General features: G+C 70.4%; 121 protein-coding genes and 2 pseudogenes (2 of these 123 cut by a window edge). 78 read left to right on the top strand and 45 right to left on the bottom strand.

What is annotated here, in order from left to right; all coding sequences use genetic code 11:
• From frr to ASF71_RS08875, 6 genes are all read left to right on the top strand, one after another.
• Window positions 1-459, top strand: the 3' portion of a protein-coding gene (frr, locus tag ASF71_RS08900) for a ribosome recycling factor (protein WP_056298188.1). The gene continues 93 nt to the left of window position 1, outside the view; only the last 459 of its 552 coding nucleotides appear in the window; its start codon lies off the left edge, out of view; it ends in the stop codon at window positions 457-459.
• Between the two features lie 97 nt (window positions 460-556).
• On the top strand, window positions 557-1387 hold the full coding sequence (locus tag ASF71_RS08895; RefSeq protein WP_056298186.1) for a phosphatidate cytidylyltransferase: 831 nt from the start codon (window positions 557-559) through the stop codon (window positions 1385-1387).
• Between the two features lie 64 nt (window positions 1388-1451).
• Window positions 1452-2168, top strand: a complete 717-nt coding sequence (locus tag ASF71_RS08890) for a hypothetical protein (RefSeq protein WP_156372681.1) — start codon at window positions 1452-1454, stop codon at window positions 2166-2168.
• Window positions 2169-2319: 151 nt separating this feature from the next.
• Window positions 2320-3489: a 1-deoxy-D-xylulose-5-phosphate reductoisomerase gene (dxr, locus tag ASF71_RS08885; RefSeq protein WP_056298179.1), complete on the top strand. Its 1170-nt coding sequence runs from the start codon at window positions 2320-2322 to the stop codon at window positions 3487-3489.
• A complete protein-coding gene (locus tag ASF71_RS08880; RefSeq protein WP_056298176.1) occupies window positions 3486-4619 on the top strand; it encodes an RIP metalloprotease in 1134 nt (377 codons plus the stop codon). Before dxr ends, ASF71_RS08880 begins: the two co-directional genes overlap by 4 nt.
• An 85-nt stretch (window positions 4620-4704) precedes the next feature.
• Window positions 4705-5652 (top strand): hypothetical protein, encoded by a 948-nt coding sequence (locus ASF71_RS08875; protein ID WP_056298173.1) that lies wholly within the window; start codon window positions 4705-4707, stop codon window positions 5650-5652.
• Here ASF71_RS08875 and ASF71_RS08870 read toward each other — a convergent pair.
• Together ASF71_RS08870 and ASF71_RS08865 are read right to left on the bottom strand one after the other, a co-directional pair.
• Window positions 5649-6080: an inorganic pyrophosphatase gene (locus tag ASF71_RS08870; RefSeq protein WP_369814981.1), complete on the bottom strand. Its 432-nt coding sequence runs from the start codon at window positions 6078-6080 to the stop codon at window positions 5649-5651. The genes ASF71_RS08875 and ASF71_RS08870 overlap by 4 nt on opposite strands.
• Window positions 6081-6103: 23 nt before the next feature.
• Window positions 6104-6475 carry a hypothetical protein gene (locus ASF71_RS08865; RefSeq protein ID WP_056298167.1) on the bottom strand — a complete coding sequence of 124 codons (372 nt, stop codon included), beginning with the start codon at window positions 6473-6475 and terminating at the stop codon, window positions 6104-6106.
• A 61-nt stretch (window positions 6476-6536) separates the two neighbouring features.
• On the opposite strand from ASF71_RS08865, the gene ASF71_RS08860 reads away from it, so the two are divergent.
• From ASF71_RS08860 to ASF71_RS08845, 4 genes are all read left to right on the top strand, one after another.
• The gene (locus tag ASF71_RS08860) at window positions 6537-7127 is read left to right on the top strand and encodes an NADPH-dependent FMN reductase (RefSeq protein ID WP_056298164.1); all 591 of its coding nucleotides are present in this window, start codon (window positions 6537-6539) and stop codon (window positions 7125-7127) included.
• Entirely contained in the window at window positions 7124-7888 is a 765-nt protein-coding gene (locus ASF71_RS08855; protein WP_056298160.1) for an RluA family pseudouridine synthase, read from the top strand. The genes ASF71_RS08860 and ASF71_RS08855 overlap by 4 nt, the downstream gene beginning before the upstream one ends.
• Before the next feature lie 80 nt (window positions 7889-7968).
• A complete protein-coding gene (locus tag ASF71_RS08850) occupies window positions 7969-9237 on the top strand; it encodes an MFS transporter (RefSeq protein ID WP_056298156.1) in 1269 nt (422 codons plus the stop codon).
• 81 nt (window positions 9238-9318) lie between these two features.
• Window positions 9319-9810 (top strand): pyridoxamine 5'-phosphate oxidase family protein, encoded by a 492-nt coding sequence (locus ASF71_RS08845; RefSeq protein WP_056298153.1) that lies wholly within the window; start codon window positions 9319-9321, stop codon window positions 9808-9810.
• A 116-nt stretch (window positions 9811-9926) separates the two neighbouring features.
• Here the strand turns inward: ASF71_RS08845 and murA are convergent, their stop codons facing one another.
• Entirely contained in the window at window positions 9927-11240 is a 1314-nt protein-coding gene (gene murA, locus ASF71_RS08840) for a UDP-N-acetylglucosamine 1-carboxyvinyltransferase (protein WP_056298148.1), read from the bottom strand.
• Between the two features lie 300 nt (window positions 11241-11540).
• Here murA and ASF71_RS08835 point away from each other — a divergent pair, with 300 nt between their 5' ends.
• On the top strand, window positions 11541-11765 hold the full coding sequence (locus ASF71_RS08835; protein ID WP_014685265.1) for a hypothetical protein: 225 nt from the start codon (window positions 11541-11543) through the stop codon (window positions 11763-11765).
• A gap of 28 nt (window positions 11766-11793) precedes the next feature.
• Here the strand turns inward: ASF71_RS08835 and ASF71_RS08830 are convergent, their stop codons facing one another.
• Window positions 11794-12735: a C40 family peptidase gene (locus ASF71_RS08830; RefSeq protein ID WP_056298145.1), complete on the bottom strand. Its 942-nt coding sequence runs from the start codon at window positions 12733-12735 to the stop codon at window positions 11794-11796.
• A gap of 256 nt (window positions 12736-12991) precedes the next feature.
• On the opposite strand from ASF71_RS08830, the gene ASF71_RS08825 reads away from it, so the two are divergent.
• The 4 genes from ASF71_RS08825 to ASF71_RS08810 all read left to right on the top strand — a co-directional run bounded on the left by ASF71_RS08825 (window position 12992) and on the right by ASF71_RS08810 (window position 18134).
• A complete protein-coding gene (locus ASF71_RS08825; protein ID WP_235514260.1) occupies window positions 12992-14329 on the top strand; it encodes an MFS transporter in 1338 nt (445 codons plus the stop codon).
• Between the two features lie 77 nt (window positions 14330-14406).
• A complete protein-coding gene (locus tag ASF71_RS08820; protein WP_056298142.1) occupies window positions 14407-15573 on the top strand; it encodes a heparan-alpha-glucosaminide N-acetyltransferase domain-containing protein in 1167 nt (388 codons plus the stop codon).
• A 93-nt stretch (window positions 15574-15666) separates the two neighbouring features.
• Window positions 15667-16719, top strand: a complete 1053-nt coding sequence (locus tag ASF71_RS08815) for a hypothetical protein (RefSeq protein ID WP_056298140.1) — start codon at window positions 15667-15669, stop codon at window positions 16717-16719.
• A 227-nt stretch (window positions 16720-16946) separates the two neighbouring features.
• Window positions 16947-18134 carry a polysaccharide deacetylase family protein gene (locus tag ASF71_RS08810; RefSeq protein WP_235514259.1) on the top strand — a complete coding sequence of 396 codons (1188 nt, stop codon included), beginning with the start codon at window positions 16947-16949 and terminating at the stop codon, window positions 18132-18134.
• Between the two features lie 60 nt (window positions 18135-18194).
• On the opposite strand, the gene ASF71_RS08805 is transcribed toward ASF71_RS08810, so the two are convergent.
• Together ASF71_RS08805 and ASF71_RS08800 are read right to left on the bottom strand one after the other, a co-directional pair.
• A complete protein-coding gene (locus ASF71_RS08805) occupies window positions 18195-18905 on the bottom strand; it encodes a 16S rRNA (uracil(1498)-N(3))-methyltransferase (protein WP_056298137.1) in 711 nt (236 codons plus the stop codon).
• A 9-nt stretch (window positions 18906-18914) separates the two neighbouring features.
• Window positions 18915-19724, bottom strand: coding sequence for a 50S ribosomal protein L11 methyltransferase (locus ASF71_RS08800; protein ID WP_056298135.1), 810 nt, complete (start codon window positions 19722-19724; stop codon window positions 18915-18917).
• Window positions 19725-19812: 88 nt separating this feature from the next.
• Between ASF71_RS08800 and proC the strand changes: the two genes are divergently transcribed.
• Entirely contained in the window at window positions 19813-20607 is a 795-nt protein-coding gene (proC, locus tag ASF71_RS08795) for a pyrroline-5-carboxylate reductase (protein WP_056298132.1), read from the top strand.
• A gap of 116 nt (window positions 20608-20723) precedes the next feature.
• Window positions 20724-21266, top strand: a complete 543-nt coding sequence (locus tag ASF71_RS08790; RefSeq protein WP_056298129.1) for a hypothetical protein — start codon at window positions 20724-20726, stop codon at window positions 21264-21266.
• Between the two features lie 31 nt (window positions 21267-21297).
• Here the strand turns inward: ASF71_RS08790 and ASF71_RS08785 are convergent, their stop codons facing one another.
• Window positions 21298-21930 (bottom strand): glycosyltransferase family 2 protein, encoded by a 633-nt coding sequence (locus tag ASF71_RS08785; protein ID WP_082505755.1) that lies wholly within the window; start codon window positions 21928-21930, stop codon window positions 21298-21300.
• Between the two features lie 34 nt (window positions 21931-21964).
• Window positions 21965-22627, bottom strand: a complete 663-nt coding sequence (locus ASF71_RS08780) for a TetR/AcrR family transcriptional regulator (RefSeq protein WP_056298124.1) — start codon at window positions 22625-22627, stop codon at window positions 21965-21967.
• Between the two features lie 282 nt (window positions 22628-22909).
• Between ASF71_RS08780 and hpf the strand changes: the two genes are divergently transcribed.
• The 7 genes and pseudogenes from hpf (at window position 22910) to ASF71_RS24975 (ending at window position 27971) form a co-directional block, all read left to right on the top strand.
• Window positions 22910-23473, top strand: a complete 564-nt coding sequence (gene hpf / locus ASF71_RS08775; protein ID WP_056298122.1) for a ribosome hibernation-promoting factor, HPF/YfiA family — start codon at window positions 22910-22912, stop codon at window positions 23471-23473.
• A 113-nt stretch (window positions 23474-23586) separates the two neighbouring features.
• Entirely contained in the window at window positions 23587-24723 is a 1137-nt protein-coding gene (locus ASF71_RS08770; RefSeq protein WP_056298117.1) for a butyrate kinase, read from the top strand.
• Window position 24724: 1 nt separating this feature from the next.
• Window positions 24725-25105, top strand: a complete 381-nt coding sequence (locus tag ASF71_RS08765) for a hypothetical protein (RefSeq protein ID WP_056298114.1) — start codon at window positions 24725-24727, stop codon at window positions 25103-25105.
• Between the two features lie 295 nt (window positions 25106-25400).
• Entirely contained in the window at window positions 25401-26387 is a 987-nt protein-coding gene (locus ASF71_RS08760) for an ABC transporter substrate-binding protein (RefSeq protein WP_056298111.1), read from the top strand.
• A gap of 83 nt (window positions 26388-26470) precedes the next feature.
• A pseudogene (locus tag ASF71_RS24985) lies at window positions 26471-27136 on the top strand (magnesium chelatase domain-containing protein); the annotation flags it as partial.
• Window positions 27117-27596, top strand: a pseudogene (locus tag ASF71_RS24980) (ATP-binding protein); the annotation flags it as partial. The pseudogenes ASF71_RS24985 and ASF71_RS24980, both read left to right, overlap by 20 nt.
• A gap of 27 nt (window positions 27597-27623) precedes the next feature.
• Window positions 27624-27971 (top strand): hypothetical protein, encoded by a 348-nt coding sequence (locus ASF71_RS24975; protein ID WP_235514275.1) that lies wholly within the window; start codon window positions 27624-27626, stop codon window positions 27969-27971.
• A gap of 48 nt (window positions 27972-28019) precedes the next feature.
• On the opposite strand, the gene ASF71_RS08750 is transcribed toward ASF71_RS24975, so the two are convergent.
• Window positions 28020-30077, bottom strand: coding sequence for a M3 family metallopeptidase (locus ASF71_RS08750; RefSeq protein WP_056298108.1), 2058 nt, complete (start codon window positions 30075-30077; stop codon window positions 28020-28022).
• Window positions 30078-30163: 86 nt separating this feature from the next.
• Here ASF71_RS08750 and ASF71_RS08745 point away from each other — a divergent pair, with 86 nt between their 5' ends.
• Genes ASF71_RS08745 through ASF71_RS08735 form a run of 3 tightly spaced genes read left to right on the top strand, consistent with a single transcriptional unit; the run spans window position 30164 to window position 32827 of the window.
• Window positions 30164-31141, top strand: a complete 978-nt coding sequence (locus tag ASF71_RS08745; protein WP_235514257.1) for a GNAT family N-acetyltransferase — start codon at window positions 30164-30166, stop codon at window positions 31139-31141.
• Window positions 31142-31175: 34 nt separating this feature from the next.
• The gene (locus ASF71_RS08740) at window positions 31176-32117 is read left to right on the top strand and encodes a glutathione S-transferase family protein (RefSeq protein ID WP_056298103.1); all 942 of its coding nucleotides are present in this window, start codon (window positions 31176-31178) and stop codon (window positions 32115-32117) included.
• Window positions 32114-32827: a GNAT family N-acetyltransferase gene (locus tag ASF71_RS08735; RefSeq protein WP_056298100.1), complete on the top strand. Its 714-nt coding sequence runs from the start codon at window positions 32114-32116 to the stop codon at window positions 32825-32827. Before ASF71_RS08740 ends, ASF71_RS08735 begins: the two co-directional genes overlap by 4 nt.
• A 160-nt stretch (window positions 32828-32987) precedes the next feature.
• Here the strand turns inward: ASF71_RS08735 and queA are convergent, their stop codons facing one another.
• Both queA and ASF71_RS08725 read right to left on the bottom strand, forming a co-directional pair.
• The gene (gene queA / locus ASF71_RS08730) at window positions 32988-34067 is read right to left on the bottom strand and encodes a tRNA preQ1(34) S-adenosylmethionine ribosyltransferase-isomerase QueA (protein ID WP_056298097.1); all 1080 of its coding nucleotides are present in this window, start codon (window positions 34065-34067) and stop codon (window positions 32988-32990) included.
• The gene (locus ASF71_RS08725) at window positions 34064-34630 is read right to left on the bottom strand and encodes an NYN domain-containing protein (RefSeq protein ID WP_056298094.1); all 567 of its coding nucleotides are present in this window, start codon (window positions 34628-34630) and stop codon (window positions 34064-34066) included. Before ASF71_RS08725 ends, queA begins: the two co-directional genes overlap by 4 nt.
• 289 nt (window positions 34631-34919) lie before the next feature.
• Here ASF71_RS08725 and ASF71_RS08720 point away from each other — a divergent pair, with 289 nt between their 5' ends.
• Window positions 34920-36194 (top strand): aminopeptidase, encoded by a 1275-nt coding sequence (locus tag ASF71_RS08720; RefSeq protein ID WP_056298091.1) that lies wholly within the window; start codon window positions 34920-34922, stop codon window positions 36192-36194.
• Between the two features lie 149 nt (window positions 36195-36343).
• Window positions 36344-36838, top strand: coding sequence for a MarR family winged helix-turn-helix transcriptional regulator (locus ASF71_RS08715; RefSeq protein WP_056298088.1), 495 nt, complete (start codon window positions 36344-36346; stop codon window positions 36836-36838).
• A gap of 10 nt (window positions 36839-36848) precedes the next feature.
• On the opposite strand, the gene ASF71_RS08710 is transcribed toward ASF71_RS08715, so the two are convergent.
• The 3 genes from ASF71_RS08710 to lepB all read right to left on the bottom strand — a co-directional run bounded on the left by ASF71_RS08710 (window position 36849) and on the right by lepB (window position 38952).
• Entirely contained in the window at window positions 36849-37457 is a 609-nt protein-coding gene (locus ASF71_RS08710) for a DUF2259 domain-containing protein (protein WP_235514255.1), read from the bottom strand.
• A 268-nt stretch (window positions 37458-37725) separates the two neighbouring features.
• Window positions 37726-38232, bottom strand: a complete 507-nt coding sequence (locus ASF71_RS08705; protein ID WP_056298084.1) for a hypothetical protein — start codon at window positions 38230-38232, stop codon at window positions 37726-37728.
• Window positions 38233-38310: 78 nt separating this feature from the next.
• Window positions 38311-38952: a signal peptidase I gene (lepB, locus tag ASF71_RS08700; RefSeq protein WP_369814975.1), complete on the bottom strand. Its 642-nt coding sequence runs from the start codon at window positions 38950-38952 to the stop codon at window positions 38311-38313.
• Window positions 38953-39024: 72 nt separating this feature from the next.
• Between lepB and ASF71_RS08695 the strand changes: the two genes are divergently transcribed.
• The 4 genes from ASF71_RS08695 to ilvC all read left to right on the top strand — a co-directional run bounded on the left by ASF71_RS08695 (window position 39025) and on the right by ilvC (window position 43278).
• Window positions 39025-39549 (top strand): hypothetical protein, encoded by a 525-nt coding sequence (locus ASF71_RS08695; RefSeq protein WP_056298078.1) that lies wholly within the window; start codon window positions 39025-39027, stop codon window positions 39547-39549.
• 302 nt (window positions 39550-39851) lie between these two features.
• Window positions 39852-41609 (top strand): biosynthetic-type acetolactate synthase large subunit, encoded by a 1758-nt coding sequence (gene ilvB, locus ASF71_RS08690; RefSeq protein ID WP_056298075.1) that lies wholly within the window; start codon window positions 39852-39854, stop codon window positions 41607-41609.
• Entirely contained in the window at window positions 41606-42208 is a 603-nt protein-coding gene (ilvN, locus tag ASF71_RS08685; RefSeq protein ID WP_056298072.1) for an acetolactate synthase small subunit, read from the top strand. The genes ilvB and ilvN overlap by 4 nt, the downstream gene beginning before the upstream one ends.
• 59 nt (window positions 42209-42267) lie before the next feature.
• Window positions 42268-43278, top strand: a complete 1011-nt coding sequence (ilvC, locus tag ASF71_RS08680) for a ketol-acid reductoisomerase (protein ID WP_056298069.1) — start codon at window positions 42268-42270, stop codon at window positions 43276-43278.
• Window positions 43279-43339: 61 nt separating this feature from the next.
• Here the strand turns inward: ilvC and ASF71_RS08675 are convergent, their stop codons facing one another.
• Window positions 43340-44356: an aldo/keto reductase gene (locus tag ASF71_RS08675; RefSeq protein WP_056298066.1), complete on the bottom strand. Its 1017-nt coding sequence runs from the start codon at window positions 44354-44356 to the stop codon at window positions 43340-43342.
• 221 nt (window positions 44357-44577) lie between these two features.
• Between ASF71_RS08675 and ASF71_RS08670 the strand changes: the two genes are divergently transcribed.
• The 6 genes from ASF71_RS08670 (at window position 44578) to ASF71_RS08645 (ending at window position 48414) form a co-directional block, all read left to right on the top strand.
• Window positions 44578-46140, top strand: a complete 1563-nt coding sequence (locus tag ASF71_RS08670; RefSeq protein ID WP_056298063.1) for a 2-isopropylmalate synthase — start codon at window positions 44578-44580, stop codon at window positions 46138-46140.
• Between the two features lie 69 nt (window positions 46141-46209).
• The gene (locus ASF71_RS08665) at window positions 46210-46572 is read left to right on the top strand and encodes a hypothetical protein (RefSeq protein WP_056298059.1); all 363 of its coding nucleotides are present in this window, start codon (window positions 46210-46212) and stop codon (window positions 46570-46572) included.
• The gene (locus ASF71_RS08660) at window positions 46569-46889 is read left to right on the top strand and encodes an antibiotic biosynthesis monooxygenase (protein ID WP_056298057.1); all 321 of its coding nucleotides are present in this window, start codon (window positions 46569-46571) and stop codon (window positions 46887-46889) included. The genes ASF71_RS08665 and ASF71_RS08660 overlap by 4 nt, the downstream gene beginning before the upstream one ends.
• A 64-nt stretch (window positions 46890-46953) precedes the next feature.
• Window positions 46954-47331: a hypothetical protein gene (locus tag ASF71_RS08655; RefSeq protein ID WP_056298430.1), complete on the top strand. Its 378-nt coding sequence runs from the start codon at window positions 46954-46956 to the stop codon at window positions 47329-47331.
• 7 nt (window positions 47332-47338) lie between these two features.
• On the top strand, window positions 47339-48049 hold the full coding sequence (locus tag ASF71_RS08650; RefSeq protein ID WP_056298054.1) for a metallophosphoesterase: 711 nt from the start codon (window positions 47339-47341) through the stop codon (window positions 48047-48049).
• A 35-nt stretch (window positions 48050-48084) separates the two neighbouring features.
• Window positions 48085-48414, top strand: coding sequence for a hypothetical protein (locus ASF71_RS08645; protein ID WP_056298050.1), 330 nt, complete (start codon window positions 48085-48087; stop codon window positions 48412-48414).
• A 15-nt stretch (window positions 48415-48429) separates the two neighbouring features.
• Here the strand turns inward: ASF71_RS08645 and ASF71_RS08640 are convergent, their stop codons facing one another.
• Window positions 48430-49365, bottom strand: coding sequence for a hypothetical protein (locus tag ASF71_RS08640; protein ID WP_056298048.1), 936 nt, complete (start codon window positions 49363-49365; stop codon window positions 48430-48432).
• Window positions 49366-49515: 150 nt separating this feature from the next.
• Here ASF71_RS08640 and ASF71_RS08635 point away from each other — a divergent pair, with 150 nt between their 5' ends.
• Together ASF71_RS08635 and ASF71_RS08630 are read left to right on the top strand one after the other, a co-directional pair.
• Entirely contained in the window at window positions 49516-50403 is an 888-nt protein-coding gene (locus tag ASF71_RS08635) for a hypothetical protein (RefSeq protein ID WP_056298427.1), read from the top strand.
• 254 nt (window positions 50404-50657) lie between these two features.
• Window positions 50658-50966 carry a hypothetical protein gene (locus ASF71_RS08630; RefSeq protein ID WP_056298042.1) on the top strand — a complete coding sequence of 103 codons (309 nt, stop codon included), beginning with the start codon at window positions 50658-50660 and terminating at the stop codon, window positions 50964-50966.
• Between the two features lie 63 nt (window positions 50967-51029).
• Here ASF71_RS08630 and ASF71_RS08625 read toward each other — a convergent pair whose 3' ends face one another.
• Genes ASF71_RS08625 through ASF71_RS08615 form a run of 3 tightly spaced genes read right to left on the bottom strand, consistent with a single transcriptional unit; the run spans window position 51030 to window position 53993 of the window.
• Complete coding sequence (locus tag ASF71_RS08625) at window positions 51030-51470, bottom strand: hypothetical protein (RefSeq protein ID WP_056298039.1); 441 nt, start codon at window positions 51468-51470, stop codon at window positions 51030-51032.
• Window positions 51467-51994 carry a DinB family protein gene (locus ASF71_RS08620; protein ID WP_056298036.1) on the bottom strand — a complete coding sequence of 176 codons (528 nt, stop codon included), beginning with the start codon at window positions 51992-51994 and terminating at the stop codon, window positions 51467-51469. Before ASF71_RS08620 ends, ASF71_RS08625 begins: the two co-directional genes overlap by 4 nt.
• 31 nt (window positions 51995-52025) lie before the next feature.
• On the bottom strand, window positions 52026-53993 hold the full coding sequence (locus tag ASF71_RS08615; RefSeq protein WP_056298032.1) for an endonuclease: 1968 nt from the start codon (window positions 53991-53993) through the stop codon (window positions 52026-52028).
• Window positions 53994-54324: 331 nt separating this feature from the next.
• On the opposite strand from ASF71_RS08615, the gene ASF71_RS08610 reads away from it, so the two are divergent.
• Window positions 54325-54618 (top strand): hypothetical protein, encoded by a 294-nt coding sequence (locus ASF71_RS08610; protein ID WP_156372678.1) that lies wholly within the window; start codon window positions 54325-54327, stop codon window positions 54616-54618.
• Window positions 54619-54651: 33 nt separating this feature from the next.
• Here the strand turns inward: ASF71_RS08610 and ASF71_RS08605 are convergent, their stop codons facing one another.
• The 3 genes from ASF71_RS08605 to ASF71_RS08595 form a co-directional block, all read right to left on the bottom strand.
• Window positions 54652-55110: a hypothetical protein gene (locus ASF71_RS08605; RefSeq protein WP_056298027.1), complete on the bottom strand. Its 459-nt coding sequence runs from the start codon at window positions 55108-55110 to the stop codon at window positions 54652-54654.
• Window positions 55111-55263: 153 nt separating this feature from the next.
• Window positions 55264-55584 carry a hypothetical protein gene (locus tag ASF71_RS08600; protein WP_056298024.1) on the bottom strand — a complete coding sequence of 107 codons (321 nt, stop codon included), beginning with the start codon at window positions 55582-55584 and terminating at the stop codon, window positions 55264-55266.
• A 197-nt stretch (window positions 55585-55781) separates the two neighbouring features.
• The gene (locus ASF71_RS08595) at window positions 55782-56036 is read right to left on the bottom strand and encodes a hypothetical protein (RefSeq protein ID WP_056298021.1); all 255 of its coding nucleotides are present in this window, start codon (window positions 56034-56036) and stop codon (window positions 55782-55784) included.
• Between the two features lie 392 nt (window positions 56037-56428).
• On the opposite strand from ASF71_RS08595, the gene ASF71_RS08590 reads away from it, so the two are divergent.
• The gene (locus tag ASF71_RS08590) at window positions 56429-56635 is read left to right on the top strand and encodes a hypothetical protein (protein ID WP_056298018.1); all 207 of its coding nucleotides are present in this window, start codon (window positions 56429-56431) and stop codon (window positions 56633-56635) included.
• A 115-nt stretch (window positions 56636-56750) separates the two neighbouring features.
• Here the strand turns inward: ASF71_RS08590 and leuS are convergent, their stop codons facing one another.
• Window positions 56751-59249 carry a leucine--tRNA ligase gene (leuS, locus tag ASF71_RS08585; protein WP_056298015.1) on the bottom strand — a complete coding sequence of 833 codons (2499 nt, stop codon included), beginning with the start codon at window positions 59247-59249 and terminating at the stop codon, window positions 56751-56753.
• 198 nt (window positions 59250-59447) lie between these two features.
• On the opposite strand from leuS, the gene ASF71_RS24495 reads away from it, so the two are divergent.
• Window positions 59448-60659 carry a hypothetical protein gene (locus tag ASF71_RS24495; RefSeq protein WP_056298013.1) on the top strand — a complete coding sequence of 404 codons (1212 nt, stop codon included), beginning with the start codon at window positions 59448-59450 and terminating at the stop codon, window positions 60657-60659.
• 13 nt (window positions 60660-60672) lie between these two features.
• Here ASF71_RS24495 and ASF71_RS08575 read toward each other — a convergent pair whose 3' ends face one another.
• The 3 genes from ASF71_RS08575 to ASF71_RS08565 all read right to left on the bottom strand — a co-directional run bounded on the left by ASF71_RS08575 (window position 60673) and on the right by ASF71_RS08565 (window position 63414).
• Entirely contained in the window at window positions 60673-61755 is a 1083-nt protein-coding gene (locus ASF71_RS08575) for a type III polyketide synthase (RefSeq protein ID WP_056298010.1), read from the bottom strand.
• A gap of 127 nt (window positions 61756-61882) precedes the next feature.
• Complete coding sequence (locus ASF71_RS08570; protein WP_235514253.1) at window positions 61883-62899, bottom strand: hypothetical protein; 1017 nt, start codon at window positions 62897-62899, stop codon at window positions 61883-61885.
• Window positions 62896-63414, bottom strand: coding sequence for a gamma carbonic anhydrase family protein (locus ASF71_RS08565; RefSeq protein WP_056298007.1), 519 nt, complete (start codon window positions 63412-63414; stop codon window positions 62896-62898). The genes ASF71_RS08570 and ASF71_RS08565 overlap by 4 nt, the downstream gene beginning before the upstream one ends.
• Before the next feature lie 149 nt (window positions 63415-63563).
• On the opposite strand from ASF71_RS08565, the gene ASF71_RS08560 reads away from it, so the two are divergent.
• From ASF71_RS08560 to ASF71_RS08510, 12 genes are all read left to right on the top strand, one after another.
• A complete protein-coding gene (locus ASF71_RS08560) occupies window positions 63564-64739 on the top strand; it encodes a YjgN family protein (protein ID WP_235514251.1) in 1176 nt (391 codons plus the stop codon).
• A gap of 1 nt (window position 64740) precedes the next feature.
• Window positions 64741-65859 (top strand): M48 family metallopeptidase, encoded by a 1119-nt coding sequence (locus ASF71_RS08555; protein WP_056298001.1) that lies wholly within the window; start codon window positions 64741-64743, stop codon window positions 65857-65859.
• Window positions 65860-66040: 181 nt separating this feature from the next.
• The gene (gene ccsA, locus ASF71_RS08550; RefSeq protein WP_056298421.1) at window positions 66041-66760 is read left to right on the top strand and encodes a cytochrome c biogenesis protein CcsA; all 720 of its coding nucleotides are present in this window, start codon (window positions 66041-66043) and stop codon (window positions 66758-66760) included.
• Window positions 66753-66911 carry a hypothetical protein gene (locus ASF71_RS23575; RefSeq protein WP_156372677.1) on the top strand — a complete coding sequence of 53 codons (159 nt, stop codon included), beginning with the start codon at window positions 66753-66755 and terminating at the stop codon, window positions 66909-66911. Before ccsA ends, ASF71_RS23575 begins: the two co-directional genes overlap by 8 nt.
• Window positions 66908-67372, top strand: a complete 465-nt coding sequence (ccmE, locus tag ASF71_RS08545; RefSeq protein WP_056297998.1) for a cytochrome c maturation protein CcmE — start codon at window positions 66908-66910, stop codon at window positions 67370-67372. The genes ASF71_RS23575 and ccmE overlap by 4 nt, the downstream gene beginning before the upstream one ends.
• A gap of 37 nt (window positions 67373-67409) precedes the next feature.
• Complete coding sequence (locus ASF71_RS08540; protein ID WP_056297995.1) at window positions 67410-69392, top strand: heme lyase CcmF/NrfE family subunit; 1983 nt, start codon at window positions 67410-67412, stop codon at window positions 69390-69392.
• Between the two features lie 33 nt (window positions 69393-69425).
• Window positions 69426-70013, top strand: a complete 588-nt coding sequence (locus ASF71_RS08535; protein ID WP_056297992.1) for a TlpA disulfide reductase family protein — start codon at window positions 69426-69428, stop codon at window positions 70011-70013.
• Window positions 70014-70036: 23 nt separating this feature from the next.
• Window positions 70037-70543 carry a cytochrome c-type biogenesis protein CcmH gene (locus ASF71_RS08530; RefSeq protein WP_235514249.1) on the top strand — a complete coding sequence of 169 codons (507 nt, stop codon included), beginning with the start codon at window positions 70037-70039 and terminating at the stop codon, window positions 70541-70543.
• Window positions 70540-71598: a c-type cytochrome gene (locus ASF71_RS08525; RefSeq protein ID WP_056297988.1), complete on the top strand. Its 1059-nt coding sequence runs from the start codon at window positions 70540-70542 to the stop codon at window positions 71596-71598. Before ASF71_RS08530 ends, ASF71_RS08525 begins: the two co-directional genes overlap by 4 nt.
• 55 nt (window positions 71599-71653) lie before the next feature.
• The gene (locus tag ASF71_RS08520; protein WP_056298416.1) at window positions 71654-72178 is read left to right on the top strand and encodes a Rieske 2Fe-2S domain-containing protein; all 525 of its coding nucleotides are present in this window, start codon (window positions 71654-71656) and stop codon (window positions 72176-72178) included.
• Entirely contained in the window at window positions 72178-72678 is a 501-nt protein-coding gene (locus tag ASF71_RS08515; protein ID WP_056297985.1) for a GNAT family N-acetyltransferase, read from the top strand. The genes ASF71_RS08520 and ASF71_RS08515 overlap by 1 nt, the downstream gene beginning before the upstream one ends.
• Window positions 72679-72826: 148 nt before the next feature.
• The gene (locus ASF71_RS08510; protein WP_156372675.1) at window positions 72827-73621 is read left to right on the top strand and encodes a hypothetical protein; all 795 of its coding nucleotides are present in this window, start codon (window positions 72827-72829) and stop codon (window positions 73619-73621) included.
• 10 nt (window positions 73622-73631) lie between these two features.
• Here the strand turns inward: ASF71_RS08510 and ASF71_RS08505 are convergent, their stop codons facing one another.
• Window positions 73632-74357: a phosphotransferase gene (locus tag ASF71_RS08505; RefSeq protein ID WP_056297977.1), complete on the bottom strand. Its 726-nt coding sequence runs from the start codon at window positions 74355-74357 to the stop codon at window positions 73632-73634.
• 91 nt (window positions 74358-74448) lie between these two features.
• On the opposite strand from ASF71_RS08505, the gene ASF71_RS08500 reads away from it, so the two are divergent.
• Window positions 74449-75027, top strand: coding sequence for a GNAT family N-acetyltransferase (locus ASF71_RS08500; RefSeq protein WP_082505710.1), 579 nt, complete (start codon window positions 74449-74451; stop codon window positions 75025-75027).
• 46 nt (window positions 75028-75073) lie between these two features.
• Here ASF71_RS08500 and ASF71_RS08495 read toward each other — a convergent pair whose 3' ends face one another.
• On the bottom strand, window positions 75074-76465 hold the full coding sequence (locus ASF71_RS08495) for an acetyl ornithine aminotransferase family protein (protein WP_056297970.1): 1392 nt from the start codon (window positions 76463-76465) through the stop codon (window positions 75074-75076).
• Window positions 76466-76511: 46 nt separating this feature from the next.
• The gene (locus tag ASF71_RS08490; protein ID WP_056297967.1) at window positions 76512-77939 is read right to left on the bottom strand and encodes a KamA family radical SAM protein; all 1428 of its coding nucleotides are present in this window, start codon (window positions 77937-77939) and stop codon (window positions 76512-76514) included.
• 166 nt (window positions 77940-78105) lie between these two features.
• On the opposite strand from ASF71_RS08490, the gene ASF71_RS08485 reads away from it, so the two are divergent.
• Together ASF71_RS08485 and ASF71_RS08480 are read left to right on the top strand one after the other, a co-directional pair.
• On the top strand, window positions 78106-78567 hold the full coding sequence (locus ASF71_RS08485; protein WP_056297965.1) for an Lrp/AsnC family transcriptional regulator: 462 nt from the start codon (window positions 78106-78108) through the stop codon (window positions 78565-78567).
• 4 nt (window positions 78568-78571) lie between these two features.
• Window positions 78572-79072 (top strand): endonuclease V, encoded by a 501-nt coding sequence (locus ASF71_RS08480; protein WP_082505708.1) that lies wholly within the window; start codon window positions 78572-78574, stop codon window positions 79070-79072.
• A 55-nt stretch (window positions 79073-79127) separates the two neighbouring features.
• Here the strand turns inward: ASF71_RS08480 and ASF71_RS08475 are convergent, their stop codons facing one another.
• Window positions 79128-79931: a DUF937 domain-containing protein gene (locus ASF71_RS08475; protein ID WP_056297962.1), complete on the bottom strand. Its 804-nt coding sequence runs from the start codon at window positions 79929-79931 to the stop codon at window positions 79128-79130.
• 187 nt (window positions 79932-80118) lie between these two features.
• Here ASF71_RS08475 and ASF71_RS08470 point away from each other — a divergent pair, with 187 nt between their 5' ends.
• The 9 genes from ASF71_RS08470 (at window position 80119) to ASF71_RS08430 (ending at window position 86590) form a co-directional block, all read left to right on the top strand.
• On the top strand, window positions 80119-80973 hold the full coding sequence (locus ASF71_RS08470; RefSeq protein WP_235514247.1) for an ABC-2 family transporter protein: 855 nt from the start codon (window positions 80119-80121) through the stop codon (window positions 80971-80973).
• Entirely contained in the window at window positions 80966-81805 is an 840-nt protein-coding gene (locus ASF71_RS08465; RefSeq protein ID WP_056298406.1) for an ABC transporter permease, read from the top strand. The genes ASF71_RS08470 and ASF71_RS08465 overlap by 8 nt, the downstream gene beginning before the upstream one ends.
• A 72-nt stretch (window positions 81806-81877) precedes the next feature.
• On the top strand, window positions 81878-82237 hold the full coding sequence (locus ASF71_RS08460; RefSeq protein WP_056297957.1) for a tRNA-binding protein: 360 nt from the start codon (window positions 81878-81880) through the stop codon (window positions 82235-82237).
• Between the two features lie 31 nt (window positions 82238-82268).
• On the top strand, window positions 82269-83195 hold the full coding sequence (locus ASF71_RS08455; RefSeq protein WP_056297953.1) for an ATP-binding cassette domain-containing protein: 927 nt from the start codon (window positions 82269-82271) through the stop codon (window positions 83193-83195).
• A 10-nt stretch (window positions 83196-83205) separates the two neighbouring features.
• On the top strand, window positions 83206-83637 hold the full coding sequence (locus ASF71_RS23570) for a hypothetical protein (RefSeq protein ID WP_056297950.1): 432 nt from the start codon (window positions 83206-83208) through the stop codon (window positions 83635-83637).
• 97 nt (window positions 83638-83734) lie between these two features.
• The gene (locus ASF71_RS08445) at window positions 83735-84175 is read left to right on the top strand and encodes a hypothetical protein (RefSeq protein ID WP_056297946.1); all 441 of its coding nucleotides are present in this window, start codon (window positions 83735-83737) and stop codon (window positions 84173-84175) included.
• Window positions 84172-84822, top strand: coding sequence for a DNA-3-methyladenine glycosylase (locus ASF71_RS08440; RefSeq protein ID WP_056297942.1), 651 nt, complete (start codon window positions 84172-84174; stop codon window positions 84820-84822). The genes ASF71_RS08445 and ASF71_RS08440 overlap by 4 nt, the downstream gene beginning before the upstream one ends.
• 38 nt (window positions 84823-84860) lie before the next feature.
• Window positions 84861-85484 (top strand): DNA-3-methyladenine glycosylase, encoded by a 624-nt coding sequence (locus tag ASF71_RS08435; protein WP_056297940.1) that lies wholly within the window; start codon window positions 84861-84863, stop codon window positions 85482-85484.
• The gene (locus tag ASF71_RS08430) at window positions 85481-86590 is read left to right on the top strand and encodes a DNA glycosylase AlkZ-like family protein (RefSeq protein WP_056297937.1); all 1110 of its coding nucleotides are present in this window, start codon (window positions 85481-85483) and stop codon (window positions 86588-86590) included. Before ASF71_RS08435 ends, ASF71_RS08430 begins: the two co-directional genes overlap by 4 nt.
• Window positions 86591-86708: 118 nt before the next feature.
• Here the strand turns inward: ASF71_RS08430 and ASF71_RS08425 are convergent, their stop codons facing one another.
• Both ASF71_RS08425 and ASF71_RS08420 read right to left on the bottom strand, forming a co-directional pair.
• Window positions 86709-87617 carry an aminoglycoside phosphotransferase family protein gene (locus tag ASF71_RS08425; RefSeq protein ID WP_369814980.1) on the bottom strand — a complete coding sequence of 303 codons (909 nt, stop codon included), beginning with the start codon at window positions 87615-87617 and terminating at the stop codon, window positions 86709-86711.
• Between the two features lie 89 nt (window positions 87618-87706).
• Window positions 87707-87985 carry a hypothetical protein gene (locus tag ASF71_RS08420; RefSeq protein ID WP_056297930.1) on the bottom strand — a complete coding sequence of 93 codons (279 nt, stop codon included), beginning with the start codon at window positions 87983-87985 and terminating at the stop codon, window positions 87707-87709.
• 267 nt (window positions 87986-88252) lie between these two features.
• Here ASF71_RS08420 and glmM point away from each other — a divergent pair, with 267 nt between their 5' ends.
• From glmM to ASF71_RS23565, 3 genes are all read left to right on the top strand, one after another.
• Complete coding sequence (gene glmM, locus ASF71_RS08415) at window positions 88253-89587, top strand: phosphoglucosamine mutase (RefSeq protein ID WP_056297927.1); 1335 nt, start codon at window positions 88253-88255, stop codon at window positions 89585-89587.
• Between the two features lie 103 nt (window positions 89588-89690).
• The gene (locus ASF71_RS08410; protein WP_056297923.1) at window positions 89691-90677 is read left to right on the top strand and encodes an NADPH:quinone reductase; all 987 of its coding nucleotides are present in this window, start codon (window positions 89691-89693) and stop codon (window positions 90675-90677) included.
• Complete coding sequence (locus ASF71_RS23565; RefSeq protein ID WP_156372674.1) at window positions 90674-90817, top strand: hypothetical protein; 144 nt, start codon at window positions 90674-90676, stop codon at window positions 90815-90817. The genes ASF71_RS08410 and ASF71_RS23565 overlap by 4 nt, the downstream gene beginning before the upstream one ends.
• 172 nt (window positions 90818-90989) lie before the next feature.
• Here the strand turns inward: ASF71_RS23565 and hisH are convergent, their stop codons facing one another.
• Together hisH and hisB are read right to left on the bottom strand one after the other, a co-directional pair.
• Window positions 90990-91631 carry an imidazole glycerol phosphate synthase subunit HisH gene (gene hisH / locus ASF71_RS08405; protein ID WP_056297919.1) on the bottom strand — a complete coding sequence of 214 codons (642 nt, stop codon included), beginning with the start codon at window positions 91629-91631 and terminating at the stop codon, window positions 90990-90992.
• Entirely contained in the window at window positions 91628-92215 is a 588-nt protein-coding gene (gene hisB, locus ASF71_RS08400) for an imidazoleglycerol-phosphate dehydratase HisB (protein ID WP_056297917.1), read from the bottom strand. Before hisB ends, hisH begins: the two co-directional genes overlap by 4 nt.
• 119 nt (window positions 92216-92334) lie before the next feature.
• On the opposite strand from hisB, the gene ddrA reads away from it, so the two are divergent.
• The 3 genes from ddrA (at window position 92335) to ASF71_RS08385 (ending at window position 94107) form a co-directional block, all read left to right on the top strand.
• Window positions 92335-92928 (top strand): single-stranded DNA-binding protein DdrA, encoded by a 594-nt coding sequence (ddrA, locus tag ASF71_RS08395; RefSeq protein WP_056297911.1) that lies wholly within the window; start codon window positions 92335-92337, stop codon window positions 92926-92928.
• Between the two features lie 319 nt (window positions 92929-93247).
• Window positions 93248-93781, top strand: coding sequence for a DUF4142 domain-containing protein (locus ASF71_RS08390; RefSeq protein ID WP_056297908.1), 534 nt, complete (start codon window positions 93248-93250; stop codon window positions 93779-93781).
• Between the two features lie 140 nt (window positions 93782-93921).
• Window positions 93922-94107, top strand: a complete 186-nt coding sequence (locus ASF71_RS08385) for a hypothetical protein (protein ID WP_056297905.1) — start codon at window positions 93922-93924, stop codon at window positions 94105-94107.
• Window positions 94108-94156: 49 nt separating this feature from the next.
• Here ASF71_RS08385 and hrpB read toward each other — a convergent pair whose 3' ends face one another.
• From hrpB to ASF71_RS08335, 10 genes are all read right to left on the bottom strand, one after another.
• Complete coding sequence (gene hrpB, locus ASF71_RS08380) at window positions 94157-96676, bottom strand: ATP-dependent helicase HrpB (RefSeq protein WP_056297902.1); 2520 nt, start codon at window positions 96674-96676, stop codon at window positions 94157-94159.
• Window positions 96654-97064 (bottom strand): YkvA family protein, encoded by a 411-nt coding sequence (locus ASF71_RS08375; RefSeq protein ID WP_056297899.1) that lies wholly within the window; start codon window positions 97062-97064, stop codon window positions 96654-96656. Before ASF71_RS08375 ends, hrpB begins: the two co-directional genes overlap by 23 nt.
• Before the next feature lie 97 nt (window positions 97065-97161).
• Window positions 97162-98142, bottom strand: coding sequence for an NAD(P)/FAD-dependent oxidoreductase (locus ASF71_RS08370; RefSeq protein WP_235514242.1), 981 nt, complete (start codon window positions 98140-98142; stop codon window positions 97162-97164).
• Window positions 98139-98843 (bottom strand): SDR family oxidoreductase, encoded by a 705-nt coding sequence (locus ASF71_RS08365; protein WP_056297893.1) that lies wholly within the window; start codon window positions 98841-98843, stop codon window positions 98139-98141. The genes ASF71_RS08370 and ASF71_RS08365 overlap by 4 nt, the downstream gene beginning before the upstream one ends.
• An 89-nt stretch (window positions 98844-98932) precedes the next feature.
• Window positions 98933-99217, bottom strand: coding sequence for a GNAT family N-acetyltransferase (locus tag ASF71_RS08360; protein WP_056298403.1), 285 nt, complete (start codon window positions 99215-99217; stop codon window positions 98933-98935).
• 56 nt (window positions 99218-99273) lie between these two features.
• Window positions 99274-99705: a hypothetical protein gene (locus ASF71_RS08355; protein ID WP_056298399.1), complete on the bottom strand. Its 432-nt coding sequence runs from the start codon at window positions 99703-99705 to the stop codon at window positions 99274-99276.
• 46 nt (window positions 99706-99751) lie between these two features.
• A complete protein-coding gene (locus ASF71_RS08350) occupies window positions 99752-101044 on the bottom strand; it encodes an NAD(P)/FAD-dependent oxidoreductase (RefSeq protein WP_056297890.1) in 1293 nt (430 codons plus the stop codon).
• Complete coding sequence (locus ASF71_RS08345; protein ID WP_056297885.1) at window positions 101041-102108, bottom strand: semialdehyde dehydrogenase; 1068 nt, start codon at window positions 102106-102108, stop codon at window positions 101041-101043. The genes ASF71_RS08350 and ASF71_RS08345 overlap by 4 nt, the downstream gene beginning before the upstream one ends.
• Window positions 102109-102290: 182 nt before the next feature.
• Window positions 102291-103526, bottom strand: a complete 1236-nt coding sequence (locus ASF71_RS08340; protein WP_056297881.1) for a hypothetical protein — start codon at window positions 103524-103526, stop codon at window positions 102291-102293.
• Window positions 103527-103616: 90 nt separating this feature from the next.
• Complete coding sequence (locus ASF71_RS08335; protein WP_235514272.1) at window positions 103617-104324, bottom strand: RNA methyltransferase; 708 nt, start codon at window positions 104322-104324, stop codon at window positions 103617-103619.
• 161 nt (window positions 104325-104485) lie between these two features.
• Between ASF71_RS08335 and ASF71_RS08330 the strand changes: the two genes are divergently transcribed.
• From ASF71_RS08330 to ASF71_RS08320, 3 genes are all read left to right on the top strand, one after another.
• Window positions 104486-104872, top strand: coding sequence for a YchJ family protein (locus ASF71_RS08330; RefSeq protein WP_056297873.1), 387 nt, complete (start codon window positions 104486-104488; stop codon window positions 104870-104872).
• 219 nt (window positions 104873-105091) lie between these two features.
• A complete protein-coding gene (locus ASF71_RS08325) occupies window positions 105092-105979 on the top strand; it encodes an SDR family oxidoreductase (RefSeq protein ID WP_056297871.1) in 888 nt (295 codons plus the stop codon).
• 139 nt (window positions 105980-106118) lie between these two features.
• A complete protein-coding gene (locus tag ASF71_RS08320; RefSeq protein WP_056297868.1) occupies window positions 106119-107963 on the top strand; it encodes an arginine--tRNA ligase in 1845 nt (614 codons plus the stop codon).
• A gap of 52 nt (window positions 107964-108015) precedes the next feature.
• Here the strand turns inward: ASF71_RS08320 and ASF71_RS08315 are convergent, their stop codons facing one another.
• A complete protein-coding gene (locus tag ASF71_RS08315; protein WP_056297865.1) occupies window positions 108016-108204 on the bottom strand; it encodes a hypothetical protein in 189 nt (62 codons plus the stop codon).
• Window positions 108205-108497: 293 nt separating this feature from the next.
• On the opposite strand from ASF71_RS08315, the gene ASF71_RS08310 reads away from it, so the two are divergent.
• Window positions 108498-109099, top strand: partial view of a cytochrome c4 gene (locus ASF71_RS08310; RefSeq protein WP_056297861.1) — the 5' portion only. Its footprint extends 94 nt past the window's final position; only the first 602 of its 696 coding nucleotides appear in the window; it begins with the start codon at window positions 108498-108500; its stop codon lies beyond the right edge, outside the window.

Below are 109099 nucleotides of genomic sequence, written 5' to 3'. Positions count from 1 at the left end.
GGCCGCGCCAACCCCGGCATCCTGAAAAAGGTGCTCGTGGACTACTACGGCTCGACGGTGCCGATCGACCAGGTGGCAAGCATCTCCACCCCCGACGCCCGCACGCTGGTCATCACGCCGTGGGACCGCGGCGCGCTGGCGCCCATCGAGCGCGCCATTCGCGACAGCGACCTGGGCCTGAACCCCAACAATAAGGGCGACACCATCTTCATCTCGCTGCCGATGCTGACCGAGGAGCGCCGCAAGGACCTCGTGAAGAACGCCAAGAACTACTCCGAGGACGCGCGGGTGGCAATCCGCAACATCCGTAAGCAGACGCTCGACGAGGTCAAGAAGGTCGAGGGTATCGGTGACGACGAGATCAAGCGCGGCGAGGCCGACGTGCAGAAGATCACCGACGAGTACGTGGCGCGGGTGGACAGCACCTTCCAGAAGAAGGAGCAGGAAATCTTAGGGTGAGGCCCTGGTGCCCGGCCCAGGGCGTGCAGACGGTGGGTCCTGGGTGCCCGGCCCAGCGCCCGCCGCCCCCCTGTGCCCGTAGAGCAGCGGAGGCCGCATGGAGTCGCTGAGCAGCCGCGTCCTGACCTCGGTGGTCGGGTTCGCGGCGCTGAGTCTGGTCGTATGGATCGGGTGGTGGGCCATGCTGCCCGCCCTCATCGTCGTATCGGTGATGTGCCTGTACGAATACGTGCGGATGCTCGACAAGAACGACATCGACGTGCGGCGCATCTCGGTGATGCTGTTCGGGGCGGCGATCATCGTAGCGAGTCTGCCGATGTGGCCACAGGCCCCCTGGGCGGGCGGCTCGTGGCGCGAGGCAGTGCTGACCATCGCGGTCGGAGCCCTGCTGGTACTGGAGGTCATCCGACCCGGTGAGCGGCCGCTCGAACGGCTGGTCTACAGCGTGTTCGGGCTGCTCTACATTCCCTGGCTGCTGGGGTACTTCCTGATGCTGCGCTACGCCCCGGACGCCGAGCGCGGGCTGCTGTATTTCGCGTTGCCGCTGATGGCGACCTTCGCGGCCGACATCGGGGGCTTTTTTGCTGGGCACTACTTCGGGCGGCGTAAGCTGGCCCCCGAGGTCAGCCCCGGCAAGACAGTCGAGGGCGCGGTGGGTGGACTGCTGTTCAGTTTCGTCATCGTGCTCGTGATGACCTCGCTGGCGCACATCTGGTCGCCGCTCGAAGCCTTCCTGTATTCGGTGTTGGTGGTCAGCGCCTCGCAGCTGGGCGACCTCTCCGAGAGCCTGATCAAGAGGGCGCTGCGCGTCAAGGACAGTGGCAGCAGCCTGCCGGGGCACGGCGGGTTCCTCGACCGCATCGACAGCCTGCTGTTCGCGGTGCCGGCCACCTACCTCTTCCTGAAGATCAGCATTCTGGTGAACTGAGGGGGAGCGGGCCGCGCAGACAAATGCGGCAACAGGCCGCGGGCCGCCGCTTTAGGCTCTTCTTGTGAAACGCCTGCTACTGCCCGCCTGCCTCTTGGTCGCCTGTGGAAATACGGCGCCCCGGCCCTCCACCGAATCGCCGCAGGAGACCCCACGGCAGTTGACCTATGGCGAGGCCCTGGACCTGTTGCCCTTCCGCGTCTTCAGCTCGGGCCGTGACCCTCTGACGCCTGGAACACCCCTGAACTCCATCGCCGGAGTGGGCAGCGTGACCCCACAAGAAGTGGTGGAGACGCTGAAACTTGCGGGGATCGTCCTCAGCCCCGATCAGGTCCGGGTGGTGGGTGTGCCCGCCGTCCCGCCGGCACTCCCATCCGGCAGCCCGGTTCACGCGGCGCTCGTGGCCCCCGGAACGGGAAGAAGCGGCGCTCCCTATCAGGTCACCGTGCAACTGACCAACGTCACGGCCCAGACGCTGAATGGCAAGTATGGTGAAGCGGCCCTGGACGCCGTCATCGAGGACAGCTCCGGAAAAGCTGTGTTCTGGGCCACGCCCGGGCTTGTCCATGCCGTCGCCTACAACCTCGACTGTCCCCCCCTTGGGACCTGTGATCAGGAATTGAAGCTGAACTTCGACCTCAACCGGTTTCAGCCCAGATTTCCTCTGAAACCGGGGGACTACACCCTCAAGGTCTTCGTGACGGGACTGACGTTTTCCAAGGAATACGCTCAGGACCTGAGGTTCCAACTGCCTCCGCAGAAGCTGACCCTGCTGCCCTGACTAGCCGGAGGCCGGTCTCTGCATCCGTGAACTTCAGGGGCCGTGAGGTGGGAAGCGGCCAACTCTGTAAACCGGGCCGCTTTACCCGGTCTCCCTATCTTCCGAAGCCTCCGCTTTTCCCATTTGCCTCTTGCCCTTACCATGTAGGCCGATGAAGTTGACGGTTCTGGGCAGCACGGGAAGCATCGGCACGCAGACGCTGGATGTGGCGCGCGAACGCGGCTGGGCGGTGGGCACGCTCGCCGCAGGGCGCAATCTGGAGCGGCTGGCCGCGCAGGTCCGGGAGTTCCGGCCGGAGGTCGTCAGCGTGGACGCCTCCGTCTACAGCCAAGCCCGCGACCTGCTGGGGACCAGCGCGCGGGTGGTTGCCGATGCCGACGAGGCCGCTGCTCAGTCCGCCGACGTGGTGGTCAATGCCATGAGCGGCCTGATCGGGCTGTCGCCCACCCGGCGGGCGCTGGAGGCGGGCCGCGCGGTCGCCCTGGCGACCAAAGAGGCGATGGTCACGGCCGCCCACCTCATGTGGGAGGCAGCTGCGGTCGGTGGCGGGCGCGTGGTGCCGGTGGACTCGGAGCATACCGGCGTGTACCAGTGCCTGACCGGCGAGGACATGGCCGACGTGGCCGAGGTGATCCTGACCGCCTCGGGCGGCCCTTTCCGCGATGGCCCCGCCGACCTGAGCGGCGTGACGCCCGAGCAGGCCCTCAAGCACCCCTCATGGAGCATGGGGCCGAAGGTCACCATCGATAGCGCCACGCTCATGAACAAGGGTCTGGAGGTCATGGAGTGCGCCAGCCTGTACGGCCTGCCCCTGTCGCAGGTGGGCGTGGTTGTGCACCCGCAGAGCCTCGTACACACGGCGGTGCGCTTCCGCGACGGCAGTCTCAAGGCGCAGTTCGGGCCGACCGATATGCGGCTGCCCATCGCCTACGCCGTCGACGCGGCCCCGAGCGGGATGCAGCGCCCCGGCGACGTGCGCGGCGCGCGCCGGGGCGGTGAGGTCGGCGGTCACCTGGGCTGGCCGCTGCGCGGCGAGTGGCAGTTCCGCGACCCCGACCCGGTGCGCTTTCCGTGTCTCGCGCTCGCCTACCGCGCGGGCGAGATGGGAGGCCTGGCACCCGTGGCCCTGAACGCCGCCGACGAGGTGGCGGTCGAGGCCTTCCTGGCGGGCCAGATCGGCTTTCTGGACATTCCCCGGCTGCTTGAGCGTGTCCTTGACGACACGCCGGCCGGCCACCTGACCTGGGACAGCCTGACCTCAACCGATGCCTGGGCACGGACACGCTCGCGCGAGTTGGTCCGGGCCGGGGTGCGGACATGAACGTGGTGCAGGGCATCGCGGCGGCCCTTACACCTCTGGGGCTGCTGTGGACCGTGCTCATCATCGGTCTGGCGACCTTTCTGCACGAGCTGGCCCACTACGCCCTGGCACGCTGGCAGGGCGTGGCGGTCAAGTCGTTCAGCGTCGGCATGGGGCCAGTGCTGTTCAGGCGCGACTGGCGCGGCACCGAGTGGCGGCTCTCGCTGCTGCCCATCGGCGGGTATGTCGAGATCGACGGTATGGCCCCGGTCGAAGACGGTCAGAACGCGCAGGGCCAGCCGGTCTACCGCCACCCGACCCACGGCTTCGCCCGTCTGGGCGCCTGGGGCAAGGTGGCCGTGCTGCTCGCCGGGCCGCTCATGAACCTGCTGCTGGCGATAGCGCTGATGACCGTCACCTTCACGGCCCAGGGCGTCCCGGCCCCCGACCGCGTGCGGATCGAGAGCGTGCAGACCGGGTCACGGGCAGCGGCGCTGGGCCTGCAGGCCGGCGACGTGGTAACCGCCATCGACGGGCAGGACATTCCCGACACGGTGACCATCGGCGGCGCGGCGGCCCCCGGCTGGGAAAGCCTGCGCGACAGTCTGGGCCGCGCCGGGCAGCGCACCTTCACCGTCGAGCGCGGCGGCCAGACCCGCACGGTGGCCTTCGACTGGCAGCCCACGGTCGGCGGCCAGCGGCAACTGCTGGGCATCCGTTACGGGCCGGACGTGCAGCCCACCAGCGTGCCGGCGGCGGTGGGCACGGCCCTGACCACCACAGTTCAGGCCGTACCGCAGGTGCTGCGCGCCTTCGGGAACCTGTTCGCGCGGCTGTTCACGCTCAACCTCGCCTCCGACGAGAACGTCAGTGGGCCCATCGGCACGGCGCAGATCGTGAGTCAGGCGGCGGCCACCAGCCCATGGGCCCTCGTGCAGGTCGGCGTGCTGCTCAACCTCTCGCTGGCCTTCTTCAACCTCCTGCCGATTCCGGGCCTGGACGGTGGGCGCATCCTGCTCGTGCTGTTCGGGGCGCTGCGGGGCCGGCCGCTGACCTTCTCGCAGGAGCAGGCCGTGAACTTCGCGGGCTTCGCGTTCGTCATGACGCTGATGCTGTTCGTGGTCGTGCGCGACGTGGGCCGCTTCTTCTGAACCGCTTTCGGTCGGCCAGCACCGGCGGACGGCTCCGGCGCCAACCCTGACCGGCCGCCCACATTCCCGAGGTCTGATCGAATCTATGGCACGTCCCCGGCTCTTTTTCCGCCCTGCTCTCGCGGTTTTCCTGCTGGGCGCCCCCCTGCTCGCCGGCTGCGCCCCCGAGCTGCTGCGCACCACCCAGGCGCCGGCCCTCGACACCACCGGCCCGGTGCCCGACGTGCTCGTGGTCGCGGTGTCGGGACGCTGCGGCCCTCCCTGCCAGGCGCCCTACGACAACTGGGACTACCTCTCGGCGCGCGGGACCCTCGACGCGGTGGCGCAGGTCATGACGGCCCAGGGCCTGCGGACCGAGGTGGCCGGCTACGCCAGCGGCGCCCCCCTGACCTGGACCTCGCGCAAGGCACCGGGGCAGCAGCGCGGCTACGCGGCCCTGCTGCGTGACATGACGGCCGTTCAGGCGGCGTGGTTCAGCCCCGAGAGCCGCGCGGCGGGGGTACAGCCCCCCCGACTGGTGCTGCTCGGGCACTCGCAGGGCTCGGTGTGGCTGCACCACTTTTCCCAGACGCATCCCGAGCTGCCGGTCGCCCTCCAGATCGACCTTGACGGCATCTGCATCGCCTGGAATCTCGACCACGGCCCCGAGCTCGCCGCCACCGGGCTCGACCGCCCCGGCGCGCCGCGCGCTGCCGACGCCTGCGACCTGCTCCGGGTCGCCGGGCGACAGGTGCGCGGCAAGGACCTCGTGTGGAACCACGTAGAGCGCGACCTGGAGGTGCAGAGCAAACGGCTGCCCTCCCGCCTGAGCGCGGGCGGCGGCCTGCTCGTCAACTACCTGTTCGAGCTGACCCCGAACATCCGGCCCGACGGCTCCTCAGCCGGGATCGAGCGCTTCGTGTCGGCGCGCGAGGACCACAGCGCCGTGTCGTTTCCCGGCAGCGACGCAATGGGCTGGGTGTTGCGGCGCACGGCCGCCATCGCCTCCTCCTGGAAGGCAACGGGCCTGGACCAGACGCCTGCTGCGCCCTAACTCTCCAGCTGTTCCAGGGACGCCAACCACGCCCAGGCCTCGGCCGCGCCGAGCAGCCGCGCGCCGCGTTCAGGCGGAAACCAGGCAAGCAGGGCCGCTGTCCCCAGCCCGTCTGGCCCAGAGCCGTCTACCCGGCCGAAGACGACCTTATGGTCTCCGTCGGCGAGGGACAACAGACCCGTCGGCACGGCGCGCAGGCGGGTGCCGGCCGGCAGCGGCTCGCCCAACCACACGGCGTCCACCTCGGCGGCGTCGGCCGGGTTGTGGGTGCCGGGCAGGCAGCCGTAGTTCACAGGTGCAGGCCAGGGCTCCTGGCGGTAGGGTTCCAGCCTGTCGCCGCGCCAGATCAGGCGGTCACGGGTGCCGGCCGTCCACTCGACGACGCCCTCCACGGCTCCCGGCTCTCCGGGCCCCTCCTGTAAGGGCACAGTCTGTACGGGCGCGGTCACGGTCACGGCTGCACCTCGTACAGCTCAACCTGCCGCAGCAGCGTGCCGCCGAAGCTCAGGGTGGCGCGGTAGGCGCCCGGTTCGGGGGCGTCGAAGCGGAAGGTCGCCTCGCGGCCCGAGGCGTCGAGATACACGCTGTCGGTGCCCAGGGGACGGGCGTCGTCGTACCACGTCACGCCGAGATACCCCGGTTCGAACTCGCCCTCGACGACCGCCCGCAGCACGAGCGCCTGACCGTCGCGCACGAGCGCCGCGTTCGTCACCCGCGCCGGCAGCGAGAACTCGACCGGGCGGGGAATGACCGGTACGAGGTTGTAGCGGCAACCCCCCAGCAGGGGCAGCAGCAGCAAAGCCATCAGGGCGGGGCGGCGCATGGGCGACAGTGTAGGGCAGCCGGCCGTGACGCGGCCCGGCCGATGCTCTAGCCTGCGCGGCATGAAGTTCACGGTCCTCTCGACCAGCCTCGACCCCGAAAGCCGCAGCGCGTGGCTGGCGGAGCTCGCGGCCGCGCAGCTCGGAGCGCTGGGGCACGAGATCACGCACCTCGACCTGCGCGCCGATCCCCTGCCCCCCTTCGACAACGTGCAGGGGGCGGCGGGCTGCTACAGCCACCCGGCCTCCGCGCGCTATCACGCGGCGATTGCCGGGGCCGACGGGATCTTCCTGGCTGCGCCGGTCTACAACTGGGGGCTGGGCTCGGGGGCCAAGGCGCTCGTCGAGCTGACCGGCAGCAGCGATGAGGGACGCGGCCTGCACGGCGCGTGGTTCGACCAGCCAGTCACGTTCCTGATCTCCGGCGGGCTGGACCACGGGTACCTGAGCCACGGGGCCTTTGCCCTGGGCCTCATGGTGGATTTTCGCTGCGTGGTCAACCCGCATTTCGTCTACGCCACCTCGGCCCACTGGGACGCGCCGGGCGTGCCGGGCGAGTGGCTCGCCGCGCGGCTGTCGCAGACCGTCGAGCGCGGCGCAGACCTCTCGGCGCGGCTGCGTGGCCGCAGCTACCGCAGCGTGTGGGAACTGTGACCACCCCGGCCCCGGCGCGCGCGCCCCTGCTGCCCCCGACCGAGAAGCCGCGCGTGGTCGTCGAACACCCCGACTTCTACGTGATCCACAAGCCGGCGCTGTGGTTGACCCACCCGGTCCGCGCGCGGGTGGACGTGCCCGACATCCTCACCTTCATGCAGCGCGAGACGGGCGAGCCGGACCTCGCGCCGCCCCACCGCCTCGACCGCGAGACGAGCGGTACCCAGCTCCTGACCCGCGACGCCGACGCCGCTCGCCGGTTTTTCACGCTGTTCAAGACCCATCTGGTCGGCAAGACCTATCTCGCGCTCGTCCACGGCACACCGGAGTGGGAAGCGCGGACACTGGACGCGCCGCTGGGCGACCTGGGGCTGGGGGGCGCGAACCGCGTCGCCATCCGGCAGGCGGTCGTGCCGGATGGCCGGGCCGCCGTGACTGATTTCCGGGTGGTGGAACGCCGCGCCGGGCACGCACTGATCCGGGCGTATCCGCGTTCGGGGCGGCTGCACCAGATCCGCGCCCATCTCGCGCACCTGGGCCTGCCGATGGTCGGCGACAAGATCTACGGCCGCGACCCACAGGCCTTCCTCGACTTCATGGAACACGGTCAGACACCGGAGCTGACGGTGCGGCTGGGCCTGGCCCGGCAGGCCCTGCACGCCGCGCGCATCGCCTTTCCGTGGGACGGCGGGCAGGTTGCGGTGTCGGTGCCGCTCGCCCCGGACCTCCAGGCCTACTGGGACGCCCTCGACCCGTCCTGAGCCGCAACGGCACCGCCGCCTCTGGACAGACAGGGGCCGACATGAAGCCTTCCTGAAGCCCAGGCCTATACTCCGCGTACATGTCCACCGCTGCCGCGCCGCCGCTCAACCCCTGGGTTCTCTCCGCCTTCTGGTTCGGCAGCGCCTTTCACTGGCTGGTCCTGCTCCTGATCCTGATGCCCGCCAACGTGGTGACCTTCGTCGGCGAGACGCAGAAAGGCACCTACCTGGGCGCCCTGGCCGCCCTGGGGGCAGTCATCGCCCTGATCCTGCCGCCGCTGGTCGGGGCACACAGCGACCGCCACGGCAAGCGGCTGCCCTACCTGCGTCTGGGCGTAGGCGTGAATCTCGCCGGGCTGGCGGTCATGGCGCTGGCGGTGTCGCTGCTGGGCGGGCTGGGCGGCTTCTGGGTCTACGTGCTCGGCTTTCTGCTCGTGCAGTTCGGCAACAACTATGCCACGGCGCCCTATTCGGCCCTGATTCCCCAGCTTGTGCCGGCGGCGCAGCGCGGGCGCTACAGCGGCGTCATGGCGATGCTTCAGGCGGTGGGACAACTGCTGGGAGCCGTTTCGGCCCTCGTCATCGGCGCGCTGCATCTACCGGTCTGGGCCTCGTTCGCGCTGGTGGCGACCGTGCTGCTCCTGCCGGCCCTCGTCACCCTGCGCGGCGTGCCCGAACCCGCCGAGGCGGCGCCGCTGGAGGACCGGGCCGCCGAGGCGGACGCTCCCCGGCTCTCGCTGCGCCAGCTCTTCGCCCACCAGCCCTTTCTGTGGGTATTCGTCACCCGGGTGCTGTTCGCGCTGGGGCAGTACAGTGTGCAGCCCTTCTTGCAGTACTACAACGCCGACGTCCTGGGCCAGCGCGACGCTGGGCAGGCGACAAGCATCATGCTCGCGTGCATCATCGTGGGCAGCATCGCCTCGGCGCTGGTGGGGGGACGAATCAGCGACCGGGTCGGGCGCAAACCGGTCATCTATGCGGCGGGCGGCATGATGGCAGGCGCCGCTCTGCTGCTGCTCGTGGCGCCGAACTTCGTGACTGCGCTGCTGCTCGCCCTGCTGTTCGGTCTGGGCTTCGGGGCGTTTACCAGTGTGGACTGGGCGCTGGGCAGCGACGCCATGCCCAGCCGCCGCAGCTACGCGCGCGACATGGGTGTGTGGCACGTGGCCTTCGTCGCCCCGCAGATGAGCAGTGCGCCGCAGGGAGCCCTCCTCGACTGGGGCAACGCGCGCGGCGGCAACCTGGGCTACACGCTGGTCTTCGGCATTGCAGCAGTGTTTTTCATGCTCGGCGTGATCCTGGTGCGCAAGGTGCCTGAGCAGGCCCATGCCCCGGCGGCACAAACCTGACCCTTAGCCAATCTGACGGCAATCTTCAGACGGTAGCCGCGCCCGCAGATCACGGGCCGCCTTGCCGGTCATGCTCGCGCCATGAGCGAAGTGACGCACGGAGAAGCCGTCAAGACGATGGGCAAGATCATCAAAGACGTGAAGTTTGCCATGCTGACGACCCACACGGCCAATGGCGAGCTGTACTCGCGCCCAATGACCACGCAGGAAGTCGAGTTTGACGGTGACCTGTGGTTCATCGGGTCCAAGGACAGCGAAGCCGTGGCCGATATGCGCGATCGCCCGCAGGTCAACGTGAGCTTCTCGCACCCCGACAAGAACAACTATGTCAGCGTGAGCGGCACGGCCGAACTCGTTGAGGACCGGGCCAAGCTCGACGAGTTGTGGAGCGATTTCTACAAGGCCTACTTCGACGGCAAGGAAGATCCCAACATCCAGCTCATCAAGGTTCACGCCCAGGGCGGCGAGTTCTGGGAGAGCAGCGGTAAGCTCGTCTCCTTCTTCAAGATGGCCCAAAGCGCTGTCACCGGCGCCAAGCCCGAGATGGGCAAGAACGACACCGTCAAACTCTGAAGCAAAGGCTGGGCAGCTTAGCTGCTAACGAGAGAGGAGAGACCCGGAAATGGGCCTCTCCTCTCCCCTATGCTGGCCGGAGGGAAAACCTCCTCGGAAGTTACCCCCTGCCAGTCTCAGTCGGTCGCGACGGCGAGCTGGGGCAGCGCCACAGGCTCGGGCGTCAGGACCTGCTCAGGCTGCACGGCCCCGGCCCCAATACCCCGCAGGCGCTCGGCGAGGCGCTCGTAGCCCCGGTTGAGGTACTGCACGCCATCAATGATCGTCTCGCCCTCGGTCGTCAGGCCGGCGATGAACAGCGCCGCGCCCGCCCGCAGGTCGGCGGCCTTGACGGAGGCGGCGTGTAGAGGCGCCCCGTGGATGACCTGGGTGTAACCGTCCACCTCGATATGCGCGCCCATCCGCTGCAACTCAGCCACGTGGGTCAGGCGGTCGGGGTACACCGGATCCTGTACCACGCTTCTGCCCGGCACAGTAGCCAGCAGGGCGCTCATCTGCGGCTGCACGTCGGTGGGAAAGCCGGGATAGCTCAGGGTGATTACGTCTACCGGCTTCAGTTCACGGTCGCGGGCATCCACAATGAGCGTGTCGGCCCCTTCGGTCACGTCCACGCCCATCTCGCGCAGCTTCTCGCCGATGGCCGTCAGGTGGTCGGGGCGCACGTTCGTCAGGCGCAGGCGGCTGCGGGTCGCGGCGGCCAGGATCATGAAGGTGCCGGCCTCAATGCGGTCGGGAATCACCTTGTACTCGCCCCCGCGTAGCGCCGCCACGCCCCGGATGGTCAGGGTATGGGTGCCTGCGCCCTGGATATCGGCCCCGAGGCTGTTCAGGAACTCGATCATGTCCACCACGTCGGTGTCGATGCTGGCGTTGTCCAGCGTGACCACGCCGTCTCCCAGCACAGCCGCCAGCACGGCGTTGTGCGTGCCGCCCACGGTCAGCAGCTCGAAGGAGAACTGCCCGTTCAGGCTGCCGCTTCGCCGCGCGGCAAAATTGCCGTCGTCCTCGGTCAGCTCGGCGCCCAGAGCCCGCAGCGCCTTGACATGCTGATCCACCGGGCGGGGGCCCCAGGCGCAGCCCCCAGGCATACTGACCGTCGCCTCACCGGCACGGGCCAGGATGGGCCCCATCACGATGAAGCTCGCGCGCATCTTGCTGACCAGGGCGTAGGGAGCATCGGTGTGCACGATCTCGGGCGTATGCAGCAGCAGACTGTTGGGACCGGTCCAGGTATGACGGGTCCCAATGTGGTGCATCAGTTCCAGGATGGTGTACACGTCCGACAGACGGGGCACACCGTGCAACGTGACCGGCTCACTGCTCAGGAGGCTCGCCACGATAATCGGCAGAGCCGCGTTCTTGCTGTGCTGGACAGCGATATCGCCGCTCAGTTCGCGGCCTCCCTGGATGTGCAGTGGGGTTAGTTGCATGGCAGTGGATTCCTTTTCAGCGCGTGGAGCGGCGGCACGTGGCCCGCCGGAGAAGTCTCCAGGCCGTCTCGGCGCATGTTACACATGTTGCTCACGGTGTGTCTAGCGGTTCTGTCCCTCGCCGCTGCTGCGTGAGGAAGGTCTGAGCCTTTGGCCGGGCCAGCTCATGCAGAGATCAGCCTCACCGGCTTCCCCTATCCGGCGCAACGACACTCAGAGGCGCATCATGAGGCTGCGGCGTATATGACGTGCTAGGCTGCAAGTATAGAACAGCGTCGCCCCGGCGCGCGAGGAGCGGCTATGCCCAAGAAAGAACGCAAACGACTCCAGGTGGTCATCAGCGACGAGCAGGACGCGCTGCTGACCCGGACCGCCTACGAACTGTCGAGCCCGGAGCGCCTGATCAGCAAGAGCGAAGTGGTGCGGCTCGCCATCGAGAAGATCGCCCGTGAACTGGGCGAGGGCGCGCCGTTGGAGGACTACCGCGCCATCCTCGATACCGAGACGGTGAGCGACGAGGCCTGAGCAGGCCGGAGAGATAACGGCTGGGCGTTCAGGGCTGCGAAGCGGCCGCGCCCATGACCCGGCGGGCCCCCAGGTAACGGGGCGCCCAGTAGCGGTCGGCCTGGAACTGGTCGATAGCGACCCGGCCCTTGTAGCTGTTGGCATTGGCCATGGTGCCATCACCGAGATAGATGCCCACATGGGTCACGCGGCCCCGGCCTTCGGTATCGAAGAACAGGAGGTCGCCGGCCTGAAGGTCAGTCATCTCGACCGCCACCCCGGCGCGGGCCTGGTCGGCACTCTGGCGCGGCAGGCGCACGCCGAAAGGTCCGAAGACCTGAAGCACGAATCCGCTGCAGTCCAGCCCCGTGCGCGAGGTGCCGCCGTAGACGTAGGGCGTGCCCAGCAGCGCCAGCGCCGTCTCGCGCCAGCCGCCCGAGGTGGGCAGGGCCGCTAGGGGTGCGGAGGCGGTCAGCGGCGCGGGCGCGTCGGCCAGAGCAGAAGTCGGCGCGGCCAGGGTGACGGTGACATTGGAGGCCACCTGCGGCGCGGGCACAGGCGCGGCGGCCTGTACGGACTTGCCGGTGTTCGGCAGCGGCACGCGCAGGCTCTGGCCGATCTCGATGACGGCGCCTTCGCTCAGAGCGTTGGCGGCCATCAGCGCCGGCACCGTCACGCCGTAGCGCCGCGCGAGGCTGTAGAGCGTCTCTCCCGCCTGCACGCTGTGCGGAGGCGTTTCGCGCAGGATCAGGACCTGACCCACCCGCAGGGTGGGCCCCGGCAGACCGTTGAGGGCCAGGAAGGCGTCCACGTTCAGGCCGGCGCGGCGGCTAAGCGAATAGGCCGTGTCGCCCGGTTGGACCGTGACGGTTTCGCGTGCCGGGGAGGCTTGCAGGTCGTTGGGAGCCGTCTGCGCGCCCGCGACCGCACCCGACAACAGGGCGGCGCACAGCAGGGCACTCAGGGAACGGCGAAGAAAACATTCAGGCATGAGTCCATCACTCGCAGGGGCGGGGATCTGGGCTTGAACTGAAGTTCATTGAACGTTCAGGCATTCTTGACTCGCGCACCGTAACACACCCACCATTCGCTTGCCTAGTCCTCATGATGGCTTTCTGACGTGCAGGGCGGGTCAGTAAGAGCGGCTGACCCGCGCAGGACGGCTGGAGCCAGCCTCTACCCGGCTCTTCCCCTGATGAAATCTTCAGGATCGGCTCATGGCGCGCCGGCGGCCTATGCTGCCCGGCGTGTCAGGAAACTTTGGCGACTGGAGGTCGCGGACCTTCAGCTCGCTGCGCCACGCCGCCTACCGGCGGTACTGGGGGTCGCAGCTTCTCTCGCTGATCGGCTCGTGGATGCAGACCACCGCCCAGCAGTACCTCGTCCTCGAACTCTCAGGGGGCAGCAGCGCGGCGCTGGGCTGGGTCACGGTGACGCAGTTCATGCCCACGCTGCTCCTTGCGCTGTTCGCCGGCGCGGTGGTGGACCGCGTGCCCCGGCGCCGCATCCTGATGACAACCCAGATCGTGCTCCTCGCCTCGGCGGTGGTGCTGGCCGTGACCACGCAGCTCGGGACGGTCAGCCTGCCGCTGGTGATGGTGCTGGCGTTCGTGAGCGGCACCGCCAACGCCTTCGACATGCCGGCCCGCCAGAGTATGGTCGTGGACTTCGTGCCGCGCAGCGACGTGCCCAACGCGGTGGCGCTGAACAGCCTGTCGTTCAACGTGAGCCGCACCATCGGGCAGGCACTGTTCGGCGTGGTCGCGGCGCTGGGCGTGAGCACCCTGGCCGGGGGCGACGCCGACAACATCGCGCGGCTGGCCCTGCCCTTCTATCTCAACGTGGCGTCCTTTTTCGCCGTGCTGACCGTGCTGGCGACCCTTCCCTTTCCCGAGCGCGACGGGGGACCGCGCGGCAGCATGCTGGGCGACGTGCGCGAGGGCGTGCGTTACGTGCGCGGTACGCCAGCGGTCCGCAACGTGATGCTGCTCGTCGGGGCCCTGAGCCTGACGGTCATCAATTTCAACATCATCATTCCCTACTACGCCCGCGTGGTCTTCGCGGCGCGCGAGGCCCAGTTCGGCCTGGTCTCAGCGGCCTTCGGGGTCGGGGCCATCGCGGGCGCGCTGTGGCAGGCCAGCAAGCCCAACCCGCTGCGCAACCTGCGGCTGGGCGGCGTGATCCTGCTCATCAGCACCGTGGCGCTCGCCTTTACGCCCGGCCCGGCGCTAGCGGCGCCCGTGTTCGCCGTGTGCGGCTTCGGAATGCTCTCGCTGCTGGTCAGCGCCAACAGCACCGTGCAGCTCACGATTCCCGACCACCTGCGCGGCCGGGTGATGAGCCTGTACTCCTTCGTCCTGATCGGGATGGGGCCGCCCGGCGCCCTGATTTCCAGCCGCCTGATCGACCGCGCCGGCTGGCTGGGGCCACGCTGGGGCCTGGTGGCGCTGGCCGGGCTGGGCGCCGTAGCCCTGCTGCTGCTGTGGCGGCGGCTGCCGCGTGAACTGACCCCGCCGCCGGGAGCAGCAGCCACCGTCCCGGAGCGACCCGGACCGGGGGACCCGGAAGAGGTGCGCCCGGATTGACCTCCGGGCTCCGGGACCTGTCCGGAGCGGTCATTTATTTTCATGCTGGCCTTAGCGCCGCGCCCGAGCATCACGCCATGACCAGTGTGCCCGGTTCTCCCCTGCCCGTGGCCCGGCCGCCCGACGTGGTGGCCGCTGCTTCCAGTGCCGGTGCCCAGGCTGCCCGCGCGCCCCGGCTGACCGCTCTGGACGCCTGGCGCGGCCTGACGGTCCTGCTCATGCTGCTGGTGAACAACGTCTCGCTGGGCAACTCGACCCCGGCTCAGCTCGTGCACGCGGAGTTCGGGGGCCTCACGCTGACCGACTTGGTCTTTCCGTGGTTCCTGTTCTGCGCGGGGGCGGCCCTGCCCTTCTCGCACGCCGCCATGACGCGCGCGGGCGTGACCGGCGCGGCGCGGCTGCGGCGGCTGATGACCCGCGCCGCGCTGCTGTACCTCGTCGGCGCGTTCCTGACCAGCGTGACGCTGCACGCCTTCTCGCTGGGGCTGGGGGTGCTGCAGCTCATCGCGCTCGCCTCGCTGGGGGGCTCGCTGCTCGCGCCGCTGCGGGGACGCACGCAGGCAGGGGTGGCGGCCGCGCTGCTGCTGGCCTACGGCCTGTTTCTCACCTACGCACCGCACGGGGCGGGGGTGGGCCTCGTCGACGAGACGCACAACCCGGTGCAGGCGGTCAACGACGCGCTGCTCTCGCCCCTGGGCCTGCGCGGCCTGATCTCGGTCGTGCCGACCACGGCGCTGGTCCTGCTCGGCGCGCTGGCAGCTCGCCCCCTGCAACAGCGCTCGGCCCGCGCGTCCGGGATGCTGCTGGCACTGGGTACCCTGCTCGGGGTGGTCGGCTTCGGCTGGGCAGCGCTGGGCGGTCTGCCCTTCAGCAAAGCGCTGTGGACCCCGCCCTACGTGCTGTACAGCGCCGGGCTCGCCACGCTGGGCATTCTGGCCTTCTGGCTGCTGGCCGACTCGGGGCGCATGACCTGGGGCCAGCGGCTGCTCGCGCCGCTTACCATTCCGGGGCGCAACGCGCTGGCGGGTTACGTACTGCCCATCTTGTTCAAGGTCTGGGTGCTGCAGGAATGGACGGTCTCCTGGGCTGGGCAGGCGCAGCCGATGGGTACGGCGCTGCTCTCGATGGCCCGTGGGGCCTTCGGCGCCCTGGGCGGGGGCTGGGTGTACACCCTGGGCTACGTGCTGGCGGCGTGGCTGGGCCTCGCCTGGATGGCCCGCCGGGGCCTGATCTGGAAGCTCTGACCCGCCGACACTGGCCCGGTTTCTCTTCTTCTCTTCACCTGGGGCGGCCGTTCCCACGCCGCCGCTCATCACGCTGCACTTCAGGAGCCTGCCATGTACCGACGCACCCTGTCCGCCCTTCTGCCCGCGCTGCTGACCCTGGGCGCACAGGCCACGGCCGTCGGCGCCCCCACGCCGGCCGACCTGCGCTACGGCGGCGCCAATTTCAATGCCCTGGCCGCCGAGTCCTACAAACTGGCGGGCCTCGGCGGGCAGTTCACCGACTGGCTCGGTGCCGCCTACCAGAAGGCCGGCGTGCCCTTGGCCGGGGGCAAGACCCTGCTCGCGGGGCTGGACGCCCGCCGGGCCGCGCTGGGCGCCGCCAGAGGGGCCGAGAAGGACCGCCTGGCCCGCGAGACAGCTACCTGGGCCCACACCTTCATCAAGAAGGTCGTGCCGAAGTTCAGCCTGGAACGCGGCTACGAGTTCGCCAGCATTCCCAGAACCGGCGAGCGCCAGTGCCTCCTGCAGAGCACCATCATCGCGGGCCTGCTTCAGCGCGCGGGTTTGGACGCCGGCCTGGTCATGGTCTGGAAGAGCCAGAGCGGCCAGGAAAGCAATCTGGGCCACGTGACCAGCGTGCTGCGGCTGCCAGGGGGCGCGGGCGACGTGGAGGTGGACGCCAGCGAGCCCGACCCGACGGCCACTCACAGCGGCCTGCTGGCCTGGGTGGGGGGCGGCTACCGCTTCGTGGAGGCGAAGTTCGCCCCGGACAGCCTGATCACTGGCTACGCCCGCAGCGACGGCCAGGGCCCTATGAATGGCCTGGTCAAACCCGCCGCCCTAACCTTCCTGAGCCTGAACTATGTCCGCTCACAGTTCGACTACTACCGGGGCGAGCGGGCGACCGGCGGCGTGCTGGGCACCGGCACCGGTAAGGCCACACCGGCCGGGCTGGCGAGCAGCGAGAGCTTCCTGCGCCGGGCCCTGCGCGAGGAACCCGCCAACGCCCTGGCCGCCAGCGTGCTGGGCAACGTGCTGCGCAAGCAGGGCCGGGACGCCGAAGCCCGCGCGCAGTTCCGGGCGGCCGGCCGCCTGTACGCGGCCCAGGGCCGGACCCCGGCCGGGGTGCAGGCGTCCTTGAGTTGGGCGGCCGGCCCCAGCTGAAGCCGGGGCGACTCCGCGCCGTCCCGCCGCCTTTTCCGCTTTTCTCTCTCCACCTTTTTGCGACGATCCCTGAGAACGGGGCAGCCCGTCTCTCCGGCGGGCTCCCCGGCCCCGGTTACTCTTCGCCCCCAGACAGGACCCCCCTCTTGCGCGACTCTGCTCCTTCCCGCTCCGCCCGTCACTATCTTCTCGGCACGCTGTGTGGCGCCCTTTTCCTCGTTTCCCCGGTGGCCGGGGCACGCGCCGCTCTGGCGCAGCTTCCGCTGCCCGCAGCGGCTCCTGCCGGCACACCCGGACAGGTACAGCCGGTGGCGCCCGGCACCCGGCCCGCCCCGGCCATCCCCACCCTGACCCTGACGCCCCCCGTGCCGCAGGTCTACCGCACTGAGTACCTCAGCAACGGCTTCATCGAGGTCGCGCACGCCGTCATCACCCTCACGCCTGCCGAGCGGCCCCTGGCGCGCGTGCTGGCGGCCACCGTCGCGGCGCGCGTGTTCGCCGCCCGCCCCACGCTGGCCGAGGTGGACCTGAGCGTGTACGACAAGGGCAGCTACGCCGGCTTCGGCGGGCCGCTGCCCCTGCTGACCGCCAGCGTGCCGCAGGCCCGGCTGGGGGCCATGACCGCCTGGGCGCTGGGCCAGGAGAGGCCGGGACAGCCCCCCTACGACCGCGCCTGGGTCAACCCTGGCAACCTGCCCGCCTACCGCGAGCCCGACCGCGTGCGCGAGGTGGGCCCCACCCTGGTCGGCCCCGGTTCACCGTCCCGGCAAAGCGCCGCCCAGATCGCCCAGACCACGGCCCGGATTCGCGGCGGGTTGCAGGGCGGCTTCCTGTACCGCGCCCGCCGGGGCACCGAGGGCCTGGCCGCCCTGACCTTCGACGACGCGCCGCACCCCATGTACGAGCCGCTGCTGCTCGATCTGCTGCGCCGGGCGGGGGCTAAGGCGACCTTCTTCGTCATCGGGCGCAATGCCGCCGCCTACCCGTATTTCGTACGCGACATGGCGGCGCAGGGCCACGAGGTCGCCAATCACACCTACCACCACGTCCGTCTGCCGCCCCTGCCCACCGCCGAGGCCACCGACGAGATGCGCTGGGCCAACGAGGTGTTGCAGGGGCTGACTGGCAAGCCGGTGCGCTACTTCCGGCCGCCGGGAGGCGAGTACACGCCCGCCACCCTGGCCGCCGCGCAGTCTCTGGGCCTGACCACCGTCTTCTGGACCGACGACCCGGGCGATTTTCAGAATCCCGGCGACGCGCTTCTCGGCGCCCGGCTGCGGCGCAACCTGCGGCCCGGCGGCATCGTGCTTCTACACGATAACGCCCCGCAGACGCTCGACGTACTGCGCGAATTCCTGCGCGTGGCGCGGCGCTCGGGTATCAACCTGACGACGGTGGGGGGCCTGCCGAAGTGAAGGGGCCAGAGCGTGAGGGCGCGTTGCTGGACGCCCGCACGCTCCTGCACCCCCGCCCCGCTACACCCCTGTCGCCACGACCGCCCCCAGCATCGCCAGTGGAGCGGTCTCGGCGCGCAGGATGCGGGGCCCGAGGGTCACAGGAACCGCGCCGCGCGCGAGCAGCCCAGCGATCTCGGCCTCTGAGAACCCGCCCTCGGGACCGGACAGGACCGTGAGGGGCGCGGCCCAGTCGAGCAGATCGGGCAGCCGCGCCTCGGCGCCGGGATGGGCCACCACCAGCCGGCCCTCCCAGGTGAAGCGGGCGAGGTGCAGCGGCCCCTGCACCTCCGGCACCACGCGGCGGCGCGACTGGCGGGCGGCCTCCTCGGCAACGCGGCGCAGGCGCACGAGCTTCTGCGCGCCGATCTCGCGGGCGTCGGCGTGCGCGGTCACGAGGAGCTGGATGCGCGCCACGCCCAGCTCGGTCGCGGCGCGCACCACGTCCGCGAGCTTGTCGCCCTTGAGGAGCGCGATCGCCAGTGTCACGGGCTGCGGCGTCTCCCGGCCCAGGTCGGCGGCGCCCTCCGTACCGGCGTCCAGGTGCAGGGTCAGGACCGCGCGGCCCTCGTCCAGCTCGGCCAGGGTAGCCAGCGCCTCCCCGCCCCGTCCGTCGAAGACCTGCACCTCGTCGCCGGGCCGCAGCCGCATGACCTGAAGGTGCCGGACCTCCTGCGGCCCCAGCACCAGCCGCCCCGCCAGCTCGGACACGCGCACGCGGTGAACGCTCACTGCGCCGCCCTACTCGCCGCGCCGGGCCGTGACGAGCGCCCAGTCGCCGTCCTCCCGCACCGTCACACCGGTAAAGCCCTCGCGGTCCAGCGCCGCCCGGACCAGGTCTAGCTTGCCGGTCAGGATGCCCGTCAGGACCAGGGGGCCGCCGGGGACGAGGTGCGCGGCGTATTCGCCGGCCAACAGGTCGTGCAACTCGGCGTACAGGTTGGCGACCACGACGCCGAAGGGGGCGTCTTCGAGCTCGGACAGGTCGCCCAGACCCAGAGTGCCTTCCTCGAAGCGGGCCTGTGCCGGGGCCACCCCGTTGATCTCGGCGTTCTCACGCGCGATGGGAATGGTGATGGGATCGATGTCCACCCCCAGCGCGAACTCGGCGCCCAGCAGCGCCGCCGCGATCGCCAGCACGCCGCTGCCGGTACCCACGTCGAGTACCCGCACGCCCGCGAGGTCCAGCTCGCCCAGCGCCTCGGTCGCCATGCGGGTAGTCGCGTGGTGCCCGGTCCCGAAGGCCATGCCCGGCTCAATGACCAGCGGGCGGGTGCCCTCCTCGGCCTCGCCCGCATGCCACGGCGCCACGATGGTCAGGCGACCGGCGCGCACCGGGCGCAGGGTCCGGCGGAACTCGGCCTGCCAGTCCTGCTCGGCCTCCTCGGTCCAGTCGCCGTCGGCGATCTCGGGGGGCAGCGCCGTGCGGCCCCCGAAATACGCGCGGATGTGCCCGGCGCGTTCCTCCAGACCGGTCGCGCCGGCCTCCCACAACAGGTCGAGGTGCTCTTCTCTCGTGTCGAACGTGCCCGGCAGGCGGTAGACCAGCATATCGGGCGCAGTGTAGTACGGATGAGACCCTCGGCGGCGCAGACAGGCCGCGCCGGTCGCCGCCGCCCCCGTCCCTATACTGCCGGGCATGAAACTGGCCATCGTCGGCGTCGGTAAGCTCGGTCTCGCCCTGCTGGAGGGGGTCACGGCGCGCGGCGTGATCGCCCCGGGCGACATCGGGCTGCTCGACGCGAACACGGCGCGCGTGCAGGACCTCGCCGCGCGCACGGGCACCCGCATGATCCAGGCCAGCGACCTCGGCTCGGCGCAGCGGGTCCTCGTCAGCCTCCAGCCGCGCGTCTTTCCCGAGGTGACCGAGTGGCTCGCGCAGGAGAACACCGGCTACGTGAGCACGATGGCCGGAGTCAGCGTGAATACCCTGGTCCGGCGCCTGGGAACCCGGCGTGTGGTGCGCGTGATGCCCAACCTCGCCGCGACCATCGGCCGCTCGCAGACCGCCATCACCGGGCCGCGCGAGGCGCAGGAGGCCGGCGACCTCGCCTTCGCGCACGAACTGTTCGGGGCGGTGGGCGACGTGTACGACCTGCCCGAGAACCTGTTCAACGCCTTTACAGGCATGAGCGCCTCGGGACCGGGGTACGCCGCGGTGCTGGCCGAGGGCCTCGCCGACGGCGGCGTGCGCATGGGCCTACCGCGCCCGCTGGCGAACGAACTGGCCGCCAAGGTGCTCGTCGCCAGCGGCGAACTGCTGCAGCGCCGCGCTCACCCCGGCATGCTCAAGGACGAGGTCTCCAGCCCCGGCGGCACCACCATCGCCGGACTGGAAGTGCTGGAAACGGCCGGGGTGCGCGGCGCCCTGATGCGTACCGTGGTGGCCGCCACCAAGCGCAGCGCCGAACTTGGCACCGATCAGGAAGACTGAGTCCCGGAGGGTGGCGGGCCGAGGCTTTCCAGAGCCAGGGCTGGGCGGCCCGGTCCTCCGGAACGGTGGCCGCACCGTCAGAGTGCCGTGAGTCGCCCCTGCCTATGCTACGGCCAATGCTGTCTCTGCTGACGCGCTCCCTTTCTGCCGTTCTGCTGTGCGCCCTGCTGGGAGCGGCCGGCGCGGCGGCCCCCGCCGGGTACTACCCACAGGCGGCCGGAACGGCGTGGACCTACAGCAACGGCGAGCGGCAGGTCATGGGGGCCCCAGTCACCTACCGGGGCGTGGGCGTGGTGCCGCTGAGCCACGTGCTGGGCCGGGTCCTCGTCAGCCAGGACCTGCTGGAATACCGCGCCGACGGCAGCGTGTGGCTACGCGGGCTGCATACGGGTCAGGAGCTGCGTTGGTACGCCTCTCCCCTGCTCGTCTACCCCGCCGGTCCGCTGCGGCCGGGGCAGAGCTGGCGCAGCGGGGGCCGAACGGTCCAGGTCACGGGCGTCCAGGGAGTCGCCACGCCGGCCGGTACCTTCAATGCCCTGGTTCTCCGGACGCAGGAGGGAACCGGCCCGGCACATGACTCCTTCTTCGTGCCGGGGGTCGGTGTGGTGCGCTACCGGACAGCCGACGGCCGCACGACCGACCTGACCGCGCGTAAATGAGTCCATATACAGAGCGGCGGCCCCGCAGAGGTCAGCGTTTCTTGCGGACGCGGTAAGTCAGGAGGTCGGCGTACATCCGGGTCCGGGCGGTCGCACCCTGCCAGAAGCCGCGTTTCTTTTCCTTGACGACCTGCGCGACCTGCGGCAGTTCCACGTAGTCCCAGCGCGCGCCAGTTTCTTTGAGGTGAGCAGTGATGGCGGGTTCGGGCCAACGTTCCTCGGCAAGGTGCGGCACGGCCAGCAACCAGTCGCGGCGGCACGCCCGCTGCCCGCTGAGATGCGGCGTGAGCTTGTTCCCCCAGTCAGTGACGAAGCCCCCGCCCTCAAACACTCCGATGCTCATGTCGAGGTCACCCGAGAGCACCGGCCCCAGCAGCGTGTGCAGGTGCCCGGTGGTTAGGCCGGTGAGATCGGCATCGAGCATGACCACGTACTCGGCACGCGCCGCTTCCAGGGCCGCGTACAGCGCCGGACCTTTGCCCACGTTGCGGGTGAGCTCGATGACCTGCGCGCCGGCCCCGCGCGCCACCTCGGCCGTGTCGTCGGCGCTGCCGTCCGAGGCGACCACGACCTCCGGCGTCAGACTCAGGCCGACCCGCACCACGCCGGCCACCGTCTGGGCCTCGTTGTAGGCGGGAATGACCACCGCGACGCTGCGGGTCAAGCCGCTCACGCGGTCGGCGCGGGGCAGCCGGGCGTCAATCGCGGGCCGCCTCTCTGTTCAGGGTGACGCCGGGAGCCAGGGCGCCGTGCATCAGCAGCGAGAACCGGTCCTGCCAGTCGCGCAGCACCTCCCGCTGGTCACGGTGCCCACCGTGGAGCAGCGCCAGCAGGCAGGCGTCCACGAGTAGCGCGGCCAGCAGGTGCGTATTGGCGTCGGTGCGCAGATGGCCCTGGAGGCGCATGGCGTGCAGGACCGGCTCGACCAGGGCCACGAGCGTCAGGGCCGTGCGCACTTCCTGCCCCAGCGAGGCCGTGTTCTGCGTATGGGCGTCGGGACCCGGCCCCGGCCGCGCGCCCAGGACCGCCTGCCCAACCGCGCCCACCAGATGCCCGTACCGCACCCCCAGGTCGGCCATGCGCGCCGTGACGTGTTGCCACACGGCCTGCGGCGCGGTGCCGCTGCTCAGGCGGCTCAGGGCCTCGCTGCGGGTCTCGGAGACGGCACGCTCGAAATGCGCGAGCAGCATGTGGGTCTTGCTCGGAAAATACCGGTAGAGGTTGGTCCGGCTGACGAAGGCCGCGCGGGCGATGTCCTGAGCACTTGTCTGGTCTAGGCCACTGCGCGCGAACAGCTCGAAGGCCGCGCGGGCGATGCGCTCGCGCCGGGCCTCGGTCTGTTCCTCACGGTCCACTTTCACGCCCCACAGTGTAGAGCTCCTCTCTTACGCACAGTTGACAGGCGTCTAAGAAAGGCTTGAGACATCCAGGGCACCTGACGGGGGAAGCCCACACAGCCCGCGGGGCCGGAGCTGTGTCCTGCACTTCTCACAATAGCGCTCCGGATGAGCGAGCGCTGTGAAGCTCCGGGCTGACGCCAAGCTGACCCGGAGGGTAGAGTGGTCTCCCGGCGAGGCACAGCAGGCGGCGCGGGCCGCGAGTCACGCCCCTGCGGCTTTGCCGGGGACAGGAGGTTATTCCGGATGCACATCTACAAGCTGGCTGGCCGAAACGTCGACGTCACCGACGCCATGCGCGACTACGTCGAGGAGAAGCTCACGCGCCTCGACCGCTACAGCGACCAGATCACCGACGCCCGCGTCACCCTGACGGTGCGCGACGTGCGCGACTCGGGGCGGCGCAACCGCGTCGAGGTGCAGCTCAACGTCCCCAGCGGCATCATCCGCGCCGAGGAACACCACGCCGACATGTACGCGGCCATCGACAAGGCCAGCGACGTGCTCGAGCGTCAGCTCCGCAAATTCAAGACCCGCTACATGAAGCAGCGTCAGGAGACCCTCCCCGAGCCCGAACCCGGCCCGGCCGAGGCCGCCGTGGCCGCGGGCCTCGACGACGTGAGCGAATTCGAGCCTGAGATCGTGCGCCAGAAGCGCTTCGAGCTGCGGCCCATGTCCCCCGAGGACGCCGCTGCCCAGATGGAAGCGCTCGATCACGACTTCTACGTCTTCAAGAATATGGTCTCGGGCCTGACGGGCGTGGTCTACCGCCGCCGTGACGGCCACTACGGCCTGATCGAACCGAGCTGAGAGCAGACCCCTAAGAGGGGGCCAGGGTGCACGCGGCGCCCTGGCCCCCTTTCTTTGTTCCTCCCCCGCACACAGCGTGCAGGGTTGGCATCAGGTGATATGCTGGGGTGTTTATGATCGCGCATGTGGTCAATCCCGGAAGCGGCGGCGTCAAGCTGGCATGCGCGACCATCGAACCGAGCCTGAATCCGGCCCTGCCGGGTCAGCTTCAGGTGACGCTGACCCGTGCCGAGCTGCCCCTGAGCGAGCCCCCTACCCCCGGCGGGGTGAGCGGCCCAGCTCTGGACGACCTCGCCGCGCGCCTGCTGGAGCTGACCCGTGCGTGGCCCCGGCCCGACGTGGTCGTGGGACGCGGCGGCGAGATCGGCCGCGTACCGGCCGGCACCTACCGACTGACCCCCGAACTGGCCGAGCGAGCCCTGAACTGTGGCCGCCAGGACCTGCCCGCCAACCTGGGTGGGCCGCTGGCGCTGCGGCTCGCCCAGGCGTGGGGGGTTCCCGGCTTCATCGTGGACCCGCAGAGCGTGGACGAGTTGCTGCCTCAGGCGCAACTGACCGGTGTGGCGGGGCTGCGGCGCACCGCGCAATTCCACGCCCTCAATGCCCGCGCGGTCGCCCGGCGCGCGGCCTATGAAACCGGCAAGAAATTTGCCGACGCGCGTGTGGTCGTGGCCCACCTCGGCGCGACCACCAGCGTTACAGCCTTCGACCAGGGACGGGCAATAGACACCACCGGCAGCGGCGCGGGCGGCGGACCGCTGGGCGCTCGGCAGAGCGGGCCGCTGAGTGCGGGCGCGGTACTGCGGCTGCGCGCAGACTACGGCGATGAGGAACTGCTGCGGCTGCTGACCCTGGGGGGCGGGTTTCAGGCCCTGACCGGCAGCGCCGACCTGCGCGAACTCGAGGCCCGCGAGATGGACGACCCGGCGGTGCAGGCCGCCACCGCCGCGTTCGTCCATCAGGTATGTAAGGCGGTCGGCGAGCAGTGCGGCGCGCTGCCGGGTCGTCCGGACGCCGTAGCTCTGACCGGCGGCATCGCCCGTTGGGACAGCTTGGTCGACCGGATCGAACGCCGGCTCGCCTGGACGGCGCCCGTAATCGTGGTTCCCGGCGAGCTGGAGCTCGAAGCGCTGGCCGAGGGGGCCGGCCGGGTCCTGTTCGGCCTGGAGGGCCTGCGCGAGTGGTCACCTTCGGGCGTGACTGTGCTTCCACCAGCCCCGACGTTTCCTCAACCGGCCGGGGTGCGCTGAGATGGCCTCCCGCCGCCGAGGTCAGAGTGCTCTGTCTCACGAGCCCATCCGCGCCACGAGCATGTGGCGGGTGGATCAGGTGTTCCTGGCCCGCCGGGGCCAGCGCGTCGAGGTGATCTGTTCGCTCGTCAACGACCGGGGTGGCCTGCGCAACCTCAGCGTGGTGGCTCCCACCGACGACCCGCAGCTGGCCGTGCGCCACGCCGCACGCTTTATCGCTGGCAAGGGGAACGTGAGCGGCGCGCGTCAGGCCCGCGTGCGCTGGGCCCGCGAGCAGACCACGACGCTGCAGGATGAGCTGATCCGCGACGAACAGCTCGAAGACGATTTTCTCGACGAGTTCGAGGAGACTTTGGCGGCCGTGCGCGACCAGATGCGCTGAGTGGACAGATGAGACGGACAGGCCCACTCCCAAGTGAGGCGCGCGAACAAAGTGCCCTGAGCTCTGTCGGAGATTCGGAGATATGGCAGGTCAAAATACTGGAGATCACCTCGTTGACGTCGAGTGCTCCCAACACAGTGATGCCGGGTAACGCGTGGGGGTGCTGAAACCCATCACGAAAAGATGCAACTCCCGAGTTGCAGGCTCCTTCCAAACGTTTTGATCACCTATTCCGCCGGATTCGTACATACGATAGTTGACCTAAATCATCAACTTCTCTGTTAGACTGCCTGGAATGAAGCGTCTTTCTGCCTCCCTCCTCCCCCTCGCCGCCCTGGCGCTCGCCGCCGGCCCGGCCCAGGCCCAGCAGGTACGGGAACTGCGCCTGGGCATCTTTCCCAACGTGACCCACGCGGCCGGACTGGTCGCGGTCAACCGGGGCCTCATCCAGAAGGAACTGGGGAGCGGCGTCAAGCTGGTGGTCAAGGAATTCGCCAACGGCTCGCAGGTCAACGAGGCCTTCGCCGCCGGGGCGATCGACGCGGCCTACGTCGGACCGGGGCCGGCCATGAACGCCTTCCTGCGCGGCGTGCCTATTCAGGTGTACGCGGGCGCGGCGAACGCGGGCGCCGTGCTGGTGGGCCGCAAGGACAGCGGCGTGCGTAACGTCAAGGGACTGGCGGGCAAGAAGGTCGCCGTGCCCACACGCGGCAGCACGCAGGACATCAGCCTGCGCCACCTGCTGCACGAAAACGGCCTGAAGGCCAGCGATGAGGGCGGCAACGTGACAGTCGTGCCTATCGACCCGGCCAACATGCCTGCCGCCTTCGCCAGCAAGCAGGTGGACGCCGCCCTGGTGCAGGAACCCTGGGGCGCCGTCCTGGAGACGCAGGGCGCGCGCCTGGTCGCCAACGAAAAAGCCATCTGGGAGGGCGGCAACTACACCACCACCGTCCTGACCGTGAACACGAAATACGCGGCGCAGAACCCCGAAGCCGTGCGCGGACTGCTGCGCGGGCACCTCGCGGCCATCGCCTACATCGGCCGGAGCAATGCGGGCGCGCAGAAGGCGATCGCCGACCAGATCGAACTGTTCACGCGCAAGCGGCCCAACAGTGGCGAACTGTTCAAGGCACTGGCCCGCACCCGCATCACCTGGGACATCAATCTCAAGACCCTGGGCGAGTACGCGCAGCTCAACAAGGAAGCCGGCTTCGCGCGCGACGTGCCCGACCTGAACAAGTTCGTGGACCTGAGCCTCATTCGCAGCCTGGCGAAGTAGACCGCCGGTCGGTAAGAGCCCTGTGCAGCGCGCCTCCTAGAGTGGGAGGCGTGATTTTTTCTGTCCGGAAGGCGGTTTCCTAGGTGCTCGCCCGCGCCCGCAGCGTGGCCTTGATCGGCGTGGACGCCGTCCCGGTCGAGGTCGAGGTGGACGTGTCGCCGGGTCTGCCGGCATTCTCCATCGTGGGCCTGCCGGACCAGGCGGTGAGCGAGGCGCGCGAGCGGGTGCGGGCGGCCATACGCAACGCGGGTCTGCCCTTTCCAGCCGCGCGCATCACGGTCAACCTCGCGCCCGCCGACCTGCGCAAGGAGGGGCCGCTGTACGACCTGCCCATCGCGCTGGGGGTTCTGGCGGCGCAGGAGCTGATCCCTGCCGGAGCGCTGAACACCGTGCTGGCGGCCGGTGAGCTGGCTCTGGACGGCTCGCTGCGCTCCATCGCGGGGGCGGTGAACCTGTCGCTGCTGGCCGCCGAGCTCGGACTGCCCGCACTGCTGCCGCAGGGCAATGCGCCCGAGGCCACCCTGATTGAAGGCGTGACCGTCTACGGCGCGCCCTCGCTGCGCGCCGCCGTCGCGCATCTGAGTGGGCAGGCCACGCTGTCCCCCCACCTGCCGGACGATCCGGAAGACGACCCGGCGCATTTTGCCGATCTCGCCGACCTCAAGGGGCAGGCGGCGGCGCGTCGGGCGCTGGAGGTGGCGCTGGCCGGAGGGCACAATCTGCTGCTGATTGGATCGCCGGGCAGCGGCAAGACGATGCTGGCCCGCCGCGCGCCGGGGCTGCTGCCCCCCCCTGACCCGCGCCGAAGCGCTGGAGGTCACGCGCATTCACTCGGCAGCGGGCCTGCTCACGCGCCGTGGGCAACTGAGCCGACACGCGCCCTTCCGCGCGCCGCACCACACGGTCTCGGACGCCGGCCTGATCGGCGGAGGCAGCGTCCCGCGGCCCGGCGAGGTCAGCCTCGCGCACCGGGGCCTGCTATTTATGGACGAGTTCCCGGAATTCAGCCGCAAGGCACTGGAAACCCTGCGGCAACCGATGGAAGACGGACACGTCAGTCTGTCCCGCGCCCGCGCCACCGTGACCTATCCGGCGAATTTTCAGCTCGTGGCCGCCATGAACCCCTGCAAGTGCGGATTTCAGGGCGACCCCGAGAAGGCCTGCACCTGCACCGCCGCCGAACGCACCCGCTACGCTGCGCGCCTGAGCGGGCCCCTGCTTGACCGCATAGACACTGTGGTACGCGTCCCCCGCCTGACGGTGGAAGAACTCACTCGCGCGCCCGAGCCGGAAGCCTCCGCCCCCGTGCGTGCGCGCATCGCCGCCGCCCGCGAGCGGATGCTTGCCCGGCAGGGAACGCGCAACGCCGACCTCGCGGGCCAGCTTCTGCGCCGGCACGCCGAGCTGGCGGCGGGTCCGCTCGCCTTCGCGCAGGCGGCGGCCCGGCAGCTCGGCCTCACCGGGCGCGGCTACGACCGTCTGCTGCGCGTGGCCCGCACCGTGGCCGACCTCGCGGACAGCGACGCAGTTCGCGAGGCCCACCTGGCCGAAGCGGTGACGTACCGGCCCAGGGACCTGGGCTGAGGAAAGGAGCATCTCCTCAGCCCACCCCGGTGGTAGGACTCGCTTGCCTTAGAGAAGGCCGGTGCGACGCAGCAAGGCGTCCGCGTCGGGGTCGCGGCCCATGAAGTCGCGGTAGAGCTGGGCAGGGTCGTCGCTGTTGCCGCGCGAGAGGATGGTATCCACGTACGACCGGCCCGTCTCGCGGTTGAACAGGCCCTCCTCGGCGAAGCGCGAGAAAGCGTCGGCGTCGAGCACCTCGGCCCACTTGTAGCTGTAGTACCCGGCGCCGTAGCCCACCGGCGAGCTGAACAGGTGGCCGAAGCTGGCGACCTGGGCATAGTTCTCCGGCAGTGGGAAGGGGATGAAGCGGGCCATCGTCTCGCGCGCCAGTTCGACCGGGTCGGTGCCCGACTGTGGGTCGTACTCGACGTGCAGGGTCAGGTCGGTGAGGCCAAAGGAATACTGGCGCATCGCCACGTTCCCGGCGCGGTAGTTGCGCGCGGCGACGAGCTTGCGGAACAGCTCCTCGGGCAGCGCCTCGCCGGTCTGGTAGTGGCGGGCGAAGAGGTCGAGGGCCTCACGTTCCATCACCCAGTTCTCCATGATCTGCGAGGGCAGCTCGACGAAGTCCCAGGGCACCTGCGTGCCGCTCAGCGACCGCACCGGCACGCGGCTCATCGCGTGGTGTAGCAGGTGGCCGAACTCGTGGAACACCGTCTCGACCTCACGCACCGAGAGCAGGGCGGGCGTGCCTTGGCCCGGAGGGGTCATGTTGCCGCACATCAGGCCCAGGTGCGGCTCGGTACCGTTCTCGCGCGGGCCGCCCGTGATGAAGGCGTTCATCCACGCGCCGCCGCGCTTGGTGTCGCGCGGGAACCAGTCGGTGTAGAAGGACGCGACGTGCGTGCCCGCCTCGTCACGGATGTCGTAGAACCGCACCTCGGGGTGCCAGCCGGGCGCCTGCGCCTCGGTGACGGTAATTCCGAAGACACGGCGACATAGCTCGAACAGGCCCGAGAGGACATTGTCGAGGGCGAAGTAGGGCCGAAGCGCCTCCTCGTCGAAGTCGTACTGGGCTTGGCGCTGCTTCTCGGCCCAGTAGGGCCCGTCCCAGGGCTGCAGCTCGGGCGCCCCTTCGCCGGCCTGCGCGTGGTAGAAGGCGACCAGCTCGGCATTCTCGCGCTCGAAGGCGGGCCGGGTGCGGGCTTCGAGGTCGCGCTCGAAGCGCAGGGCGTTGTCGCCGCTGCCCGCCATCCGGTCCTCGAGGACATAGTCCGCGAAGTTGCGGAAGCCCAGCAGCTCGGCCTGCTCGCGGCGCAGCGCCAGAATCTCACGCACGAGCGGGCGGTTGTCGCGTCCCGGCTCCTGGCCCACGCGGGTCTGGGCCTCCCACAGCTCGCGCCGCAGTTCGCGGTCGTCGGCGTAGGTCAGGATGGGCGAGATGACCGGCTGGTGCAGGGTCAGGCGGTGGCCTTCCCGGCCGCGTTCCTCAGCGTCGCGGCGGGTGGCCTCCTTGACCCGCTCGGGCACCCCCGCGAGGCGCTCTGCGGGAACGTACAGTTCGAAAGCTGCCGTAGCGTCCAGCACGTTCTTGCCGAAGTCGTTCGTCACGTTGGCCAGCTGGGTATTGACCTCGGTCAGCCGGGCCTTCTTGTCGTCCGGCAGGTCGGCGCCGCCCCGGCGGAAGTCGTCGATGGTGAGCTTGAGGTGCCGGGCGCGCACGGGGTCGAGGGCGCGGGCCGCGTCCGTCTCGGCGAAGGCCTTGAGGGCCGCCCACAGGCCGGGGTGCAGGCCCAGTTCGGTGTAGAAGGCACTGGTTTTGGGAATGATCGCCTTGCGGGCCGCCTGCCACTCGGGTGAGGTCACCACGCCGTCGAGGTGCCCGACGATGGTCGTCACGGTGCTGAGCTGCTCGGTGAGCACGTCAAGATCGGCCATGAAGTCCACAAAATTGCGCTCGCTGGAGGCCGCCAGGTGCTCGACCCGCTCGCGGGCTTCCGAGAGCAGCGTGTCAATGGCCGGCTCAGCGTGCTCAGGCCGAATGCGGTCGAAGGGAATCCGGAAACCGATGTTCAGCAGCGGGTTGGCGCTGTCCACGGGCGGCGTGCCGGGTGCAGGATTGTTCATAGCTGAGGAGTATAGGCCGATCCCCTCAGGAGTCGCCTAGGCCGGATGGCGCATGGACGCGCTTCCGATTCGTGCTCTGCTCCGTCATGGCGACCTTTTCTATCCCCCCACCTACCCTGCCCATTGGCCTGCGCCTGCACTCCGTGACGGCCGCCGACCACCGCCGCCTCGCCGCCTTTTTGAGCGTGTGTCATCCCGAACAGCCGGTGACCGCCGAAGACCTGGACCGGCTGGCACAGGGCCGGATGCCCGGCGAGGTCCATGCGGCGACCCTATTGCTGCGGGGCGACGCGTTGGTGGGACTAGCCGAGACGGGCACACCGCGCATGGACGGCCACCCCGGCTGGCTGGAGGTGACGGTGCGCGCCGCCGATCCGGCGCTGGGCGCGGCGCTGCTGGAACTCGCCGAGGCCCAGGCGCGGGCCCACACCCCGCACACCCTGGTCACGCGCGTGCATGAGGACTGGTGGGAACGGGGGCTGTACGAGGCGCACGCTTACGCCGAACACGACCGCATGTGGCCCAGTACCCTCGACCTCACCACAGTCGACTTCGGCCGCTTTGCCGCCTACGAGGAGCGGACGCGGGCAGCAGGTATCACGGTGCGGCCCCTGTCCAGTCTTGGGGCTTTTGACGAGGCGGCGCAGCGGCGGCTGTACACCCTGATGGCGGCCCTGCTGCGCGACGTGCCCAGCGCGACGCCGGTCAGCGTGTGGCCCTTCGAGACGTGGCAGCGCCGAGTGGTGCCGCACCTGCACCACCCGGAAGGCCTGTTCATCGCAATTGCCCCGGACGGCCAGTGGGTAGGTCTGAGCGAGTTGCACACCCCCTACGCCGCCCACCCCGGCACCGTGCGCAACGGCCTGACAGGCGTGCTGGGCGCGTGGCGCGGTCACGGCGTCGCCTTCTCGCTGAAGCTGGCGGCGGCCCGCGCGGCGCGGGAACGTGGGTTCACGCACGCCCGGACCGGCAACCACAGCGCGAACGCCCCCATGCTGGGCATCAACGCGGCGCTGGGCTTCGTGCGCGAACCCGCCACCGTGACGCTGATCAAGACCCTTTAACATTAAGCGGCCACTAGGCGGGCTACACTGGCGCATGACCAGCCAGTTTCCCGCCGAGACGAGCGCCACGGGCGCCTTCGTGCGGCAGAAGTACCAGTTTCAGGGCCGCTTTTCCCGCGACGGCAGTCCCCCCTTTCCGGCCGAGGCCGGGCGTTACCGCCTGTACGTGTCGCTGGCCTGCCCGTGGGCGCACCGCGCGGTGATCGTGCGCGGGCTGCTGGGGCTGGAGGACACCATCAGCATGGCGGTCGTGGACCCGGTGCGCGACGAGCGCGGCTGGGCGCTGCGCGACGGCCCCGGCCACAGCAGCGACGGCGTGTGCGGCTTCGAGTTCCTCTCGGAGGCGTACCTGCGCACCGATCCCGCCTACCAGGGCCGCTACACCGTGCCGTGCATCTGGGACACGGTGACGGGGCAGCTTGTGACGAACAACTACCCCGACATCACCCTCGATTTCGAGACGCAGTTCGTGGACTTCCACAAGCCCGGCGCACCCGACCTCTACCCCGAGGCACCGAGGCCCGAGATCGACGCGCTGAACGCGGTGATCTATACCGACGTGAACGACGGTGTGTACAAGGCCGGCTTCGCCGCGAGTCAGGCCCCCTACGAGGAGGCCGTCACCCGCCTGTTCGCGCGGCTGGACGCCCTGGAAGAGCACCTGTCTACCCGGCGTTACCTCGTCGGCGGGCAGCTGACCGAGGCCGATATCCGGCTGTTCACGACACTGGTGCGCTTCGACGCCGTGTATGTAGGGCATTTCAAGTGCAACCTTCGGCGGCTGGTGGACTACCCGAACCTGTGGGGCTACGCGCGTGACCTGTTCCAGCGGCCCGGCTTCCGCGAGACCGTCAACTTCGATCACATCAAGCGGCACTACTACATGACCCATGAGCGCCTAAACCCGAGTGGGGTCGTGCCGCTGGGGCCACTGAGCGACTGGGACGCGCCTCACAGCCGCGCGAGCTTGACATGAGCATCGTCTGGGAGGACGGCCCGCTGGGCAACCCCATCTGGACGGCGCTGCGGGGCCCGCAGGCCGCGTTTGCGCAGACCACGAACTTGGCCGCCCACTACGCTCCCCCGGTCGCCGTCTTCGCCGGTCTGGCAGAAGACACTCCGCAGGCCTGGGCCGACCTGACGGCGATGACCCCGGCAGGCGGGCTGGCCGTGCTGTTCGCCCCCGAGGTCATTGATGCCCCGGCGGGCTGGACGCGCGGCTTCGTGGGCAACCCGCTGCAGATGGTGCAGGCGCGGCCCCAGGCGACTGGGGCTCAGCCTGACGGTCTGAGTGTGCGCGAGCTGACCGCCGACGACGTGGGGGCCATGATGGACCTCACCGCCCTGACCCGCCCCGGTCCCTTTCTGCCCCGCACGCCCGAGCTGGGGCTGTACCTGGGCGTGTGGGACGAAAGCGGCGACGCCCCCCGCCTCGCGGCGATGGCCGGGCAGCGCCTCCAGCCGCCGGGGCACCGCGAGATCAGCGCGGTGTGTACCCACCCCGACTACCGGCGCCGGGGCCTGGCCCGCACCCTGGTCGCCCGCCTCGCGGCGCACAGCCACGCGGCGGGCGAGGTGCCGTTCCTGCACGTGAATTTGGAGAACGAGGGCGCCGTCGCTGTGTACCGCGACCTGGGGTTCGAGCCGGTGCGGCAGCTCCGCGCGACGGTGCTGAACAGGGAATAGGAATGGATTGGGCAGTAGGAGAGGCGCGTTTGGCCTGTCAAATATAGAAACCAGCCCTGCTGCCGCACTAGCTCCACTAGCCACTGTCTGTCCATGGCGACCACCTGTTCCTATGGGCTGGGAATCTGGGGAGTTAAGCGCCCTGGACCGGAAAAGTCCCTCAGCTCCGCGTGTTCTCCAACAACATCGCGTCCCCCAGGGAGTAGAACCGGTACTCCCCCTCCAGCGCCGCCCCATATGCCGCCCTGATCCGTTCCTCGCCCGCGAACGCCGAGACCAGCAGCAGCAGCGTGCTGCCCGGCAGGTGCAGATTGGTGATGAGCAGATCGGGCACGTTGACGGGCGTCCCCGGCGTGATGAAAATCCGGGTGTCGCCCTCCCCTGCCCGCACCGCCTCGCCGTCCCAGGCACTTTCCAGCGTGCGGACGGTCGTCGTGCCGACCGCCACCACGCGGCGGCCCTCGGCACGGGCGCGGTTGATCGCCCCGGCAGCAGCCTCGCTCACCGAGTACCGCTCGGCGTGCATGACATGCTCGGCCACCGGCCCCGAGACCGGCTTGAAGGTGCCGGCCCCCACGTGCAGGGTCACGCTGGCGCGCTCGATACCACGCGCGTCCAACCGTGCCAGAAGCTCGGGCGTGAAGTGCAGCCCGGCGGTCGGCGCGGCCACGCTGCCGGGGGTCTGCGCATAGACGGTCTGATAGCGCTCACGCCAGTGGGCCTCGGACTCGGCCGTGCCCGCGTCAATGTACGGCGGCAGCGGCAGCCGCCCGATTTCGTCGAGATGAGGTTTGAGGTCATAGCCGAAGCGCAACAGCCGCGCGCCGTCGTCGAGCACGCCCACGACCTCGGCGCGGTGTTCACCGCCCGGCCCCAGCAGCAGCACGTTTCCGGCGCGCCGCGCGGGCTTGAGGTAGGCGCTCCAGACGTTCGCCTCCTCCTCGCGCAGCAGCAGGACCTCGACCTGGCCGCCGCCGAACCCGCCGGCGTCCACCGGCTTGCGGGCCATGACGCGCGCCGGGATCACGCGGCTCTCGTTGAACACGAGCAGGTCGCCGGGCCGCAGCAGGTCGGGCAGGTCGCGGAAGATATGGTGCGTGATCTGGTCGTCCACCACCATCAGCCGCGAGGCGTCGCGAGGCTCGGCGCCCGTCTGGGCAATGCGCGCCTCCGGCAGCTCGAACTTCAGGCGGCCGAGCACGGCGTCGGCAGTGTGAACCGGGTCAGGCACCGGGATCATTCCTCGGCCTTCTCCTCGGTCTTGCTGGCCTGACCGCCCTTCTGGCGCGCGGGCATCAGGCCACCCTCGATGTCGGGCAGGTGCGTGAACCGGTCGGCGGCGTCGATGAGCTTCTGGGCCGTGTGCTCACGGAAGGCGATGACCTCGACCCGCTTGCCGCGCTCCTGGAGCACCTCGACGATGTCGGTAAAGTCGCCGTCACCGCTGCCGAGTACCACCACGTCGAAATGGTCCATCATCCGGACCATGTCGGCCACGATGCCCATGTCCCAGTTGCCCTCGTAGATGGCCTTGCCGCCATCGGTGACGTGGTGCAGCGTGAGGTTCATGCGCCGCACCTTGTAGCCCAGCGCCGAGAGCTTGAAGATGAATGGCCGCGCCGTGGCCTCGTTCTCACGCTCGACGGTATAGCTGATGGCGTGGACGAGCTCGCGGTCCTCGGTGGCGACCTTGAGGATGGTCTCGAAGTTGACGGTGCGCTCCAGCAGGTCGCGCGCCGAGTGATAGAGGTTCTGGGTATCCACGAACAGCCCCACGCGGGGCCGGTGTACGACGTAGTGCATTGCGTTTCTCCTGTTGGGGTTCGCCAGGTGTGGGCGAGCTGAAATAGGCGGGAAGCGAAAGGGTGGACGGCCAAAAGGAAGCGGCCAGAAGACCGGGGAACGGCGGGCCGGGCCAATCGCACGGCGCCGGCCCCAGCATAGAGCAGAGGAGGCAGGGGCGATGGCCTGTGGCCCCGGGAAGGAGGCAGGGCGCCGGAAAGTGCAGGCAACTTCTCTCCCCCCGGCGTCTCACCCCCACTCCCCAGACAGGCCCGGCTTCCCTTTTCCCAAAGCAGGTAGGCTGGGCAGCATGACGACCCCCACGCCGACCACCGCCCTCGCCCAGGCCCAGGCCGCCTACGCCGAGTTGCAGGCGCGGGGACTCAAGCTCAACCTGCAGCGCGGGCAGCCGTCCGACGCCGACTTCGACCTCAGTAGCGCCCTCCTGACGGCGCTCGGCGAGACCGACACGCATCTGGACGGCACCGACCTGCGCAACTATCCCGGGGGAGTGGCGGGCCTGCCCTCGGCGCGCGCGCTGTTCGCCCAGTACCTCGACGTGAAGGCCGAGAACGTCCTCGTGTGGAACAACTCCAGCCTGGAATTACAGGGCATGGTCCTGACCTTCGCGCTGCTTCACGGCCTGCGCGGCTCACCTGCGCCCTGGGTGGCGGAGGGCCAGAAGCCCAAGATGATCGTGACGGTGCCGGGCTACGACCGCCACTTCCTGCTGCTCCAGACCCTGGGCTTCGAGCTGCTGTGCGTGAATATGGAGGCCGACGGCCCCGACGTGGACGCCGCCGAACTGCTCGCGGCGGGCGACCCTGCGGTCAAGGGCATCCTGTTCGTACCAACCTACTCGAACCCCGGCGGCGAGAGCATCAGCGCCGAGAAGGCGCGGCGCCTCGCAGGGCTCCGGGCGGCGGCACCCGACTTCACCATCTTTGCCGACGACGCCTACCGCGTGCACCATCTGGACGGCGAACACGACGAGCCCGTGAACTTCGTGGCGCTGGCCCGTGACGGCGGGTACCCCGACCGCGCCTTCGTGTTCGCGAGCACGAGCAAGGTGACTTTCGCCAGCGCGGGCCTGGGCTTCGTGGCGAGCAGCGAGGACAACGTCAAGTGGCTCGGCAAGTACCTGGGCGCGCAGAGCATCGGCCCCAACAAGGTCGAGCAGGCCCGTCACGTCAAGTTCCTGAACGCCTACGAGGGTGGGCTCGAAGGCCTGATGAGGGACCATGCCGCCCTCATCGCGCCCAAGTTCCGCGCGGTGTACGAGGCGCTGGAAACCGAACTGGGTGAGGGTGGCGGCGGCTACGCCACCTGGGCCACGCCGCGCGGCGGCTACTTCATCAGCCTGGACACGGCCGAGCCCGTGGCGTCGCGGGTGGTCGAACTGGCCGAGGCCGCCGGCATCAGCCTCACGCCGGCCGGCGCGACCTACCCGGACGGACAGGACCCCCGCAACACCAACATCCGGCTCTCGCCCACTCGCCCCCCACTGGCCGAGGTCGGCGAGGCGATGCGCGGCGTGGCCACCTGCATCCGGCTGGCGAGCGAAGAGGTGCGGGCTACCCGCTGAAACCGGAACCCCCCTGCGTTTTCCTCCGTCGCCAAGGCCGGGCCTCGGCGACGGAGGAAACCCGCGCGGTGGCGGATGACCCACCGAACAGCTTAGCCGGTCTTCATATCACCTTGATTTCTGACGCTGGATTGCGGAGGATACCCCCTATGCCTACCCGTTACTCCGGGACTCCCGAGGAACGCCAGGCGCTCAGCACCTATATCAGGCTCTGGCGCGCCTCCCATGCCGTGGAAGTCGCCGCCAACCGCCACCTGGCCGATCATGGCCTGACCACTAGTCAGTTCGGCGTGCTGGAGGCCGTCTACCATGTCGGGCCCCTGAGTCAGCGTCAGCTGGCCCAGAAGATCCTGCGCTCGAGTGGCAACCTCACGATGGTTATCGACAACCTGGAGCGCGACGGCCTCGTGACGCGCGAGCGCGACCCTCAGGACCGCCGGGTGATGCGCGTGACCCTCACCACCGAGGGCGAGGCGCTCATTGCCCGAATGTTGCCCGACCATGTGCGCGGCATCTGCGAGCTGTTCGGGGTCATGGAGCCGGCGGAACTCGAGACCCTGGGCGACCTGCTGCGCAAGCTGGGGCTGGCGGTCGTGGACCTGCCCGGGCCACCCCCCGTTCCGGGCAGGCCCGGCAAGTCCTGAACCGATCCCCCTAGCGCAGCCGCGCCGCCACGAATACCGGCAGGGCGTCCGGTCCCTCAAAACCGGGGCGGTAGGCGCGCACGGTCAGCAGGGCGCGGTCGCCCTGAATGTCCACCCGGTCGAGCCGGAAGCGGGCCACGCAGGTCGGCAGCCGGACCAGGCCAGCCACGCGCTGCCCGCCGACCCGCAGCGTGAAGGTGGCCGGCACCGCGCCGCCTGGCAACAGATCCGGGAAGTCGCAGGCCACGCCGCTGGCCCGCACCCCCAGCACCAGCGGCACCGGGCGGGACCACAGCACGACCGGAACACTGCGGCTCTGGCCCGCCCCGATGCCCTCGCCCCAGGTGGGAAAGGGCGAGGTTGGCGCCCGGTAACGCGGGACCGACGTGCGGCCGAGCCAGAGGTTCCAACCCTTCAGCCGGACCTGTTCTCCCCGCAGCACCTGGGCTTCGAGCGCGGCGGGCGTCACCCCCGGCGTCTCGTCCGAGAGGGTGCGGTCGCGCAGGGTGCGGCCGGTGCCCGTGTCGAGCACGACCAGCCGCGCTTCGGGAAAACCGCTGCCGTCCAGAATCTGCCGGGTCAGCACGAGCACCCGCGCGCCGTCGGGTGAAAACGCCACCCGCGTCACCTCGGGCCGGTTGGCCGCGAGCGCAGGGGTCCCGAGAAGCGCCGCGCCGAGAAGGGCGGTCCGGCAGGCCCGGCCCCGGAGTCCAGACCGGGTCCTGGCGCCTCTGCCGAGCACCGAAAGCTTGACGGAAACCTTTCGCCAGAGCCGGATACCTGTCATCCCGTTGCCTCCCCGGTCGCGGCCGCGCCGCTTCCCATGTTCAGGTGGGTCCGTCCTGGAAGGAGGCGCAGGCCACCTGCCGCCTGGCCTCTTCCGGGCCTCAAAAACGGACGGTGGCGAGCACCTTGGTATACAGCGCGTTGGCCGCGGCGTAGCGCGCCGCCGTGTCGGTGAGCTGGAAGGAATACAGGTTCTTGGAGCCGTTGCCGAACCACACCCGCATCCTCAGCACGTCCTTGCCCTTGCTCAGTTGGTACTCGCGCTCGGTTCCACTGACGCCGCCGTAGCTCGCGGCCCGGCTCGTGAGGGTCTTGAGGGTGACGCCCGTAGACTTGAGCCCCTGCTCGAAGCCGCCGAGCTCCTGGACCACGTTGATCGCCTTGCCGTTCTTGGGCACGAACAGTAGCCGGATCATGGTGGCGGGCGGCGCCTTGGCCGAGACCATACTTACGCCGCTCGCCCTGTCACCGAGGTCCACGCCCAGCCAGCCCTGCGGATGGCTGAAACGGAAGGGCAGCTTGGGATCGCTCAGGGGGACCAGCGTCTGCGCGCCGGCCAGGGTGCCGGCCAGCAGGGCGACGGGGAACAATGTGCGCAGAACCTTCATGGCCGCACCGTACCAGGGCCGCATGATGACCGGCTAAGGGACGCGCCCAAGGGACGCTCACGCGGGGTCAGGGGGCGGTCAGCGGGCCACCGGACCGGGCCGGGGCCACAGCCGCAAGTCGGCAGTGCCGGCCACGTCACGCAGGTCTACCGCGCCGTAGGCGCGCGAGTCGAGGCTGGCCCCGGTGAGGCGGTTGTCGCCCATGACCCACACCTTGCCCGGCGGCACGACCTCGGGCGGCTGGCTGTTGACGTAGCCTTCCGCGCTCGCGTAGCTCTCGGCGAGAGGACGGCCGTTGACGTAGACCCGGCCGTCCTCGACCGCCACCGTGTCCCCTGCCAGCCCGATGACCCGCTTGACGTTGTAGGGGCGGTGCGTGACCCCGTACAACGTCTCGTAGCTGTAAGGACTCTCGGCCGGCGCCTTGAAGATGACGAGGTCGCCCCGGTGGACATACGGCCCGCTCAGGCCCCAGGCGTGCAACCACCGCGGGTATTTGAGCAGCAGCAGCATCTGGCCGCTTTGCAGGGTGGGTGCCATGCTCTCGCCGTCCACGCGCGCCAGCGTGCAGACGAAGGTGGTCACGAGGTACACCGGCAGCAGCGCTCCCAGAATCCACTGCCGCCAGAAGGTCCGCCAGGGGGTCTCGCGGGCCGGAGCCGGAGAGGCCGGAGCTGGGGGCAGGGGGTCCGGCCCGGCCGCCGGCTGCGGAAGATTCACGCCGGGCATGCTAGCAGGCTCCTTCACGGCCGTTCCCGTTCTTCTCATGAGAGCACCATCTACCCTGACACCATGACCTCTGCTCCTCTGCTGCTCACCCTGCTGGGTGCCTGGACGCTGGGCAGTGGCCTGGCTGCCCCGGCCCAGGCCACCCCGACCAGCGCCAACCGGACCGGCCCCCTGCAGGCCCGTCAGGCCCTGGCCAGGCCGGCGCAGCCTGGACCGGCTCTGTCGCGTCCCGCCGACCCCTGGCCCGCCAGCGAGGTCCTGACGCGGCTGTTGGTGCTGCCTGCCGGGCGCGCCGACGGCGAGCGGCTGGTGCGCGAGCTGCGTCTGAGTCCCGCCCAGGTGCGCGAGCTGCGCCGCCTGGCCGCCAGCGAGCACCAGTACGGGCAGGCGGCGTGGCGCGTGGTCGGACGCGACAACGCCGCTGCTCTGAACACCCGTCTGGCCGGGATGCGGGCCGAGAAGGACCGCAAGGTACGCGCGGCGCTCGGCGGAACGTACCCGGCCTTCCGCGCATGGCTGCGGACGTGGTGGGCCACCCAGGTGGAGGACAGCCGCCAGAACGTGCCGGAGTCGCCCCACTGGAAGTAGGACGCGACCGGGGCGTAAGAGAAATTTGAGCACCCGCTGCTGTGGCTCTTGCCAGAAGCCAGGAGCCTTTCTGGCCGCCCCACACGCCTCCCCGCGCTTCTGCCGGCCTCCCCAAAGCATCTTGTACGTCCCCTATCTAGACGCACCCTGACCGCACCCCGCCCCGGCCGCTAAGCTCGGACGCATGAACTGCGTGCTCGTGGTGGTACTTCTTAGCGTCGGGGGTTGCCGAGGCTGAGCGTCACCATACGCCGCATCCCCCCGCCCGAAGACGAGGCGGGGTTTTTCGTTCAGGAGGGCTTATGCAAGAAGGCGAACACGCAGGGCAGTACCAGGGTCCCGAACGCGGGGACATGACCGGAGCCAAGGCGCTGTGGGCCACGCTGGCCAACCACGGCATCACGACCGTGTTCGGCTATCCGGGCGGGGCCATCATGCCGGTTTACGACGCCCTGACCTTCTACCCCGAGGTGCGCCACGTCCTGACCCGCCACGAGCAGGGCGCGGCGCACGCCGCCGAGGGCTGGGCCAAGGCGACCGGACAACTCGGCGTGTGTATGGCGACCAGCGGCCCCGGCGCGACCAACCTCGTGACCGGGCTGGCCGACGCCATGCTCGACTCGGTGCCCCTGCTGGCGATCACCGGCAACGTCGCGCGGCACCTGATGGGCACCGACGCCTTTCAGGAAGCCGACATCACCGGCATCACCCTGCCCATCACCAAGCACAACTACGTGGTGCGCGACGTGGCCGAGCTGCCCCACATCATCGCCGAGGCCATCGCCATCGCGCGCTCGGGGCGGCCGGGGCCGGTGCTCGTGGACATTCCCAAGGACGTGCAGCTCGCGGCCTTCCAGGGCGAGATTCCCGCGCCGCTGCCGAGGGCCGAGGCGCCCCGGCCCTCGGCCGAGTCGGTGCAGCGTGCCGTAGAACTGCTGCGCGGCGCCGTGCGCCCAGTGATGATGGTCGGTGGCGGCGCGCAGGACGCGGCCCCCGAGATCACCGCGCTCGCCCGCGCCTGGAACATTCCGGTCACGACCACCCTGATGGGGCTGGGCGGCATTCCGTCGAGCGACCCGCTGTGGCTGGGGATGCCGGGCATGCACGGCAGCGTGGCGGCCAACCGCGCCATCAGCGAGGCGGACGTGCTGCTGGGCATGGGCCTGCGCTTCGACGACCGCGTGACGGGCCGCGTGAACGGCTTCGCGCCGAACGCCGCGATCATCCATGTCGAGCTCGACGCCGCGGAGATCGGCAAGATCATCCGCACGCACGTGCCGGTCCGCAGCGACGCGAAGCACGCCGCCCAGGCCCTGCTCAAAGAGGCGACCCCGCTCTCGCACCCCGAGTGGGACGCCAAGATCGCCGAGTGGAAGACCCGCACCGAGACGCCCGAGCACTGGGGCGCCGGATACGCGGTCAAGGCGGTGGTGGACCGCCTCGCGCCCGAGGACATCCTGAGCAGCGACGTGGGCCAGCACCAGATGCTCGCCGCACAGCTCGCCCGCTTCGAGCGGCCCCGGCGTTGGATCAACTCGGGCGGCCTGGGCACCATGGGCTTCGGCTTTCCGGCGGCCATCGGTGCGGGCATGGCCGAGCCGGGGGTGCGGAGCGTGGTCATCGCCGGCGACGGCGGATTCCAGATGACGGCGCAGGAACTCGCCACCCTGAAGATGCACGACGTGCGCAACGTCAAGATCTGCATCATCAACAACTCGTTCCTGGGCATGGTCCGCCAGTGGCAGGAACTGTTCCACGAGAAGCGCTACAGCGAGGTCTGGCTGGGCGATTCCAACCCCGACTTCATCAAGCTCGCGGAGGCCTACGGCGTACCCGGCTACCGCGCGACGACGGCCGAGGAACTGCCCGCCGCCATCGACGCCTGGCTGAATGATCCCAAGTCGGCGCTGCTGGAGGTCGTGGTGCCCAGCGAGCACGGCGTGTTCCCGATGGTGCCGGCCGGAGCCGCGCTGAACGAGATGATCGAGACCGAGCCCCGCCGCACCCCCGATCTCGCGGGCGCGATGGACCGGGCCGCCGAGGAGGCGAAAAACGCATGACCGCCGAATACAATGTCCCCGATCAACTGCTCTCGCTGCTCGTGCGCGACGAACCGCGCGTGCTGACGCGCATCACGGCGCTGTTCGGCCGCCGGGGCTACAACATTCGCAGCCTGAGTGTGGGCAGCACCGAGCATCCGGGCATCTCGCGCATGACCATCGTGGTCAGCGGCGACCGGGGCGTGGTCGAACAGGCCATGCGCCAGCTCGAAAAGCTGCACGACGTGGTCAAGATCATCGATCACAGCCTGGAAAAGTACGTGGACCGCGAACTCGTCCTGGTCAAGGTGAGCATCACGCCCGACAACCGGGTCGAAGTGCGGCACATCGCCGAAGACTTCCGCGCCCGCATCGTGGACGTGGGCCGCCACGCCCTGACTTTCGAGGTTACAGGCGACGAGGGCAAACTGACGGCCTTCATCGAGCAGATGCGCCCCTTCGGGATTCTGGAGACCATGCGCACCGGCCGCATCGCCCTGACGCGCGGCAGCAACGCCGACATCCCGGCCCACGTGTGGCACGAGGGCGAGTCGGCGGCGCTGACCCCGGCCGTCGAGCCGCGCGAGGAACGGGCGCGCGGCGTGCCCAACCTGTTCTGAGCGGGCCTCCCCTAGCCCACAATCCCACCAGCCCCACTGTTCTGTAGGAGAATCGAGAAATGGCCGCAAAAATGTACTACGACCGCGACGTCGACACTGCCCCCATCGAAAACAAGCTGATCGCCATCATCGGCTACGGCTCGCAGGCGCACGCCCATGCCCAGAACCTGCGCGACAGCGGCTTCAACGTGGTGGTCGGCCTGCGTGACGGCTCTTCCAGCAAGGCCAAGGCCGAGCAGGCCGGTCTGCGCGTGGCGAGCATCGAGGACGCCACCAAGGAAGCCGACGTGGTCATGCTCCTCATCCCCGACGAGCAGCAGCCCAAGGTGTACGAGCAGAGCATCGCCCCGAACCTCGCCGACGGCAAGGCGCTCGCCTTCGGCCACGGCTTCAACGTGCACTTCGGGCGTATCAAGCCGTCTGCGGGCGTGGACGTGTTCCTGGTCGCCCCCAAGGGACCTGGCCACATGCTGCGGCGCGTGTACGCCGACGGCGCGGGGATGCCGGGCATCTTCGCCGTCGCCCAGGACGCCACCGGCAAGGCCCGCGACATCGCGCTGGCCTACGCGCGCGGCATCGGCTGCACCCGTGCGGGTGTGCTGGAGACGACCTTCAAGGAAGAGACCGAGACCGACCTCTTCGGCGAGCAGAGCGTGCTGTGCGGCGGCGTGACCCACCTCATCCAGAGCGGCTTCGAGACGCTCGTGGAAGCCGGCTACCAGCCCGAGATCGCCTACTTCGAGACACTGCACGAAGTCAAGCTCATCGTGGACCTGATCTACGAAAAAGGCTTCGAGGGCATGCGCCACTCCATCTCCAACACGGCCGAGTTCGGCGACTACGTGACGGGGCCGCGCATCATCACCGCCGACACGAAGGCGGAGATGGGCCGCGTACTGAGCGACATCCAGAGCGGCAAGTTCGCCGAGCGCTTCATCGAGGACGCCGAGAACGGCTTCCCGTACATGAACGAGCAGCGCAGCAAGATGCGCGACCACAAGCTCGAGACGGTCGGCAAGGAACTGCGCGACATGATGCCCTTCATCAGCAAGAAGGAACTCGAAGTCTGAGTTGAGGGCCTGACCCGGAAAGCGCCGCGCCCACTTGGATGGAGCGCGGCGCTTTTCTGGCTCAGCCCGCCAGAATTGCCTCGATCTGCGCGAGCTCGTCCGTACTGAAGTCGCGCCGGGCCAGCGCCCCCACCGCGTCGTCAAGCTGTGCCGGGCGGCTCGCGCCGATGAGGGCCGAAGTCACCTCGGGGCGGCGCAGCACCCAGGCCAGCGCGAGTTGCGCCAGCGTCTGCCCACGCGCTCCGGCCAAGTCGTTCAGAGCGCGTGTTTTGACCAGTACCGCGTCGGTCACGTGTTCAGGGCGCAGGAAGCGGCCGTCGGCGGCGGCGCGCGAGTCGGCCGGCACGCCACCCAGGTACTTGTCGGTCAGCAGGCCCTGCGCCAGCGGCGAGAACACGATGCCCCCGATGCCCTCCTGGCCCAGCACGTCCAACAGGCCGTCCTCGGGCTGACGGGCCAGCATGCTGTAGCGCGGCTGATGGATGACGCAGGGCGTGCCCAGTTCACGCAGCAGGCGCGCCGCCTCGCGGGTCTGTTCGGGGCCGTAGTTGCTCAGGCCCACGTACAGCGCCCGGCCGCTGCGCACGGCGTCGGCCAGGGCCGTCATGGTCTCCTCCAGCGGCGTCTCGGGGTCGGGGCGGTGGTGGTAGAAGATGTCCACGTAGTCCAGGCCCAGGCGGCGCAGGCTCTGGTCGAGGCTGGCGAGCAGGGACTTGCGCGAGCCCCAGTTGCCGTACGGCCCGGCCCACATGTCGTAGCCCGCCTTCGTCGAGACGATCAGTTCGTCGCGGTAGGGACGCAGGTCGGAAGACAGAATCTGCCCGAAGGTGCTCTCGGCCGAACCGGGAGGCGGCCCATAGTTGTTGGCGAGGTCGAAATGGGTGATGCCCAGGTCGAAGGCGTGGCGCAGGATGACGCGGGCGTTCTCAAGCCGGTCCGCCCCGCCGAAGTTGTGCCACAGCCCCAGCGAGATCGCCGGCAGGCGCAGGCCACTGCGGCCGCTGCGGGGGTAGGACATGGCGCTGTAGCGGTCGGCGGCCGGCAGATAGGGGCCATGCCAGGAAGAAGTGGGGGTCATGGCGTACAGCTTGAGTGAGACTCCCCACAGTAGACAACCCTTGCACCCACGTCGCCGGCCCGCTTAGACTCTCGGCATGACCGTCTTCGGCCTGCTTCTTCTCAGCCTTCCTCCGGTGGAGTGAACGGCGAAGCGAGTGTATAGCCGAACAAACCCCCGGAGGACACCCCTCCGGGGGTTTTTCCGTCTCACCCCTCTCCCCCACGACCAGGAGCCTGACCATGACCGACATTACCCCCACCGCCGAACGCATCCGCATCTTCGACACGACCCTGCGCGACGGCGAGCAGTCGCCCGGCGTGGCGCTGAACCACTCGCAGAAACTGGAAATCGCGCACACCCTGGCCCGGCTGGGCGTGGACGTGATCGAGGCCGGCTTTCCCATCGCCAGCCCCGGCGACCTGGAAGGCGTCTCGCGCATCGCCCGCGAGGTGCGGGGCCCCGTCATCACCGGGCTGGCCCGCGCCAACCGCGCCGACATCGAGGCGGCGGCCCGCGCGGTCGAGGCGGCCGAGAAACCGCGCATCCACACCTTCATCGCCACCAGCCCCATCCACATGGCCAAGAAGCTGAACCTGGAACCCGACGCCGTGGTCGAGCGCGCTGTGCAGGCCGTGGAGTACGCGCGCAGCTTCGTAGACGACGTGGAGTTCAGCGCCGAGGACGCCACCCGCAGCGACTGGGCCTTTCTGGCACGCATCTTCAAGGCGGCGGTAGAGGCCGGAGCCACAACTGTCAACGTGCCCGACACGGTGGGCTACACCACGCCTAAGGAGATGCGCGAACTGTTCGCCTTCCTGAAGGGCGAACTGCCCGCACACGTCATCCTGAGCAGCCACTGCCACGACGACCTGGGGATGGCGGTCGCCAACTCCATCGCGGCGGCCGAGGGCGGCGCCCGGCAGATCGAGTGCACCATCAACGGCATCGGCGAGCGCGCAGGCAACGCCAGCCTGGAAGAGATCGTGATGGCCTTTCATACCCGGCGCGACGTGTACGGCTTCGAAACCGGCATCCGCACCCGTGAGCTGTACCGCGCCTCCCGGCTGGTCAGCCGCCTGAGCGGGATGCCGGTGCAGCCCAACAAGGCGATCGTGGGCGACAACGCCTTCGCGCACGAGTCGGGCATCCACCAGGACGGCGTTATCAAGGCGCGCGAGACCTACGAGATCATGAACGCCGAGCTGGTGGGCCGTGAGGCCGCCGTGCTGGTCATGGGCAAGCACTCGGGCCGCGCCGCCTTCCGCAAGGCCCTGAACGATCTGGGCTACACGGATATGCCCGACGACAAGGTGCAGTCGCTGTTCGCCCGTTTCAAGGACCTGGCCGACCGCAAGGGCCAGATCTACGCCGACGACCTGCGCGCGATGGTCGAGGCCCGCAGCGACGTGCCGCAGACCTTTACCCTGGAGGGTTTCCAGATCACCTCGGGCATGAACATGACCCCGGTGGCCTTCGTGCGCCTCCAGACCCCCGACGGGCTGGTGGACGCCACCGCACACGGCGACGGCCCGGTCGAGGCGGCGTACCAGGCCATCAACAAGATCACGGGGCTGGCTCCCACCCTGGAGAGCTACCGCATTCAGGCCGTGACGCGCGGCGGCGACGCACTGGGCGAGGTCAGCGTGGGCGCGCGCTACGGTGAGTCCATCCTGCACGGCACCGGGGTCGCCACCGACGTCGTCGAGGCCTCGGCCCGCGCCTGGGTGCGCGTGCAGAACATGATCGTGGCGGGCATGGGCACCGAACGCCGCCAGGGAGAACTCGCACCCGGCCGCATCTGAAGGCAGGCGCGGCCTTTTGAGGGCACCACGTCGCGCGCGGGGCGCGGTTTCCAGTTTCTATACTGGGGCGTGCCCTGGCCCCTTGCCGCAGCTCTGCCCGTCCTGTTGACCCTCGCGCTCGCCCGGTTCGAAACAGGGGGCTGGGGCTTTCCCCTCTGGTTCTGGGCGGCCGTACCGGGCACCGGGCTGCTGGGACTGGCCGGAGAACGTCTGGACCGCCTGAAGACTCCGGGGCAATCCGTCTGGACGCGCACGGGACTGGGCGCGCTGGCTTTTGGGCTGCCCCTCATTGGGGCACAGCTGGCCGTGCGGCACCTGCAGGGCGGCTTGCAGACCCTGCTGGATGTCCTGTGGGTGGTGGGCTTCTTCAGTTTCTGGGCGCTGCTGTCCGGTGCCTGGGGCGCGCGGCCCCGGCGGGTGGCCGGCGCATGACCTCACCCGTTCTGGAAATCGCCCTGTTACAGGTGCGCTCTGGGCAGACCCCGGCCTTCGAGGCGGCCTTCGCGCAGGCCCAACCGCTGATCGCGGGAGTGCCGGGATACGTGCGCCACGACCTGCAACGCTGCCTCGAAGACGACCACCGCTACGCCCTGCTCGTATGGTGGGAGACGCTGGAGGCGCACACCGTGGGCTTCCGGGGGTCGCCCCAGTACCGGGAGTGGCGGGCGCTGCTGCACGGCTTCTACGACCCCTCTCCGGTGGTCGAGCACTTCGTGGACGTGACGCCGGGCCGCCCAGCTTCTTCTTAACCCTCCAGCGAGGCCCGGCCCACCATGACGTTTGGCCGGGAGCGTCTATGAGAACATGGGCCCCGTGAATCCTGTCGTCTTGCGTACAGCCCTGATCACCGGAGCGGTCATCGGGGTGCTGAATATTGTCTTTACCGGAGTCCAGTACGGCTTCGAGATGCTGCCCGTGTGGTTCTACCTCGCGCAGCTGCTGCTGATTCCGGCGATGGTGCTGCCCATGCGGCTCTTTCCGCAGGCGGCCGTGACCACGGACTACCTGCGCCGCGCGGGCCTGTTCGCGATGGGCTGGGCCGTGCCCTACGCCATCTACAAGTTCTCGGCCGACGCCCTCAATCCGCTGTTCAGCCCCGTCTCCTCGCTGGCGAGCTATGTCCTGCTCGTGCTGGTCTTCGCGCTGCTCTTCGCCGCCATCCGCCGCCCGCCCGGCGCGGGCAAGCGCTGAAGGCCGCGTGCGACTCGCGGTTCTGGGTGACGTGCACGGCAACGCCTTCGCGCTGCGCGCCGTGTTGAACGACATAGCCGCCGCGTCTCCCGACGAGGTCCTGAACCTGGGAGACGCGGTGTGGGGCGCGGCCGACCCGGCCACCGCCTGGGCGCTGCAGCAGGAGCACGCGCCCCCCAGCGTGCGCGGCAACACCGACGAGCGGGTCGCGGGCCTGAAGGACGGCAAGGCGGCGCTGCGCGACTGGCTGCTGCCGCTGCTGCCGGAGGACGCGGCCCGTACCCTGGGCGCGCTGCCCACCACGCTGGACACGGCCGGCGGCGAGGTACGCCTGGCCCACGGCAGCCCGCGCAGCCCCTGGGAGGACCTGCTCCTGACCAGGGACGACGGGCGAAGTCGCCCCGCCACCCGCCCGGAGATCCGCGAGCGGCTGGGGGACTTTGCGGGCCGGGTGGTGGTCGTAGGCCACACCCACTGGGAGATGCTGAGCGTGGTGGACGGCGTGACGGTCGTGAACGCCGGCCCGGTGTCGCGCCAGAAAGACGGCCTGCCCCACGCCCGCTGGGTGCTGCTCACCCGCCAGGCCGGGATCTGGAACGCCGAGTTCCGCCGCACACCCTACGACACGGCCGCGGCCGCCGCCTGGGCCCGCACGCACGGCCCTGGGGAACTGGGGGAGCGCGAGGCGGCGCAGCTCCTGAGCGGCAAGGAAGCCTGAAGGACGCTGCCGTCCCGCCGCGCTAACGTGGGCGCATGAGCCCCCTGACCCTCCTGCTCGAAGGGGGCGCCGCCGTCAGCGGCACGCCCACCGCCGCCGCTCCCGAACAGGTCTCGCTGCTGGCGCAGGCGTCCGAGGTGGACGGTGTAATGCTGCGTGATGCGACGATGCACGTCGGCGCGCGCGAGCTGAGGCTGCCCTGGCTGTACGTGCCCTACTGGCGCATTCTGGCCTGCGGCGTCCCTGAGGCGGAAGGCGAACAGGACGCCCAGGAACAGCTCTCGGCCGTCATCCGGGGCATCCGCAAGGGGCAATACAGCTCACGCGGCGCGGGCGAGGGCCTGCGCGCCGTCGAGGGCGAGTAACCCCCAGTCCCAGCCCTACAGCTCGTTGGTCTCCGGGTGGAAGTTCACCTCGCGGATGTAGTGCAGGTACTCGGCCTCGCTCAGCGCCTCGCGCTTACCGGCCAGCGACACGAAAAAGGCCTCCAGCACGTTGGTGGCGAAATTGCGCCGGCCGATGCGCGGCGTGGTCGTGATGAGCCGGGCCACGCCGCGCTCCTTCATCCAGCCCCGGTCGGCCTCGGTGATGGTCTGGGTCAGGATGGTCTTGCCGCGCAGGTCCTTCGGGGCATACCGCTTGACGTAGTGGGTGTCGCCCGCGATCACGTCGGCCCAGGCGTAGTAGCGCGTGCCCTTGCCCTCGACGCTGGTCTCCTGCTTGGCGCCGGTCGGGTAGAACCAGTCCTGCGGCAGCTTGGTGATGGCCGGCAGCACGAGGTGCGCCACCTTGCGCAGCGCCCCGATGCTGCGGATGGGTCGGTCGATGTTTAGCCCGAAGATGATGTCACCGTAAACCATGTCGGCCCCGCGCTCGGCCAGGGCCTCGGCCATTCCGAAGCGGTCGACCGCGGAGACCATCAGCACCTTCTGGGTGCGCCAGTTCAGCGCCTCATCGAGCTGGGCCACCGCGTCGCGCTCCAGCGTGTTCTTCAGGCCGCTGCCGTCGAGAACCGGCGTGAGTTTGGCATGCGAGACGAGCTTGCGCACGTTGCCGAACACGTAGCGGCGCCCCCCGGCCAAGACGTACAGGTCCGCGCCTCCCAGCCCGAAGGCGTCCACCCGGCCGTCAAGGGCCTGAAAGAGCTCTGCGGCCTTGCCGGCGTCGCCGTCGGTGCCTATCCGCTCCAGGACGAAGGGCTGACCCAGAACGGTCAATTCCTCGCGGGCGTTGCGCTTGCTGTTGCCCAGAGACACGCTGACGACATGCTTGAAACCTGCGGGGGCAGGGTGCCAGCCGCTGAGGAGATCGCTCATGGCGTGCATTCTAGGGTCCCAAGCGTGAAGCTGATGACAATGTGATTCCGGGTCAGCTTCACGTGCGCCGCGGCCGCCGCGGGGCCGGACCCTCTATGCTGGGGGCGGAGGAAGGGAAACGACGTGCCGGAGGCCAAAACAGAACAGAAGATGACGCCCGAACGGTTGGGGGAACGCCTGTCGGGGGACCGCAAGGTGCGCGCGGTGGCGCAGGCGGGCAGTTACGGCACCGATTACGCCTGGGCGGGCAGCCAGCCCACCTTCCTGACCTTCGAGCGGGGGCTGCTCTCGGCCCAGACGGAAATGCGCGGCGGGGTGCGCCTGGAGCGCTTTCCCTACGAGCAGCTCGAAGCGTGGCGCGACTGGGACCTGGCCCGGCAGCAGGCCCCGCTCGCGCTGCTGGCGACCAGCCGGGTGGTGTATGACCCGACCGGGTTCTACGGGCGTATCCAGCGCACGCTGTGGAACCTCAGCGCCGCGCAGCTCGCCGCCTACCGCAGCGACCTGACCCTGCAGGCCGAGGACGCCCTGAACGCCGCCGAGGGGGTGCAGTCGGGCGGGGGGCAGCCCCTGCTCGCCCTGGCCGACGCCCGGCGGGTAGCGCTGGACCTGCTGTATCCCGCGCTGCTCACGCGCCTGCACGCCTGGGCCGAGTTCGAGATCCGGCTGCCCCACGCGTGGCGGGCGGTGGCGGGCCTGCGCTTTCCCAAAGCGGTCTACCGGTTAGAGAACCTCTACGGCTTCGGCGGTGAGGCCGAGGCCCGGCGCGCCCTGCTCGCCACGCGCGGCCTGGGCCTGATCGAGCAGGAGCGGCGTGCCCGCGCCGCCTTCCAGAGCGGGTACTACGACGGCGCAGTGCGCCTGCTGCGTGACGAGACGGCCCGGCTGCACCGCACCGATCTGGAACGCTGGGCGTATCTCAGCAGCGCGCGGCGCGACAAGCTCGGCATCCTGCTCGGCGTGACCCTCTCCCCCCTGGGACCGGCGGCCGTCGACCTGGCGCGCCAGCTTCTCGAGGACGTGCGCGAGGGCCGCTGAGGCCGGGTTTTTGTTCGCCGCCTTACACAATGCCGGCCCAGATCCGGCTTGACCCTCTCAGCCCGCACCCGGCCTGAGAGGGTCAAGCCGGCCCGGAGCGGTGGGCCACCCCGCTGGGGGCAGCCTTCCCGACCGGGGACAAAGGCCCTCCGGGCACGGTTTAGGGTAAGGTGTCGGACGAACACCAAATCGAAGTCACACACCAGGGACGGCCCTCTTCGGCCGGTCGCTGCGGGAGAGTGGATCTACAGGCTATGCAGTTACTCCGTAAAGCGCACGAGATCGAATACCGGGACAGCCAGGGCGTGGACCGCGCGGCCGAGGTGGACATCTGGGCGAGCACGGGGGGCGGGCGGGTCGTGCTCGTGCTGAGAAACCTGCATGCCCCCGTCTGGCCGGCCCCAAGCGGCACACAGGCGCAGGCCCGCGCCGCCGTGCGCGCCCTGTCGCACAGCGCGCTGCCCTACCTGATCCGCCCCGACGCCGAGCTGCTGGTGCTGGTGCTGCACCCCCGCGAAGAAGGCGAGAAGGCCCGCGCCCTGGTCCTGCCCCTGAGCGCCTGAGAGGCGAAGCGGCGCGCGGTGCTCCCCATGTCCGGGAGCACCGCGCGCCGCTTCGGATCCTTTTTATTCCAGGACGTACTTGACGCCCTCCTCAAAGGCCACGCGGGCGGTGTCCTTCCGCGCCAGCACGACGTTACGCCGCCAGGGCATCCAGTCGGGGACACCCTCGGCGCTGCGCAGCAGGCCCCGCAGGCCCACCTCGGCGTAGCGGGCGGGGCCGCCGAGCAGCGCGGCGAGGCCCGCACGCACGGCCTCGGGGTCGCGCAACGGGCCGGTCAGGCGGGCCGAGGGCACCTCGGGTTCACCGGCCGGCACCTCGGGCAGCGGCTCGCTGCGCGGGCGGGTGGGGGCGGGGTGGGGACGGTACAGGTCCACCCGGAACCCGTCGAAGGCCAGCAGCGCTGCGCGGGCCTCGGTTTCGGGCAGCGGCCGACTGAAGCTCAGGTGGATGTCGAGCTCAAACCCACGGGTCCCCTTCTGGGTCTCGGTACTGGGCGCGCTCATACGCCGGCCGCCGCACTCTGCTCGAGGGCGACGCGGTGCCCCCGGACGTGACCGGCCAACATCCGCAACCAGTCGAGAGCGTCCAGTTCACCGAAGAAGGGATGCCACATGGTCCGGCCCGGCGTCTCGCGCACGCGGGCCGCGACACTCTCCAGCGCGGCACGGTGCTCGGCCCAGCGCGTCTCCCAGGAATCCCAGGCCAGACCCTCGGCGCTCGGCACGGTGAAGGGCGGCGCCTGACGTTTGCCGTCCTTGAGGACACCGGGAACCTGCGCCGTAGGCGTCAGCTCCCGATCCGAGAGCAGCAGCGCCAGCAGGCGGGCGATGCTGCCGTCGATCAGGACGATATGTTCGGCGTCCTGGGCAGGCGACCAGTCACGGCCCGGCTGGGCGCGCGACCAATCGGCCTGCCGGGTCCGCAGGTGGGCTTCGAGGCGGTCGAGTTCTTTGGACAGGCGCGCGCGCGCCTCGTCGGGGGTGGCCCCCAGCGCGCGTAGGCCGGCCGGGTCTTGCAGGGTGGTCATGCCGCCAGTGTACCCCTGCGCCCCGCGCGCCTCAGCGGCCCAGGCCCTCCGTAAAGGCGATCTCGGCGGCCCATTCGGGGTGATCAATGAGGGGATTGCGGTTGCCCTGGCGCGCATAGATCGCCGCATTGCGGTGACGCTCCCAGTCGCCCGGGGGCTGCGCGGCGTGCCAGGCCAGCAGCACCCCCAGCGCGGCCTCGCCGTACTGCCTCACCACGCCGGGGTAGCGCAGCAGGAAGTACAGGGTGGCCCGCGCCGCCGCGCCCTTGCCGTGCGCAGGCTCGAACTCGCCGGGCTCGCGCCGCCCACAGTCCGAGCGCAGCGCCTCGCCGTAGTCCGGGAAGTCGAAATAGGGTGTGTTTCCCCGGAAGCTGTTGCAGTCCGGCTCGCAGGAGAACAGGTGGTGCAGGTCGCCGCGCATCGGCTCACGCTTGGCGAACCAGCTCTGCGGCACGACGTGTTCACAGTTGTAAGGCAGCGCCTCCTCCAGTGCGCCGGCGTCCAGACCCTCGCGCGCGGCCAGGGTCAGGCGGCGGGCCTCGGCGGCGCGGTCGGCGGCGACCAGTTCTTCGGGAGCATGTTCCCGGGCGCTGTAGAGGCTGCGCAGCCGGCCGTCGGGCCACAGGTCCACCCAGGGATACACCTCGTCCTTGGGATCGTACCCGCGCGGGTGCGTGTGCGTGCGGGCCAGCAACGCTGACAGCGCCACGAAGCGGGCCTGGGGCGAGAGGCCCGGCTCGAGGTCCGCGTAGTAGGCCTGCGCCGCCACCTCGTCCTGCGGGTCGAGGTAGGGGCGGCTCCCGGCCGCCGGCGGGGCCGTGGGCACGGAAACAGGACGGGCCGCCTCGGTGCTCCCCAGCCGCAGGCGCACTGTAGCCGGCAGGCTCAGGGTGCCGTCGGCGGCCGGCGTCAGGCCCTCCAGATTCAGGGTCCCCAGATCGAGCACCGCGCCTCCGGCTGCGGCGACCTCGGCGGGTGCCGGGCGCTCGCCGGCCAGCAGCTCGGCGAGCAGGGCCGCCGTCGGGGGGGCCGAAGTCTCGGGCCGGGCGCGCAGGTCCTCGACGAGCCGGCTGACACGCACGCCCTCGTTGGCGACCCAATCGATGAGGGTGTCGGAGTCGCCGGGAGCCACCGGCTGCCCGTCGCGGCGCAGCACGCGGCCCTGGGCGTCGCGGCGGGGCACGCCGCTGTGGTGCAGCGCCACGACCTCCCAGGCATCGTTGAAGACCGGGCTGCCGCTGGAGCCGGGCGCGGTGTCGGTCTCGTAGTGCAGAAAGTCGGGCAGCAGGTCCACGAGGCGGTTTTCGCGCAGCGCGATCTGCTTGGGCTCGCCGCCCGGATGCTGCACGATGCTCAGGGCCTCGCCCACCAGCACCTTGCCCTGGGCCGCGAGCAGGGGCAGCCACCCGTAGGCCGAGGTGTCGCCGCGCACGGCCACGAGCGCGTAGTCGAGCTCCGCCGAGGTCAGAAAGAGGGTGTCCGGGTCCAGTGCGAGCTCGGTGCCCGCCTGTAGCGCGCCATTACTGCCGATCTCGTAGCCGAACTGAACGGCGGCGCTGCGGGCAGCGGCCGCCGACTCGAGCACGTGGTGGTTGGTGAGCAGCAGCCGGGAACTGCACAGCCAGCCGGTGCCGTAGCCCACGGTGCGCCCCCGCGCGTCCCGCAGCACCACCCGTCCCACCGCCCGTGAGGCCGCGCGCGCCAAGTCGAGGTAAGCGACGCCCACGAGGTCGTTGGCACCCAGCACCCGCTCGAGCCCCAGCCGGGCATCTTCGCTCAGGCGCGCAGCGACGGCCTGGGCGTCGGCCTGGCCCTCTACTACCGCCTGGGCCTCGGGCAGCGGTACGCCCAGGCGGGTCAGGCGGGCCTCGGCGCGCGCCGGGGTGTCGGCAGCCAGGGGTCCCCCCTCCTCCAGCCGGGCGCGGCACGACTGCCGGGCGTCGCCGCGCCTCAGGTAACGGGCCTGCGTCTCGTCGAGCACCTCGCGCGGAATGTCCATACCCGCCAGCCTAAAGGCCAGCCCTGACCCACGCCCCCGGCGACACGGCTCCGGGGTTGAGCGCCCCTTCATCCCACCGGCGTGGGCCGCGTCTCCACCGGAACGCTTTACCGAAGACAGGCTGGGCCGAGTCCCGTCGTCCGGGAGGTGCAATTGCGTGGCACGGCCCTGCTCGGTCGTGAAGGCATGTAGGGTCGCAGCGGCCAGAGTCTGAGCGGCCTAGAAAAAGAGACTGGCCGACCTGGAGACCAGCTTCCCAGTCGTCTGTCTGGCCAGTGCGCTGGCCGGAAGGCCAGTGGTCGCGCCGCCCGCGCAGGAATACACCTGGAACATGCCCTTCACCGAAGACGTTCAGGCGACGATCCGAAACACCCTCCCCGAGATCAGCGGGCGACTTCTTAATCTGGAGATGCAGGACATGACCGATCCGCTCGAGCACCTGGAGGTTCACTGGGTGATCAAGGGCAACGGTGTCGTGATGGTGACTGTCCGGCCCCGCTTCGGCAGCGCAGTGATTTCTGGGCGCAACTGGCTGAATACGGCGTACTTCGAGCTGCACCCGAAGGTGGTCGGCAGCCGTCTGGTCCTCGAGCGCACCTACCTGGAATTTTCGACCTCGGCCTGATCCACGCGGCCGACTTGGGCGGCTCACGGCGCCTCAGCTGGCGTCCGGGTCGTCCAGCGCCGGCAGAAAAAAGCCCAGGTCATAGTTCGGGGTCGCAAATCCCCAGGCCACCTCGAACGGCAGCCGGGCCGGGCGGGGCCCGTCGAGATTCACGGTCACGCGGTGGACGGTGCCCTGAAGCCCGAAGCCGCGCCGGCCGTGCTGCCGCGCCAGGGCGACGAGGGCGTCGAAACTCCGTGTGTCCAGCAGCGTCCAGGACGCTCCCGGCTCCACGCGGCCCGGCCGTTTCCAGTGGACCGCTCCACCAGGGGTCCAGTCCACCTCCAGATCCCGGATCTGCAGGGGCACGGGGCCGGTGTTGAGCAGCGTCAGGAGGGTCGCTGCCCTGGGGCCAAAACGCTGCCGGTCAATGGTGCGCGTCTGCGCCCACAACTGCCAGAGGTCGTCGCCCGGCAGCTGACGCCACAGTCCCAGCTGTTCCGGAGGCAACATAGACTTCCGTATAGCATCTGCCACCGTGTCATGACCGCTCATTTGCGCGCAGGCCCTCGATGAGTTCGGTGGATACCCCACTGGAACCGCGGCGGGCGGCACAATCCCAGTGGGTCTCCCCCTACCGGGGGTCCGGCCGAGCCCCTCCGGTGATCAGTCCAGCAGGAAGTCTTCGGTCTCGATGTCTTCCAGTACCTCACCGACCAGACTGTCGAAGGCTTCCTTGATCTCGTCACCCTGCTCCTTTTCGGGTTTCCAGCCCTCCAGAAGGATGTCGCGCTTTCTGGCCGGCTCGATCCGCAAGCCGTAGTCGGGAAAGCGCCCTTCGAATACACCCGGCAGATGCTCCTGCAGATATGCCAGCAGTTTGTCGCCGTCCCAGTTCCGGCGCTTCACGGTGGTCTGGCCCGCCACCTTCACCTCGTATTTGAGCGGATCAGGTGCCGTAAAACGGAACACGATGGTTTTGTCCATAACGTAAAGATAGTGCGCCGCCCTCAGTGAACTGGGCGGCGCACTTTTCGTCTGTTCAAGGAGCCTTGGGATCTGCGGAGAGTTGAACTTTTACGACGACGTTGATCGACGTTCCCCTACTCCCCGACACTCACCCCTGAATCACTTCCTGCCCCGGAGGTAGCACCAATCGCCTTGAGTCCAAGGAGGCACGCGGCTCAGAACCCGCGTGTCGCCTCGATGTAGTCTCCCCCCTTGAACAGGATGACGCCCAGCAGACCCAGGACCAGCAGGGCCAGCAATCCCCTTCGCGCCTCGGCCTGCTGACCCTGACGCCATTTCCAGGCGAACTGTGCCGCAATAACCAAGAAGAAGGCAGGCAGAGCTGTGCCAGGCCAAACCTGATCCAACAGAATGAGGACTCCACCCAGGAGCAACCCCAGAACGACTTGCAAAGGCCACGACAGACGCATGACCAGAGCATAGGGACTGCTCCGGCGGAGGGGGTCTCAGAGTGACGTCCTCGGTGATTGTGGTGAATCCCCGCTCCCTGGACCGCGTACCTGCGGGGTACACCCGGATCTATATGAACCGGAGCACGAGCTACAAACCGGAGTACGGGGCTGACTTCAGCGTGCTGGAAATCCGTTCACGCTGGCCTCGAGCTACTCGCGCGACGAAGCGCTGAAAGCTTAGGCCGACCCAGCGGCTCGCGGCGTACCGCTGGTCGTCCGGCGTGCGCTGGACATGGTGCTCCACAAAGCGTGCTGCTGGAGCAGATCCACTCTCTAGCGACCGGACGTCAGGTAAACCCCTCTTCAGCCAATTCCCCCTCCTTTCCTCCCCCAGTTGCCGAGACTGGGCCATGACCCAAGAAACTCAGCCCGATGTCGCACCCATGACCGAAACCGGCGAAGCTGTCACCCCCGACCATCCCGTCTACCAGCCACCGAATGACGTCAAGGAAACCGACGCTCTGGACGCTTCCGTCGACGGAACAAGTGCCGTCCACTACGGCGCAAACGATCCCGCTCTCTACGAGGGGCAGGACGAGCAGAAGAAAGACGCCTGAGCCAGGGCATTCCTTCCTGTAACGCTCAGTGCCCCCGGTTGGAATCTACCAACCGGGGGCACTCTTATCTATCCAGAGTTGATTGCGGACAAGTTTTCAGGGTTTTATTGCGGGGTTACCGAACGACAATGTTGATGATCCGCCCCGGCACATAGATCTCCTTGACCACAGCCTTGCCCTCCAGGTAGCGCGCGACTTCCGGCACGGCGCGGGCGGCGGCCAGGGCCTCGTCCTGGGACGCGGTCTTGGAGATGCGCACCTCGCCGCGCACCTTGCCGCTCACCTGCACGCCGATGGTCACGGTGTCGCGGGTCGCGGCTGCCTCGTCCACCTGAGGCCAGGGCTGCACGTGGACACTGCCTGCCCCACCACGGTCCGTCCAGATCTGCTCGGCGATATGGGGCACCAGAGGCGCCAGCAGCAGGTTGAAGATCCGCAGCGCTTCCTCCCACGCCGGGGTGCCGAAGACCGGCGACCGCTTGGCCTTGACCAGCGTGTTCGTCAGTTCCATCAGCGCGGCGACGATGGTATTGAAGCTCATACGCGCGAAATCGCCACCCACCTTCTTCAGGGTCGAGTGCACGGCGTAGAGCAGGTCGGCCTCGCTCACGCTTTCCTGTGGCCCCGAGGCCTTTTCATCGAAATACAGGGCCCACACACGCCCCAGCCACTTGGCCGGACCGTTGATGCCCTGGGGGTCCCAGGGGCCGCCCAGCTCCCAGGGCGCGATGAACATCAGGTAGGTGCGGACCGTGTCCACCCCGTAGTCGCGGACCAGATCGTCAGGATCCACGACGTTGCCGCGCGACTTGGACATCTTGTCGCCGTCCTCGCCCAGAATCATGCCCTGGTTGCGCAGGTGCGCGAAGGGTTCGTGCTGAGTGGTCAGGCCCAGGTCGCGCATGACCTTGGTCCAGAAGCGCGAGTACAGCAGGTGCAGAATCGCGTGCTCGATGCCGCCCGTGTACAGGTCCACCGGCAGCAGCCGCGCCTGGGCGGGGTCGAAGGGATGCCGGTCATCGTGGGGCGACAGGTAGCGGTACATGTACCAGCTGCTATCCACGAAGGTGTCCATCGTGTCGGTGTCGCGCTCAGCCGGACCACCGCAGTCGGGGCAGGTCGTCTCGACCCAGGCGCGGTTCAGCACCAGCGGGCTCTGACCGGTCGGCAGGAATTCCACGTCGGCGGGCAGCTCGACAGGCAACTGATCCTCGGGCACCGGCACCGCGCCGCACTTCTGGCAGTACACGATGGGAATGGGCGTGCCCCAGTAGCGCTGGCGCGAGACCAGCCAGTCGCGCAGGCGGTAGGTCGTCTTGGCCTTCGCCACGCCGCGTTCCTCCAGCGCCGCAACGATGCCCGCGATGCTGGCCTTACCGCCCGCCAGGCCGTCGAACTCGCCGCTGTTGACGATCAGTCCTTCGCCGCTGTAGGGCGCCTCGGCCTGCTCGGGCATCGGCTCGCCACCTTCGGGGCGGATGACCTCGCGGATGTCCAGCCCGAAGCGGCGGGCGAAGGCGAAATCGCGCTCGTCGTGCGCGGGCACGGCCATGATCGAACCGGTGCCGTAGGTCGCCAACACGTAGTCGGCCACCCAGATGGGCAGCTGATGCCCGGTGATGGGGTGCGTGGCGAAGGAGCCGGTAAACATCCCCGTCTTCTCGCCGCTGTCCTGCTGGCGCTCCACGTCGGTGCGGCGGCCGGCGGCGATCACGTAGGCCTCAACCTCGGCACGCTGCTCATCGGTGGTCAGGGCCGCGACCTTGGCGTGTTCGGGGGCCAGCACCAGGAACGTGGCGCCCATCAGGGTGTCGGGACGGGTCGTGAAGACCGTCTCGGGGCCGGCGGGCGTCTCGAAGGTCACCTCCGCGCCGACCGACTTGCCGATCCAGTTCGTCTGCATGACGCGCACGCGCTCGGGCATGTCGGTGTGCGTGAAGTCCAGCAGTTCGTCGGCATAGTCGGTGATCTTGAAATGCCACTGACTCATCAGCCGGCGCTCGATCAGCGCGCCCGAGCGGTCGCCGCGCCCGTCGATGACCTGCTCGTTGGCCAGCACGGTCTGGTCGACCGGATCCCAGTTCACCAGCGACTCGCGCTTGTAGGCCAGGCCGCGCTTGTAGAACTGGACAAAGAACCACTGGTTCCAGCGGTAGTACTCGGGGTCGCAGGTGGCGAAACGGCGGCTCCAGTCGATCATGGTGCCCATGCGCTGAAACTGTCCGGTCATGTGCGCGATGTTGCTGTAGGTCCAAGTGGCGGGGTTGATGTTGTTCTTGATGGCCGCGTTCTCGGCCGGCAGCCCGAAGGCGTCGAAGCCCATCGGGAACAGCACGTTGTGCCCACGCATCCGCATCCAGCGGGCGTGCGCGTCGGGGGCCACGTTGGCGTACCAGTGCCCGATGTGCAGGTTTCCGCTCGGGTACGGGAACATGGTCATGGCATAGTGCTTCTCGCCGGGAGCTTCGGGGTCGAAGCGGTACAGGCCGTCCTGTTCCCACTTGTCCTGCCACGCGTGCTCGAAGGCGTGGGGGTTGTAGCGTTCGGCGCGCGGCTCCTGGATGTCGGGGCGGGCGGTGTCGGTGGGGGCCGTCTCGGTAGGAATTTCGGTCATGGGGTGGCAGCTCCTTGAAGGCAAAAGAAAAGCCCCGGCCTACACGCAGCCGGGGACACTCGCACGGGCCATAAATGGCTAGGCGAGACGTCCCCGGGTGGTAAGCGCAGAGCGGATCATGGGCCCAGCATAGCGCACCGGGCCGGGCGGCGCATTTGCGCAGGACGGCTCGGCCGCCACCCCCTAGACTGGGCCCCTATGGAACGACCGGGAGTCTGGGAACGGGTCAGGGCCTTCGCGCGGGGCGAGCGTGACGCCGAACTCCTGTACGCGTACAAGCGGGCCGGGACGCAGGTGCATACCCTACTTGACGCGGCCGAGCGCCGGCGCTTCGGGCAGGCGGCCACCGGCGCGGGACCCTTCGACATGCCGGCAGCCGTCGGCCTGGAACTCGTGTGTATCTGGAACGCCTTCGTCCTCCAGACGCTGGGCGACCGCATGCTGGAAGCCGACGAGGCCGACGACCCCGCCACCGCCGGCTTCGTCCCGCCCGTGACCTACGACCAGGTGCAGGCGTACTACACCGGAGCGCAGCGCTGGCTGGCCCACGCGAGCCGCGCCGGGCAGGACCCGTCGTTCACCATTCCGGAAACGCTGCCCGCTGCCCTGCCGGCCTGGTCACCGGTTGAACCCTGTCCGCGCGCCCACCTGGGCGCCATGCTCGCGGCCCTGCGGTCGTTGGGGCTGCACGCCGAGGCAGCGATGAATGAGCTGGAGCGCGCCACCCCCGCCGCCGACCAGGCCCGGCTGGCCCGGCTGCGCGGGCAGTATGCCCAGGCCGCCGCATCGGCGCGCTATGCCCTGGACATGTACCGCCCCGACGCCGGCGACGTACTGCACGAGGAGATCGAGACCCGTGCCAAGGCGGCCCTCGAGGACTTCTACCGGGTGGGCCAGCTCCTGAGCTACCCGGCGCTGCTCGGCCGTGCGCCGGAGGCCCCCAGGCGTACGGGTACGGACCAGCCGGCCGGCGTCCTGCCCGGCCAGCCGGGGTTCGACCCCTGGGTCATGACCGACCCGCACGCGGCGGACTCGCTGCGCCGCAATCCCCAGGCCGCGCGGGCCATCGCGGACATGTGGGCGCTGGACCCCGACCCGCGCGCCAGCCTGGGTCTCTGGCAGGACATCGAGGAGGCGCGGGCACGCGGCGCGCTCATCTATGCCCGGTACCCCGGCGGCGTCCTGGTCGGCTACTACTTCTGCACGCCCTACGCCGCCGTCTACGAGGCGGCGCAGGCGGTCGTGATCGGGGACACCCCCGTACCCCGGGGCCAGCGCTTCACCATCGAGTGCGCCGCCGAGGGAGTGCGCCTGGGCTACCCCTTCAAGCGCGAGGTCGTTTTAGGACAGTTTCGCGCTGCCCAGATCGACTACTGCGACCCTGACGCGCCCCCACCCCACGACGGTTGAGCCTGCCCCTGGGCTACTCCAGGGGGGGCGCCGGAAATTCCACGAGCACGTGCTCGGCGCTGAAGCCCGGTCCCATCGCGCTCAGGAGACCCCGGCCCTGGGGACGGCCACGCAGCACGTCTTCCAGCACGAACAGCACGGTCGCACTGCTCATGTTGCCGCAGCGGCGCAGCACGTCGCGGCTCGCGTCCAGGGTCCCGGCCGGCAGAGTCAGCGCTTCCTCGTAGGCGTCCAGCACCTTCACGCCGCCGGGGTGCACGACGTAGGTCTCCAAGTCGGCGCGGGTCCAGCCGTGCGCCTCCAGGGCCTCCTGAACGTTGCCGTGCATCATGGCGCGCACCAGCGCCGGGATATCCCGCGAGAAGCGCACCTTGAGTCCCTCCTCGACCACGTCCCAGCCCATGATGTCCTCGCTGTCCTCGATGAGGGTCGAGTACGCGCCGTGCAGCGTGAGCAGCGGCGCTGGTCCCGGTACGTCGGCGGCCGTCACGACCAGGGCCGCGCCGCCGTCCGAAAACAGCGCCGTCCCCACGAAGTTGCTCTTGGACTCGTCCCCCGCGATCAGGGTGAGGCTGCACAGTTCGACTGCCACGTACAGCACCCGCCGGTAGCCGGCGCGCACGAGGTCGGCGGCGCGCGCCAGCCCCGAGGCGCCGCCCGCACAGCCCAGGCCCCACAGCGGCAGCCGGGCGGCGTGCGGCCGCAGCCCCAGCGCTCCGATAAGGTAGGCGTCCAGGCTGGGCGTACTGATGCCGCTGGTGTTCACCACCACCACGGCGTCCACGTCACCGGGCGCGACCTCAGCCCGCTCGAGCGCCTCACGCGCCAGGCGCAGGCACAGGGCGCGGGCCTCCTCGATGAACACGGCGTTCTTTTCTGGAAAGGTGTGGGGCGTGAGGTACCACTCCAGCGGGCGCGACAGGGGCCGGGTCTCGATCTGGGCGTTCGTGAACACGTCGAGAAGCCCTTGGCGCGCCCCCAGACGCGGAAACAGCTCGGCCGCGGCCGCCTGGACCTCGAGCTGGGTGGCGCGGTAGGGCGGCGTTCCGGTCACGAGCGAACGCACGGTGGGGGCCAGGGTGGGCATCGCGCCCATTCTGGTCCTCCGGGCACCCGCCAAGGTCTGCCCGCCCACGGTTGGGACCCGCCGCACCCCCTGTCTCAAGTGTGTCTAAAGCGGAGGGCGCCGCCGGGACACCGTCGCCGGGCTCCCGCGCCGCGCCTCACACCTCGCGTAGGTAGCCCGCCTTCAGGAAGTCCTGGAGCAGCGGTTCGAGGTCGTGCAGCGCCACGTCCGAGCGCATGGCGTACTCGGCGGGGGTCAGGCCCTGAGCGGCGGCGCGCATGAGTTCGATCCCCGGCGCGCCGTACTGCGCGCGGAAATTCAGGAAGATGTCGGTGATAGGGTTCACGGCGTCGCGCCCCCGTAGGGTCAGGCCGTAGGCGTGGTGGGCCCACCCGGCCAGACTGCGCGGCAGGATCAGGGTCTGGGGCCGCAGCGGCGCTGGAAACGCGCCTTCATAGGGCAGGGTCACCGGAATAGTCGCCACGACCTCGCCGCGCTCGTACAGCACCGCTCCGCCGGGCCGCGCGTGCAGACCAGTGAAATCCGGCGTGAGGTTGAATTTCCAGGCCCGGCTGCCCACCCCACTCAGGACGTGCGCGTAGGTGGCCGGGAGGGGATGCGCCGAGAGCGCCGCGCCCTCCTGGTACAGCCCCAGCAGTTCGCCCAGCGCCTGCTCGCCCGAGGCGTTGACAGCCGCCGCCGCGACGGTGCGGCCCTCGTACACGAGCACGTAGGCGGCCTGATCGCCCAGCCCGGCGAAGAGATACCCGTGCCATCCCAGGCCATGCAGGTACTTCAGGAAGGCGTGCAGGTCGCAGAAGGCGCTGTGCAGGCCCTGAAAGGTCGGCTCACTCTGGGGCAGGAACCGCGCCAGAAAGGGAGATGCCCCCGGGTACATGGGCTGCAGCTCAGGAATGGCCGCGAAGTCCTCACCGGCCGGAGGCGCCGGGACCGGGGTGGCCTCCGGTTCAGGCGATGCGGCCACGGGCGGCTGCGGCGCGAGTCGCACCTCGCCGGGCTGCGCGACCGACGCGACGATGACGGACTCGGCGGGCGTCAGCCCGGCTTCCACCTTCGCCGCCTCGTCCGGCGCCGTCTCCTCCGCCGCGCCGCGTTTCAGGGCGCCGCGCAGGGGCTTCTGCGCGCGGCGCTTGCCCTCGGGCGAGCCGGTCATGCTTCCTCCCCCACTGCGGGGGCCAGGCCCCGGCGGTACTGGCGGGCGCGCTCCCGGTAGTGCGCGGCGTTGTCGGTGGGATCCACCGGGCGCACTACGCGCGCCGGCACCCCCAGCGCCAACATGCCGGCGGGAACCTCGGTGCCGGCCCCCAGAACGGCGCCCGCCCCCAGCACCGCGCCCTCACCGAGCACCGAGCCGTTGAGCATGATGGCCCCCATACCTACCAGACTGCCCGAAGCGCAGCGGGCGCCGTGAACGACGGCGCGGTGGCCGACCGTCACATGGTCCTCCAGGACGCAGGGGAAACCAGGGTCGGCGTGCAGGACAGCGCCGTCCTGCACGTTGCTGCCTTCACCGACCGTGATGGTCTCGGTATCGCCGCGCAGCACCGCCCCGAACCACACACTGCTGGCGCGTCCGAGCCGCACGCGGCCGATCAGGTCGGCACTCGGCGCGACGAAACTCTCGGGATGAAGGTGGGGGACATGCCCCTCCAGGGAATACAGCGGCATGGCGGGCCTCCAGCGCAGCGCGGCGGTGCGGGCACCCGTCTCCCGCCGGCTGCTGACAGGGTTCAACGTAGCATGTCCCCCCGCCGACCCGCCCCGGCAGCCGCCCATCTGCGCGCCGCGTCCCGGAGCAGGCCGCTACCATAAGGGCCGTGAGCGCGCCGACCGACCCGACCCCCGTGGACCTGACGAAGGCCAGGACCGCCTCCGGGCCGGCTCCCGAACCGGTCGCCGCGCCGCCTGCCCAGATACAGGTCTTTCCGGCGGCGTTCACCGGGCAGGCAGGCGAGTATTTCCGGCTGTGGCTTGTCAATCTGGTGCTCAGCGTGGTGACGCTGGGGCTGTACCTGCCCTGGGCGCGGGTGCGTAACCGGCAGTATTTCTACGGCCACACCTGGGTGGACGGCCACAACTTCGAGTACGCGGCCAACCCCTGGGCCCTGCTGCGCGGGTATCTGCTCGTGGGGGTCTTTTTCGGGACGTACAGCGCCGCCATGCAGTTCCAGTTCAGCGGCTGGGAGTGGGTGGCCGGCGGCGTCGCGCTGCTGTTCGGCCTCCTCTATCCCTGGATGGTGCGCCAGTCGCTGCGCTTTCTGGCCCGCAGCACCGTGCACCGGGGACTGAACTTCGGGTTCGGAGGCAGCGTGGGCGGGGCCTACATGGCCTACGGGGTGGCGAACGTGGCGGCCGTGGTGTCCTTCGGGCTGGCGCTGCCGCTGGCGTGGTATGCGCAGCGCGACTACCAGGTGCGCGGCCTGCGCTACGGCGCGGCGCCGGGGCGCTTCCGGGGCGGGCCGGGGGGGCTGTACCTCATCGGGCTGACGGCGCTGGGGCTCACGGTGGGCGGGGGGCTGCTCATCGGGGTGCTGGGAGCGTTGGCGGCAGTCCTGATCGGCGCGGCGCAGACCGGCGGGCCGGACCTCAGCGGCGATTTCGACGACCTCTTCAGCCAGCCGGGCGTCCTCGTGGGGGCCATCGCCGCCTACCTCGGGGTGCTCGCGCTGTACGGCGTGGCGTGGCAGTACGTCCGGGCCGCCACGCTGCGCTACGTCCTGAACCACCTCGAACTCGGCGGGGTGGTGCGGGCCCGCGCGACCTTCAGCACCGCCCGGCTGGTGTGGATCGGCGTGGGCAACGCCGCCGCCCAGGTCGTCTCGCTGGGCCTGCTCACGCCCTGGGCAGCGGTCCGCCGGGCGCGCTACGTCGCCGCGCACACGCAGGTCCTGTCCCTGGTCAGTCTCGGCACCTTCCAGGCCGGGCAGGCCACGCGGGAAAGCGCGCTGGGCGAGGCGGCCACCGAACTTCTCGACATCAACCTGGGATTCTGAGATGCCCCTGCCTCCCTCGCCGCACGCCCCCCTGACCCTGACCGGCACATACTTCGACGGTCAGAGCAGCCGGGCGTGGCCGGCCACCCTGGAGATCGGGACCGGAGCCGCGCTGACCGTGACCGGGCCGGCCGCCGGCGCGCCCGGCCCGCTGCACTGGCCGGCCACCGCCCTGCGCGCCGAGCCGGCGCTGCCAGGCCTGCGGCGGGTGATCCGGCTGCCGGGGGGCGGGCGTTTTGAAACCGGCGCCGTCGCCGGGGTGCGCGCCCTGGAGACCCGGACCCGCCAGAACCGCGTGCTGGGGGGGGTGCGCCGCCTGGAAGGCAGCTGGCCCCTGACGCTGGGGGCCACTGCCGCGCTCGGGCTGTTCGTGTGGGGCTTCCTGACCTATGGCCTGCCCGCCCTGGCCCGCGCCGCCGCCGCCGCGACGCCCGTGACCGTGCTGGACACCTTCGACCGCGAGAGTATCCAGCTGCTGGACACTGACGATTTCCTGGCCCCCAGCCGCCTGAGTGCCGCGCGGCAGGCCGAGCTGAAACGCGAGTTCGCGCGGGTCGGCGACTGGGCGGGCGGCGGCTACCGCTACCGCCTGCTGCTGCGTGACGGCGAGCCAAGCGGCGCACCCTTCGCGCTGGGAGCCAACGCCTTCGCGCTGCCGGGCGGCACGGTCGTCATGACCGACCAGCTCGTGGCCCTCGCGCGCAGCGACCGCGAACTCATGGGCGTGCTGGCCCACGAGACCGGCCACGTGACCGGGCGGCACGGGCTGGCCGGCGTGTATCAGGGGCTGGGGCTGGCACTGCTGGGCACAGCCGTGACCGGCGACCTCGTGGGAGCGGCCACCTTCGCCGCCGCCGTGCCCTCGGCCCTGCTGCAAAACGGCTACTCGCGCCGCGCCGAGACCGAGGCCGACGAGCGCGCCGGGGCCTACCTGCTGCGCGCCTACGGCACGACCCGGCCGCTGCGCGACATCCTGGCCCGGCTGGAGACCGAGGACCGCGCGGCCGACGAGACCAGCCTGAAGGCCGAGGACCCTGCCCCCGACGACCTGCTGCGCACCCACCCCGACACCGCCCAGCGCATCAAGCACCTCCGCGAGATCGAGCGCGCGGCGCGCTGAGCCGCTCGCCGGTTCCGGACAGCCGGAGCTGGGGACACTCGCACTTGCCCGCACCTGCGCCCAGCAGCGAATCTGGGCGGGTAGACATGACCGGGCCGGTCCTCACTCCGCACCGCGCGGGCGTCACGGTGACGCGCGTCCTCACGGGTCAGGGGCACGGCAGGTCAGAATGGGAGACGAGATGACAAGAGACCTCACGACGAGGGTGCTGGGCGGCGTGACCCTGCTGCTGCTGCTGATCGCGGCCGGCCTGGGCCTGAGTGCGCCGCTCGACCAGAACCAGGGTTCGCTGGTGCGGCTGTTTTTCATGCACGTGCCGAGCGCGTGGCTCAGCTACCTCGCCTACGGCGGCACGGGGCTGTTCGGGCTGCTGTACCTCATCACACGGTCTCGGCGCTGGGACCGGCTGGCGATGAGCAGCGCCGAGATCGGGGTGCTGTTTACGGTCGCCACCATCGTCGGCGGGATGCTGTGGGCCAAGCCGACCTGGGGCGTGTACTGGGTGTGGGACGCCCGGCTGACCACCACCGCCCTGAGCATCGTCATCTACGGCGGCTACCTCCTGATCCGCAGCATGATTGACGACCCCGACCGCCGCGCGCGCATTGCGGCCGTGGTCGGCCTGGTGGGCACGCTGTACGTGCCGGTGAACTACATGGCGGTCGAGTGGTGGCGCGGCGTGCACCAGACCCAGACGCTGCGGCTGCTGGGCGGCATCAGCTTCGAGGGCGCGCCCATCTACGGGTGGGTCCTGTTGGTCGCTACAACCGCCTTCACCTTCCTGTACGTGTATCTGCTGCGGGTGCGCGGCATCCTGGCAGCCCGCGAGGCGGTGCGCGAGGAACGCGAACTGATGGGCGACCTGGGCGCCGCACCCCTGGGGGAGGCTGTCCGTGGATAAGTATTCGGTCTACGTGATCGTGGTGTACGTGGTGACGCTGGGCCTGCTGTTCGGCTACCTGGCCTGGATGTGGCTGCGCCTGCGCGCGCTGAGAAACGAGTCACCCCTGCAGGAGCCGGCGCGCCCCATTCGCGGCGGAGGCCCCCGTTGACCACCCCGGCCGGCACCCCGCTGCCGCGCGCGCGGAGGCGGCGCCGCAGTCCCTGGCCTACCCTGCTGGGCGTGGCCGCCCTGCTGGGGCTGGTGGCGTTCATCGCCTTCGGGAACCTGGGCAAGAGCCTCGAATACTTCGTGACGCCCACCGAGTACCAGCAGCAGCGCGCTGAGCTCGAGGGCCGCTCGCTGCGGATCGGCGGACTGGTGCGGAACGCCCGTTACGATCCCCAGAGCCTGAACCTGAATTTCGTGGTCAGCGACGGCGGCGCGAGCTTTCCGGTCCGGTACCACGGCGCGGTCAGCGACCTGTTCAAGGACAACCAGGGGGTCGTGGTGCGCGGCGAGTTTCAGGGCGACACCTTCTACGCGCGCGAACTGGTCGTCAAGCACAGCGAGCAGTACAGCGTGCCCCAGACCCAGGCCGAACTCAAGAACATGATGCGGGACACCGAGTAGGCGTGCGCGCAACAGAAAGACGTAGGGAGGCGGCACCGTGCTCAACCTGATCTCCTTCGGGGCGTCGGAACTCGGCGCGCTGGGGCAACTCGCGCTGCTGGGCGCGCTGGGCTTCTCGCTGGCGGGGCTGCTGCTGGCGCTAGTGGGCGGCCTGCGCGGCGACGCCCGCGTCTCCGAGGCGGCCCGGCGCGTAAACTGGGCCGTCTTCGCGCTGCTCACGCTCGCCGTGATTGTGCTGGAGGTGGCCCTGCTGCGCGATGACTTCAGCGTGCGCTACGTCGCCGAACACTCCATGACCACCTCGCCGGTGTGGATCAAGCTGACGACCCTGTGGGCCGCGCTCGAAGGCAGCATCCTGCTGTGGGCCTGGATCCTGTCGGGATACGCCTTCATCCTGAGCCTGACCTTGCGGAGGGACGCGCTGCGGCCCTGGGCGCTGGGCACCATGTTCGTCAGCCTGCTGTTCTTCGTGGGGGTGTGCGCCACCGTGGCCTCGCCCTTCACGCCGCTGGCGAGCATTCCGGCCGAAGGACAGGGCCCCAACCCCGCGCTGCAAAACCACTGGATGATGGCCGTGCACCCCGTGCTGCTGTACCTGGGTTTCGTGGGCCTGAGCGTGCCCTACGCCTATGCGGTCGGGGCCCTGGTCACCGGGAGGTTGTCGGACCACTGGGTCGTGGTGACGCGCCGCTGGACGATGGTCGCCTGGGCCTTTCTGACGGCCGCCATTGTGGCCGGCGGCTGGTGGAGCTACGAGACGCTGGGCTGGGGCGGCTACTGGGCGTGGGACCCGGTCGAGAACGCCAGCTTCATTCCCTGGCTGCTCACGACCGCCTTCCTGCACAGCATCCAGATTCAGGAACGCCGGGGCCTGATGCGCTCGTGGAACGTCTGGCTGATCGTGCTGGCGTATTCCAGCACCGTGCTGGGCACCTTCCTGAACCGCTCGGGCATCGTGCAGAGCGTGCACGCCTTCGCCGACGGCCCGGTGGGCGCGGTGTTCCTGGGGTTCCTGGCGCTGCTCCTCGTGCTCGGGGTGGCGCTGGCTGCGTGGCGTGCGCCGCTGCTGCGCGACGAGGCCGATCCCGCCGCGCCGGTCAGCCGAGAGGGCGCCTTCCTGGCGGGCAACTGGCTGTTTCTGGTCTTCGCGTTCGTGGTGCTGCTCGGCACGCTGTTTCCGACCTTCGTGGAATTCGTGCAGGGGCGGCGTGACGCCTCGGTGGGGCCGGCGTTCTTCAACGCCTTCGCCGTGCCGCTGGGCCTGGGCCTGCTCCTGCTGATGGGCGTGGGACCGCTGCTGCCCTGGCGCCGCGCCGACGGGCACTCGCTCGTGCGGGCGCTGCGGCCGCTGCTGCTGGCGGGCCTGGGGGCGGGGCTGGTGGCCTTTGTGGCTGGCGTGCGCAACCCCGGCGTGCTGCTCACGGTGGGTCTGAGCGCCTACAACATCGCCGGGCTGGGCCTGCTCACCGTGCGGGCCGCCCGGCAGCGCCGCGCCGGCTTGCCCACCCTGCTGCGCGAGCAACCCCGGCGCTACGGCGCGTACCTCGCCCATGTGGGGCTGCTGGTCATCGCTCTGGGGATCGCCTTCAGCACGACCTACCGCCAGGATCAGCAGGTCACCCTGAACGTGGGCGGCGCGCCCGTGCGGCTCCTGAATGAGGAATTGCAGCTCCGGCGCATCAGCCGCGAGGACTACCCGCACGGGGCCTCGGCGACCGCGCATGTGGACATCGACGGCCAGCCGTTCCTGAGCCGCGTGAATACCTACCGGCAGGCGCCGGGCCAGCCCTTCCCCGCCCCGGCGGTGCGCTACGGCCTGTGGGGCGACACCTACCTCGTCGTGACGACCATCGACGTGCGCGGGCAGTGGTCCAGCGTGCGCCTGATCGAAAGCCCCCTGGTGAGCTGGATCTGGTGGGGCACCCTGATCGTGGTGCTGGGCTCAGTCCTGACCCTGACGCCCCCGGCCCGCGCCGCCGCCCGCCGCGTGCCCGCCGGACTGGCCCCCGCTACCGACTGACCCGCGCCCGAACTCCCGCAAGGACTTCCGAACATGACCCAGAAACCCGCTCCTTCCACTCCCGCTCCGGTCGCCCGGCCCAGTTGGCGCCGCTTCGTGCCCCCACTGCTGGCGGCCGGGCTGGTGGCCGTGCTGGGCGTGACCCTGCTGCGCCCGGCCCGCACCGCCACCGACGGCGGCCCCCTGATCGGCAAGGCCGCGCCCGCATTCAGTCTCCAGACCCTCGACGGCGGCACGCTGAGCCTCGCTTCTCTCAAGGGGCGGCCCGTGGTGGTCAATTTCTGGGCGTCGTGGTGCGTGCCCTGCCGTCAGGAGGCGCCACTGTTCCGCGAACTCGGCGCGCGGCCCGGCAACGCGGGCGGACAGGGGCTGGCAATTGTCGGTGTGCTGTTCAACGAGACACGGGAGCAGGATGCCCGCGACTTCATCCGCGAGTACGCGCTGGCCTACCCCAACCTGCGCGATCCCGGCATCTCGACCGGGATCAACTACGGCGTGTCGGGCGTTCCCGAGACGGTATTCATCGACAAGGACGGCGTCGTGCGGCACATGGACCGGGGCGGCCTGGACCGCGCCCGACTGAATGTCGGCCTGGGCAAGATCGGGGTGCCGGGCCTGTGAGGCCGGCCGCACGGAGGCTGCTGTTGGGCGCCGCACTGCTGACCTGCAGCGTGGCCGGTGCCCAGGCGGCGGCCCCCGCCACCGCGCCGGCCCTGAGCGCCGAGCAGCAGGACCGGGCCGTGTCCATCGAGCGCAACCTGCGCTGCCCGCTGTGCGACAACGGCGAGTCGATCTCCGAGTCGCGCGCCGACATCAGCATCCAGATGCGGGCCTCGGTGCGCGATCAGGTGGCCCAGGGCCGCAGCGACCGCGCCATCTATGACTTCTTTGCGGAGCGGTACGGCAACTTCGTACTGCTCGACCCGCCGCGCGAGGGACGTGGGCTGCTGCTGTGGGGCGCGCCGGTGCTGGCCCTGCTGCTGGGCGGCGCGGCGCTCGCGCGCGTGCTGGGCCGCCGGGGTCAGCCGGTGCCCACCGCGCCGGTCGCTGCCCCCGTACCCGAGGAGAGTTACGACACCTATCTGGCGCAGGTGCGCCAGGAGGTCCACACGCCCAACAGTGACCCGGCCGCCGACCGGGAGCGGCCATGACTGCCGCCACGCTGCTGGCGGCCGGGCTGCTGGCTGTGATCGTGCTGGCCTCGCTGTGGCTGGTGCTCTCGCCGCTGCGCGCGGCCACGCCCGACGACCCCGACGCTGCCGAGCGTGAGCGTCTCGAAGCAGAGCGGGACCGCCTGTACGCCGAGCTGCGGGCAGGCGACGAAGACGCCAGGGAGCGCCCCGATCTCGAACGCCGCGCCGCGCTGACCCTGCGCGCGCTCGACGCCCTGGCCCCCGCGCCGCGGGCCGGGTCGGGCCGTAGCCGCGCGCTGGCGCTTGGGGGGGTGGCCCTGGCCGCCGTGGTCACGGTGGCGGGCGCCCTGACCTTCGTGCCGCGCTGGCAGCTCTCGGGCCTGAACGCGGGCGAGGCCCAGACTGTACAGGCGGTCCTGGGGCTGCCCGGCCTGCGGGCCCGCGCCCTGAACGGCGGCGGCGAGGCAGCCTACCGCGCCTGGGGGGACGCGGCGTTCGGGGCGGGACGCTACGACCAGGCCATCAGCGCCTACGGCGGCGCCCTGCAACTCGACCCCCGGCAGCCGCAGGCGCTGCGGCGACTGGGCATCCTGCTGCTCACCCGCCCCGAGCGCGGCGGCGAGGCCCTGAGCCGCGAGGACTCCGACCGTGCCGCGCTGCTCATCCGCACGGCGGTGGGGCTCGCGCCCGACGACGCCGAGTCGCAACTGTTCCTGGGCTTCGCGCTCGTGCGCTACGGGCAGGACGCCGAGGCCCTGACGGCCCTGGAACGCTACCGCAGCCTGAATCCCCAGGGCCGCGAGGCCGACGAGACCATCACCGCCATCCGCGCCCGCCAGAACCAGACCGATCCGGCCCTGAGCGTGTACGCCGCCAACTGTGCGAGCTGCCACGGCGCGGCGGGGGGCGGCGGCATCGGCCCCAGCCTGCGCGCCAGCACCCTGAGCCGCGCGGCGATCCAGGGGATCATCCGGGGCGGCCAGGGGGCCATGCCCGCCTTCCCGAACATCACCGGCGCGGAGCTCACGGCCCTGACCGACCTGCTGGAAAAGTGGCAAGGTGAAGGCCAGTGACCTGGAGGCGCCTGTGAGCCGCCTGACCCGCCGCGCACTGCTGGAGCGCTGGTGGATGCTGCCGGTGGCGGGCACGCTGGGCGCTTTTGGGTACATGGGCTACTACGCCACGCGGGTCCTGCGCGGACGCCGGGGGGTCGGCGCGGAGGCCTTCGTTTCCGGGCCGGCCGCCCGCGTGGCGGCGCGGGACGAGCTGGGCCAGGTCTGGGCCGAGCGCACTTTCAGCTACGGGGGGCGGCCCTGCACGCTGCTGCGGCTGCCCCAGCCGGTCGCGGGTGGCCTGAGCGTGGGTGGGGTCCACTACGCGGCCTTCTCTCGGGTCTGCACGCACCTGGGCTGCTCGGTCAACCTCGTGCGCGACCAGGAAGTGCTAGCCTTCGCGTTCAACTACCGCCCGCCGCAGGGCGAGCGTCACCCGCAACTGGGCTGCCCCTGCCACTACAGCGTGTTCGACCCGCTGCGGGCGGGCGAATCGGTCTTCGGCAAGGCGGCTTCTCCCCTGCCCCGCGTGCGGCTCGAAGTGCGGGGCAGCGACCTGTACGCTACCGGAATCGAACCCGCCCCAGAACTTAGCGGCTGATGCCGGAGCTGACCTTCACTTCCGGCGACGTGGCGGCCGCCTCACAGGTGCTGGTCGCCTCGGCGGAGGCACTTGCCGCGCGGGGAGAGCCCCTGTGGCCGCCCACGAGTCTGACCCCGGAACGCCTGGCGCGGCACTACCCGCCGGGAGGCTGGCGCGTGGCGTGGCCGGTGTCCACACCCCCCGGCCACGAGGCGGTCGGCTGCTACGTCCTGCTGGACCGCGACCCGCTGTTCTGGCCGGACGATCCACCCGGCGAGGCGCTGTACCTGCACAAACTGGCGGTTCGTCCGGCGGCGCAGGGGCAGGGGCTGGCCGGAGCGCTGCTCGGCGACGCGGCCGCGCAGGCCAGAGCCGCCGGTCGCGGCTGGCTGCGCCTCGATACCGCCTCCGACCGACCGAAACTGCGGGCGCTGTATATCGGCGCCGGGTTCGTGGCTGTGGACGAGGTGCAGGTCGGGGCCTACCACGTCGTGCGGTTCGGGCTGCGGCTGGACTGAGGTGAGCCCGCGTGTACGCAGGGCTTGTCGGCACCGGCCCAGGTTCGCGTTTATAGGCTGGTGAGGCAGCCGAACCACCCGCCACCATACACCCCGCGACTTCTCCTGCAGTACTAGGGTCGAACAGGCACAGTAGAGTAGGAACCATATGAAATATGCGGCAATGCTCCTGGGTCTGGCTCTTCTTCTCGCGGCCTGCGACGGCGCCCCCACGACGCCGGGCACGGACGAGCCGGCGCGCGGCCCGGTGATAACGGGCACGGTCGTCGAGGAGGACCTGTGGCAGCCGAGCTTTCCCAACCTGACCCTGAAGGCGTGGTCGGGCGGTGCCGGGCAGGTCGCCACGACAGTCGTGGACGACAGCGGCAAAACGGCGGTCGTGGCGACCGGTTCCCTGAACGCCGACGGCACCTTCTCAGTGGCGCTGCCTGCGGCGGTGGCCTCCGCCAGCCTGGGTTCTCTCGCTGCGGCGCTCAATCTTCAGGACAATCCGTTCGTGCCTGCCGGCCTGAACTGCACGGCCGCCCTGGTGCCCTCCGATACGGCGGCCCGGGGCGCGGCCCTGCTCGTAGCGGTGACGGGACAGAAGGCGGGGGTCATCTCGCCGGTTACCCAGAGTGGCGAGTTCAACGAGGCAGCCCAGACGGGCACGCTCACCATCCGCAACGGGGCCTATGTGTACAGCGACCGCGCCGTGAGCGTCAGCGGCAGCCAGACCTGCACCGGCCCGTATCAGGACGCCGCCATCCAGGCGACGCTGACCAGCGCCGTCCAGCTCAGCCCGGGCTGGAACACCGTCAACGTCACGACGAATGTCCTCTTCGACAAGAGTACGGTCACCCTGACGACCACCAGCCAGACCGGCGCGCTCCCCACCAGCCAGTGGCTGTACAGCGGCGGCCTGGGCGGTCTGGGCCTGACCAGCTTCCCGTCCCTGCGCTGACCGGCGGGATTCAGCCGGACTCGAGCAGGGCCCGCACCACCCCGAACGGCGCGCGGCCCGCCCCCGCCACCTTCAAGCTCAGATTCAGCCGTGCCCGCCGCCGCAGTTCGGGATCAAGGCGGCTCCCCCAGCGGGCCAGGGCGGAGGCCGGGCCGTCCATGACGGCGACCTCGGCCTCCAGGGCGGTCCAGCCGGCCGCGCCCCAGTCGAGTATTCCCGCGTACCGACCATTCCCGTCTACCAGCAGGTTCAGGCGGTACACGTCTCCGTGGGCGAACACGGGCGCGGTCACCGGATACGGCATGCCCAGAAGGCGCCCGAGTTCGGCCCGCTCGGTGGGGGTCCAGCCCGCCTGGGCCTGGGTGCGCCCGGTCCACTCGGGATCACCCCGCCAGGGTGCAGGGCGCCGGGGCCGGAGCAGCGGCGGACAGGACTGGAGACGTTCCAGATCGTCCAGCACATCTTTCCAGACCTCGGGCGTCACCTGCACGGGCGCCTCATCACTCAGGCGTTCCCACAGGCCGTAGCCCCGGCCCCAATACAGCGGCCGCGCGGTACGAACCCCCGCCGCGAGGGCGCCGCAGGCCACCCGCGCCTCGTGGGCGTGCCGGGTCCGCTGGCCCAGGCGCAACACGGCCGTGTCGGTCAGCCAGACCTCGTTGGAGAAGCCTGCCCCGGCGCGGCGCAGGCCCGAGACGCCCAGGCCATGGCGGGCAAAGTACCGTTTCGCGGACATACGGGCAGTCTAAAAGGAGGGCGGCCAGCCGGCCAGTCGGTCCTCCACCTGGCCAGTACCTGCCGGAAAGCGGCGTGCCTATAGTCGGGCCATGCCGATGTTCCGGGAAGCGGGTTCAGAGAGGTTCAGGGGTCAGATCGTCGGTCCTGCACGCGCGGCACTGGCCCCTGCACCAGTCCTGCTGCGCCGGGCGAGCGCCGCCGACGCAGAGGCACTCGCCTGGATCATCCGCACGGCCTTCGCAGAGTACCGTGACCGCCTGTCGCCCCCCAGCCCCGCCCTGCAGGAGTCGTCCGCACGTCTCAGCGCCCTCCTGCAAGGTGGCGGCGGCGCGTTCCTGGCCGAATGCGGGGGACAGGTGGCCGGCTGCGTGCTGTACGAGCACCGGGGCGACCACCTGTATCTCAGTCGCCTATCCGTACTGCCCAGAACGCGGGGCCGGGGCCTGGCCCGCGCCCTGACCTCGGTCGTCGAGAGGCGGGCGGCCGAACTGGGCCTGGGCTGCGTGCGGCTGTCGGTGCGGCGCGCCCTGCCCCGCAACCAGGCCATGTACCTGCACTTCGGCTACCAGCATTTCGGGACCGGCGAGGCGGCGGGCTGCCCCAGTGCCGCCTCGGAGATGCTGGAAAAGCACCTCCGGGCGGCCTGCCGCATCCGGCAACAGCATTGAGAGCGGGGCGCTGACTCCGGAAGATCCGGCGCCCCGCTCGCCGGGTTCAGGCCAGCGACCGCAGGGCGTCCCGCATGATCTCCAGGCCGGTCTGGGCCTCCTGACGCGTGAGGATCAGCGGCGGGCTGACCCGGATGACGGCCTCGCCGCAGTCGAGGTTCAGGAGGCCGCGACTGAACATCGCCATGCTGGCCGCGTCGCGCAGGGCCCCGTCGGGCGAGCCGTCGGGCTTGACGAACTCCAGCCCGATGAACAGGCCCTGCCCGCGCACGTCGCCCAGGAAGGGAAACTCGGCCTGCATGGCCCGCAGTTCACCCAGGAGGTACGTGCCCACGTCGGCGGCGTTCTCCATCAGAGAGGCGCCGCAGCCGGGGTGAGTTCGCACGCCTTCGAGCAGGTCGAGGGTCGCGTGGGCGGCCGCCGCCGACACCGGGTTGCCGCCGAAGGTCGAGCCGTGCGAGCCGACCGGCCAGGTCATCACGCTTTCGCGGGCCAGCAGCGCCGAGATGGGCAGCCCCGAGGCGATGCCCTTGGCGACTGTGACCATATCGGGCTGCACGTCCCCGAAGTTCTGGAAGCTGAACATCTTGCCGGTGCGGCCCATGCCGGCCTGCACCTCGTCAAAGATGAGCATGATGCCGTGCCGGTCGCACAGCGCGCGCAGCCCCGGCAGAAAGTCGGCCGGCGGCACGATGTACCCGCCCTCTCCCTGCATCGGCTCGACGATGATGGCCGCGACCTCGTCGGCCGGAATGACGCCCACGAACAGTGCCTCGATCTGGTCGAGGACCGCCTGCCCACAGGTCTCCGGCGTGCTGCCGGGCAACGGCCGGAAGGGATTGGGGTACGGCACGTGCGAGACGCCGGGCAGCAGCGGCCCGAAGCCCCGCTTGTACTTCGTCTTGCTGCCGGTCAACGTAATCGCGCCGTAGGTTCGCCCGTGAAAGCTGCCCATCGTCGAGATGATGTGGGTGCGTCCGGTGTGGTTGCGCGCGAGCTTGACTGCCGCCTCGACCGCCTCGGCGCCCGAGTTGCCGAAAAAGACGCGCCACTTTTCGAAGCTACCGTCCGGCAGGGGCCGTTCGATGTGCCGCACGAGGCGTTCGGCCAGGCTGGTCGTGATCTCCTGCGGGTAGTCGGTGAGGCAGACGTGCGCGAACTTGCCGACCTGCTCCTGTACGGCCTGCACCACGTGTGGGTGCGCGTGACCGGTCGTGCTCACCGCAATCCCCGCGAAGAAGTCCAGCATGGTGTTGCCGTCGGCGTCGGTGAGCCACACGCCCTCGCCGTGATCGGGGACGAAGGGATAGGGCCGCATGTATGAAGTCGAGAGATACTGCGCGTCGCGGTTCATGATCGCGGCCGTCTTGGGGCCGGGCAGGGCGGTGCGCAGCTCGGGCTGGCGGGCCTGGGTCTTGGGCTGGTCAAGGGTGGTCATGACTTCTCCTAAACAGGGTAGAAAGGAATTCTGGGCGCGCTGGGATTCAGTCCCCGCTGATCGCAGGAACCGTCTGCGGCAGGCCGTCGGGAGCGGTCTCGGTCACGGGCGCGGCGGCAGAACTGCCCACGCCGTAGGCCGTCCACTTGTCCTCACGGCTGTTCAGGCGGTGCTGCGTGGCGCCGGGGCGGTTGCGGCTCTCGCTGAATTCCTTGGGTTCGATGGAGATGCGCTCGCCAGCCATCAGCCCAAAGATGCCGCTCTGGCCGGGTTCCTGACGCTGCCAGTCGGTAGGCACGGCCATGTCCGGCCCCGTATAGTCGGTCGGCTCGCTGTAGGCGGCGATGTAGCCCTCGAAGTTCCGCAGGATCAGCTTTTCGGGGCTGTGCGACAGCACGTAGTTCGGCGCGACCGGAATCTTGCCGCCGCCGCCGGGCGCGTCCACGACGTAGGTCGGAATGCTGTAGCCGCTCGTGTGGCCGCGCAGCGATTCCATGATCTCCAGCCCCTTGCTCACCGTGGTCCGCAGGTGACCCGCACCGTGCACGAGGTCGCACTGGTAGATGTAGTAGGGCCGCACCCGGATCTTGACGAGCTCACGCAGGAGCTTTTGCATGATCACCGGGTGATCGTTCACGCCGCGCAGCAGCACACTCTGGTTGCCCAGCGGCACCCCGGCACGCGTGAGGCGGTCGCAGGCCTCGGCGACTTCCGGCGTGATCTCCTTGGGGTGGTTGACGTGGATATTCATCCAGACCGGGTGGTTTTCGGCCAGTACGTCGCACAGTTCCTGGGTCACGCGCATGGGCATGAACACCGGCACGCGCGTGCCGATCCGCACGATCTCGATGTGCTCGATCTTGCGCAGTTCCGAGAGCAATCGCCCCAGCACCTTGGGCGCCAGCGTCAGCGGGTCGCCGCCCGAGAGCAGCACGTCCCGCACCTGCGGAGTGCGGCGCAGGTATTCCAGTTGCGCCTCGTACTCGGCCGGGTTGAAGGTCTCGGACGGGTCGCCCACGATACGCGAGCGGGTGCAGTAGCGGCAGTAACTCGCGCACTGGGTCGTGACCAGCATCAGCACGCGGTCGGGGTAGCGGTGGACCAGCCCCGGCACCGGACTGTGCTTGTCCTCGGCCAGCGAGTCTTCCATCATGGCCGTGAACGGGGTGAGTTCGTGGTGCGTCGGGATGACCTGACGCCGGACTGGGCAGGTCGGGTCCTCCGGGTCCATGAGCGAGGCGAAATACGGCGTGATGTCGAGCCGGAAGATGCCCTCGGCACTCGCTCCCTGACGTTCGGAGTCAGTCAGGCGCAGCACTTCCTCAAGTTCGGCGACCGAGTTGATACGGTTTTTGAGCTGCCATTTCCAGTCGTACCACTGCTCGTCGGGCACGTGCTGCCATTTGGGGGCGCGGTGACCGCGCGGCAGCATCTGCTGGGCACGGGTGGTCGCCTGCGGGTGAATGCTCGACATAAAGCCTCCAGGAACGCTGCCTCAGTGGGCGGGATGAGATGAGGCTTTTATTTTCCGTAATGTCCCTCCCCTTTTGGAAGGCCGGCGCTGGGCGTGTGGACGCGCCCTGGCCGCTGCCCGGTGGGCAAACGCCACCCTGGACCTTTCAAATGCTAGGCTGACGGGTATGAGACAGTTCGGCGGGTCCCTCGACCCCCTCGACCACCGCATCCTTCAGGAACTCCAGACCGACTCGCGGCTTTCGATGCGTGAGCTGGGCCGCCGCGTGGGCCTCTCGGCCCCGGCCGTCACCGAGCGCGTGCGCCGGCTGGAGGACGCCGGGGTGATTCTGGGCTACGGCGTGCGCGTGGCCCCCAAACCGCTGGGCCGCACCATCACCGCCTTCATCGGCGTGCAGGACAGCGGGCGCAACGACCCGACCCTGGTACGCTGGGCCGGCCGCCACGACGGCGTGCTCGAATGCCACAGCGTGACCGGAGACAACAGCTGCATCCTGAAGGTCGCCGTGCCCGACGTGGGCGAGCTGGAAGCGATGCTGAGCGAACTGATCGGCATGGGCTTCACCTGCGACACCTCGATCGTCCTGAGCACGCCGCTAGAAGGCAAACTCCTGCTGCCCCCCCGCTGAGTCCGTGTTCGCCTGCGCCGATGTGGACTACCGCCCGGACGGCAGTGCGCGCGCCGCGCTGCTGCTGTTCACGGATTGGGCGGCCGCCTCGGAGACCGGCGGCGGGATTCACCGGCTGGAGGCCGTGGCCCCCTACGAGCCGGGCGCGTTCGCGCGGCGCGAGCTCCCGTGCCTGCTGCCGCTTCTCTCGCCGTTGGTGGGCGCCCTGAAGGCGGTGGTCATCGACGGGTACGTGACGCTGGACGGCGACGGGCGCCCCGGCCTGGGCTGGGCACTGTACGCAGCGCTGGGCCGGGCGGTGCCGGTGGTCGGCGTTGCCAAAACGGCTTTTCGGGGGTCACCTCACGCCGAGGCGGTGCGGCGCGGCGAGACGCGGGCGTTGTATGTCACGGCGGCGGGGCTCGGCGCGCGCGAGGCGGCCGCCCACGTACAGGCGATGGCGGGCGATTACCGCGTTCCCACCCTGCTGAAGCGGGTGGACCGGGCTTGCCGGGACGCGCCGTAGGCGAACGTAAAGAACCCCTACCCAGATGGGAGGGGGCCGGTGTGGGCGCGCGGGTCTAGCGCCGCCCGCCGAACATACCGATCAGGTCGTTCAGGGCATTGCCGTCGCCGTCGCGGTCCAGCGTGCGGTTCAGCGTGCTCAGGAGGTCGCCGCCCTGCTGCTGCGTCTGACCCTGACCGCGCCCGTTCATCTGGTCGAGGTCCGTCTGGGCGCCGCCCGTGTAGGCGTTGCCCTGCTCCCGGCCTGCCGGAGCCGAGCCGGGGAACAGAGCGCCGCCACCACCCATCTGGGGCTGGCTCTGGGGCGCACTCTGCGCCTGCGCCTGACCGCCGCCGAGAAGGCCGCCCAGCAGACCCCCCAGGCCGCCGGCGCCGCCACCACCCAGGAGGCCGCCCAGCAGACCGCCGAGGTCGCCCATACCGCCGCCCTGGTTGCCCTGACTCAACCCGCCGTTCTGGTTGCTCCGTTGGCGGCTGAGGTACGCCAGGACGAGCGGCGCGAGCATGGACAGCACCTGCATGGCAAGCTGCGGGCTGAGGCCCGAGCGCTGGCTCACCGCGTTGGCCGCCGCCTGCCCCTGCCCGCCGAAGATCTTGCCGACGATGGCCTGACCGTCCTGGGTGTCGGGCATCTGACCCTGCTGAAAGCGGTCGAGGGCACGGCCGTCGTGCTGGTTCAGCGCGCCCATCAGCGACTCCATTCCGCCGGGCTGCGCGGCGTTGCGGGTCAGGGCGCCGAGCAGCAGCGGCACAGCGGCCTCCAGCGCTGAGGAAGTCTGCTGGGGGTTGGTGCCGAGCTGCGAGCTGATCTGTCCCTGAGCCTGACCCAGGCCGCCGAGCTTGCCGAAGAGATCCATCATGGGCCAAGCGTAGGGCGCCGAACCCGGCGGCGGATGCAGAAAACACCTGTCCGCTTTGAGACAGGGTTCAGGCTCGGGCGCCGGTCGGTAGCCCAGGCCTGCGCCATTTGGCCCATCCCCGCGCGCGCAGCCGCCCTCTATGCTGCGCCTCTTCCCCGGTTCGGCAAAACAAGGGGCGGAGGACCATTTGAATACAGTTCGTGCGGCGGCTTCTCCCAGCTCTCGGGGTGGCCCGGCCGGGACGGCGGCCCTGTACGCGGTCACCGCCCGCCTGGGTTTCCGGCGGCAGTTCGCCTACCCGCAGGCGGCGCTGTGGGGACTGATCACCAACTTCTTTTTCGGCGCGCTGAGAATTGCGGTGCTGCTGGCGCTGTTCGGTACGCGGCCCACCGGCCCCGGTACGCCGGTGGCCGGCTGGACGGCCAGCGACGCCGTGACCTACGTCGGCCTTACGCAGATTTTCATCGGGGCGTTCTCGCTGTTCGGCTGGACTGACTTCATGCGCGCCGTCCACCGCGGCGAGGTCGTGACCGACCTGCTGCGGCCCACGCCCCTGCTGCCCTTCTGGGCCGCGCAGGACGCCGGGCGCGCGGCGGGGCAGTTCGTGGTCCGCGGGCTGCCCATGCTGGTCCTGTTCGTGCTCGTGTGGGCAGCCCGGCTGCCCGCCCAGCCACTTCTGACCCTGTTCAGCGTCGTGCTGGCGTGGGCCTGCGGCTTCGCCTTCCGCTTTCTGGTCAACTGCGCGGCCTTCTGGTCGCCGGACGCGGTGGGCATCGGGCGCTTCGCCTGGGCGGTACAGGGCCTGGGCTGCGGGTTCCTGATGCCGCTGGCCTTTTTTCCGGCGTGGGTGGGCGCGGCCCTGGCCTGGACCCCCTTTCCCGCCATGCTGAACACGGTCGTCACGCTGTGGCTGGGCCAGAAGACCGGCGCGGCGGCCTGGGCGGCACTGGCCGGGCAACTCGGCTGGACGCTGGGGCTGCTGGCCCTGTGTGCCCTGGCCCTGGCGCGCGGCCTGCGGCGGCTGGAGGTGGCCGGTGGGTAGGGGCCGTAACAGGCTCGGCTCGGCCGGCCACCACCTGCGGCTATACTTCCTGCTGCTGCGCGCCCAGGCCCGCTCGCAGGGGGTGTACCGAACGTCGTTCGCGCTCGACGCCCTCGCCACGGCGCTCATCACGGCGACCGAGTTCGCGGCCTTCGCGCTCGTGCTGCCGCGTTTCGGGGGACTGGGCGGGTGGACGCTGGGCGAGGTCGCACTGCTCTACGGACTGGCCGAGCTCGGCTTCGTCCTCATGGACCTGCTGTTCGGCGGTTTCGACGCGCCCAACCTCTCGGCGCAGATCCGCAGTGGCAGTTTCAGCACCCTGCTGCTGCGGCCCGCGCCGCTGCCGGTGCAGGTACTCGGCTCGGACTTCGCGCTGCGGCGCTTTCCGCGCGCCCTGCTCGCCGCCGGTATCCTCGCCTACGGCATGACGCAGTCGGGCGTGGTGTGGACAGCCTGGGGGCTAGGGCTGCTTGCGGGCAGCATCTTGGGCCTGATCGCCTTTTTCGGCGGGCTGTTCGTCGTGGGCGGCACGCTCACCTTCTGGACGGTCGAGAGCGTCGAGGCCATGAACGTCGTGACCTACGGCGGGCGCTCCCTGATCTCGTATCCGATGGACATCTACGGCGAGTGGCTGCGCCGGGCCTTCACGTACCTGCTGCCCGCCGCCTTCCTCTCGTACTTTCCGGTCCTGCATCTGCTGGGCCGTCCGCTGCCCGACGGCCTGCCCGGCTGGGCCGCGTACCTCGCGCCCATGGCCGGGCCGTTGGTGCTGGGGGCCGCCGCGCTGCTGTGGCGCGTGGGCGTGCGCCACTACCAGGGGACGGGTTCGTGAACCGGCCCGGCCCAGCCATCCTGACTAGGCGGCCTCCGTCCCGCCCCGGGGGCGCACGCCACAGTGGCCGCTATGGCGACCGACCTCAAACCCACCGTCAGCCCCGACGACACCCTGGCCCTCCTCGACCTGCGCCTGGGACGCGTGGTGGCCGCCGTGCCCGAGCCCAGCGCCCCGAAGGCCGCCTACCGCCTGACCCTAGACTTCGGCAGGTACGGCACCCGCACGAGCATGGGCCGCTTTACCGGCCACACCGCGGAGCAGCTCGTGGGCACCCAGGTCATCGGTGTGCTGAATTTCGCGCCGCGCACGGTGGGCGATGTCTCGTCCGAAGTCCTGATCCTGGGCGTGCAGTTTCCCGGCCTGGCGAGCGGCGAGGCCACCCCCCTGACCCCCATGACGGCAGCAAAACTGGGGAGCAAGGTGTTCTGAATCCGTCTTTTCTGCCGTCTCAGGGAGCCCGATGATCGAAGTGCGCCACCTCCACCAGACCTTCGGGCGCGGCCCCCGGGCCACCGCCGCCGTCCAAGACATCTCTTTTTCGGTCGCGGCGGGCGAGGTCGTCGGGTACCTGGGCCCGAACGGCGCCGGCAAGTCCACGACCGTCAAGGTCCTCACGGGCCTGCTCGTGCCCACCTCGGGGGAGGTCACGGTGGGCGGCGTGGTGCCCTGGCGCGAGCGGCGGCGGCACGTCGCCCGGCTGGGCGCGGTCTTCGGGCAGCGCACGACGCTGTGGTGGGACCTGCCCGTGCGCGAGTCGCTGGAGCTGCTGCGCCACGTCTACCGCGTGCCCGCCGGGCGTTTCCGCGAGAATCTGGCCGAATTCACGGCACTGCTGGACCTGGGGCCGTTCCTGAATACGCCCGCGCGCGCCCTGTCGCTGGGGCAGCGGATGCGCGCGGACCTCGCGGCGGCGCTGCTGCACGACCCCGAACTGCTGTTTCTCGACGAGCCGACGGTGGGGCTGGACGTGGTCGCCAAGGAGCGCATCCGCGAGTTCGTGCGCCGCGTCAACGCCGAGCGTGGGGTCACGGTGCTCCTCACGACCCACGACCTGGGCGACGTGGAACGCCTGGCCCGCCGGGTGCTCATCATCGACGGGGGGCGGCTGCTGTACGACGGTGCCCTGGGCGAACTGCAGACCCGTTTCGGCGGCGAGCGCGAGCTGCACGCCGAGTACGAACACGCGCCCCCCAGCCCCGAGGTTCCGGGCCTGACCCTGCTGGCCGCCGACGGCCCGCGCGTGCGCTACGGGTTTTCGGGTACGGCCGCAGAGCCCATCGCCCGCGTCACCGCGCACGCCCCGGTACGCGACCTGACCGTGCGCGAACCCGATATCGAAGCGACCGTGCGCCGTATCTATGAGGGCGGGTTGCTGCGCGCACGGTAGATTGGGGACGATGACCTCTCCTGGCCGCCCCCTTCCCGGCACGACGCCCCGCTGGGTCTGGCCGCTCGTGCTGGGCTGGGTGGCCCTCTCGTCGCTGCTCCACCTCTCCGGCGGGCCGGGCCAGCTGGTCCCCGGCGTGCAGCCGCCCCTGCCCCCCACCCTGGGTCTGGCCGGGTACCTGGTCATGTCGCTGCACATTCCCGTCCTGGTCTGGGCCGCGTCGGTAGTCGTGGGCCGGGGAACCAGCGAGTCGGGCCGGCAGTTCGCCGTGACCTCCGCCCTGATCCTGGGCGTGGCGCTGCGGCTGCTGAGTCGCGCCGTGTCGGACCTCGCCCAGGGACGGCCCCTGGATACCTACTCGGCGGTGGTCGGCACGCTGGCAATCGGCGCCCTGCTGTACCTCGCGCAGCGCAGGCGGCAGAAGGCCGTGCGGGGCGCGTGATCCCGGGGCAGCTCACCTCTCAGCTCGGAAGCGGCCCGGCAGTCCGGCGCGCGCGCCTTCCACGCCGGGCGCAGTGAGGCTTCCCGGCCAGGGGAATGTGACCCAGACAGCCGCCGATAGGCTGGGTACCGGCTGGACACTGCTCTTCGGGGTGTCTCTGACCGCCGCGACCTACGGCATGGTCCTTTCACTACTGGGCGGGCCGGGCCAACGGGTGCTCGGCGTGGACGATCCGTATCCCGACGCCCTGGGCGCGGCCGGGTACGCCGTCACGCTACTCCAGGCGCCTGTCCTGGTGTGGGGCTGGTGGCTGCTAGTGGCCCGTTACATGCCAGCCCAGCTACGTTCGGTCGCCCTGCCGATGCTCCCCATGCTGGCCCTGATGCTGCAAGAACTGGCCGAGATCGTCTCGAACGCCGTATACGGGCGGCCCCAGGACTTCCTGGACCTCCTGGTCTACGGCGGGGGCTTCGTCTTCATGGCGGCTTTTCTGGGCTACGTCTTCTGGCGCACCACCCGCCCGGCCCCGCCCCGATGACCTCGGCCCCGCCGCTTCCGGCCGCCTTCTTCGACCGCGATCCGGTCTTGGTCGCCCGCGAACTGCTGGGCGCGGCCCTGGTGCATACCCTCCCCGGCGGCGAGGTGCTGTCGGGGCGCGTGGTCGAGACCGAGGCCTACGACTGCCCGCGCGACCCCGCCTGCACTGCCGGGCGATTTCACGCCGCCCGCAGCGCCGAGATGGCGACCGCGCCGGGACGCTGGCTGTTCTGGGCGACGCACGGCCACCCCCTGCTTCAGGTGTCGTGCCGCGCGCCAGGCGTGGCCGCCAGCGTCCTGATCCGCGCGCTGGAGCCGCTCTCGGGCAAGGACCAGATGCTCACGCACCGCCCGGTCGTGCGGGAGCGTGACCTGACGAATGGCCCCGCCAAACTCGTCTACGCCCTGGGTCTGAGACCGGGCGAGGTGGCGCGCACTCCGGTGGACGGCCCCGCGCTGCACCTCTTGGCGGCCGGGGGCCCACTGCCCGACGCTGAGGTGACGGTCACGGCGCGGGTCGGCGTGCGCGCAGGCCGCGCGTTGCCGTGGCGCTTTCTGGTCACCGGCAATCCCTGGGTGTCGCCGGGTGTCCCGAGCATGGACCTGGCCGGGCCGGGGGACGGCGGCCCGAAGGTCAACGTTCGGTGAGAGCCGCCCCTTTCAGGTCATGCTCTAGGCTGGGCCGGATGTCTGCTCCCCTTTCGGCCCATGACCACGCGCGGGCGCTGGGCGTGTCCTTCTTTGACCGCGACCCGGTCCAGGTGGCGCGCGAGCTGCTCGGCGCGGTGCTGGTCCGCCAGCTTCCCAACGGGCCCCGCATGGCGGCCCGCATCGTGGAGACCGAGGCCTATGACTGTCCGCGCGACCCGAGCTGCCACGTCATCGCGCGGCTGCCGGGGGCGGCTCAGGCGCTCGGGGGACCGCCGGGCCGGGTCTATTTCCACTCGGTGTACCAGCACTCGCTGCTGAACGTGGTCTGCCGCGAGTCGGGCGTGCAGGCGGCCATCCTCATCCGCGCGGCCGAGCCGGTGCTGGGCGAGGAGACCATGCGCGGACTCCGGCCGGTCAAGCGGCGGCTAGACCTCACGAACGGCCCCGCCAAACTGATGACAGCGCTGAGCATCACCCCCGATCTCGACGGCCAGAGCGTCGCTGGGCCGGAGCTGTACTTCGTTCCGGGCGAGGCCGTGCCCGACGCCGAGGTAACTACCACGCCCCGCATCGGCCTGCGGCTGGGCGCCGACCTGCCCTGGCGCTTTCTGGTCACGGGCAATCCCTGGGTGTCGCCGGGCCGGCCGGCCGGCGCGTGAGCAGCTCCGACCCTGCTGCCCCAACCAGGGCCACCCTGCGCGCCGCCGCGTGGCGCACGCTGGACCGGGCGCCGGACGTGCAGGCCGCGCTGGACCGCATGGGCTTCGTGCAGGCCGATCCCATCCGCGCGCCGGCCCGCGCGCAGGACCTCACGCTGATGGCCCGTGTGCCGGGCTACCGCGCGGGCGACCTCGAACGGCTCTATCCCGCCCTGGACGCCGAAGAGGACATGCTGCCCAACTACGGTTTCGTGACGCGGCGTGTCCAGGCGCTGCTGCACCCGCGTGAGGTGGGGGCGGCGCAGGTAGAGGCGGCGCACCCCGAACTGCTGGACGAGGTGCGCGCCCTGCTGGCCGGCCAGGACGACCTCCACCCCCGCGAGGTCGCCGCGCGGCTGGGCCGGGACCGGGTCGTGAACGCCTGGGGCGGGCAGTCAAGCGCGTCCACCCGCGCCCTGGAAGCCCTGCACCGCCGCGGAGAAGTGCGCGTGACCCGGCGCGTCTCGGGCGTGCGGCTGTACGGTCCGGCCCCGCATCTGGCGGCCCTGCGCGCCTCGCCGCTGGGCGAGGAGGAGAGGCTGCGCGGCGCGGTACATCTGCTCGCCGCGCTGTACGGCCCATTGCCGGAGGCGAGCCTGGGGTATCTGGTGGGGCTCTCGCACCTGGGGTTTCCGCACCTGTATACCGAGCTGCGCGCGGCCTTTCGCCGGGCGGTGCGTGAGGAGCTGGCCGGCGCGGCCGTGGACGGCGTGCGCTACGTGTGGCCCGCCGGGCACCCCCCAGGCGACGCCCCGGCCCCGCGCGGCGTGCAGATCGTCGGGCCCTTCGACCCGCTCGTGTGGGACCGCCGCCGGTTCGCGCACCTGCACGGCTGGACCTACAAGTTCGAGGCCTATACGCCCGCCCCGGCGCGGCAGTTCGGGTACTACGCCCTGCCGGTGTTTCAGGCCGGGCGCGCGGTCGGCTGGGCCAACCTGAAGGTGGTGGGCGGCGAGCTGAGCGCCGAGTTCGGTTTCGTGGAGGGCGTGCGCCAGACCGCCACCCTGTCCCGGGGACTGGAGACGGAACTCGCCCGCTACCGGGAATTTCTGGGCCTCGTTCCCTGAGCCCTCCCGGCACCGCCTCCGACAGCACTGGAGACGGACCTGAGAGCCATTCGCCGCCGCCGCGCGCCTCTTGAGCTTCCTGGGAACGCTGGACCTCCCCAGGCCGCCCGGGCGGTCCTCACGCCCCCCCACCTCCGAGGTCCGCCCACGCTCCCGCCACATTGTCCAGCGAAGCCCAGACCCCGCTGCCCCGCCGCGCCCGCCCGGCCTGATCGGCGGTCGAGAGCAGGTTGAGCGCCGTACCTGCCCGTTCCTCGGCGGCGAGCTCGGCCGGGGTCAGGGGCAGGCCGTGGGCCGCGAGTTCCTGATGGTAGGCCGCACGGACAGCGCCGGCGCAGCGCTTCCGTTCACCGGCCTCCAGACGCACAGCCAGCAGGTGGGCCAGATCCTCGCCCGGAAAGGACGGGTGTACCTGTCCGTAGTCGATGAGCAGAGGCGAGCCGCCCCCGAGCGGCCACAGCACCTGCCCCGAATGGATGTCCCCGTGGGCCAGCGTGGATGGGCGCGTGTGGGCCAGCAGGTCCGGCAACTGCGCGGCGGCCTCCCGGATGGCGGGGGCATGAGGGCCGGTCCAGGTGGCCGCCAGCCGCGCGGCGTCTTCCAGTAGGGCCGCCGGGTCCCAACGCCACTCGCGCCGCAGTGCCGGGTGCCCGTTCCAGGCCGCGTGAAAGCGGGCGAGCAACCGTGCCACATCGAGCAGGGCCGCTTCCTGCGCCTCCGGCGTCACGAACATGCCCCACCCGTGCGTCTGTGCCGCTAGATCGGGCAGCAGAAGGTGCGCCCGCTCCCCCTGTTCGTCCAGCGCGGCGTGGCGCAGCGGCGCGTGCGGCGTGGCCACCAGCGGCGCGAGGTCACGCAGGTAAGCGACCTCGCGCGCGAAACGGCGCAGGACCCGGCGGTTGCCCTGGCCCCGGCCCACATATTTCAGGAACAGGGGGCCGTGCGGGGTGGCGTAACGGGCAAAGCTGGCCCCCTCGCCGCGCCACGCCTCGACCCGCGTGTGGGGACCGGGAAAGGCAGCGCGCAGCTCTAAGGGCCAACGGCGCGAGGAAACGGCCGGCCCTTCCGCCGTGAGCAGTGATCGAACAAAGGCCAGCAGACCCCGCGCCGGCGAAGTCAGGCGACGAGCGACAGGAGGCCCGCTACGCCGCTGCCCAGGAGCGCCGCGCCGACCACGAACACGCCCAGGCAGCCCAGCCCCCGGCGCTGCTGCGGCCGGAAGTGCCCGCCCTGGGCATAACGGCCCCGGTGCCCGCTGCTGCTGCCGCCCATCAGGCCCCCCATCATGCCGCCTCGGCGGTGCCCACTGGACCGCGAGTGACCGATGAAGCCCCCACGGCGATGCCCGCTGCTGCGGCTGTGACCGAAAAACCCTCTGCCGGAATGACTGCTCATGACCCAGAGTACGGATTCCGCACGCGCAGAGTTCCCCCAGCGAATCTTCGCGCATTTGCCATGTCGGTTTCATGTTGAAGCAAGTCGGCCAGAAACGCAGTGGGCACCGGAGCACGGCCTTTCTTCTCCACACTCCGGGCGAAGTCGGGTTTTCAGAACGCACCCGTGTCATGGGTCGGCACACTGGGCCACCCACGTTGCGCGCCCCATGGCCCGCCTTCCACTCACCTTACACACGGCACTCACCAGCCGTATCATGGCCCGGATATGAGTGAACGCAAGTATTTCGGAACCGATGGGGTGCGCGCCGTCGCGGGGCAGTTTCCGCTGACCGCCGCCTGGGTCATGGACCTCGGGGCCGCCGCCGGCGAGGTCCTCAAGCGCCAGAACCCGCGTGCCAGCGTGGTCATCGGCAAGGACACCCGCCAGAGCGGCGACATGCTCGAAGCCGCCCTCGCCGCCGGCCTCACCAGCCGGGGCGTGAACGTCATCCACCTCGGCGTGCTGCCCACCCCCGGCGTGAGCTACCTGACCCGTCACCTCGGCGCCGACGCGGGCGTGGTCATCAGCGCGTCGCACAACCCCTACGAGGACAACGGCATCAAGTTCTTCGGCGCCGACGGCCAGAAGCTGCGCGACGCCACCGAGCACGAGATCGAGGCCGCCATCGACGAGGTGCCCTCTTTTGCGCCCGTGACCGGCGTGGCCCTGGGCGGCGTGACCAACTACACCGACGCCGAGCGGCTGTACGTGGGCTTCCTGCTCTCGCACGCGCCCGACCTCTCGGGCATGCGCATCGCGCTCGACTGCGCCAACGGAGCGGCCTACCGCGTGGCCCCCAAGGTGTTCCAGGCGGCGGGGGCCGACGTGTTCGCGGTCTACACCACCCCCGACGGCCGCAACATCAACCGCGGCTGCGGCAGCACGCACATGGACCACCTGCGCCGGTTGGTCATGGAGGGCGATTACGACCTCGGCGTGGCCTTCGACGGCGACGCCGACCGGGCACTGTTCGTGGACTCGCGCGGGCGCGTGGTGCAGGGCGACCACATGCTGCTGCTCAACGCCCAGGCACGCGGCGAGGAACGGGTCGTGACGACCATCATGGCCAACATGGGCCTGGAAGTGAAGCTGCGCGGCGCAGGGATCGGGCTGGAGCGTACGGCCGTGGGGGACCGCTACGTGCACGAGCGCCTGCACGAGCAGGGCCTGAACCTGGGCGGCGAGCAGAGCGGCCACGTGCTGTTCCTGGACGTGGCCCCGACCGGCGACGGCGTACTGACCGCCCTGCTGACGCTGGGCAGCCTCCAGAAGCTGGGGACCACGCTGGACGCCGTCCACGACGACCTCGTGATGTACCCGCAGACCCTGGTGAACGTGCGTGTGAGCGACAAGAAGGCGATCGCCCGCGACGCCGAGGTCGGGCGCGCGGTCGAAGCGGCCGAAGCGCGGCTGCAGGGCAAGGGCCGGGTGAACCTGCGCCCCAGCGGCACCGAGAACCTCATCCGGGTGATGGTCGAGGGCCAGGACGAGGCCGAGATCCATGAGATCGCCGCCGACCTGGCCGGCGTCGTCAAGGCCCGCGGCCAGGTCGTGGGCTGAGGCACAGGGGATGGCCGGGTCGGTGCCTGCCCCGCACCGACCCGGACGTCCTCCTCCATCTTCCACTCACCACAGCCCACCCACACGCGCCCAGACTCCGGCCATGCAAGCCGCCTGGTACAGCCGCAACGGAGCCGCCCACGACGTGCTGGAGGTGGGCGAGCGCCCTGCCCCTGCCGCCGGTCCCGGCGAGGTCCTCGTGCGGATTCATGCGAGCGGGGTCAACCCGTCCGACACCAAGTCGCGGGCACGCACGCCGCTGGGCGCCGACTGGGTCATTCCGCAGCAGGACGGCGCCGGGATCGTCGAGGCCGTGGGCGAGGGCGTGGACCCCGGCCGTGTGGGCGAGCGCGTGTGGATCTACGAGGCGCGCATCGGGCGCTCCAACGGCTGCGCGGCGCAGTTCGTGGCGGTGCCGTCCATCAACGCTGTTCCCCTGCCCGACGCAGTTTCCTTCGACGAGGGGGCGTGCCTGGGCGTGCCGGCGCTCACGGCGCACCGCTGCGTGTTCGCTGACGGCCCCGTGACCGGCCAGACAGTGCTGGTGACGGGTGGGGCGGGCGCGGTCGGTATCCACGCCATTCAGTTCGCCAAGTGGGGCGGCGCGCGGGTCATCGCGACGGTCAGCCGCGAGGAACAGGCCGAGGTGGCCCGCGCGGCCGGCGCCGATGAGGTCATCTTCCGCACGAGGGAGGACGTGGCCGCGCGAATCGCGGAGATCACGTGGGCTGGGGACGGGCGCGGCGTGGACCGGATCGTGGACGTGGCCTTCGGGACCAACCTGGACACCACCCTGAAGGTCATCCGGCCGGGCGGCGTGGTCGCCACCTACGCCTCGGACGAGGTGCCCGAGCCGGCGCTGCCCTTCTGGCCGCTGCTGGCTCTCGACGTGACCGTGCGCTTCGTCCTTGTGTACCGCATGACCCGCCAAGCGCACGAGGACGCCATCCGCGATACCCTGACCGGCCTGCGGGAAGGCTGGCTGAAGACCGTCGTGGCCGTCCGCTACCCCCTGGGCGAGATCGCCGCCGCGCACGAGGCGCTGGAATCGGGCCGCACGGTGGGCAAGGTGGTCGTGCAGGTTCCGTGACGAGGAGCAAGCCGGCGGGAACTGGCCGCCGCCTGACCTACGAGGAACGCCGCGGGGCCGCGCAGACGCCGTTCGTGGCGGCCCTGTTCCGCTACGATTTCTCGGCGTTCGCCGAGAAGATGGAGGCTGGCTTTATCTAGGGAGCGGTGATTTCCGGGCTGGCGGCTTCGTCCAGTACGGCATCTACGAGACCCGAGCGACCAACGCCGACCCAGTCGTGGAGTACGGCCGCGTTACCCTCGACCCCTGGACCGGCGCGTGCCTGGGCACCGAGATCCTGAATATGCCCATCCTGAACAGGCCGAAGCGACCTTAGTCCCCCAGCACGTTCTCGCGGAAGCGTTCCAGAATCGCCAGCCCCACCGCGCCGCTCTTTTCGGGGTGGAATTGCGTGGCATGGAGGTTGCCCTGGCTCAGCGCCGCCCAGAAGGGCACGCCGTACTCGGTCAGGGCGCCGTGGTCCACCTCGACCTCTGCGGGTACGTAGTACGAGTGCACGAAATAGGCGAAGGCCGACTCGTCCAGACCACGCAGAAGCGGCGAGTCCCCGACCATCCGCAGGCTGTTCCAGCCCATCTGGGGCACCTTGCGCGCCGGATCGGCAGTGAACTTGCGCACCACGCCGGGAATCAGGCCCAGGCCGGGTACGCCGGGCGCTTCTTCCGACCCCGAAAGCAGCATCTGCATCCCCACGCAGATGCCCAGCAGGGGCGTGCCGGCAGCGGCACTGTCCATCACCGGGCCGTGAAACCCGCTGTGCTCGAAGGCCTCCATGACCTGCCGGAAGTGGCCCTGCCCCGGCACGACCACCGCCGGAGCGTGCGGGACGTCGGCGGGGTCGCTCGAGACGCGCGCGGTCATGCCGGCGCGTTCCAGGGCCTTGGCGGCGCTGCGGACGTTGCCCGCGCCGTAATCGAGCAGAAGGACTTCGGACCGGGTAGCCGGGACGCTCACAGGCTCCCCTTCGTACTCGGCATGGCGTCGGAAGTCAGCGCCGCCGCGTCGCGCAGGGCGCGGGCCAGGGCTTTCACGACCGCCTCGATGACGTGGTGCGCCTCGCGGCCCGCGAGCAGGCGCACGTGCAGCGTTACCCCACCGTGGTTGCAAAAGCCCCGCAGGAACTCGCGCAGGTGGTAGTGGGTCATGCCGCCCGCCGTGCCCCACACGTCCAGCGTTTCGGGCTCGAAGGCCAGGTGCGCGCGGCCCGAGAGGTCAAGGACCACGTGGGCCAGCGTCTCGTCCATCGGCACGAAGGCCGAGCCGTAGCGCTCGATGCCCTTGCGGTCGCCCAGCGCCTGCGTGAGGACCTGCCCCAGCGTGATGCCCGTGTCCTCGATGAGGTGGTGCGGCTCGATGTGCAGGTCACCCGTGGCCTCCACGCTCAGGCCCAGGCGCGAGTGGCGCGCCAGGGCGTCGAGCATGTGGTCGAAGAAGCCGTGCCCGGTGGCCGGGGCAGTGTAGGTGGGCGAGTCGAGGTCCAGCCGGACGGTGATGTCCGTCTCGCTGGTGGTGCGCTTCAGGGTAGCCGTGCGGGACATGGGCCCATGCTAAGGGTGCGGGCAGGGCCGGCGGCCAGGTTGTCCGTCTCTCTCCGCTATGAAGCGGCCCCGGCTCATTCTGTCTTGACCGTAACGCCATTATGTTATAGACTAAACCCATGAAACTGAGCGATGTCCAGAAACGACTTCAGGCCCCGTTTCCCGCTCACATGGTGGCGTGGAAGCCCGCCGCGTTCAACAAGGAACGCACCCGCGCGCTGATGCTGGCGCACATCGACGCCCGCGCCGTGCAGGACCGTCTCGACGCCGTGTGTCCCGACGCCTGGGAGTTTGCCGTGGAGGTCGTGCCGGGAACGCGCCCCACCGTCAAGGGCCGCCTGACCATCCTGGGCGTGTCGCGTGAGGACATCGGCGAAGCGCCCGAGGGCGATCTGGGCACCCTGAAGGCCGCCACGAGCGACGCCATGAAGCGCTGCGCCGTGCAGTTCGGCATCGGGCGCTACCTGTACGACCTGCCCCGCCAGTGGGCCGACTGGGACGACACGCAGCGCGGCCCCGTGGAGGCCCCCGAACTGCCCGAGTGGGCCCGGCCCGATCACGAGCGCAGCCCCGGCGGCGCGCACCTCGTGCAGGCGATGGAGCAGCTGCGCTACGAGCTGCCCGAGGACCTGGACCTGCAACGCGAGGTCTACAAGCACCTCAAGGCCGCGCTGGGCAGCCTGCACCCCGGCCAGCCCGGACGGGCCGCATGAAGGCCTCCCCGAGTGCCCGCCAGATCGGCACACTGATGCTGGGACTGATGGCCCTGACCCTGTTGAGCGGTGCCCTGGCCCGGATGTTCTGAGTCGCCTCCTCACCTGACCCGCCCGCTGCCTGGGGCGGGTTTTCCATTGTTCCGGTTGTGCCTGGGTCATTGACCGGCTGGTTCGTCGGCTGCGACTCCTGGCCATGGCACAGTGATCGAACGGTGGTCGAGCTGCCACGGGCTCATGAAGTCTGGCCCAGCAAGCGCTCTGCGGATCCCCAGGGCCTACGCACCTGCGGGCGGCGCGCGGCCGCCACAGTAGGGCCATGAAGACGTTTCTACTGACTGCTGCCCTGACCCTGCTCCCCGCCGCTGCCCTGGCCGGAGGAGCGGGCGCACCCCCCATGGGTCCGGTGAGCACCGCCCAGGTCACCAACAATACCAACGTCCTGTTCATGGAAGTGGCCACCATGAGCAACCTCGCCGAGATCAAGACCTCACAGCTGGCCCTGCAAAAAAGTACCAACCCCCAGGTGCGGGCCTTCGCGCAGCACATGATCACGATCCATACCCAGGCGCAGCAGGAACTGCGCGCCCTGGCCGCTGCCAAAGGCGTGGTCCTGGCCGACCAGCCGGGCGCAGACCAGCGCCTGCAGTTCAACAAGCTCAATACCCTGTCGGGCACGGCCTTCGACGCAATGTACAAGATGGTCCAGGTGAGCGGTCACCAGATGACGCTGGACCTCATCAAGACCTACCGCACCTTCGGCACCGACGCCCAGACCCTGGCCTACGCCGCCAAGATCCAGCCCGTCGTGACCAGCCACCTCGAAGAGGCCAAAGCACTGCCGGGCAACTGACCCCGGCTGCTGGTCCCGCGCCCTGGCCCAGTGCCGGGGCGTCTTGCCATGATCCCGCCTTTTCCTCGTCCGGCGGCATTGATCAAGCCCGCTTCGTACAGCGCAAATGAAAGGGGTGGGTCAGCCGGATACGCTCGGGTATGACCAAGGACCACCACAACGGAACCGACCGCCATGAAGACCGGGGCCAGGGCGAGGGCCACGATCAGATCGGCGACCAGCAGCAGCCCAGCGGCGGCAAAAACTACCGCGAGGACGAGCCGACGCCGCCGAGCACCGGCAGCAGTCACAGCGACGACCACGCAGGCAAGGGCAACGACAGCTAGCGAGCTCTCCCCTCTCCCAGCCGCCTACACCAGGGCGGTTTTTTAAGGCCTAAACCCCGCGTTTCTTCGTGCCCTTCATCGGCGCGTGGCTCCAGGGGTCGTCAGGCCAGGGGTGCTTGGGATAGCGCCCCCGCAGGTCCTTGCGCACCTCGAAGTAGCTCGAATTCCAGAAGGAGCGCAGGTCCTGCGTCACCTGCACGGGGCGACCGGCGGGCGACAGCAGGTGCAGCAGCACGGGCCTGCGCCCGCCGTCCACCGCCGGCGTCTCGGCGAGGCCGAACAGTTCCTGCAACTTCACGGCCAAGACGGGCGGCGCGCCCACGCGGTACTCCAGGCGGATGCGGCTGCCGGTGGGAACCTCCAGGTGGGTGGGGGCCAGCTCGTTCAGGGTCTGGGGCAGCGGCCAAGGCAGCAGCGCCTGAAGGGCCGGAAGCACGTTCACGCGGGCAAGATCGTCGCGGGTACGCGCGTTTCCCAGCGCCGGACCGAGCCACGTCTCCAGAGTCGCCAGCAGCGCCTCGTCCGAGAGGTCGGGCCACACCTCGCCGGGCCGCCAGGCACGCAGCGACTCCACGCGGGCACGGAATCCCTGGGCTTCCGGCGGGAAGGTCAGGAGGTGCAGCCCCTCCTCACGCACGGCCCCGGCCAGAGCGGCGGCGCGCAGTTCGGCCGGGACACCGGGCAGAGGCCGCGTGGCGAGCACCAGCGCGCCCACACGCTGCTCCCGCTGGGCAACTAGGGTGCCGGTGCGGCCGTCCCAGCGCACCACGTCCTGCCATACGGCGCGGGCCTCCAGCGCGCCCAGGTCCAGCGGCGCGGCCAGGTAGATGCGGCCCTCGGCCTGCCCGGCATCAAGGTGCGCGACCGCCAGAGCGGAGGCACCGGCCAGCGCATCCCCCTCGGGCAGCGCCGCGCCCTGCCCCCCCGATAGCAGAAAGCGCCCGCGCGCCAATCCCATTCCCCCCGCCCGCGCCAGAGCGGCCCGCTCGGGGTAGGCCAGGGTCAGGAGGGTGCCGACGGCGTAGGGGTCGGGGGGCGTGTTTTCGGCCCCTACCTTCAGCAGCACGCGCCACTGCTTCGAGAGGCGTTCGATCCGCTCCAGCACGCCCACGTCGCCCTCGTGGGGCCGGCGCGCCCGCCAGGCCCGCAGGGCCGCGATCCGCTCGGTCAGATCGGCGCCGCTGCCGGGCGGCAGGGGGTCGCGTTCTTCGAGCAGCGCGGCCACATCGGCGGCCAAGGAGGGGTCATCACCCGCCGTGAGCAGGTGCGCCAGCCGGGGATGGGTCGGGAAGTCGAGCAGGCGGCTGCCCGCCGGAGTGATGCGGCCCGCGTTATCAAGCGCGTCCAGATCGCGCAGCAGGGCGCGGGCCGTGTCGATGCGGGTGGGCGGCGGCGCGTCCAGCCAGGGCAGCTCTGCGGGGTCGGGTGTGCCCCAGCCGGCGAGTTCCAGGGTCAGGGGCGCGAGGTCGGCCTCCAAGATCTCGGGGGGGCGGGCGGCGGGCAGCAGGGGCTGGGTGCGCAGAGGCCACAGCCGGTACGCCACGCCGGGGGCGGTGCGGCCCGCGCGGCCCGCGCGCTGGTCGGCACTGTCGCGGGTGACCCGCCCCGTGACCATCCGCGACAGGCCGGTGCCGGGGTCGAAAGCCTGCGTGCGGCTCAGGCCACCGTCCACGACGACCCGCACACCGTCGATGGTCAGCGAGGTCTCGGCGATGCTGGTCGCCAGCACCACCTTGCGGCCGCCCGGACCACCAGAACCGGGCCGCAGCGCCCGCGCCTGCTCGGTCAGCGGCAGGTCGCCGTAGAGGGGCAGCACGGTCGCCGCCACGTCACCGAGCTGCGCCTGCGCGCCGCGAATCTCGCGCACGCCAGGCAAAAAGGCCAGTACGTCGCCCTCCTCACGCTCCAGCGCCGCGCGCACCGCCCGCGCGACCGCATCCTCGACACGGCCCACCGGGTCGGCATCCAGGTAGCGGACCTCGACCGGGTAGGCGCGGCCCGCACTCTCGACCAGGGGCGCCCCCAGGCGGGCGGGCAGGCCGGGGTCGAGGGTGGCCGACATGACCAGCACGCGCAGGTCGTCCCGCAGCGCGCCCTGCACCTCGCGCAGCAGGGCCAGGGCTAGGTCGGCGTTCAGCGACCGCTCGTGGAATTCGTCAAGGATGACCAGCCCCACGCCCGAGAGTTCCGGGTCGCGTTGCAGCCGCCGGGTCAGGATGCCCTCGGTCACGACCTCCAGCCGCGTGCGGGCCGAGACCCGCGACTCGAAGCGGACCCTTGAGCCGACGGTGCCGCCCACCGCCTCGCCCAGCCCTTCGGCCAGCCGGGCCGCGACCGCCCGCGCCGCCACCCGCCGGGGCTGAAGCATGACGACGCCCTGCCCCGCGAGCCACGGCTCGTGCAGCAGTTCCAGCGGCAGGGCCGTACTCTTGCCCGCGCCGGGCGGAGCCTGCAACACGACCAGCGGGTGCGCGGCCAGCGCGCGGCGAACCTCGGGGATGACCTCGGCGATGGGGAGGTCGGGAAAAGCGCTCACGGGCAGGATGCTACGGGAAGTGACGCGCGGCATGTGTGGGCGGCGTCTGCGCGGAAGTCCACCACCACCAGCCGAGCAGCAGCGCCGCCGCGTAGAGCAGCAGCATCAGCGCGAGGCCCCAGCCGCTGCGGGCCAGGCGCCGGGGGTGGGCCGCCGCCTCCCGGCGGGCGTCGGCGAGCACCTCGGGCGGCAGCAGCCGCAGCGCCAGCCACAGTCCCGCCGGCACGAGCAGCAGGTCGTCGAGGTAGCCCAGCACCGGAATAAAGTCGGGAATCAGGTCAATTGGGCTCAGGGCATAGGCGAGGACCAGCAACGCCAGCGCGCGGGCATGCCAGGGCGTGCGTGGGTCGCGGACGGCCACGCTCAGCGTCAGCAGTTCGGCCTTGAGACGCCGGGCGAAGGCGCGCAGGCGGGCGATCACGCCGGCCTCGTCGCGGCTGCCTGTCGGAGCCGGTCGCCCCGGACGAAAGGTACGCCTTTACCCGCACTGCCGAAACTCCAGTCCCTGGGCATCGCCTTTACGCCTCGCCCACGCCCTCGGCCTCGTCCGGCGACTTGTGGAAGGCGGCCCCGGCGCGGCGCACGTTCTCGTGGATCAGGGTGGTATTCAGGCTCACGGCGGCGAGCATGCCGGTCGCGGCGGCGTTCACCACATACTGCTGCGCTCCGGTCATGTCACCCGCCGCCCACACCCCCCGCACGCTGGTCATGCCGTTCTCGTTGACCACCACGCGGCTCTTCTCGTTCAGTTCGCAGCCCATCAGCGCGGGCAGGCGACTGCCCTGCACCTGGGTCGGGTTCAGGAACAGGGCGTCTTGCTCCAGCGTCCGGCCGTCCTGGAGATGAAGGCGCAGCACGTCCCGCCCGCTCAGGCGCCGGATGGGCGTAGTCACGACCGGAATGCCCACCCGCTTCAGGTCCTGGCGCTGCTGGTCGGTCAGTTCGTCGGGGCCGTCGGTGAACAACGTCACGTGGTCGGACCACGCACGCACACTCAGGGCGAGGTGATGGCCTTCCTGATGAGACCCGAGGACGGACAGCCGCGCCTCACGGTTGGGCCAGCCGTCGCAGTAGGGGCAGTGGTGCACGAGGCTGCCCCAGCGTTCGCGCAGGCCGGGCACGCGCGGCAACACGTCGCGCACCCCCGTGGCGAACAGCAGGCGCCGGGCACGCACCCACGCCTGATCGCAGCGCACCGCGAACAGGTCGCCCTCGCAACGGATCTCGCGGGCGGGCGTCTCACGCACGGTTACGTCGTAGGGTGTGAGGTCACCCAGCCCGATGCGCTTGAGGTCGGCGGGCGGCGTGCAGTCGCGCGTAAAGACGCCGTGCGCCGCCGTGGCGCGGGCATTGCGCGGCGGCCCGCCGTCGAGCAGGAGCACCCGTCGCCGCGCCCCGCCCAGCACCAGCGCGGCGTTCAGGCCCGCCGGCCCGGCTCCGAGGATCACGGCGTCGTAGAGGTCGGGGCTGGACAACGCTCCGGTCGTCCGGTCGGTCACAGGCCCGGCCCCGGCCGCACGGTCACGTCGGTCAGCGAGGCGTCGCGCGGAGCGTCCAGCACGAAGGCAATGGTGGCCGCCACCGTCGCGGGGTCGATAAAGGCGGCGGGGTCGTAGGGCGCGCCTTCCTGCCCGCGCACCTTGCGCTGCATCTCGGTGGCGGTGCGGCCGGGGTACACGCTGCTCACGCGCACGCCGTGGGGCGCTTCCTCGCCGCGCAGGGCGTCGGCCAGGGCCCTGAGGGCGTGCTTGCTCGCGGCGTAGCTGGCCCAGCCGGGGTTGGCACTCAGGCCCGCTCCGCTGTTCACGAACACCACCGTGCCGCGCCCAGCGCGCACCGACGGCAGCAGCAGCCGCGTCAGTTCGGCGGGCGCGACCGTGTTCACGGTCAGGGTATGCGTCCAGACCTCGTGGGCCTGCGTTTCCACCGCGCCGAGTTCCACGATCCCGGCGTTGTGCACCACGTTGGTCACGCGCTCCAGGCCCGCTAGGGCGGCGGCGAAGGTCTCCGGCCGCGTGAGGTCCAGTTGCAGCGGTGTGGCGCCCAGCTCCGCGCACAGAGCGCCGAGCGCCGCGCTGCCGCGTCCCCCCAGCACGAGGTCGTGGGTGGGCGCGAGACGCCGGGCCAGCGCCGCGCCGATGCCCCCCGCCGCCCCGGTGATCAGGGTGACGGGTCTGGATGGGGAAAGGGCAGAAGTCATGGGCGGCAGGCTAGCGCCCGGCTCCCGGCGGGGCCATGCGGCGAATGCTTAGGAATAGGAGGGGCAAGGCCAGCCCGTCCAGCCTCTTCTCAGGCCAGAAGGTCGGCGTACTCGGCGTGCTTGCGGATGAAGCTCTCGACAAAGGGGCAACTGGCGACGACCTTGCCGCCCTGCGCCCGCACATCGTCGAGCGCGCCCTGGACGAGCCGTTCGCCCAGGCCCTCGCCCTGATGCTCCTCGCTGACCTGCGTGTGGGTGAAATCCAGCGTGTCGCCCTGGGCCTCGTATTCGGCGTAGCCCAGCACCTCGCCGCCCTGAACGAGTTCGTAGCGGCTGCTCGCCGCGTCGTTGCGAACCTGCATGTTTCCGGTCATGCCCCAGTGTAGAAAGCGCGCCCCCACCAGCCGGCCCCCCGGCATTCACCAAAGGTTCAGTCGCCGGCTGCTGGGCGGCCCAGCTCCGCTCCGTCCATGCGCCGCAGCAGCGCCACCTGCCCCCAGTGGTAGGCGTTGTGGACCGCCAGATCGGTCAGGACCTCGCGTGCCTGCCCGGAGGGACCGGCAGCCAGCGCTCCCGCCTCGGCCAACAGCAGGCGCAGGTCGAGCAGCAGCCCCTGGAAGGCCGCCTCGTCCGTGGGCGCGGCGGGCCACAGGTCCAGGTCCTCAGGCCAGCCCCCAGCGCGCCCGGCCGCGATATCCAGGCTGAGGCGCAGGGTCAGGCGCAGGTGGGCCAGCAGCCCGGCCACGGTATACGGCGCGCCGGGGAGGAGGCGGGTCGCCGCCGCGAAATCCAGGTCCGCGAGCAGGTCGTCCACGTCGCGGAAGGCCGCGCCGCCGGCCAGAGAGGCTTGCAGGAGATTCATGCCGCCCAGCATAGAGACGCGGCGGACCGCGCTGCGTCCTATCGGGTCAGCTGCGGCTCAGCTCCGCGCCGCCCGTGGCCTCCGTGCGCGGCTCCGGCACGGCGCCCAAGTGACGCCGGCCTGACAGACTGCCGGCCCAGGCCCGCAGAACACGCACGCCGCCTTCCTTGGTCGGCATGTACCACACAAAAAATCCCAGGCGCATCAGCCAGCCGGTCCAGCCGGTCAGGGGCAGGCCCTTGAGCTCCGCGACGCCGCCGCCAACCCGCAGGCTGGCCGCCTGTCCCAGTCCTCCGTAGGCGAAGGGCCGGCCGGGCTGTCCCTTCAGGGCGGCCGCCATGTTGTTGCCCACGCACATGCCCTGTTTCATCGCCCACAGGGCGTTGGCGGGGCACAGCTCCCGGCGATCTCGCGGCAGCGGCACGCGCGCCGTGTCGCCCGCCGCCCAGACCTCGGGGTGGCCCGGCAGGCGCAGGTCGTCCTCGACGACCAGTCGGCCGCGTTCGTCGCGCTGCAGGGCTTCGGTCCCCAGCAACACGTCGTAGCTGACCCCCGCCGTATATAGCACCAGCCCGAACTCCTGGACCTCGCCGCTGCTCAGCACCACGCCGCGCGGCGTGATCTCCCGGACCCCTGCGCCGGTCCGGACCTTCACGCCCAGACGGCCGAGTTCGCCCGCGGCGTGGTCGGCCAGACGGCTCTGGTGGGGCCGCAGCGCCTCGAGCAGGTGCGGGGCAGAGGTGTAGAGCTCGGTCTCCACCGCCACGCGGCGCGCGTCCACCAGTTCGCAGATGGCCGCCGCCATCTCGACCCCGGCGAATCCGCCCCCGACGACCAAGATCCGGCCCGGCTCCGGCGCCGTGGCCCGGCCCGAGAGCCACCCGTGGAGGTGGTCGCGGAACAGTTGCATGTCGCGGGTGTTCTTCAGCTTCCAGCCATGTTCACGCAGTCCCGGAACCCGCGCGAACGGGTCGGCCGAGCCGGTGCCGATCAGGAGCTGATCATAGGGCAGGGTCCGCGTCTGGCCGTCCGCAGCCTGCACCGTCACCGTGCGGGCCACGAGGTCCACGTGGGCGGCGTGCCCCAGCACCACCCGCGCCCAGCGGAACAGGGGCGCCAGGGGCGTCAGGGCCGCGCTCAGGGGCAGCCGGCCCGAGAGCACCTCACCCGTCCAGCCGTGAAAGGTGTGATACGGGTCGGGGTTGACCACCGTCACCTGTACCTCGCCCCGCCGCAGCCGGGACCCGAGGCGCCGGGCCAGGGCCTTGTAGGCGTCGATGCCCGCGTAGCCCGCGCCCAGAATCACGATGCGGGGCACGGCCACTTCCGTTCCGGTCATGCGCTGAACCCGGCCAGCGGCCGGGGCGCCGGCGCAGCGTGCCGGGGCTCCAGCGGCCGCCCGAACGACAGAAAGGGCGCGAGGTGAAAGCCCAGGGCCCGGTGTTCGGCGGCCAGGGCCAGCATCTCCTCGGCCTGCTCGATCGTCGGCTCCCCGACCGAGTAGTGGCCCTGGTGCCCGGCGAGTGACAGCAGCATGGTCTCGGCCAGGCAGGCGTAGGCCAGGTTGCGTCCCAGACCGATGTAGCCGCTCATGCGCATTCCCGGCACCTCGACCACCCCGCCGTCCACGATGAGCACGTCGGGGCGCTCGGTAAGCAGGGCGGGGTCGGTATTGCGCGGCTGCGTATCGTCGAGCACGATGGCCCCCTCGCGCAGATGTTCGCTGCGCAGCAGCGCCTCGGAGGCGCTCGTCAGCAGGACCACCAGGTCGGCCCGGCGCACGTCCGCCATGTCGGTGCTGACCGTCGCGCGCGCTGGGTGCGGCAGGGCCGCCCGCAGCTTCTCCAGGCGGCCGGTGTGCCGGGCGACGAGCAGGAGCTCGCCGCAGTCCCGCCGGGCGAGCAGCCGGGTCACGCAGCTGCCGACGCTGCCGCTCGCGCCCACCAGGGCGATGACCGGATGCGCCGGTAGCCGCTCGAGCAGCCGTTCGATGCCCAGATAGGTCATGGCCGCCGTGAACGCGTTGCCGTTCGTCACCCCGATGTCGGTGCGGTCGGCGAGCGACTTGCCGCCGGCCGTGACCGGCGCCGTCAGTGCCCCCAGCCCCACCAGCGTCGCCCCCTGGTCACGCGCCGCGTCCACCGCCACGTGGACCCGGTTCTGAACCTCCCGCCGGGGCATCCCCAGCATCAGGGGCGCGCTGAGCGGCACCATGATGAGCGCGCCGCTTGACGGCGCCTCCGGAAAGGAGATACGCCCCGCGACAACCGGCGGCAGGGGCAGGCGCCGCATGGCGGAGGTATAGACGCGCTCGGGAATCCAGCGCAGCGGCGCGCCGTACAGACGGCCGAGGTCCTCGGCGACGTGGTTGCGGGGGTGAATCAGAAAAGCGAATTTGTTCATGACAACTCCTGGAGCACGGTGGCCTGACCCATGCCCTCAGGACCGGCCAGATTGAATTTTTCGGACGATACGGACCCGTTCAAGCGCAGTGGAAGTCGCCCTGCCGCTCTGGTCGCCGGCTGGCCTCCACTCCCCATGAAATTATAGTGAGCTCCCGTTATAGGAGCGTTAATCAAACTTGCTCAGCTCTGCGGCGCGTCGGTTCCCTGCGTCCCTTCACCTACGAGGGCCTCAAGCAGGGCGACGGCCTCCTCGAGACGGCCGGCCTGCAACCGGGCCGCCGCCCGGACCTGACGCCACTCCAGACCCAGGCGCGCCCGGCTCAGGGCGTCACCGCCCGCACGGGCCAGCTTGTCACCGCGGGTTTCTAGGTCCAGGGCCCGGCGCGCGAGGTCCTGCAGGGCCGCCTGGTGGCTCCGGGCGGCATTCAGGGTCCCCGCGAGCTGCGCGCCGGCCATCTCCTCGGCCTGGGCCAGTGCCCGGCGGGCCTCCTGCACACTGGGGGCCTCCTCACCCGCCTCGCCGGCCTGCCACAGTGCCACGTTCAGGCCGTAGCGGGCGCGCAGCACGTCGGGGTGCAGCGCCACGCCCAGCGAGAACCGCGCGTCGTGCAGGTCCAGTTGCAGCATGCTCAGGGGCGCGTCGGCGTCTTGGGTGCCCACGAGCGGCGCGAAGGCGTCGAGAAAGGCCTGGGTCTGCGTGAGGGTCAGCCGGGCATGGGCCAGTTGCGCGGCCGCGTTCTGGCCGGGGCGCGGCAGCTCTTCGAGCTCGCGGATGTTCAGGCGCAGCACCTCGGCCTGCGCGCGGGCGGTCGCCACCTGATCGGCCAGCTCGGCGCGGGCGTGCGCGGCGCGCAGCTGGCCCAGCAGCGCCTCGGTCTCCCAGCGCCGCACCTCGGCCTGAGCAGCCTGCATGTCCCACTCGGCGGCGCGTTCGAGCCGGGCGAGCGTGCCGTCCGAGCGGATGGTGTTCAGGCTGCGGGCCGCGATCTGGGCGTGAACCCGCGCCAGCATGAGGGGCAGGTCGTGGGCGCGGCGTCCCCAGGCGGCCGGCTGGGGCACGGGCACGGCCGGCACCGGCACCTGTGGGCGGGTGCCGGCAGGCTCGCCCGCCTGCTCCTGGGGCGCGGCCGGTTCCGGCACGGTCTCGGCGAGCTTGGCGAGGTCGCGCGAGGCGTCCTGAAGCCAGCGGTCGGCGCGGGCCTCGTCCCCGTTTTCGGTCATCTGGCGGTACACGTCCTGAAGGACTGCCACCACGTCGCGCGGCCCCAGGGACCGCCCGGTGGTCCAGCCCCGGCGCAGCACCGCCTCCTGAATGATCCGCTCGGCTCCCTTCACGCCGAACTCTTCGCCCAGGCGCGACAGCAGCCACAGGCGGTAGGGGTCTTTGGAGGTGAAGGCGGAGGAGGTTGCACTCATATGCTGAGCATGACTCTCGCAGGCGACGTCTTACAGAGCCCTGCCTCATCCAGAGTTCAGGCCGCGCAGAGACCCGCCAGGGAGGCCCGGTCAGGTGCGCGACTGGCGCACGCACTCGTACAGCACCAGGGCCGCCGCCGTCGCCACGTTCAGCGAGTCGGCCTGCCCGTGCATCGGCACCCGCACCGCCTCGTGGGCCCGGCGCCACTCGGGGGGCAACCCGGCGTGCTCGGTGCCCAGCAGCAGGGCCACGCGCCCGGTCAGGGGGGCGTCCCAGTAGTCCTGCTGTGCGTCCGGGGTGCAGGCCACCGTCCGGAAGCCCTGCCCGGCCAGCCAGCCCAGCGCGTCCTCCTCGCCCAGGACCAGGGTCGGCACCGCGAAGACGCTGCCCTGGCTGGCCCGGATCACGTTGGGACCGTAGGGATCGGCGCCGCGTCCCAGCACCACGGCGGCGTCGGCTCCCGCTGCGTCGGCGGTGCGCAGGATCGCCCCGACATTGCCGGGCTTTTCCAGGCCGTGCAGCACGACCACCAGCGCCCGCTCGCCCAGGTCGGGCAGCACGGGCATCGGCAGGGCCGCGACCCCCAGCACGCCGTCGGGGTTCTCACGCCCGCTGACCTTCTCGAAGGTGGCGCGCGACAGCAGCGCGGGTCCCTGCCCCCCGAGCGCGGCTTCCAGACCCGCCACGAGGTCGTGCGCCTCGGGGCTGAACAGCTCGGGGCACAGGTACAGTTCGCGCGGGCGCACCCCGACGGCGACGGCGCGTGAGAGCTCACGCGCGCCCTCGACCAGCATCACGCCCTCACCTTCGCGCTCGCGGCGGCCCCGCAGGCGAACCAGGCGCTTGACCTGGGGATTTTGCAGCGAAGTGATGGCCTCGGGCGAGCGGTTCACCCGCCGATTGTAGAAGGTCCGGCCGCGTCCGGGCCGCCGCAGGAGGCGGTGCTAGCCTGGGCGCCATGTCTCCCCGGCCGCATCCGCCCTTCAAGTCCTGCCCCTGCGGCTCGGGGCGCAGCTACGCGGCGTGCTGCCGCCCCGCCCACGACGGCAGCGCGTCGCCCCCCACCCCCGAGGTGCTCATGCGGGCGCGTTACTCGGCCTTCGCGCTGGGAGATCAGGCCTTTGTGGAGCGGACCTGGCACCCCGACCACCGCCCCCACGACCTCAACCTGGAAGACGGCACCCGCTACCTGGGCCTCAAGGTTCACGCCGCGCAGGGCGACGAGGTCGAGTTCACGGTGCGGCTGCGGGCACCGGGTGAGGGACCGGGCAGCTTCCGCGAACGCAGCCGCTTTACGCAGGTGGACGGCGAGTGGGTCTACGTGAACGGCGACCTGCAGCCCTGACCCACTGAGCGGGCCCACAGCAAAAGTGCCTGTGACAAGCTTGTGACCGTTCACGCGGTACACTCCGGGTATTCAAGCACTGCTCAACAGGTGGACCGGGTGAAGTCCACCGGTGCCGAGAGGCTGGCCCCCCCGGGCTGCGGGGTGTGCTGGCCTTTCTTTTGATTTTGTGTGCCGGAGCGGGCAGAACCGGCGCGGCCGGCCCCGTATGCTGGGGATATGAACGGGGACATGTCGGGCAGGGCCGTGCTGGTGAGTGGGGCGACGGGCGGCATCGGGCTGATCACGGCCCGCGAATTGTCGCGCCGGGGAGCGCAGGTGGTGGTCATGGGGCGCGACCCGCAGAAGACTGAGCGGGTGGTCGCCGAGACGGGCGCGGCGGGCAGCGTGGTCGCCGACCTGAGCGAACTGGCGCAGGTGCGCCGCGCCGCCGCCGAGTACCGTGAGCGCTTCGGGCGCCTCGACGTGCTGGTGAACAACGCCGGGGCCATCTTCGAGAAGCGCCGCGAGACCCGTGAAGGCGTGGAGATGACCTGGGCCCTCAACCACCTCGCGCCGTTCGTACTGACCCACGAACTGCTGGGCCTGCTGCGCGAGTCGCCACAGGCGCGCGTAGTCACGGTCGCCTCGGCGGCGCACCACTTCGGGCGCGTCCGTTTCGACGACCCCGAATTCCGGCAGGGCTACAGCTCGTGGGGGGCCTACGGCCAGAGCAAGCTCGCCAACGTGCTGTTCGCCCGCGAACTGGCCCGGCGCGAGCCGTGGCTCGTCAGCACGTCGCTGCACCCCGGCATGGTCGCCAGCGGGTTCGGGCACACCGCGCAGGGCGGGCGCCTGAGCCGGCTCTACCGCGTGGTGGACCGGTTCGCCATCTCGCCGGAGGAAGGCGCCCAGACGAGTATTTTTCTGGCGAGCACGCCGGACGCCGTCATCTCGGGGGCGTACTACGACAAGAGCCGCCCCGCTCCCATGAGCCCGCGCGCCCAGGACGACGGCGCCGCCGCGCGCCTGTGGACCCTGAGCGAGGAGTACACGGGCCTGCACGCCCCCACCTGGCCCGAAGTGCTGCGCGAGGTCCGGCGCCTCACCGGCAGCGCGGAGGGCTGAGCGGCGGGCCTCCAGCGGACAGGGCGAATTTCCGGCAGGGCGGCAGAAGCCGGCATTCGCCGTCCTGCTCGGCCAAATCCACCCGCTCTGCCCGACCTGCGGGGGCGCCCTCTTTTTCCGGATGCTCTAGACTCTCCGAATGGATTTGAAGGCCCAACTCAAGACCGCCGTCGAGGCCGCCGCCCAGAGCCTCGGGATGCCGGTGGACGCCGCGATTCAGGAAACTCCCGCCAGCAAGCTCGGCGACTACGGCACGCCTGCCGCCTTCCAGATGGCCAAGAGCGCCGGGGGCAACCCCGCCCAGATCGCCGGGCAGCTCGCCGGGGCGGTCGTGCTGCCCGGCGGAATTCGCCGGGTCGAGGCGGCGGGACCGTTCCTGAACTTCTTTCTCGACTCGGGCGCCTTCGTGCGCAGCGTGGTCGAGACGCCCTTTGCCGCGCCCACGACCGGCAGCGTCGCCGAGCACGGCAAGGTCGTCATCGAGCACACCTCGGTGAACCCCAACAAGGAACTTCACGTCGGGCATGTGCGCAACGTGGTGCTGGGCGACAGCATGGCGCGCATCTTCCGGGCGGCGGGCCACACGGTCGAGGTCCAGAACTACATCGACGACACCGGGCGCCAGGCGGCCGAGTCGCTGTTCGCCGTGTCCCACTACGGCCGCGTGTGGGACGGCGTGCAGAAGTACGACCACTGGATGGGCGAGGGCTACGTCCGACTGAACGCCGACCCCGCCAAGGCCGAACTCGAAAGCGGCATCGGCGCCGTGATGCACCGCCTGGAAGAGGGCGAACTGCGCGCCGAAGTCGAGAAGATCGTGCACGCGCACCTCGACACCTGTTTCCGGCTGGGCGCGCGCTACGACCTGCTGAACTGGGAATCGGACGTGGTAGGCAGCGGCTTCCTGAGTCAGGCCATGAACATCCTGGAGGGAAGCCGCTACACCTCGCACCCCACCGAGGGTAAATATGCCGGGGCCTTCATCATGGACGTGTCCGAGTTCATGCCGGGCCTCGAAGAACCCAACGTCGTACTCGTCCGCTCGGGCGGCACGGCCATGTACGCCGCCAAGGACATCGGCTACCAGTTCTGGAAGTTCGGGCTGTTCGAGGGTATGAAGTTCAAACCCTTCGCCACCGATCCGGGCGGCCACACCGTCTGGACGAGCGCCCCCGACGGCCAGCCCGACCTGGAGCGGCGCTTCGGGCACGCCGAGGAGGTCATCAACGTGATCGACTCGCGCCAGGAGCACCCACAGACCGTGGTGCGCTCGGCGCTGGGCGTGGCGGGCGAGACCGAGAAGGAAGCGCGCAGCATCCACCTCTCCTACGCCTTCGTGACCCTGGAGGGCCAGACCATCAGCGGGCGCAAGGGCATCGCCGTGAGCGCCGACGCCGCGATGGATGAGGCCCAGAAGCGCGCCCTGGCCGAACTCGCCAAGCTCAACCCCGAGCTGGCCGGGCGCAGCGATGCCGACGAGATCGCCCGGCGCATCGGCATCGGGGCCATCCGCTTCGCCATGCTCAAGGCCGAACCGACCCGCAAGATCGATTTCCGCTGGGAGCAGGCGCTCGCCCTGAACGGCGACACCGCGCCGTACATCCAGTACGCGGCGGTGCGCGCGGCCAACATCCTGCGCAGGGCCGAGGAGGCCGGGTACGTGACGGACGGCACCGGCGCCGACTGGGACGCGATGCCCGATATCGACCTGACCCTCGCCAAGCAGGTTGCCCGCCTGCCTGAGGTCGTGAGCCAGAGCGTGCGCGTGCACTCGCCGCACGTGGTCGCGCAGTACGCCCTAGACCTCGCCACGAGCTTCAACGCTTGGTACAACGCCAAGAACAAGCAGGGCAAGCCCGCCACGAATGTCCTGCAGTCCGAAGAGGGGCTGCGCGAAGCCCGTCTGGCCCTGGTCGCCCGGCTCCGTGTGGCCTTCGAAGAGACGCTGGACCTCATCGGAATCGAGGTGCCGGCGGCGATGTAGGTTCTATATGGAAGCGGGCCGGAGCACTTCAAGCTGCTCCGGCCCGCTTCGTTCAGCTGTGGCCAGGGTCCGAATCGTCGGAGGGGCGGCCGTTCCTGCCTGCACCGCTGTCCTCGCCGGGGGTCTGGGATGTGGGCTGTTCGTGGGCCGGCGCGTCCTGGTTCTGGGCACCGGTTTCGGGACGGGCCGTATCCGAAAGCTGGCCGTGTTCGCCCTGCGTCTTCTTGTCGCGGTCAGTCATAAAAGGCCTCCTGGGAGAGTGAGGTGCGGGAGCCAACATGGGCTACCCGAAGAGTTAGTGGACTCCCCCGACCATCGCACACCCGGCGCGGCCGACCTGCAACGGTCCGTGAAGAGGCCTTGGCTCTCTGAGGAGGAACCGCCGGATACTGCCTGGAGGGGCCGCAGAGAGTCACCGCCATGCCCAAGACCAGCGGCGAAAAGACTCTCCCAGACGAAAGAAATCCCCTACCGCTCGACTCGGTACACTGTGAGCTGTGGTACACTCGGCTCCTCACCTTCAGGAGGGGAGTCATGGGACAGACTCGTCGTTTCGGATGGCTGGCAATTCCGCTTCTCTTGTCTGTACCCGTGCTGTGGGCCAGTGCCCAGGGCACTTCGCCGCCGCCGGGCGGCGCCCCGGCCGCTGCTGCCCCGCCTAACCTGACCCTGAAATTCAACACGCCGAGTGCCGCGCGCGGGCAGACGCTGAGCCGGAGTTGCGCGGGCTGCCACGGCGCCGGCGGCGTGAGCACCCAGGCCAAGGTGCCAGGGCTGGCGGGGCAGGTCCCGAGCTACACACGCTTCCAGCTCACGGTATTCCGGGCCAAGCTGCGGCCCAGCGCCGTCATGCAGGGGGTCGCCTCGCGGCTCTCGGACCAGAACATCGCGGACCTCGCGGTCTACTTCGCGACGCAGGCACCGGGCCCGGCTTGGGCCGCAGACCCGGCGCTGCGGGCACGGGGCGCGGCGCTGTTTCAGGGCGGTGACAACGAGCGCAACATGATCGCCTGCGCGGTATGCCACGGCGAGGACGGCCGCGGGGCCGACCGGCAGGGCATCGCCAGCGTGACCAATCTGGCGCCCGGATACGGTCTGGAGATCCTGCACGAGTTCCGCGACACGCCCCGCTTCGG

The organism is Deinococcus sp. Leaf326 (assembly GCF_001424185.1).
Classification (GTDB): Bacteria; Deinococcota; Deinococci; order Deinococcales; family Deinococcaceae; genus Deinococcus.
Note: the sequence above shows the minus strand (reverse complement) of the source record. Positions and strands in the feature narration are given on the sequence as shown.

Bases quoted from the DNA above. Each gene is read 5' to 3' on its own strand.
- ASF71_RS08510 (WP_156372675.1), top strand. From the start codon at position 72,827: ATGAAATATGCGGCAATGCTCCTGGGTCTGGCTCTTCTTCTCGCGGCC.
- ASF71_RS08570 (WP_235514253.1), bottom strand. From the start codon at position 62,899: ATGACCGGCTCGCCCGAGGGCAAGCGCCGCGCGCAGAAGCCCCTGCGC.
- ASF71_RS08660 (WP_056298057.1), top strand. From the start codon at position 46,569: ATGACCTCACCCGTTCTGGAAATCGCCCTGTTACAGGTGCGCTCTGGG.
- ASF71_RS08740 (WP_056298103.1), top strand. From the start codon at position 31,176: ATGACCAGCCAGTTTCCCGCCGAGACGAGCGCCACGGGCGCCTTCGTG.
- ASF71_RS08515 (WP_056297985.1), top strand. From the start codon at position 72,178: ATGCCGGAGCTGACCTTCACTTCCGGCGACGTGGCGGCCGCCTCACAG.
- ASF71_RS08320 (WP_056297868.1), top strand. From the start codon at position 106,119: ATGGATTTGAAGGCCCAACTCAAGACCGCCGTCGAGGCCGCCGCCCAG.
- ASF71_RS08595 (WP_056298021.1), bottom strand. From the start codon at position 56,036: ATGCGTCTGTCGTGGCCTTTGCAAGTCGTTCTGGGGTTGCTCCTGGGT.
- ASF71_RS08750 (WP_056298108.1), bottom strand. From the start codon at position 30,077: ATGAACAATCCTGCACCCGGCACGCCGCCCGTGGACAGCGCCAACCCG.
- ASF71_RS08535 (WP_056297992.1), top strand. From the start codon at position 69,426: ATGACCCAGAAACCCGCTCCTTCCACTCCCGCTCCGGTCGCCCGGCCC.
- ASF71_RS08815 (WP_056298140.1), top strand. From the start codon at position 15,667: ATGTACCGACGCACCCTGTCCGCCCTTCTGCCCGCGCTGCTGACCCTG.
- ASF71_RS08725 (WP_056298094.1), bottom strand. From the start codon at position 34,630: ATGCACTACGTCGTACACCGGCCCCGCGTGGGGCTGTTCGTGGATACC.
- ASF71_RS08365 (WP_056297893.1), bottom strand. From the start codon at position 98,843: ATGACTTCTGCCCTTTCCCCATCCAGACCCGTCACCCTGATCACCGGG.
- ASF71_RS08610 (WP_156372678.1), top strand. From the start codon at position 54,325: ATGCCCTTCACCGAAGACGTTCAGGCGACGATCCGAAACACCCTCCCC.
- ASF71_RS08520 (WP_056298416.1), top strand. From the start codon at position 71,654: ATGCTGCCGGTGGCGGGCACGCTGGGCGCTTTTGGGTACATGGGCTAC.
- ASF71_RS08505 (WP_056297977.1), bottom strand. From the start codon at position 74,357: ATGTCCGCGAAACGGTACTTTGCCCGCCATGGCCTGGGCGTCTCGGGC.
- proC (WP_056298132.1), top strand. From the start codon at position 19,813: ATGAAACTGGCCATCGTCGGCGTCGGTAAGCTCGGTCTCGCCCTGCTG.
- ASF71_RS08435 (WP_056297940.1), top strand. From the start codon at position 84,861: ATGTCTGCTCCCCTTTCGGCCCATGACCACGCGCGGGCGCTGGGCGTG.
- ASF71_RS08390 (WP_056297908.1), top strand. From the start codon at position 93,248: ATGAAGACGTTTCTACTGACTGCTGCCCTGACCCTGCTCCCCGCCGCT.
- ASF71_RS08705 (WP_056298084.1), bottom strand. From the start codon at position 38,232: ATGAAGGTTCTGCGCACATTGTTCCCCGTCGCCCTGCTGGCCGGCACC.
- queA (WP_056298097.1), bottom strand. From the start codon at position 34,067: ATGATCCCGGTGCCTGACCCGGTTCACACTGCCGACGCCGTGCTCGGC.
- ASF71_RS08360 (WP_056298403.1), bottom strand. From the start codon at position 99,217: ATGACCGGAAACATGCAGGTTCGCAACGACGCGGCGAGCAGCCGCTAC.
- ASF71_RS08625 (WP_056298039.1), bottom strand. From the start codon at position 51,470: ATGAGCGCGCCCAGTACCGAGACCCAGAAGGGGACCCGTGGGTTTGAG.
- ASF71_RS08790 (WP_056298129.1), top strand. From the start codon at position 20,724: ATGCTGTCTCTGCTGACGCGCTCCCTTTCTGCCGTTCTGCTGTGCGCC.
- ASF71_RS08865 (WP_056298167.1), bottom strand. From the start codon at position 6,475: ATGCGCCGCCCCGCCCTGATGGCTTTGCTGCTGCTGCCCCTGCTGGGG.
- ilvB (WP_056298075.1), top strand. From the start codon at position 39,852: ATGCAAGAAGGCGAACACGCAGGGCAGTACCAGGGTCCCGAACGCGGG.
- ASF71_RS08850 (WP_056298156.1), top strand. From the start codon at position 7,969: ATGTCCACCGCTGCCGCGCCGCCGCTCAACCCCTGGGTTCTCTCCGCC.
- ASF71_RS08630 (WP_056298042.1), top strand. From the start codon at position 50,658: ATGCAGTTACTCCGTAAAGCGCACGAGATCGAATACCGGGACAGCCAG.
- ASF71_RS08440 (WP_056297942.1), top strand. From the start codon at position 84,172: ATGACCTCGGCCCCGCCGCTTCCGGCCGCCTTCTTCGACCGCGATCCG.
- ASF71_RS08500 (WP_082505710.1), top strand. From the start codon at position 74,449: ATGCCGATGTTCCGGGAAGCGGGTTCAGAGAGGTTCAGGGGTCAGATC.
- ASF71_RS08485 (WP_056297965.1), top strand. From the start codon at position 78,106: ATGAGACAGTTCGGCGGGTCCCTCGACCCCCTCGACCACCGCATCCTT.
- ASF71_RS23570 (WP_056297950.1), top strand. From the start codon at position 83,206: ATGACCTCTCCTGGCCGCCCCCTTCCCGGCACGACGCCCCGCTGGGTC.
- ASF71_RS08800 (WP_056298135.1), bottom strand. From the start codon at position 19,724: ATGCTGGTCTACCGCCTGCCGGGCACGTTCGACACGAGAGAAGAGCAC.
- ilvN (WP_056298072.1), top strand. From the start codon at position 41,606: ATGACCGCCGAATACAATGTCCCCGATCAACTGCTCTCGCTGCTCGTG.
- ASF71_RS08720 (WP_056298091.1), top strand. From the start codon at position 34,920: ATGACGACCCCCACGCCGACCACCGCCCTCGCCCAGGCCCAGGCCGCC.
- ASF71_RS08895 (WP_056298186.1), top strand. From the start codon at position 557: ATGGAGTCGCTGAGCAGCCGCGTCCTGACCTCGGTGGTCGGGTTCGCG.
- hpf (WP_056298122.1), top strand. From the start codon at position 22,910: ATGCACATCTACAAGCTGGCTGGCCGAAACGTCGACGTCACCGACGCC.
- ASF71_RS08525 (WP_056297988.1), top strand. From the start codon at position 70,540: ATGACTGCCGCCACGCTGCTGGCGGCCGGGCTGCTGGCTGTGATCGTG.
- ASF71_RS08675 (WP_056298066.1), bottom strand. From the start codon at position 44,356: ATGACCCCCACTTCTTCCTGGCATGGCCCCTATCTGCCGGCCGCCGAC.
- ccsA (WP_056298421.1), top strand. From the start codon at position 66,041: ATGACAAGAGACCTCACGACGAGGGTGCTGGGCGGCGTGACCCTGCTG.
- ASF71_RS08495 (WP_056297970.1), bottom strand. From the start codon at position 76,465: ATGACCACCCTTGACCAGCCCAAGACCCAGGCCCGCCAGCCCGAGCTG.
- ASF71_RS08615 (WP_056298032.1), bottom strand. From the start codon at position 53,993: ATGGACATTCCGCGCGAGGTGCTCGACGAGACGCAGGCCCGTTACCTG.
- ASF71_RS08845 (WP_056298153.1), top strand. From the start codon at position 9,319: ATGAGCGAAGTGACGCACGGAGAAGCCGTCAAGACGATGGGCAAGATC.
- ASF71_RS08325 (WP_056297871.1), top strand. From the start codon at position 105,092: ATGAACGGGGACATGTCGGGCAGGGCCGTGCTGGTGAGTGGGGCGACG.
- ASF71_RS08345 (WP_056297885.1), bottom strand. From the start codon at position 102,108: ATGAACAAATTCGCTTTTCTGATTCACCCCCGCAACCACGTCGCCGAG.
- ASF71_RS08770 (WP_056298117.1), top strand. From the start codon at position 23,587: ATGATCGCGCATGTGGTCAATCCCGGAAGCGGCGGCGTCAAGCTGGCA.
- ASF71_RS08355 (WP_056298399.1), bottom strand. From the start codon at position 99,705: ATGAATCTCCTGCAAGCCTCTCTGGCCGGCGGCGCGGCCTTCCGCGAC.
- ASF71_RS08350 (WP_056297890.1), bottom strand. From the start codon at position 101,044: ATGACCGGAACGGAAGTGGCCGTGCCCCGCATCGTGATTCTGGGCGCG.
- ASF71_RS24495 (WP_056298013.1), top strand. From the start codon at position 59,448: ATGGAACGACCGGGAGTCTGGGAACGGGTCAGGGCCTTCGCGCGGGGC.
- ASF71_RS08590 (WP_056298018.1), top strand. From the start codon at position 56,429: ATGACCCAAGAAACTCAGCCCGATGTCGCACCCATGACCGAAACCGGC.
- dxr (WP_056298179.1), top strand. From the start codon at position 2,320: ATGAAGTTGACGGTTCTGGGCAGCACGGGAAGCATCGGCACGCAGACG.
- ASF71_RS08475 (WP_056297962.1), bottom strand. From the start codon at position 79,931: ATGATGGATCTCTTCGGCAAGCTCGGCGGCCTGGGTCAGGCTCAGGGA.
- ASF71_RS08490 (WP_056297967.1), bottom strand. From the start codon at position 77,939: ATGTCGAGCATTCACCCGCAGGCGACCACCCGTGCCCAGCAGATGCTG.
- ASF71_RS08830 (WP_056298145.1), bottom strand. From the start codon at position 12,735: ATGCCTGAATGTTTTCTTCGCCGTTCCCTGAGTGCCCTGCTGTGCGCC.
- ASF71_RS08745 (WP_235514257.1), top strand. From the start codon at position 30,164: ATGGCGACCTTTTCTATCCCCCCACCTACCCTGCCCATTGGCCTGCGC.
- ASF71_RS08620 (WP_056298036.1), bottom strand. From the start codon at position 51,994: ATGACCACCCTGCAAGACCCGGCCGGCCTACGCGCGCTGGGGGCCACC.
- ASF71_RS08330 (WP_056297873.1), top strand. From the start codon at position 104,486: ATGTCTCCCCGGCCGCATCCGCCCTTCAAGTCCTGCCCCTGCGGCTCG.
- murA (WP_056298148.1), bottom strand. From the start codon at position 11,240: ATGCAACTAACCCCACTGCACATCCAGGGAGGCCGCGAACTGAGCGGC.
- ASF71_RS08605 (WP_056298027.1), bottom strand. From the start codon at position 55,110: ATGTTGCCTCCGGAACAGCTGGGACTGTGGCGTCAGCTGCCGGGCGAC.
- hrpB (WP_056297902.1), bottom strand. From the start codon at position 96,676: ATGCCGCGCGTCACTTCCCGTAGCATCCTGCCCGTGAGCGCTTTTCCC.
- ASF71_RS08760 (WP_056298111.1), top strand. From the start codon at position 25,401: ATGAAGCGTCTTTCTGCCTCCCTCCTCCCCCTCGCCGCCCTGGCGCTC.
- ASF71_RS08635 (WP_056298427.1), top strand. From the start codon at position 49,516: ATGACGCCCGAACGGTTGGGGGAACGCCTGTCGGGGGACCGCAAGGTG.
- ilvC (WP_056298069.1), top strand. From the start codon at position 42,268: ATGGCCGCAAAAATGTACTACGACCGCGACGTCGACACTGCCCCCATC.
- ASF71_RS08600 (WP_056298024.1), bottom strand. From the start codon at position 55,584: ATGGACAAAACCATCGTGTTCCGTTTTACGGCACCTGATCCGCTCAAA.
- ASF71_RS08460 (WP_056297957.1), top strand. From the start codon at position 81,878: ATGGCGACCGACCTCAAACCCACCGTCAGCCCCGACGACACCCTGGCC.
- ASF71_RS08645 (WP_056298050.1), top strand. From the start codon at position 48,085: ATGAGCCCCCTGACCCTCCTGCTCGAAGGGGGCGCCGCCGTCAGCGGC.
- ASF71_RS08340 (WP_056297881.1), bottom strand. From the start codon at position 103,526: ATGAGTGCAACCTCCTCCGCCTTCACCTCCAAAGACCCCTACCGCCTG.
- ASF71_RS08315 (WP_056297865.1), bottom strand. From the start codon at position 108,204: ATGACTGACCGCGACAAGAAGACGCAGGGCGAACACGGCCAGCTTTCG.
- leuS (WP_056298015.1), bottom strand. From the start codon at position 59,249: ATGACCGAAATTCCTACCGAGACGGCCCCCACCGACACCGCCCGCCCC.
- ASF71_RS08695 (WP_056298078.1), top strand. From the start codon at position 39,025: ATGACCTCTGCTCCTCTGCTGCTCACCCTGCTGGGTGCCTGGACGCTG.
- ASF71_RS08575 (WP_056298010.1), bottom strand. From the start codon at position 61,755: ATGGGCGCGATGCCCACCCTGGCCCCCACCGTGCGTTCGCTCGTGACC.
- ASF71_RS08565 (WP_056298007.1), bottom strand. From the start codon at position 63,414: ATGCCGCTGTATTCCCTGGAGGGGCATGTCCCCCACCTTCATCCCGAG.
- glmM (WP_056297927.1), top strand. From the start codon at position 88,253: ATGAGTGAACGCAAGTATTTCGGAACCGATGGGGTGCGCGCCGTCGCG.
- ASF71_RS08875 (WP_056298173.1), top strand. From the start codon at position 4,705: ATGGCACGTCCCCGGCTCTTTTTCCGCCCTGCTCTCGCGGTTTTCCTG.
- ASF71_RS08455 (WP_056297953.1), top strand. From the start codon at position 82,269: ATGATCGAAGTGCGCCACCTCCACCAGACCTTCGGGCGCGGCCCCCGG.
- ASF71_RS08640 (WP_056298048.1), bottom strand. From the start codon at position 49,365: ATGAGCGATCTCCTCAGCGGCTGGCACCCTGCCCCCGCAGGTTTCAAG.
- ASF71_RS08835 (WP_014685265.1), top strand. From the start codon at position 11,541: ATGCCCAAGAAAGAACGCAAACGACTCCAGGTGGTCATCAGCGACGAG.
- ASF71_RS08385 (WP_056297905.1), top strand. From the start codon at position 93,922: ATGACCAAGGACCACCACAACGGAACCGACCGCCATGAAGACCGGGGC.
- ASF71_RS08410 (WP_056297923.1), top strand. From the start codon at position 89,691: ATGCAAGCCGCCTGGTACAGCCGCAACGGAGCCGCCCACGACGTGCTG.
- hisB (WP_056297917.1), bottom strand. From the start codon at position 92,215: ATGTCCCGCACGGCTACCCTGAAGCGCACCACCAGCGAGACGGACATC.
- ASF71_RS08735 (WP_056298100.1), top strand. From the start codon at position 32,114: ATGAGCATCGTCTGGGAGGACGGCCCGCTGGGCAACCCCATCTGGACG.
- ASF71_RS08670 (WP_056298063.1), top strand. From the start codon at position 44,578: ATGACCGACATTACCCCCACCGCCGAACGCATCCGCATCTTCGACACG.
- ASF71_RS08860 (WP_056298164.1), top strand. From the start codon at position 6,537: ATGAAGTTCACGGTCCTCTCGACCAGCCTCGACCCCGAAAGCCGCAGC.
- ASF71_RS08820 (WP_056298142.1), top strand. From the start codon at position 14,407: ATGACCAGTGTGCCCGGTTCTCCCCTGCCCGTGGCCCGGCCGCCCGAC.
- ASF71_RS08880 (WP_056298176.1), top strand. From the start codon at position 3,486: ATGAACGTGGTGCAGGGCATCGCGGCGGCCCTTACACCTCTGGGGCTG.
- ASF71_RS08420 (WP_056297930.1), bottom strand. From the start codon at position 87,985: ATGAGCAGTCATTCCGGCAGAGGGTTTTTCGGTCACAGCCGCAGCAGC.
- ASF71_RS08765 (WP_056298114.1), top strand. From the start codon at position 24,725: ATGGCCTCCCGCCGCCGAGGTCAGAGTGCTCTGTCTCACGAGCCCATC.
- ddrA (WP_056297911.1), top strand. From the start codon at position 92,335: ATGAAACTGAGCGATGTCCAGAAACGACTTCAGGCCCCGTTTCCCGCT.
- ASF71_RS08555 (WP_056298001.1), top strand. From the start codon at position 64,741: ATGCCCCTGCCTCCCTCGCCGCACGCCCCCCTGACCCTGACCGGCACA.
- ASF71_RS08715 (WP_056298088.1), top strand. From the start codon at position 36,344: ATGCCTACCCGTTACTCCGGGACTCCCGAGGAACGCCAGGCGCTCAGC.